General features: G+C 62.6%; 104 protein-coding genes (2 of these 104 running past the window's edge). 56 read left to right on the top strand and 48 right to left on the bottom strand.

Annotated elements, in window-relative coordinates; genetic code table 11:
- Positions 1 to 411, top strand: partial view of an ABC transporter ATP-binding protein gene (locus tag GQ59_RS04420; protein WP_037077836.1) — the final stretch only. The gene continues 660 nt to the left of window position 1, outside the view; only the last 411 of its 1,071 coding nucleotides appear in the window; the start codon falls outside the window, past its left edge; its stop codon occupies positions 409 to 411.
- 62 nt (positions 412 to 473) lie between these two features.
- Here the strand turns inward: GQ59_RS04420 and GQ59_RS04415 are convergent, their stop codons facing one another.
- The 4 genes from GQ59_RS04415 to GQ59_RS04400 all read right to left on the bottom strand — a co-directional run bounded on the left by GQ59_RS04415 (position 474) and on the right by GQ59_RS04400 (position 5,494).
- Complete coding sequence (locus tag GQ59_RS04415; protein WP_037077834.1) at positions 474 to 1,094, bottom strand: nucleoside triphosphate hydrolase; 621 nt, start codon at positions 1,092 to 1,094, stop codon at positions 474 to 476.
- Between the two features lie 98 nt (positions 1,095 to 1,192).
- Entirely contained in the window at positions 1,193 to 3,505 is a 2,313-nt protein-coding gene (locus GQ59_RS04410; RefSeq protein WP_037078215.1) for a xanthine dehydrogenase family protein molybdopterin-binding subunit, read from the bottom strand.
- 202 nt (positions 3,506 to 3,707) lie between these two features.
- Positions 3,708 to 4,703 (bottom strand): MDR family oxidoreductase, encoded by a 996-nt coding sequence (locus GQ59_RS04405; RefSeq protein ID WP_037077825.1) that lies wholly within the window; start codon positions 4,701 to 4,703, stop codon positions 3,708 to 3,710.
- A gap of 32 nt (positions 4,704 to 4,735) precedes the next feature.
- Positions 4,736 to 5,494: a FadR/GntR family transcriptional regulator gene (locus GQ59_RS04400; RefSeq protein WP_037077819.1), complete on the bottom strand. Its 759-nt coding sequence runs from the start codon at positions 5,492 to 5,494 to the stop codon at positions 4,736 to 4,738.
- A 203-nt stretch (positions 5,495 to 5,697) separates the two neighbouring features.
- On the opposite strand from GQ59_RS04400, the gene GQ59_RS04395 reads away from it, so the two are divergent.
- The 3 genes from GQ59_RS04395 to GQ59_RS04385 are packed head-to-tail and all read left to right on the top strand — an operon-like array spanning position 5,698 to position 11,586.
- The gene (locus GQ59_RS04395; RefSeq protein ID WP_051903772.1) at positions 5,698 to 7,110 is read left to right on the top strand and encodes an FAD-binding oxidoreductase; all 1,413 of its coding nucleotides are present in this window, start codon (positions 5,698 to 5,700) and stop codon (positions 7,108 to 7,110) included.
- Complete coding sequence (locus GQ59_RS04390) at positions 7,111 to 10,587, top strand: indolepyruvate ferredoxin oxidoreductase family protein (protein ID WP_037077818.1); 3,477 nt, start codon at positions 7,111 to 7,113, stop codon at positions 10,585 to 10,587. It abuts the gene before it with no gap.
- Between the two features lie 27 nt (positions 10,588 to 10,614).
- Positions 10,615 to 11,586, top strand: coding sequence for a nucleoside hydrolase (locus GQ59_RS04385; protein ID WP_037077814.1), 972 nt, complete (start codon positions 10,615 to 10,617; stop codon positions 11,584 to 11,586).
- 79 nt (positions 11,587 to 11,665) lie between these two features.
- On the opposite strand, the gene GQ59_RS04380 is transcribed toward GQ59_RS04385, so the two are convergent.
- From GQ59_RS04380 to GQ59_RS04365, 4 genes are read right to left on the bottom strand one after another with little or no spacing between them, the layout of a single operon-like run.
- A complete protein-coding gene (locus GQ59_RS04380; protein ID WP_037077808.1) occupies positions 11,666 to 13,771 on the bottom strand; it encodes an acetate--CoA ligase family protein in 2,106 nt (701 codons plus the stop codon).
- A 10-nt stretch (positions 13,772 to 13,781) separates the two neighbouring features.
- Entirely contained in the window at positions 13,782 to 14,606 is an 825-nt protein-coding gene (locus GQ59_RS04375; protein WP_037077807.1) for an enoyl-CoA hydratase/isomerase family protein, read from the bottom strand.
- A 23-nt stretch (positions 14,607 to 14,629) separates the two neighbouring features.
- Complete coding sequence (locus GQ59_RS04370) at positions 14,630 to 15,559, bottom strand: pseudouridine-5'-phosphate glycosidase (RefSeq protein ID WP_037077806.1); 930 nt, start codon at positions 15,557 to 15,559, stop codon at positions 14,630 to 14,632.
- Between the two features lie 36 nt (positions 15,560 to 15,595).
- A complete protein-coding gene (locus GQ59_RS04365; RefSeq protein ID WP_037077805.1) occupies positions 15,596 to 16,705 on the bottom strand; it encodes a carbohydrate kinase in 1,110 nt (369 codons plus the stop codon).
- A 116-nt stretch (positions 16,706 to 16,821) separates the two neighbouring features.
- On the opposite strand from GQ59_RS04365, the gene GQ59_RS04360 reads away from it, so the two are divergent.
- The 5 genes from GQ59_RS04360 (at position 16,822) to GQ59_RS04340 (ending at position 21,695) form a co-directional block, all read left to right on the top strand.
- Positions 16,822 to 17,796 (top strand): isopenicillin N synthase family dioxygenase, encoded by a 975-nt coding sequence (locus GQ59_RS04360; RefSeq protein ID WP_037077804.1) that lies wholly within the window; start codon positions 16,822 to 16,824, stop codon positions 17,794 to 17,796.
- An 88-nt stretch (positions 17,797 to 17,884) separates the two neighbouring features.
- Complete coding sequence (locus GQ59_RS04355) at positions 17,885 to 18,922, top strand: ABC transporter substrate-binding protein (protein WP_037077803.1); 1,038 nt, start codon at positions 17,885 to 17,887, stop codon at positions 18,920 to 18,922.
- A 90-nt stretch (positions 18,923 to 19,012) separates the two neighbouring features.
- Entirely contained in the window at positions 19,013 to 20,056 is a 1,044-nt protein-coding gene (locus tag GQ59_RS04350) for an ABC transporter ATP-binding protein (RefSeq protein WP_037077801.1), read from the top strand.
- Positions 20,053 to 20,910: an ABC transporter permease gene (locus tag GQ59_RS04345; protein WP_037077799.1), complete on the top strand. Its 858-nt coding sequence runs from the start codon at positions 20,053 to 20,055 to the stop codon at positions 20,908 to 20,910. Before GQ59_RS04350 ends, GQ59_RS04345 begins: the two co-directional genes overlap by 4 nt.
- Complete coding sequence (locus tag GQ59_RS04340) at positions 20,898 to 21,695, top strand: ABC transporter permease (RefSeq protein ID WP_174459600.1); 798 nt, start codon at positions 20,898 to 20,900, stop codon at positions 21,693 to 21,695. The genes GQ59_RS04345 and GQ59_RS04340 overlap by 13 nt, the downstream gene beginning before the upstream one ends.
- On the opposite strand, the gene GQ59_RS04335 is transcribed toward GQ59_RS04340, so the two are convergent.
- Entirely contained in the window at positions 21,692 to 22,843 is a 1,152-nt protein-coding gene (locus GQ59_RS04335) for a DSD1 family PLP-dependent enzyme (RefSeq protein ID WP_037077794.1), read from the bottom strand. The two genes, GQ59_RS04340 and GQ59_RS04335, sit on opposite strands and share 4 nt — an antisense overlap.
- A 135-nt stretch (positions 22,844 to 22,978) precedes the next feature.
- Here GQ59_RS04335 and GQ59_RS04330 point away from each other — a divergent pair, with 135 nt between their 5' ends.
- The 3 genes from GQ59_RS04330 (at position 22,979) to GQ59_RS04320 (ending at position 24,870) form a co-directional block, all read left to right on the top strand.
- The gene (locus tag GQ59_RS04330; RefSeq protein ID WP_037077791.1) at positions 22,979 to 23,590 is read left to right on the top strand and encodes a LysE family translocator; all 612 of its coding nucleotides are present in this window, start codon (positions 22,979 to 22,981) and stop codon (positions 23,588 to 23,590) included.
- Positions 23,591 to 23,680: 90 nt separating this feature from the next.
- On the top strand, positions 23,681 to 24,046 hold the full coding sequence (locus tag GQ59_RS04325) for a nuclear transport factor 2 family protein (RefSeq protein ID WP_037077788.1): 366 nt from the start codon (positions 23,681 to 23,683) through the stop codon (positions 24,044 to 24,046).
- The gene (locus tag GQ59_RS04320) at positions 24,043 to 24,870 is read left to right on the top strand and encodes a helix-turn-helix domain-containing protein (protein WP_037077785.1); all 828 of its coding nucleotides are present in this window, start codon (positions 24,043 to 24,045) and stop codon (positions 24,868 to 24,870) included. The genes GQ59_RS04325 and GQ59_RS04320 overlap by 4 nt, the downstream gene beginning before the upstream one ends.
- A gap of 21 nt (positions 24,871 to 24,891) precedes the next feature.
- Here the strand turns inward: GQ59_RS04320 and GQ59_RS04315 are convergent, their stop codons facing one another.
- Positions 24,892 to 26,847, bottom strand: a complete 1,956-nt coding sequence (locus GQ59_RS04315) for a methyl-accepting chemotaxis protein (RefSeq protein WP_037077778.1) — start codon at positions 26,845 to 26,847, stop codon at positions 24,892 to 24,894.
- Between the two features lie 395 nt (positions 26,848 to 27,242).
- A complete protein-coding gene (locus tag GQ59_RS04310) occupies positions 27,243 to 27,836 on the bottom strand; it encodes a TetR/AcrR family transcriptional regulator (protein WP_037077771.1) in 594 nt (197 codons plus the stop codon).
- Positions 27,837 to 28,073: 237 nt separating this feature from the next.
- Here GQ59_RS04310 and GQ59_RS04305 point away from each other — a divergent pair, with 237 nt between their 5' ends.
- The 3 genes from GQ59_RS04305 to GQ59_RS04295 are packed head-to-tail and all read left to right on the top strand — an operon-like array spanning position 28,074 to position 31,815.
- Positions 28,074 to 28,547 carry a (2Fe-2S)-binding protein gene (locus GQ59_RS04305; RefSeq protein WP_037077766.1) on the top strand — a complete coding sequence of 158 codons (474 nt, stop codon included), beginning with the start codon at positions 28,074 to 28,076 and terminating at the stop codon, positions 28,545 to 28,547.
- The gene (locus GQ59_RS04300) at positions 28,547 to 29,530 is read left to right on the top strand and encodes an FAD binding domain-containing protein (RefSeq protein ID WP_037077763.1); all 984 of its coding nucleotides are present in this window, start codon (positions 28,547 to 28,549) and stop codon (positions 29,528 to 29,530) included. The genes GQ59_RS04305 and GQ59_RS04300 overlap by 1 nt, the downstream gene beginning before the upstream one ends.
- Positions 29,527 to 31,815 (top strand): xanthine dehydrogenase family protein molybdopterin-binding subunit, encoded by a 2,289-nt coding sequence (locus GQ59_RS04295; protein ID WP_037077760.1) that lies wholly within the window; start codon positions 29,527 to 29,529, stop codon positions 31,813 to 31,815. Before GQ59_RS04300 ends, GQ59_RS04295 begins: the two co-directional genes overlap by 4 nt.
- 34 nt (positions 31,816 to 31,849) lie before the next feature.
- Here the strand turns inward: GQ59_RS04295 and GQ59_RS04290 are convergent, their stop codons facing one another.
- Positions 31,850 to 32,803, bottom strand: coding sequence for a LysR family transcriptional regulator (locus GQ59_RS04290; protein ID WP_037077757.1), 954 nt, complete (start codon positions 32,801 to 32,803; stop codon positions 31,850 to 31,852).
- A gap of 80 nt (positions 32,804 to 32,883) precedes the next feature.
- On the opposite strand from GQ59_RS04290, the gene GQ59_RS04285 reads away from it, so the two are divergent.
- Positions 32,884 to 33,513 (top strand): NADPH-dependent F420 reductase, encoded by a 630-nt coding sequence (locus GQ59_RS04285; protein ID WP_432762567.1) that lies wholly within the window; start codon positions 32,884 to 32,886, stop codon positions 33,511 to 33,513.
- Positions 33,514 to 33,516: 3 nt separating this feature from the next.
- Here the strand turns inward: GQ59_RS04285 and GQ59_RS04280 are convergent, their stop codons facing one another.
- Positions 33,517 to 34,179 (bottom strand): sulfite oxidase-like oxidoreductase, encoded by a 663-nt coding sequence (locus GQ59_RS04280; protein ID WP_037077753.1) that lies wholly within the window; start codon positions 34,177 to 34,179, stop codon positions 33,517 to 33,519.
- Between the two features lie 87 nt (positions 34,180 to 34,266).
- Between GQ59_RS04280 and GQ59_RS04275 the strand changes: the two genes are divergently transcribed.
- Both GQ59_RS04275 and GQ59_RS04270 read left to right on the top strand, forming a co-directional pair.
- Positions 34,267 to 35,439 (top strand): aminotransferase, encoded by a 1,173-nt coding sequence (locus GQ59_RS04275; protein ID WP_037077751.1) that lies wholly within the window; start codon positions 34,267 to 34,269, stop codon positions 35,437 to 35,439.
- A 27-nt stretch (positions 35,440 to 35,466) separates the two neighbouring features.
- Positions 35,467 to 36,747 (top strand): DUF763 domain-containing protein, encoded by a 1,281-nt coding sequence (locus tag GQ59_RS04270; RefSeq protein ID WP_051903771.1) that lies wholly within the window; start codon positions 35,467 to 35,469, stop codon positions 36,745 to 36,747.
- On the opposite strand, the gene GQ59_RS04265 is transcribed toward GQ59_RS04270, so the two are convergent.
- From GQ59_RS04265 to GQ59_RS04245, 5 genes are all read right to left on the bottom strand, one after another.
- Positions 36,729 to 37,010: a tautomerase family protein gene (locus tag GQ59_RS04265; protein ID WP_162183280.1), complete on the bottom strand. Its 282-nt coding sequence runs from the start codon at positions 37,008 to 37,010 to the stop codon at positions 36,729 to 36,731. The two genes, GQ59_RS04270 and GQ59_RS04265, sit on opposite strands and share 19 nt — an antisense overlap.
- Before the next feature lie 37 nt (positions 37,011 to 37,047).
- Positions 37,048 to 38,256 (bottom strand): pyridoxal phosphate-dependent aminotransferase, encoded by a 1,209-nt coding sequence (locus GQ59_RS04260; protein WP_037077739.1) that lies wholly within the window; start codon positions 38,254 to 38,256, stop codon positions 37,048 to 37,050.
- A 15-nt stretch (positions 38,257 to 38,271) separates the two neighbouring features.
- Positions 38,272 to 38,913, bottom strand: coding sequence for a TetR family transcriptional regulator C-terminal domain-containing protein (locus GQ59_RS04255; RefSeq protein ID WP_037077736.1), 642 nt, complete (start codon positions 38,911 to 38,913; stop codon positions 38,272 to 38,274).
- Between the two features lie 109 nt (positions 38,914 to 39,022).
- Entirely contained in the window at positions 39,023 to 40,258 is a 1,236-nt protein-coding gene (locus GQ59_RS04250; protein ID WP_037077734.1) for an MFS transporter, read from the bottom strand.
- A 4-nt stretch (positions 40,259 to 40,262) separates the two neighbouring features.
- Positions 40,263 to 41,624 (bottom strand): LLM class flavin-dependent oxidoreductase, encoded by a 1,362-nt coding sequence (locus tag GQ59_RS04245; protein ID WP_037077731.1) that lies wholly within the window; start codon positions 41,622 to 41,624, stop codon positions 40,263 to 40,265.
- 94 nt (positions 41,625 to 41,718) lie between these two features.
- Between GQ59_RS04245 and GQ59_RS04240 the strand changes: the two genes are divergently transcribed.
- Positions 41,719 to 42,282, top strand: a complete 564-nt coding sequence (locus GQ59_RS04240) for a helix-turn-helix domain-containing protein (RefSeq protein WP_037077729.1) — start codon at positions 41,719 to 41,721, stop codon at positions 42,280 to 42,282.
- 109 nt (positions 42,283 to 42,391) lie between these two features.
- Here the strand turns inward: GQ59_RS04240 and cydB are convergent, their stop codons facing one another.
- On the bottom strand, positions 42,392 to 43,396 hold the full coding sequence (gene cydB / locus GQ59_RS04230) for a cytochrome d ubiquinol oxidase subunit II (RefSeq protein WP_037077723.1): 1,005 nt from the start codon (positions 43,394 to 43,396) through the stop codon (positions 42,392 to 42,394).
- Positions 43,386 to 44,804 carry a cytochrome ubiquinol oxidase subunit I gene (locus tag GQ59_RS04225; protein ID WP_037077720.1) on the bottom strand — a complete coding sequence of 473 codons (1,419 nt, stop codon included), beginning with the start codon at positions 44,802 to 44,804 and terminating at the stop codon, positions 43,386 to 43,388. The genes cydB and GQ59_RS04225 overlap by 11 nt, the downstream gene beginning before the upstream one ends.
- A 426-nt stretch (positions 44,805 to 45,230) precedes the next feature.
- On the opposite strand from GQ59_RS04225, the gene GQ59_RS04220 reads away from it, so the two are divergent.
- Complete coding sequence (locus GQ59_RS04220) at positions 45,231 to 45,914, top strand: phosphoribosyltransferase (protein ID WP_037077718.1); 684 nt, start codon at positions 45,231 to 45,233, stop codon at positions 45,912 to 45,914.
- 3 nt (positions 45,915 to 45,917) lie between these two features.
- On the opposite strand, the gene GQ59_RS04215 is transcribed toward GQ59_RS04220, so the two are convergent.
- Complete coding sequence (locus GQ59_RS04215) at positions 45,918 to 46,688, bottom strand: endonuclease/exonuclease/phosphatase family protein (protein ID WP_051903770.1); 771 nt, start codon at positions 46,686 to 46,688, stop codon at positions 45,918 to 45,920.
- A 65-nt stretch (positions 46,689 to 46,753) separates the two neighbouring features.
- On the opposite strand from GQ59_RS04215, the gene GQ59_RS04210 reads away from it, so the two are divergent.
- On the top strand, positions 46,754 to 47,695 hold the full coding sequence (locus GQ59_RS04210; protein WP_037077716.1) for a putative bifunctional lysylphosphatidylglycerol flippase/synthetase: 942 nt from the start codon (positions 46,754 to 46,756) through the stop codon (positions 47,693 to 47,695).
- Here the strand turns inward: GQ59_RS04210 and GQ59_RS04205 are convergent.
- Both GQ59_RS04205 and GQ59_RS04195 read right to left on the bottom strand, forming a co-directional pair.
- Positions 47,675 to 49,180 carry a phospholipase D-like domain-containing protein gene (locus tag GQ59_RS04205; RefSeq protein WP_051903769.1) on the bottom strand — a complete coding sequence of 502 codons (1,506 nt, stop codon included), beginning with the start codon at positions 49,178 to 49,180 and terminating at the stop codon, positions 47,675 to 47,677. The genes GQ59_RS04210 and GQ59_RS04205 overlap by 21 nt on opposite strands.
- Positions 49,181 to 49,520: 340 nt before the next feature.
- Positions 49,521 to 49,703 (bottom strand): hypothetical protein, encoded by a 183-nt coding sequence (locus GQ59_RS04195; protein WP_037077713.1) that lies wholly within the window; start codon positions 49,701 to 49,703, stop codon positions 49,521 to 49,523.
- 433 nt (positions 49,704 to 50,136) lie between these two features.
- Between GQ59_RS04195 and GQ59_RS04190 the strand changes: the two genes are divergently transcribed.
- Positions 50,137 to 50,649, top strand: a complete 513-nt coding sequence (locus GQ59_RS04190) for a ferritin-like domain-containing protein (protein WP_037077711.1) — start codon at positions 50,137 to 50,139, stop codon at positions 50,647 to 50,649.
- 43 nt (positions 50,650 to 50,692) lie between these two features.
- Here the strand turns inward: GQ59_RS04190 and GQ59_RS04185 are convergent, their stop codons facing one another.
- A complete protein-coding gene (locus GQ59_RS04185; protein ID WP_037077709.1) occupies positions 50,693 to 50,908 on the bottom strand; it encodes a hypothetical protein in 216 nt (71 codons plus the stop codon).
- Positions 50,909 to 51,273: 365 nt separating this feature from the next.
- Here GQ59_RS04185 and GQ59_RS04180 point away from each other — a divergent pair, with 365 nt between their 5' ends.
- Positions 51,274 to 52,290, top strand: coding sequence for a glycosyltransferase family 4 protein (locus GQ59_RS04180; protein WP_162183279.1), 1,017 nt, complete (start codon positions 51,274 to 51,276; stop codon positions 52,288 to 52,290).
- On the opposite strand, the gene GQ59_RS04175 is transcribed toward GQ59_RS04180, so the two are convergent.
- The gene (locus GQ59_RS04175) at positions 52,287 to 53,690 is read right to left on the bottom strand and encodes a lipopolysaccharide biosynthesis protein (protein ID WP_037077706.1); all 1,404 of its coding nucleotides are present in this window, start codon (positions 53,688 to 53,690) and stop codon (positions 52,287 to 52,289) included. The two genes, GQ59_RS04180 and GQ59_RS04175, sit on opposite strands and share 4 nt — an antisense overlap.
- 152 nt (positions 53,691 to 53,842) lie before the next feature.
- Between GQ59_RS04175 and GQ59_RS04170 the strand changes: the two genes are divergently transcribed.
- A complete protein-coding gene (locus GQ59_RS04170) occupies positions 53,843 to 55,030 on the top strand; it encodes a glycosyltransferase (protein ID WP_051903767.1) in 1,188 nt (395 codons plus the stop codon).
- 49 nt (positions 55,031 to 55,079) lie between these two features.
- Entirely contained in the window at positions 55,080 to 55,853 is a 774-nt protein-coding gene (locus GQ59_RS04165; protein WP_037077703.1) for a polysaccharide deacetylase family protein, read from the top strand.
- Here the strand turns inward: GQ59_RS04165 and GQ59_RS04160 are convergent.
- Both GQ59_RS04160 and GQ59_RS04155 read right to left on the bottom strand, forming a co-directional pair.
- The gene (locus GQ59_RS04160; RefSeq protein ID WP_051903766.1) at positions 55,850 to 56,647 is read right to left on the bottom strand and encodes a WecB/TagA/CpsF family glycosyltransferase; all 798 of its coding nucleotides are present in this window, start codon (positions 56,645 to 56,647) and stop codon (positions 55,850 to 55,852) included. The two genes, GQ59_RS04165 and GQ59_RS04160, sit on opposite strands and share 4 nt — an antisense overlap.
- A 1-nt stretch (position 56,648) precedes the next feature.
- Positions 56,649 to 57,956: an O-antigen ligase family protein gene (locus GQ59_RS04155; protein ID WP_051903765.1), complete on the bottom strand. Its 1,308-nt coding sequence runs from the start codon at positions 57,954 to 57,956 to the stop codon at positions 56,649 to 56,651.
- A gap of 269 nt (positions 57,957 to 58,225) precedes the next feature.
- Here GQ59_RS04155 and GQ59_RS04150 point away from each other — a divergent pair, with 269 nt between their 5' ends.
- A complete protein-coding gene (locus GQ59_RS04150) occupies positions 58,226 to 59,323 on the top strand; it encodes a glycoside hydrolase family 5 protein (protein ID WP_051903764.1) in 1,098 nt (365 codons plus the stop codon).
- A gap of 2 nt (positions 59,324 to 59,325) precedes the next feature.
- Here the strand turns inward: GQ59_RS04150 and GQ59_RS04145 are convergent, their stop codons facing one another.
- From GQ59_RS04145 to GQ59_RS04130, 4 genes are all read right to left on the bottom strand, one after another.
- The gene (locus GQ59_RS04145) at positions 59,326 to 60,738 is read right to left on the bottom strand and encodes a GumC family protein (protein ID WP_084682972.1); all 1,413 of its coding nucleotides are present in this window, start codon (positions 60,736 to 60,738) and stop codon (positions 59,326 to 59,328) included.
- 335 nt (positions 60,739 to 61,073) lie between these two features.
- A complete protein-coding gene (gene asnB / locus GQ59_RS04140; RefSeq protein ID WP_037077702.1) occupies positions 61,074 to 63,032 on the bottom strand; it encodes an asparagine synthase (glutamine-hydrolyzing) in 1,959 nt (652 codons plus the stop codon).
- 107 nt (positions 63,033 to 63,139) lie between these two features.
- A complete protein-coding gene (locus GQ59_RS04135) occupies positions 63,140 to 64,513 on the bottom strand; it encodes an FAD-containing oxidoreductase (protein ID WP_037077701.1) in 1,374 nt (457 codons plus the stop codon).
- Positions 64,510 to 64,986 (bottom strand): DUF4126 family protein, encoded by a 477-nt coding sequence (locus tag GQ59_RS04130; protein ID WP_037077699.1) that lies wholly within the window; start codon positions 64,984 to 64,986, stop codon positions 64,510 to 64,512. The genes GQ59_RS04135 and GQ59_RS04130 overlap by 4 nt, the downstream gene beginning before the upstream one ends.
- 283 nt (positions 64,987 to 65,269) lie before the next feature.
- Between GQ59_RS04130 and GQ59_RS04125 the strand changes: the two genes are divergently transcribed.
- The 5 genes from GQ59_RS04125 (at position 65,270) to GQ59_RS04105 (ending at position 71,819) form a co-directional block, all read left to right on the top strand.
- A complete protein-coding gene (locus GQ59_RS04125; RefSeq protein WP_037077697.1) occupies positions 65,270 to 67,096 on the top strand; it encodes a sensor histidine kinase in 1,827 nt (608 codons plus the stop codon).
- Positions 67,093 to 68,463, top strand: a complete 1,371-nt coding sequence (locus GQ59_RS04120) for a sigma-54-dependent transcriptional regulator (RefSeq protein WP_037077694.1) — start codon at positions 67,093 to 67,095, stop codon at positions 68,461 to 68,463. Before GQ59_RS04125 ends, GQ59_RS04120 begins: the two co-directional genes overlap by 4 nt.
- A gap of 208 nt (positions 68,464 to 68,671) precedes the next feature.
- Positions 68,672 to 69,655, top strand: a complete 984-nt coding sequence (locus GQ59_RS04115) for a tripartite tricarboxylate transporter substrate-binding protein (RefSeq protein ID WP_037077691.1) — start codon at positions 68,672 to 68,674, stop codon at positions 69,653 to 69,655.
- Positions 69,656 to 69,841: 186 nt separating this feature from the next.
- Complete coding sequence (locus GQ59_RS04110; RefSeq protein WP_037077689.1) at positions 69,842 to 70,303, top strand: tripartite tricarboxylate transporter TctB family protein; 462 nt, start codon at positions 69,842 to 69,844, stop codon at positions 70,301 to 70,303.
- A gap of 10 nt (positions 70,304 to 70,313) precedes the next feature.
- The gene (locus tag GQ59_RS04105) at positions 70,314 to 71,819 is read left to right on the top strand and encodes a tripartite tricarboxylate transporter permease (RefSeq protein ID WP_037077687.1); all 1,506 of its coding nucleotides are present in this window, start codon (positions 70,314 to 70,316) and stop codon (positions 71,817 to 71,819) included.
- 92 nt (positions 71,820 to 71,911) lie between these two features.
- Here the strand turns inward: GQ59_RS04105 and GQ59_RS04100 are convergent, their stop codons facing one another.
- Complete coding sequence (locus GQ59_RS04100) at positions 71,912 to 72,964, bottom strand: LacI family transcriptional regulator (protein ID WP_037077686.1); 1,053 nt, start codon at positions 72,962 to 72,964, stop codon at positions 71,912 to 71,914.
- Between the two features lie 266 nt (positions 72,965 to 73,230).
- Between GQ59_RS04100 and GQ59_RS04095 the strand changes: the two genes are divergently transcribed.
- The 10 genes from GQ59_RS04095 to GQ59_RS04055 all read left to right on the top strand — a co-directional run bounded on the left by GQ59_RS04095 (position 73,231) and on the right by GQ59_RS04055 (position 83,654).
- The gene (locus GQ59_RS04095) at positions 73,231 to 74,481 is read left to right on the top strand and encodes an ABC transporter substrate-binding protein (protein ID WP_174459606.1); all 1,251 of its coding nucleotides are present in this window, start codon (positions 73,231 to 73,233) and stop codon (positions 74,479 to 74,481) included.
- A gap of 108 nt (positions 74,482 to 74,589) precedes the next feature.
- Positions 74,590 to 75,519, top strand: a complete 930-nt coding sequence (locus GQ59_RS04090; protein WP_370649702.1) for a carbohydrate ABC transporter permease — start codon at positions 74,590 to 74,592, stop codon at positions 75,517 to 75,519.
- Complete coding sequence (locus tag GQ59_RS04085) at positions 75,516 to 76,397, top strand: carbohydrate ABC transporter permease (RefSeq protein WP_037077679.1); 882 nt, start codon at positions 75,516 to 75,518, stop codon at positions 76,395 to 76,397. Before GQ59_RS04090 ends, GQ59_RS04085 begins: the two co-directional genes overlap by 4 nt.
- Before the next feature lie 6 nt (positions 76,398 to 76,403).
- Positions 76,404 to 77,510 carry an ABC transporter ATP-binding protein gene (locus tag GQ59_RS04080; protein WP_037077676.1) on the top strand — a complete coding sequence of 369 codons (1,107 nt, stop codon included), beginning with the start codon at positions 76,404 to 76,406 and terminating at the stop codon, positions 77,508 to 77,510.
- A gap of 131 nt (positions 77,511 to 77,641) precedes the next feature.
- Complete coding sequence (treZ, locus tag GQ59_RS04075) at positions 77,642 to 79,501, top strand: malto-oligosyltrehalose trehalohydrolase (RefSeq protein ID WP_037077674.1); 1,860 nt, start codon at positions 77,642 to 77,644, stop codon at positions 79,499 to 79,501.
- A gap of 98 nt (positions 79,502 to 79,599) precedes the next feature.
- The gene (locus tag GQ59_RS33545) at positions 79,600 to 80,184 is read left to right on the top strand and encodes an SWFGD domain-containing protein (protein ID WP_432762562.1); all 585 of its coding nucleotides are present in this window, start codon (positions 79,600 to 79,602) and stop codon (positions 80,182 to 80,184) included.
- A gap of 19 nt (positions 80,185 to 80,203) precedes the next feature.
- A complete protein-coding gene (locus GQ59_RS33540; RefSeq protein ID WP_432762561.1) occupies positions 80,204 to 80,398 on the top strand; it encodes a BON domain-containing protein in 195 nt (64 codons plus the stop codon).
- Between the two features lie 63 nt (positions 80,399 to 80,461).
- On the top strand, positions 80,462 to 80,683 hold the full coding sequence (locus GQ59_RS04065; RefSeq protein WP_037077671.1) for a hypothetical protein: 222 nt from the start codon (positions 80,462 to 80,464) through the stop codon (positions 80,681 to 80,683).
- A gap of 171 nt (positions 80,684 to 80,854) precedes the next feature.
- Positions 80,855 to 82,555, top strand: coding sequence for a sensor histidine kinase (locus tag GQ59_RS04060; RefSeq protein WP_037077670.1), 1,701 nt, complete (start codon positions 80,855 to 80,857; stop codon positions 82,553 to 82,555).
- 82 nt (positions 82,556 to 82,637) lie between these two features.
- Positions 82,638 to 83,654, top strand: coding sequence for a DNA topoisomerase IB (locus GQ59_RS04055; RefSeq protein ID WP_037078188.1), 1,017 nt, complete (start codon positions 82,638 to 82,640; stop codon positions 83,652 to 83,654).
- 60 nt (positions 83,655 to 83,714) lie between these two features.
- Here the strand turns inward: GQ59_RS04055 and GQ59_RS04050 are convergent, their stop codons facing one another.
- Positions 83,715 to 84,275 carry a type 1 glutamine amidotransferase domain-containing protein gene (locus tag GQ59_RS04050; protein WP_037077668.1) on the bottom strand — a complete coding sequence of 187 codons (561 nt, stop codon included), beginning with the start codon at positions 84,273 to 84,275 and terminating at the stop codon, positions 83,715 to 83,717.
- 51 nt (positions 84,276 to 84,326) lie between these two features.
- Positions 84,327 to 84,524, bottom strand: a complete 198-nt coding sequence (locus tag GQ59_RS04045; protein ID WP_037077666.1) for a hypothetical protein — start codon at positions 84,522 to 84,524, stop codon at positions 84,327 to 84,329.
- Between the two features lie 338 nt (positions 84,525 to 84,862).
- Here GQ59_RS04045 and GQ59_RS04040 point away from each other — a divergent pair, with 338 nt between their 5' ends.
- Positions 84,863 to 85,927 (top strand): c-type cytochrome, encoded by a 1,065-nt coding sequence (locus tag GQ59_RS04040; RefSeq protein ID WP_037077665.1) that lies wholly within the window; start codon positions 84,863 to 84,865, stop codon positions 85,925 to 85,927.
- A 34-nt stretch (positions 85,928 to 85,961) separates the two neighbouring features.
- Here GQ59_RS04040 and GQ59_RS33285 read toward each other — a convergent pair whose 3' ends face one another.
- Positions 85,962 to 86,084, bottom strand: a complete 123-nt coding sequence (locus GQ59_RS33285) for a hypothetical protein (RefSeq protein ID WP_007751416.1) — start codon at positions 86,082 to 86,084, stop codon at positions 85,962 to 85,964.
- A 71-nt stretch (positions 86,085 to 86,155) separates the two neighbouring features.
- Complete coding sequence (locus tag GQ59_RS04035) at positions 86,156 to 86,422, bottom strand: hypothetical protein (RefSeq protein ID WP_037077663.1); 267 nt, start codon at positions 86,420 to 86,422, stop codon at positions 86,156 to 86,158.
- Between the two features lie 114 nt (positions 86,423 to 86,536).
- On the opposite strand from GQ59_RS04035, the gene GQ59_RS04030 reads away from it, so the two are divergent.
- The 3 genes from GQ59_RS04030 to glgX all read left to right on the top strand — a co-directional run bounded on the left by GQ59_RS04030 (position 86,537) and on the right by glgX (position 89,232).
- Positions 86,537 to 86,824 carry a hypothetical protein gene (locus GQ59_RS04030; RefSeq protein ID WP_037077660.1) on the top strand — a complete coding sequence of 96 codons (288 nt, stop codon included), beginning with the start codon at positions 86,537 to 86,539 and terminating at the stop codon, positions 86,822 to 86,824.
- On the top strand, positions 86,821 to 87,063 hold the full coding sequence (locus tag GQ59_RS04025) for a lipoprotein (RefSeq protein ID WP_037077658.1): 243 nt from the start codon (positions 86,821 to 86,823) through the stop codon (positions 87,061 to 87,063). The genes GQ59_RS04030 and GQ59_RS04025 overlap by 4 nt, the downstream gene beginning before the upstream one ends.
- A 90-nt stretch (positions 87,064 to 87,153) precedes the next feature.
- Positions 87,154 to 89,232, top strand: a complete 2,079-nt coding sequence (gene glgX, locus GQ59_RS04020) for a glycogen debranching protein GlgX (RefSeq protein WP_037077655.1) — start codon at positions 87,154 to 87,156, stop codon at positions 89,230 to 89,232.
- Between the two features lie 77 nt (positions 89,233 to 89,309).
- Here glgX and glgA read toward each other — a convergent pair whose 3' ends face one another.
- The gene (gene glgA, locus GQ59_RS04015; protein WP_051903763.1) at positions 89,310 to 90,794 is read right to left on the bottom strand and encodes a glycogen synthase GlgA; all 1,485 of its coding nucleotides are present in this window, start codon (positions 90,792 to 90,794) and stop codon (positions 89,310 to 89,312) included.
- Between the two features lie 299 nt (positions 90,795 to 91,093).
- Positions 91,094 to 91,456 (bottom strand): DUF2934 domain-containing protein, encoded by a 363-nt coding sequence (locus GQ59_RS30920; protein WP_084682966.1) that lies wholly within the window; start codon positions 91,454 to 91,456, stop codon positions 91,094 to 91,096.
- Positions 91,457 to 91,629: 173 nt separating this feature from the next.
- Between GQ59_RS30920 and GQ59_RS04005 the strand changes: the two genes are divergently transcribed.
- On the top strand, positions 91,630 to 91,878 hold the full coding sequence (locus GQ59_RS04005; RefSeq protein ID WP_051903762.1) for a hypothetical protein: 249 nt from the start codon (positions 91,630 to 91,632) through the stop codon (positions 91,876 to 91,878).
- Positions 91,879 to 91,986: 108 nt separating this feature from the next.
- Here GQ59_RS04005 and GQ59_RS04000 read toward each other — a convergent pair whose 3' ends face one another.
- Complete coding sequence (locus GQ59_RS04000; protein WP_037077652.1) at positions 91,987 to 92,484, bottom strand: YciE/YciF ferroxidase family protein; 498 nt, start codon at positions 92,482 to 92,484, stop codon at positions 91,987 to 91,989.
- A gap of 83 nt (positions 92,485 to 92,567) precedes the next feature.
- Positions 92,568 to 92,960, bottom strand: a complete 393-nt coding sequence (locus GQ59_RS30495; RefSeq protein WP_051903761.1) for a BON domain-containing protein — start codon at positions 92,958 to 92,960, stop codon at positions 92,568 to 92,570.
- Between the two features lie 145 nt (positions 92,961 to 93,105).
- On the opposite strand from GQ59_RS30495, the gene GQ59_RS03990 reads away from it, so the two are divergent.
- Positions 93,106 to 93,435, top strand: a complete 330-nt coding sequence (locus tag GQ59_RS03990; RefSeq protein WP_037077651.1) for a hypothetical protein — start codon at positions 93,106 to 93,108, stop codon at positions 93,433 to 93,435.
- A gap of 32 nt (positions 93,436 to 93,467) precedes the next feature.
- On the opposite strand, the gene GQ59_RS31740 is transcribed toward GQ59_RS03990, so the two are convergent.
- Entirely contained in the window at positions 93,468 to 93,647 is a 180-nt protein-coding gene (locus GQ59_RS31740) for a hypothetical protein (RefSeq protein WP_152564203.1), read from the bottom strand.
- A gap of 192 nt (positions 93,648 to 93,839) precedes the next feature.
- Entirely contained in the window at positions 93,840 to 94,040 is a 201-nt protein-coding gene (locus tag GQ59_RS03985; protein ID WP_037077650.1) for a hypothetical protein, read from the bottom strand.
- Between the two features lie 107 nt (positions 94,041 to 94,147).
- Here GQ59_RS03985 and ku (GQ59_RS03980) point away from each other — a divergent pair, with 107 nt between their 5' ends.
- The gene (ku, locus tag GQ59_RS03980; RefSeq protein WP_037077648.1) at positions 94,148 to 94,948 is read left to right on the top strand and encodes a non-homologous end joining protein Ku; all 801 of its coding nucleotides are present in this window, start codon (positions 94,148 to 94,150) and stop codon (positions 94,946 to 94,948) included.
- A gap of 145 nt (positions 94,949 to 95,093) precedes the next feature.
- On the opposite strand, the gene ligD is transcribed toward ku (GQ59_RS03980), so the two are convergent.
- Positions 95,094 to 97,622: a DNA ligase D gene (ligD, locus tag GQ59_RS03975; protein ID WP_037077639.1), complete on the bottom strand. Its 2,529-nt coding sequence runs from the start codon at positions 97,620 to 97,622 to the stop codon at positions 95,094 to 95,096.
- A 2-nt stretch (positions 97,623 to 97,624) separates the two neighbouring features.
- Complete coding sequence (gene ku, locus GQ59_RS03970) at positions 97,625 to 98,476, bottom strand: non-homologous end joining protein Ku (RefSeq protein ID WP_244447901.1); 852 nt, start codon at positions 98,474 to 98,476, stop codon at positions 97,625 to 97,627.
- Between the two features lie 192 nt (positions 98,477 to 98,668).
- Here ku (GQ59_RS03970) and GQ59_RS03965 point away from each other — a divergent pair, with 192 nt between their 5' ends.
- Positions 98,669 to 99,160 carry a sigma-70 family RNA polymerase sigma factor gene (locus GQ59_RS03965; protein ID WP_152564225.1) on the top strand — a complete coding sequence of 164 codons (492 nt, stop codon included), beginning with the start codon at positions 98,669 to 98,671 and terminating at the stop codon, positions 99,158 to 99,160.
- Positions 99,161 to 99,272: 112 nt separating this feature from the next.
- Here the strand turns inward: GQ59_RS03965 and GQ59_RS03960 are convergent, their stop codons facing one another.
- Positions 99,273 to 99,998: a glutathione S-transferase gene (locus GQ59_RS03960; protein ID WP_037077635.1), complete on the bottom strand. Its 726-nt coding sequence runs from the start codon at positions 99,996 to 99,998 to the stop codon at positions 99,273 to 99,275.
- 178 nt (positions 99,999 to 100,176) lie between these two features.
- Between GQ59_RS03960 and GQ59_RS03955 the strand changes: the two genes are divergently transcribed.
- Positions 100,177 to 102,519: a glucose/quinate/shikimate family membrane-bound PQQ-dependent dehydrogenase gene (locus tag GQ59_RS03955; RefSeq protein WP_037077632.1), complete on the top strand. Its 2,343-nt coding sequence runs from the start codon at positions 100,177 to 100,179 to the stop codon at positions 102,517 to 102,519.
- Positions 102,520 to 102,591: 72 nt separating this feature from the next.
- On the opposite strand, the gene GQ59_RS03950 is transcribed toward GQ59_RS03955, so the two are convergent.
- Positions 102,592 to 102,867 carry a BON domain-containing protein gene (locus tag GQ59_RS03950; RefSeq protein WP_037077628.1) on the bottom strand — a complete coding sequence of 92 codons (276 nt, stop codon included), beginning with the start codon at positions 102,865 to 102,867 and terminating at the stop codon, positions 102,592 to 102,594.
- Positions 102,868 to 102,919: 52 nt separating this feature from the next.
- Complete coding sequence (locus GQ59_RS03945) at positions 102,920 to 104,863, bottom strand: hybrid sensor histidine kinase/response regulator (RefSeq protein ID WP_037077623.1); 1,944 nt, start codon at positions 104,861 to 104,863, stop codon at positions 102,920 to 102,922.
- Positions 104,864 to 105,137: 274 nt separating this feature from the next.
- On the opposite strand from GQ59_RS03945, the gene GQ59_RS03940 reads away from it, so the two are divergent.
- The 3 genes from GQ59_RS03940 to GQ59_RS03930 all read left to right on the top strand — a co-directional run bounded on the left by GQ59_RS03940 (position 105,138) and on the right by GQ59_RS03930 (position 110,156).
- The gene (locus GQ59_RS03940) at positions 105,138 to 105,740 is read left to right on the top strand and encodes a TetR/AcrR family transcriptional regulator (RefSeq protein WP_037077617.1); all 603 of its coding nucleotides are present in this window, start codon (positions 105,138 to 105,140) and stop codon (positions 105,738 to 105,740) included.
- A gap of 76 nt (positions 105,741 to 105,816) precedes the next feature.
- A complete protein-coding gene (locus GQ59_RS03935) occupies positions 105,817 to 106,974 on the top strand; it encodes an efflux RND transporter periplasmic adaptor subunit (protein WP_037077613.1) in 1,158 nt (385 codons plus the stop codon).
- Positions 106,975 to 107,000: 26 nt separating this feature from the next.
- A complete protein-coding gene (locus GQ59_RS03930; protein WP_037077610.1) occupies positions 107,001 to 110,156 on the top strand; it encodes an efflux RND transporter permease subunit in 3,156 nt (1,051 codons plus the stop codon).
- Here GQ59_RS03930 and GQ59_RS03925 read toward each other — a convergent pair.
- Positions 110,105 to 111,091 carry a LysR family transcriptional regulator gene (locus tag GQ59_RS03925; protein WP_084682960.1) on the bottom strand — a complete coding sequence of 329 codons (987 nt, stop codon included), beginning with the start codon at positions 111,089 to 111,091 and terminating at the stop codon, positions 110,105 to 110,107. The two genes, GQ59_RS03930 and GQ59_RS03925, sit on opposite strands and share 52 nt — an antisense overlap.
- 181 nt (positions 111,092 to 111,272) lie before the next feature.
- On the opposite strand from GQ59_RS03925, the gene GQ59_RS03920 reads away from it, so the two are divergent.
- The 3 genes in view from GQ59_RS03920 to GQ59_RS03910 are tightly spaced (each overlapping or abutting the next) and all read left to right on the top strand, a layout consistent with a single transcriptional unit that may run on beyond the window.
- On the top strand, positions 111,273 to 112,487 hold the full coding sequence (locus GQ59_RS03920; protein ID WP_037077607.1) for an ABC transporter substrate-binding protein: 1,215 nt from the start codon (positions 111,273 to 111,275) through the stop codon (positions 112,485 to 112,487).
- A complete protein-coding gene (locus GQ59_RS03915; protein WP_037077606.1) occupies positions 112,487 to 113,269 on the top strand; it encodes an ABC transporter ATP-binding protein in 783 nt (260 codons plus the stop codon). Before GQ59_RS03920 ends, GQ59_RS03915 begins: the two co-directional genes overlap by 1 nt.
- A protein-coding gene (locus tag GQ59_RS03910; protein WP_037077603.1) for an ABC transporter ATP-binding protein crosses the window boundary here: on the top strand, positions 113,269 to 113,690 show its 5' portion. 280 nt of this gene lie beyond the right edge of the window; only the first 422 of its 702 coding nucleotides appear in the window; it begins with the start codon at positions 113,269 to 113,271; its stop codon lies off the right edge, out of view. Before GQ59_RS03915 ends, GQ59_RS03910 begins: the two co-directional genes overlap by 1 nt.

Genomic DNA, 113,690 nt, shown 5'->3' with positions numbered 1-113,690 from the left:
CTGTACAAGAAGCCGGCCAATCTCTTCGTCGCCGCCTTCATCGGTTCTCCGGCGATGAACCTTCTCGACGGCACCGTGGACGGCGATGGCGGCGAACCCTCCGCGCGGCTTGGCGACGGAACCGCGATCCGCATAGCGCCGGACCGCAAGGTGAAGCGCGGCCAGGCGATCAAGGTCGGCCTGCGTCCGGAGCATCTGAGCCCCGGCGTCGGGGGGACCGCGCTTGCCGGGCAGACGCTGCTGGTCGAGCCGACCGGCGCACAGACCCACATCATCTTCGACCTTGCCGGCCACCCGGTGGTCGCGATTGTCGACGGCGAATATCCGGCCCGCTACGGCGCGCGGTTCGAAGCCAACATCCCGGCAGAACAGGTGCATGTCTTCGACCGGGAGACGGGAGTGGCTCTTTAAGCCCGGCATATCCAACTGTGCCGGGAACGTTGCGCGCGGCCATATCGATCCGACGGTGGGTCTCAGAAGCTTTCGAGTCTGATGTCGGCCGGCCTTGAATGCGCGAGGATGTAGCGGCCGTTCGGCAGGTCGTTGCCGTCGAGTTTCCAGGCAATAGCGGCTTCGTCGAGCCCGTAATGCACCCAGCGCGCCTTGAGCCGCTCGCGCAGCACGTCCTCCGAAGGGCCGACGAAGATCGTGAAGTCGAACATCTCGGCAAGCCGCGACCAGGGCGCTTCGTCGATCAGTAGGTAATTGCCTTCCGCCAGAACGATATGAGTATCGGGCGAAATCGGACGGGCCGAGGCGATGGCGATCTCACGCGATCGGTCGAAGACCGGCACCAGCACTTCCTCGTCACCCTGCCGCACCGCCCTCAGGATATCCGCAAAACCGCGCACGTCGAACGTCTGCGGTGCCCCCTTGCGGGGCAACAGGCCGCGGGCTTCCAGGATGCCGTTGTCCATATGGAAGCCATCCATCGGCAGGACTTCCGCCAACTCGCCGCGCGCCAGCAGGGCTTCGTGGAGGGCGTCGGCGAGCGTGGATTTTCCGCCGCCGGGCGGGCCGGCGACCGCGACGATGAAGCGCCGGCTGTTTTTGGCCCGGTCGATGACGGTGTCGGTGATGTCGTCCAGTGTCATTGCGTCGACGCCTTGCGTTCCAGTTCGCGGAAAGGACTTCTAACGTCCCGCAAGGCGTATGCGCAATCCACTGATGGATGACCGGCGCTCGGGCAAACCTATCGAACGCCCTCGCTGGCCGCCTTCAGGGCCTCCCAAACCCTGTAAGGCGTTGCGGGCATATCGAAATCCTTGACGCCGGCGGACCGCAGCGCATCCAGGATGGCGTTCATCAACGTCGGTAGCGCTCCCGTCGTGCCGGCCTCGCCGCCGCCCTTGACGCCGAGCACATTGGTGGGCGAGGGCGTCGGCAGGTCGAAGAAACGCGGCGTCGGCATGAAATCGGCTCGCGGCATGAAATAATCCATGAAGCTCGCGGTCAGCATCTGGCCGCTGTCCCGGTCATAAACGATCTGCTCGCCGAAGACCTGGCCCGCGCCCTGGGCAAGACCGCCATGCATCTGGCCTTCGAGCAGCGTGTGGTTGATGACATGGCCGGCATCGTCGACGCCGATATAGGACGTGACTTTCGTGTCGCCGGTATTCGGGTCGATCTCCACTTCGGCGACATGCACGCCGCCGGGGAAATTGCGCTCCGGCTGGATCGACGCCAGCGTGTCGAGCGCGTTGCCATCCGGCGTGAGGTTGCGGGCGGCCAGCTCCAGAAGCGAGATAGACATGTTGGTGCCGGCCACCCTGTAGTGGCCGTCATCGAATTCTATGTCGGTTTCGGAGGCTTCCAGCGCCTCGGCGGCGAGCTTCAGGCCCTTCTTCACCACTTCGCGGGAGGTGATGGTCAAGGACGCGCCGTGCGAGGCCATCGTGCGCGACCCCATCGTGCCCGCACCCTTGAGCTTGTGAGGCGCGTGGACGCTGTTGGCGCGCAGGTTGATCAGGTTCTCGTCGATGCCGAGTTCCCTGGCGACCAGTCGGGGGAGCACCGTTTCGTGGCCCTGGCCGGCGGAACCGGACAGCGTATAGAGCGTCAGCGTGCCGTCCTCCTCGAAGCGGATCTCGGTTTCCTCCGGCATATGGCCGCCGCCGGACGGCTCGATGAAGACGCCCAGGCCGATGCCGCGCAGATTGCCGCGTTTTTCGGACTCTTTCCGTCGGGCTTCGAAACCTCTCCAATCGGAGATCGATACGGCCTCTTCCAGCATCGCGACATAGCCGCCGCTGTCGTAGACGGTGGTCGGCGTCGTGTAGGGATAGGCATCGTCGGGGATCAGGTTCTTCCGGCGGATCTCGATCCGGTCCATACCGAGATCGGTGGCGGCCTGATCGACCAGCCGCTCGATGAAATAATTGATGTCCGGACGGCCGGCGCCACGATAGGCGGCGATCGGCGAGGTATTGGTGAAGGCGAGGCGGTTGAGCCCGAAGACGGCGGGAATGCGGTAACATCCCGTGCCGGTCAACATCGGGTTCAGCACGTTGATCAAGGCTCCGGCCGGCGAATGGTAGGCGCCGAGATCGCAGACGACGTTCATTCGGATGCCGAGAAATTCGCCGGCTTCGCTGAGCGCCATCTCACCGGTGAACCGGACTGCGCGGCCGTGATAATCGGCGAGGAAGCTTTCGGTGCGGCTGGCGGTCCAGCGCACCGGCCGACAGAGTTTCTTTGCGGCGAGCATGATTGCCGCATATTCGGGATAGGGTGCGCCACGGATGCCGAAGCTGCCGCCGACATCGCCCATGTGATGCCGCACCTTTTCCGGCGGATGGCCCGTGAAGCGGGCAAGACCGTCGCCAAGGCCCGTGCCCTGGCTGGCGGAATAGACGTCGAAGACGTCCGTCTCGGCGTCGTATGCCGCCATGAAGGATTTGAGTTCGAGGGGGTTGGCGGCGACGCGCTGCGACTCGACCGTCAGCGTCGAGATATGCGCGGCCTTGGCGAAGGCTTCATCGGCTGTCGCCTTGTCGCCGAAACTGTGCAGGAAGACGAGATTACCCGGCACATCGTCGAAAAGCTGCGGCGCGCCGTCCTCCAGCGCAGCCTCGGGGTCGATGATCGCCGGCAGGTCCTCGTAGTCGATCGCGATCAACTCGGCTGCATCGGCAGCCGCCTCGGCACTGTCGGCCACGACTATCGCAACAGGTTCGCCGACGAAACGGACGCGGTCGGTCGACAGAGCATAACGTTGTGGTGCCTTGATCTTCATGCCGTCGACGCCGGGGAAGGAGACCAGCGGGCCTGGGGCGATCAGGTTCGCTTCGAGCGCATCCCTGCCGGTCAGCACGATATGGACGCCCGGTGCTGCGAGGGCTGCCTCGACATCGATCGAAACAATGCGTGCGTGCGGTTGATCGGCTCTCAAGAATGCGGCGTAAAGCTGGTTATCCAGCACCTTGTCGGCGGTATATGCGCCCTGGCCGGTAATAAGCCTCATATCCTCGCGACGACCGGTGAAGGCCGTATGATCATTGCTCAAGAACATTCTCCCACGTCAGGCGATTTTCTGCCGGAGCTATCTCTAGCGCCTCTATGCCGTGAATGGAAAGCCGCCCCTGATCGATCTGCGTGGACGTAGTGATCATGAGGCGATGCGGTAAAAAGCTAGGGAAGTGTGTCGGGCGGAGGGGCAGTCTTGCCCGGCGTCTGATCGCTTGAGCCGCCAGGCAGAATGCCGTTTTCTACTTCGTCACGTCGATCACCACCCGGCCGCGGATCTTACCGGCAACAATATCCTCTGCAAGCTGCGGCAGGTTGGACATCGGTTCGGTCGTGGTGATCTCCGCCAGCTTGGCGGGATCGAGATCGCGGGCGAGCCGCGCCCATGCCGACAGCCGCTGTTCGCGGGTGGCGATGACGCTGTCGACGCCGATCAGCGTGACGGCGCGCAGGATATGCGGCAGCACGGTTCCCGGAAGATCTGCCCCGCCGGCGAGGCCGCAGGCGGCGATGGCGCAGCCGCGCATCGTCTGGGAGAGCGCATTGACGAGGGTGGTCGAGCCGACGCTGTCGATGCCGCCGGTCCAGCGTTCCTTCTGCAGCGGGCCGCCCTTTTCGGCAAGCACGGCGCGGTCGATGAAATTGGTGGCGCCGAGCGAGGCGAGGTAGTCGTGGGTTTCCGGCCGTCCGGTAGATGCGGTGACGTTGTAGCCGCGGGCCGCCAGCAGCGCGATTGCCACCGAGCCGACGCCGCCGGCCGCACCGGTGACCAGCACTTCGCCTTCACCCGGCTTGATCGATCCCCATTTCTCCAGCGCATCGACGCAGAGCGCTGCGGTATAACCCGCCGTGCCGATCGCCATCGCCTGTTCCATCGAGAAGGCGTCGGGCAGGCGGATGAGCCATTCCGGCTTGACGCGCTGGTAGCGGCCAAAGGCACCCCATTCGGTTTCGGACAAGCCCCAGCCGTTCAGCACCACCTTGTCGCCGGCCTTCCATTCGGGGGAGCGGGATTCGACCACGGTGCCGGAGAGGTCGATGCCGCCGATCATCGGCATGCGCCGGGCGATGCGGCCCTTGCCAGTGATCGCCAGTCCGTCCTTGTAGTTCAATGTCGAATAGGCGATCTCGACCAGCACGTCGTTGTCGGGAAGCTCGGCGATCGAGATTTCTCTGAAGGCGCCTTTCGGCTTGCCGTCGACGGCATCGATCACCATGGCGGTGAAGGTCTCGGTCATGTCTCTCTCCCGATATCCCGGTGTGATTGAATTTAGGCGGAGGCCTGCACGGCGGTATCGCGCTTGGCGCGCGCGTCGAGCACGGCGGAATAGCTTTCGCGCACGTAGGCGAGCAGCCGGGCCAGCGCATCGGCAGCCTTGGCATCCTCGCGGCTGCGTACCGCATCGACGATTTCCTGGTGCAGCGAGGCGACGTGGCGGCGCTCGCGTACCCGGAAGACGATCATGTTGGTGATCGGAATGAAGGCCTCGATGACGGTGTACATCATCAGCTTCAACGGGCCGTTGCCGGTCGAGTCCACCAGTGCCCTATGAAAGCGGACGTCCGAAGCGCAGAAATCCTCGTCGCTGATCGCCTCGTCAAGCTGCACCGCGATCTCCGCTTCCATCGCTGCGAGGTCGGTTTCGCTGCGATTTGCGGCAGACAACCGGCAGCAGACAGCCTCTGTCTCAAGCCTGGCGGTGATGATCTCTTCGATGTCGAAGGCGCCGATGCCGACAAGCAGGGTGGCGGCGCCGGTGATCGCCTTGGACAGGCCCTCCGGATCCGGCCGCTTGACGAAATTGCCACCGGTCGGTCCGCGTTTGGAGTGGATGAGATTCTGTGCGGCGAGGCGCTTCAGGGCCTCGCGCACCGTCGGGCGGGAAATGCCGAAGCTTCGGGCAAGTTCTTCCTCGGTCGGCAGGCGCTCGTCGATCTTCAGCCGGCCGTCCATTATCGCGGAACGGATATTGTCCGATACCTGTCTGGCGATGCCCGTACGGACGACCTCGTCGTATTTGAGGATCATGTCACCCTTCCCATGGTTCCTGCCATAGTGATGCCACGGGCAAGGCAAAAAGGCTACTGCTTTTTAAATATAGGTTTGACAAATAGGGGAATGGGAATAACCTCGCCCCCCAACAAGCAAGGGGAACGAGAGAATGGGCGCAATCGCATTCGGCCGAGCCGGGGCGCAGAGCTGTGGCGCAGGTTTTGCGGGGGAGGAAGCCTTTGTCCTCTGACCGCGTGACCCGTCTTGTCGCCAGTCTCGAAAGCAGGCTGGATGCCGCTGCGATCCTCACCGGCGATGCGATTTCGGATGGGTATGCTGCGGATGCGACTGCTCGCGGCGCGCGGCCGGCCGCCGTCCTGCGCCCGCGCAATACCGAAGACGTTTCCGCCATTCTTTCCGCAGCCAATGAACTGCGCCAGCCGGTTGTCGTGCAGGGCGGACGTACCGGGCTTTCCGGCTCCTCCCGGCCCATCGAGGGGGAGGTCTCCATCTCGCTCGAACGGATGAACGGCGTCGAGTCGATCGACGTCGCGGCCCAGACGATGATCGTCAAAGCGGGCACGCCGCTGCAGGTCGTGCAGGAGGCGGCGAGCGATGTCGGCCTGTTCTTCGGCGTCGATATCGGTGCACGCGGCACGGCCACGGTCGGCGGCAATATCGGCACCAATGCCGGCGGCATCCGGGTTCTGCGTTACGGCATGTACCGGGCGCAGGTCATGGGTCTGGAAGCGGTGCTGCCGGACGGGACGATCCTCTCCTCGCTCAAGGGCCTGCCGAAGGACAATTCCGGCTACGATCTCAATCCGCTGTTCATCGGCACCGAGGGCACGATCGGCGTCATCACCCGCGCCTGCCTCAAGCTGCATCCAAAACCGCGGGTCGAGCGCAACGCCTTCCTGGCGCTGCCGTCGCTGAAGGCGGCGCAGGAATTGCTGGCGAAGCTCCGGGTCGAGCTGTCCGGTCTGCTCTCCGCCTTCGAGGCGATCTTTCCGAATGTCTATGAAGGCGCCGTCGATTATATGGGCATCCGCCCGCCGGTCGAAAAAGGGGCCGGCATGTATGCCATGGTCGAGATCCAGGGCCAGGCGCCGGATCAGGACAACGAGCGTTTCGAAGCGGCCCTTGCCGCGGCGTTGGAAGACGGACTTGCGACCGACGTGGTGCTCTCCAATTCGCTGCGCGAGTTCAACGGGCTCTGGGGCATCCGCGACGGCATCAACGACTATCTGTTCGGTACCGGCGTGATGATCGGCTTCGATATTTCCGTGCCGCTTTCCCGCATGCAGGAATTCCTCGACAAGGCCGCACTCGCCGTCGACGAGATCGATCCGGAGGCGCGGACCTATATCTTCGGGCATCTGGGTGACGGCAACCTGCATTACTGCATGTTCAGCCATCACGAGAAAAAGATCGCCGAGGCGATTTTTTCCGGCATCGAGGCGGTCGGCGGTGGTGTTTCCGCCGAGCACGGTATCGGGACCGACAAGGTGAAGTATCTGAAATATGCCCGCAGCGAGGCCGAGATCGCCACCATGCGCCGGCTGAAATCCGCATTCGATCCGAACTATATTCTCAATCGCGGCCGGGTCTTCGAGGCGCCGGTGTCCGTGCAGCAGGTGGGCCAGGCCTAGATGTCGATCCATCCCGCGCCGGATACGGCTCCCTCGGATAGCAAGGTCAGCCTCGACGACCGTTATACGCTGGAAAAAGGTCGCATCCTGGTGTCGGGCACCCAGGCTCTGGTGCGCCTGCCGATGATTCAGCGTCAGCGAGACCTGGCGCGAGGCCTGAATACGGCCGGTTACGTTTCCGGATACCGCGGTTCCCCGCTCGCTGGCTTCGACCGAGAGATGGCGCGTGCGAAAAAGTTTCTCGATGCAGCCCATGTGAAATTCCATCCGGGCCTCAACGAGGACATGGCTGCGACCGCCGTCTGGGGCACGCAGCAGACCGGCATGTTCCAGGGCGTGCGTTACGACGGCGTGTTCGGCATGTGGTACGGCAAGGGGCCGGGCGTCGACCGCAGCATGGACGTGATCCGCCATGCCAATGCGATTGGCACCAACCCGAACGGCGGCGTGCTGCTGCTGGTCGGCGACGATCATGGCGCGGTATCCTCCACCCTGCCGCACCAGAGCGAGCACAACCTGATCTCGGCCATGGTGCCGCTGCTGTCGCCGGCCGGCGTCGGCGAATATATCGAATACGGCCTGCTCGGTTATGCGATGAGCCGCTATTCCGGTGCCTGGATAGGCTTCAAATGCCAGACCGAGATCGTCGAATGTTCGGCGACCGTCGATCTCGATCCGGACAAACCGCAGATCGTCATCCCGGACGAGACCTTCGCGCCGGACGGCCTCTCGCTGCGCTGGCCGGACGGGCCGCATGCGATGGAACTGCGGCTCGAGCGCAAGATGCTCGCCGTGCAGGCTTTTGCCCGCGCCAACCGGCTGGATCGCGCCATCTGGGGAAGCACGGGCCGCGCCCGGCTCGGCATCGTCTCGACCGGCAAATCCTGGCTCGATCTTTTAGGCGCTCTGGCGCTGCTCGGCATCGACGAAGCCCGTGCCGCAGAACTCGGCATCGCGCTCTACAAGGTCGGGATGGTCTGGCCGCTGGAGCCGCAAGGGATCGCGGATTTCGCTTCCCGTGTCGACGAACTGCTCGTGGTTGAGGAAAAACGCTCGATCCTTGAAGACCAGATCAAGGCACAGCTTTTCAACCTGCCCACCGAGCGGCGTCCGCGCGTGTTCGGCAAGGCCGGCGAGAGTGGTTCGACCCTGCTGCAGGCGATCGGCGAGATCGGTACGCTCTCGGTCGCCAAGGCCATCCTCTCTCGGCTCGGCACGCTCGACGACGCGTTGCAGGCCAGGGCGCGTTTCGTGGAGGAAATGTCGATCGCCATGGGCGTCGAGGCGACTGCCCTGAAGCGCGAGGCCTATTTCTGCTCCGGCTGTCCGCACAGCGTCTCGACCCGACTGCCGGAAGGAAGCCGTGCCTCGACCGGCATCGGCTGCCACATGATGATCATCGGCAACGAGGACCGCAACACCTCGACCTTCACCCAGATGGGCGGCGAGGGCGGTGCCTGGATCGGCCTGTCGCCCTTCACCGACGAGAAGCATATCTTCGTCAATATGGGCGACGGCACCTATTTCCATTCGGGCCTGCTTGCCATCCGCGCCGGGATCGCGGCCAAGGTCAACGCCACCTACAAGATCCTCTATAACGACGCCGTCGCCATGACCGGCGGCCAGAAGCATGACGGCGACGTCACTGTGCCGGGTATCGTCGGCCAGATGCTGGCCGAAGGTGCGGCGCGCGTCGTCGTGGTCGCCGAGCGGCCGGAGGTCTGGCAGGGCAATCTGCCGCGCGAAGTGTCCATCCATCACCGCGACGAGCTTGACGCGGTGCAGCGCGAACTGCGCGAAATCCCCGGCGTCACTGTGCTGGTCTACGACCAGGTCTGCGCCGCGGAAAAACGCCGTCGGCGGAAACGCGGCGCCTATCCGGTCTCCGACAAGCGCGCCTTCATCAACGAACTGGTCTGCGAAGGCTGCGGCGACTGTTCCGCCGTCTCCAACTGCATCTCGATCGAGCCGCAGGAGACCGAATTCGGCCGCAAGCGCCGTATCAACCAGTCGAGCTGCAATACCGATCTGTCCTGCATCAAGGGCTTCTGTCCGAGCTTCGTCACCGTCGAGGGCGGCAGCATCCGCAAGCCGGCGGCGAAGTCGAAATCGGTGAAGACGGACGACCTGCCGTTGCCGGTTTTCACCGCGACCTTCGAGACGCCCTACAGCATGCTGCTTGCCGGCATCGGCGGTACCGGCGTCATCACCGTCAGCGCCATCCTGGCCCAGGCGGCCCTTCTCGACGGGCTGGCCTTGGTGACGCTCGACCAGACCGGCCTTGCCCAAAAGAACGGCTCGGTTGTGTCGCATATCCGGCTGGCGACGGACCCCGCGTTGATCAACGCGGTGCGGGTCGGTCCCGGCGAGAGCGACCTCGTGCTCGGCTTCGATATCGTCGTCGCCGCGCAGAAGAATTCGCTCGCTTCGTTCGCAAAGAACAAGACGCGGGCTGTTATCGACGACCATTTTGCGCCGACCGCTTCCTTCGTGAAGGATACGACGATCGATTTCCGGCAGGAGGCGACGCTGAAATCGCTGCGCCGCGCCGCCGGAGACGATGCCGTCGAGACGGTTCCCGCAACCGACATGGCAACCGCGCTGCTGGGCGACGCGATTGCCGCCAACATGTTCCTGCTCGGTCATGCGTGGCAGCGTGGGCTGGTGCCGATCAGCCTTGCCGCCATCGACAAGGCGATCGAGCTCAATGGCACCGGCATCGCCATGAACCGCGCCGCCTTCGGCTGGGGCCGTCGTGCTGCCGTGGACTTGGTCTCCGTAACCCGTGAGGCAGGGCTTACCAAGAGCGAACCGAAGGCCGAGACGCTGGACGAGATCGTCGCCCGCCGTGTCGGCTTCCTGACCGCTTACCAGAACGCCGCCTATGCGGCGCGCTATACCGGTCTCGTGGATATCGCGAAATCGGCCGAGATGCGTTTGCGCGGCGTGACCGGATTTGCCGAAGCGGTGGCGAAGAACGCCTTCAAGCTGATGGCCTACAAGGACGAGTATGAAGTCGCCCGGCTGCATCGCGACCGGAGTTTTGAACAGAAGCTCGCCGAGCAGTTCGAAGGCGATTTCAGGATCAGGCATCACCTCGCGCCGCCGATGATCGCCAAGATCGACCAGCGCACCGGCCATCCGGCGAAGATCGCCTTTGGCGCATGGATACGCTCCGCGTTCGGGGTGCTTGAAAAGCTGAAATTCCTGCGCGGCACGCCCTTCGATCCTTTCGGCCGCACGGGCGAGCGGCGGATGGAGCGGCAGCTCATCGCGGATTATTTCGATCTCGTGACCGAGCTTTCGGCCGGGGTCGATATCGGCAATCATGCGCTTGCCGTCGAGCTTGCCGGGCTGCCGGACATGGTTCGCGGCTTCGGCCATGTGAAGCTCGCATCCGTCGAGCGTTTCGAAAAGCGTAAAACCGATCTCGTTGCGAAATGGCGGGCGAGGGAGCCGCTCACCCATGTCGCGTAACCGTTACCGTATCCGAGAGTGACCAGCATGGCAGAGAAGATCATCATCGATACCGACCCCGGCCAGGACGACGCGCTGGCCATCCTGCTGGCGCTCGCAAGTCCGGAAATCGAGGTTCTGGGGATCGTCGCCGCCGCCGGCAACGTGCCACTGTCGCTGACGACGAAGAACATCCGCAAGATCTGCGAGCTGGCCGGCCGCCCCGACATCAAGGTGTTTGCCGGCTGCAGCCAGCCGATGACGGGACCGCTCGTCACCGCCGAACATGTGCATGGCGCGACCGGCCTCGACGGCGCCGATCTTCCCGAGCCGACCATGCCGCTTCAGGAACAGCATGGCGTCGATTTCATCATCGAGACACTCACCGCCGAACCGGCCGGCACGGTGACCGTCTGCACGCTCGGGCCGCTCACCGATCTCGGCAAGGCTTTGACACGGGTTCCCGAGATCGCGGGCCGTATCAAAAAGATCGTGCTGATGGGCGGGGGGCTGTTCGAGGGCGGCAACATCACGCCGGCCGCGGAATTCAACATCTATGTCGATCCTCAGGCGGCAGCCGTCGTGTTCGGCTCCGGCGTGCCGATCGTGATGATGCCGCTCGACGTCACCCACAAGACGCTGACGACCCGCGCCCGCGTCGCCGCGGTCCAGGCGATCGGCACGCCGCTCTCCGATGCGGTGGTCGGCTGGCTCGATTATTTCGAGCGCTTCGACGTGGCAAAATACGGCAGCGACGGCGGGCCGCTGCACGATCCGAACGTGATCGCCTATCTCCTGAAGCCGGAGCTTTATTCCGGTCGGCTCTGCAATGTGGAGATCGAAACGGAGTCCGAACTCACCAAGGGCATGACCGTCGCCGACTGGTGGGGTGTGTCCGGCCGGCCGAAGAACGCGATGTTCATGCGCGACGTCGATGCGGACGGTTTTTATGCGCTGCTGACCGAGCGGCTGTCATGGTTCGGCCGGGCGGAGGCTAACCCGAAGCTGCGGCTGGTGTAGCACTTCACCCTCATTCCTGTGCTTTTCACAGGAATGAGGGTGTGGAGCGTCGTTGCCGATAGTGAGCGCCAGCTCACCGTCACGGCATCTTCCGCGGAATGATCAATGCATCGAGAATGCGCACGCCCTTGCCTTCCGGAAGGACTGCGACCGGGTTCAGATCGATCGCCTCTATATCGTCGCCGTATCGGGCTGCAAAGTCCGATACCTTGACCAGCAGTTCGGCGAGCGCCTTTCGATCCGCCTTCTGCGCGCCGCGATAGCCTTCCAGCAGCGATGCCAGTTTCGTGTCGCCGATCATCGCGTCGGCGCGGGCGAGGTCGATGGACACGAGGTCGAAGGCGCTGTCCTTTACCAGTTCCACCAGCACGCCGCCGATGCCGACGACGAGGCCGAAACCGAAGGGTTCGTGGCGGACAAGGCCGACCAGTACCTCGATTCCGCCCGTGACCATTTCCTGCACCGAGACGCCGCGCAGCGCGGCGTCGGGAGCATAGGCGCGGGCGTTTGCCATGATCGCATCGAAGGCGGTGCGGGCTTGCACTTCCGACGCGATGCCGAGCTTTACGCCGCCGGCTTCGGTCTTGTGCGGGATATCGGGCGACTCGATCTTCATGACCACCGGGAAGCCAAGCTGCTTTGCAGCTTCGGCGGCCGCATCGGCGCTGGTGACGAGTTGTTCCCTGGGGACCGGCAGTCCTTCCACGGCGAGCAGTTGTTTGGCTTCGCACTCGGTCAAAGCACCCGCGGGAAGGGCTTTCTTTATCGCCGCCACTTTGCCGGGCCAGGAGACGGCGTGGCTCCGGGTGATCAGGCTGCGAACGGCCGTCAGCGCGCTTTTCGTGCCGCGCAGCACCGGCACGTTCGAAAGCCTCGCCTCGACATCCGGGTGATGGCCGGAGGAGAGGTTGCTCATGAACACGACCGGCACGTTGCCCGTTACAGCATACTCGGAAACCGCTTCGGCGATGCCGAGATATTCCGAGGCGCAGAAATCGTCGAGGCCGGCGGGTGCGTCCTGCGTTGCAACGATGAGGCCGATCGACGGATCGTCGGCGAGCGCGTGCAGGACATCGCGATAGATCCCGCCGTCGGCGAAGACGGCGCCGGTCGTATCGAGCGGGTTCTGGGGTGTAGCGAAGGGCGGCAGTAGCGCCTTTACCCGGGCACCCGTTTCAGGCTGCAGGTCGGGCAGCCAAAGGCCGACGTCGTCGGCAATATCGGAGACATGCGCCACGCCGCCGCCGGAGACGCCGACGATCGCGACGCCCGGCTTGGCGGGCCTGTCTTTCAGCGTCAGGCAAAGCGTCACCGTTTCCATGAAGCCGTCCATGTCGGGCACTTCGATGATGCCGACCCGGCGGAAGAAGGCACGGTAGGCGTCGTTGCTGCCGGCGAGCGAACCGGTATGGGCGGCGGTCGCCTGGGCGCCGCGGGTCGAGCGGCCGGCGCGGAGGGCGATCACCGGCTTGTTGGCCGCATGCATCTTCTCCATCGCGGCCGCCAGTTTTTCCGGTTCGCGGATGGCCTCGAGGACGATGCCGACGGCGCTGGTATCTTCATCTGTTGCGAGGAAATCGAGGTAGTCCGGAATGTCGGTCGCGGCGCTGTTGCCGGAGGAGACGATGTGGCTGAGGCCGAACCGGCCGGTATTGCCGAGCGCGATGGCGCTGGCGCCGGAATGGGAGAGGATCGCGAAGCGGCCCTTCTGGAGATTGGTCGAGAGGCTGGAGGAATAGAGTGCGGCGCCCGAGCCGAGATTGAAGAGGCCGAGGCAGTTCGGGCCACAGATCGCCATGCCGTAGCGCTCGGTGATCTCGACCAGTTGTCGCTGCCGCTCACGGCCGGCTTCGTCCAGTTCGGCAAAACCGGAGGCCAGCACGACCGCCGCCTTGACGCCGGTACTTCCGGCCTCTTCAAGGGCCGCGATCACCTTGTCGGCGGCGATACCGATCACGGCCACATCGGGCAGATGGGTCAGTGCCGAGAGGGAGGGCGAGGCGGGAAGTCCGAAGATCGTCCCGGCCTTCGGATGCACCGGAATGATGTGCCCCTGATAGCCGAAGCGCATCAGGTTCTTCATCACGTAGCTGGAGGAGGCGTCGGCGCGCTCGGTGGCGCCGACGACTGCAATGGAGCGCGGCGCCATGAGAGCCTGCATCGCCTCAGGCGTGTTGGCCGTCATGGCCTGGGCCTCAGTCGAGGCCCTTGAAGGGATCGTCACGGAAGGCGAGGTATTCCTTCAGCGACATCTTGGCGAGGTTCGCCATCCACTCGCGGCCCTGCCGGGTGACGTGAAGAGCGGCAATCGCCTCGATATTGTACTGGAAGGATGGCAGGAGGCCGGCGACCATCTGCTGGTTGTTGATCGAGGCCTTGGTGTATCTCAGTGCCGGAACCGGCATGCGGGCCAGCTTGCGGGCAAGGTTCTCGGTCTTTTCCTTGAGCTGGTCGGCCGGCACCACCTTGTTGATCAGGTGCATGCGCAGCGCCTCCTCTGCATCCACCATGTCGCCGGTGAACATCAGCCAGCGCACGTCGCGGGTGGCGAGCAGCCAGGGCATCATCAGTGCCGGCGGGCCGGAATTGTGGCGCACTTCCGGTTCGCCGAATTTGGCGTTGTCGGCGGCAATCGCCAGATCGCAGCACATCATCAGTTCCAGCGCGCCGGCGAGAGCATAGCCGTTCACCGAGGCGATGACCGGGATCGGGGCGCGCCAGATGTTGAGCAGCGCCTCGGCATTTTCCGACATGTCCTCGCGCCAGAAATCGATATCGACATCGAAATCGCCGCCCTGCAGGTCGTAACCGGAGGAGAAGGCGCGCCCGGTGCCGGTGATGACGAGCGCATTGACGTCGGGGTCTGCGACGGCTGTGGCAACCGCGGCGTCGATCTCGCGGATCACCGTCTTGTTCATCGCGTTCATCTTGTCGGGACGATTGATGGTGATCGTCGCGAACTTGTCGGTGGCGTCCTTCTCGTACAGGATCGTCTCGTAGCCGTTCATTTGCTGGTTCATGGGCAGTTCCCCTTGTTCTTGAACTATTTGCCGGCCTTCTTCAGCGCCGCATAGGCGACGGCCATCTTCGCGGCGAGCCGCGCATTGTTCCTCACCAGCTCGATATTGGCCTTCAGGCTCTCGCCCTTGGACAGCTCGTTGATGCGGGCGAGCAGGAAGGGCGTCAGCTCCTTGCGGCCAATGCCGCGTTCCTCCGCCTCCCGCACCGCGTCGGATATCGTGCCGTCGATGAAATCGGGGGTGAGGGCTGCTGCCTCCGGGATCGGGTTGGCGATCATCAGGCCGGTGCCGGTGCCGAGCTGGTGGTGCAGGAACATCGCCCTGGCGATCTCCTCCGGCGTGTCGAGCCGGTGGTCAGCCTTGAAGCCGCTCTTGCGCGTGAAGAAGGCCGGGAAATCGTCGGTGCCATAAGCGATCACCGGCACGCGCTGGGTTTCGAGATATTCCAGCGTCTTGGCGATATCGAGGATGGATTTCACGCCGGCGCAGACGACGGCGGTCTTGGTGCGGCCCAGTTCGGTCAGGTCGGCGGAGATGTCGAAGGTCTGTTCGGCGCCGCGATGGACGCCGCCGACGCCGCCAGTGGCGAAAATGTCGATGCCGGCGAGATCGGCCATCAGCATGGTGGCGGAAACCGTGGTGCCGGCCGACTGGCCGCGCACCATGGCGACGGCGAGGTCGCGGCCGGAGGCTTTTACGACGCCCTTCGCCTGGGCGAGTTCTTCCAGTTCGCTGTGTTCGAGGCCGACGCGCAACTCGCCGTTGACGACGGCGATGGTTGCCGGGATCGCGCCGTTCTCGCGGATCACCGCCTCGACGCCGAGGGCCGTTTCGAGATTGGCCGGGTACGGCATGCCGTGGGTGATGATGGTCGATTCCAGCGCCACGACCGGGCCGCCGGATGCGAGTGTTTCGGCCACTTCGCGGCTCAGCTTCGGTTTGATGAGGGCCATTTCGGTATTCCTTAGATCGTTTCGAGCGGCCGGAAATTAGCCAGCCAGTCGGTGCATATTGGCTTCCAGGAAGCGTTCGGACAGTTCCGTATGGACGCTCGCGGTGCTTTCGGTGGTCAGGGTGCCGAGCAGCGCGCCGGTGCGGGCCGCAGTGTAGGTATCTTCGCCATGCAGGATCCGGTGCAGCGTTCCGGCGATCATAGCATCTCCGGCGCCGGTGATGTCGATTGGCCTGGCATGCACGGCCGGGAAGGTACGGGCGCCTTCGGTGCCGGCAACCGCGATGCCGCGCGGACCCATGGTGACGACCGCCTCGCGCGCACCGGCCGCCTGCAGGGCAAGTGCCGCCTCTCTGGCGTCGTCGATCGTTTCGTGCGCCTTGCGTCCGAGGACCGCGTTCGCCTCGTCGATGTTCATGAACAGGAGGTCGATGCCGGTGAGATCCCTCGGCAGGCGCGCGGCCTTGGGCGTCGAGACGGCGTCAATAGCCAGCCGGAAGCGGGCGCCCTGGCGTTTGGCGATCAGAGCGGAAAGCGTTTCGGCCGGCAGGTTGCAGTCGGAAAACACCCAGCTTGCGGCGGCGAGATGCGGCCAGATGCGCTCGATATGGCTCGGCAGCAGCAGGTCGAAAATGCTCATGTCGGCAATGCCGAGGACGAGGTCGCCCTTGGTGTCGAGGATGGCGGCATATTCCGCCGTCGGGCGCTCGGTGGTGGTGATGATCTGGCTGACGTCGATGCCGCGGTCGCGCATGTGCTTCACCACCGCCCGGCCGCCTTCGTCGTCACCGACGATCGACACGAAACTGGTCGTGGTGCCGAGAAGTGCAAGGTTTTCCGCGACGTTGCGGGCAACGCCGCCGAGGCTGCGCACGCCGTCGACCGGGTTCGAAGTCTCGAAGACGAATTCCTGCTTGGCGCGGTATTTGCGGTCGAGCACGGCGCCGCCGATGCAGACGGCGCGGGTCTCGGCGGGCATCACGTAACCGCGGCCGAGGATGTAACCCTTCTGCATCAACTGGACGATATGGGCGGCGACCGTGGAGCGCGCCAGCCCGAGCATGGTGGCGATCTCCTGCTGGCCCGCGAACGGGTTGTCCTTGATGATTGCCAGGACGGCCGCTTCCTGTGGCGCAAGGTCATCCATGTTCAGTCGATCGTCCTTGAGGCGAGAACCACGTTGCAACTTCGTTAATTTTGTTATGGACAACAACAGATGTTTTTGTCAACATCTGTTTGTCAGACGTAAATTGGAGGAAGGCCATGCCCGTTTCGAGCGCCAACCCTGTGTCATCCAATGGTGCCGTTCCCAGCATCCCAGTCATCGACGTGGGCTCCTTCATCCGCAACGAAGCCGGCGCCGCTGGCGTCGTCAAAGCCATCGAGACGGCCTGCCGCGATACCGGGTTCTTCCTCGTCACCGGCCACGGCGTTTCGCCGGAGGTGACGTCGAGGCTCTACAATCTCGCCCGCGCCTTTTTCGATTACCCGCAGGACTGGAAGAAGACTCAGGGCCGCGGCACCGGCGTTCCGGGCGGCGTAGCCTTTTCGCCGATCGCCGAGGAGGCGCTTGCCGCGACGCTCGGCATCAAGACGCCCGGCGATTACAAGGAAAGCCTCAACTTCGGCCAGAACCTTCCTGGCGATACCTGGCCGGACCGCCCGGAGGGGCTGGAACAGGCGTTCCGCGACTATTTCAAGGAAATGGAAATCCTCGCCAGGTACATGCGCCGGATCTTCTGCCAGGCGATCGGGCTCGATCAGGACTATTTCGAACCTTCCTTCGAAAACCATCTCTCGGCACTGCGCGTCATCAATTATCCGGAGCAGGACGAATCGCCGCTGCCGGGCCAGATGCGCGCCGGCGTCCACACCGATTACGGCTTCATGACCATTCTGCGCTCGGAGGCTTCGGCCGGTGGATTGCAGGTGCGCAACCGCAATGGCGACTGGCTGGATGCCCCGTCGATCGACGGCGCCTATGTGATCAACATCGCCGACGCCTTCATGCGCTGGACGAATGACGAATGGGTCTCGACACCGCACCGCGTCGCCAATCCGCCCACCGGCTTCAAGGGCACGGCGCGCCGCCAGTCGATCCCGTTCTTCCTCAATCCGTCCAAGGATACGGTGATCGAGTGCCTGGCCCCGTTCGTAGAGGGCGGGGCGAAATATGAACCGATCACCTATGGCGAATATATCGACCTGAAGACGAAGCAGGCTTTTTCGAAGGGCTGATGACCGACTGAACTCGACTGAACTCGTGCGCAGAAGCGGAACACCGCCGGCACATATCGATCAAAGATCGCAACAAGGGGAACTGGACATGATGGATTTGACAAGGCGGCAAGCGCTTGCCGGAATGAGTGCGCTGACTGCTGCCGGACTTTTCGGCCTTCCGGCGCGGGCTCAAGCGAAGACGCTGGTCGTACCGACGCTCGGCGGCGTATGGGAACAGTATTGGCGCTCGACCGTCGGTCCCGCCTTCACCAAGCAGACCGGCGTCGCCGTGACGCTCGATGTCGGCAACGGCCGCGTCTGGGGCGCCAACCTGCGGGCGGCGGGGGCCGCCAAGCCTCCCTATTCGATGGTGATGACCAACGAGGTCTTCGCCTCGGGCCTGCGCAAGGAAGGTTTCTTCGAGAAGCTCGACCTCACCAAGCTGCCGAACTACGCCGACCTCTATCCGCTCGCCAAGAAGACCGACGGCTGGGGCGCTATCGGCGCCGTTTCGCCGATCGGCATCGGCTACCGCACGGACCTGGTGAAGACCAAGCCGAAGTCCTGGAAGGATCTCTGGAACAACCCGGAATTCAAGGGCAAGATCGGCCTCTACAACTTCGCCAACAGCGCCGGCAAGATGGAACTGCTGCTGTTCTCGAAGATCTTCGGCAAGGACCAGTATGACGTCGATGCCGGTTTCGCCGCTCTCCAGAAGCTCGGCTCGGTGATCCAGGTGGACTTCAACATGTCGACCGGCCTGGCCTCCGGCGAGATCGTCGTCGCACCGTTCGACTTCGGCGAAATCGCCCGTCTTCGCCGCCAGGGCCTGCCGGTCGACTGTGTGATCCCGGAAGAGGGGATGTTCATGTTCGACCAGACCATCAACATCCTCGCCAATGGCCCGGAAAAGGAGCTGGCTTATCAATACGCCAACTTCCTGCTCTCGCCGGAAGTGCAGGGGATGATGATGAAGGAGTTCTTCATCTCGCCAACCAATTCCAAGGTGATCGTGCCGGCCGATCTTAAGGTCGACGTGCCGGTTTCCGGTGCCGACATGGACAAAATCCTCACCTGGGACTGGAACTTCGTCAACGAAAAGCAGGGCGAGCTCGCCGAACGCTGGGCGAAGACCATCAAGTGATTTCCCCCGCTGCGATCATGGTCTGCCTTCAAAAGCAGATCATGATCGGCTTTTTTCGGGTCAGGCACTTCAATTGGAAAGTGGAATTTCATGACAGAGGTTAGCATCGAAAAGCTGACCAAGGACTACGGGCAGGGTCCTGCGGTCAACAGCATTTCGATCAGGATAGCTGAGGGCGAGTTCATCTCGCTGCTCGGGCCGTCCGGTTGCGGCAAGACGACGACGCTGAAGATGATTGCCGGTTTCGAGGACGCGACCGCAGGGGCGATCCGCTTCGACGGCCGCGACGTCGTGCATGTGCCGGTCGAAAAGCGCGATATCGGCATGGTCTTCCAGAACTATGCGCTCTTCCCGCATATGACGGTCGAAAAGAACCTCGCCTTCGGGCTGGAGATGCGGAAAATTCCGAAGGACGAGATCCGCACCCGCATCGCCAAGGTGCTAGATATGGTGCAGCTCACCGGTTATTCGGAGCGCTATCCGCGCCAGCTTTCCGGCGGCCAGCAGCAGCGCGTGGCGCTTGCGCGGGCGCTCGTCATCGAGCCGAAAATTCTACTGCTCGACGAGCCGCTCGCCAATCTCGACGCCAAGCTGCGCGAGGAGATGCGGGTCTTCATTCGCGATCTGCAACGCCGGGTCGGGATTACCACAGTCTACGTCACCCACGATCAGGCCGAGGCAATGACCATGTCCGACCGGGTCGTGGTGATGTTCGGCGGCCGGATCGCCCAGATCGGCACGCCATCGGAGATCTACGAGCGGCCCGCCAATCTGGAAGTGGCCGAGTTCGTCGGGCAGGTGAACATCATCCGCGGCAAGGTCGGCAATCGCATCGTTTCGACCGCCTTCGGCGATGTGCCGGTCAGCGGAGATTTTGCCGACGGGGCCGAGCTGATGCTGGCTCTGCGCCCGGAAGCGCTCGAACTGCTGCCGATCCATTCGGGTGCGACCGGCGCGCCGGCAAAGGTTCTCTCCAGCTATTATTCCGGCAGTCTCGTCGATTACCGGTTGGAGCTTGCGGGCGGTGCTGTCGTCAACGTTCAGACGTTCCCGCGCACGCGGTTTGCCGATGGCGACCAGGTGCTGGTGCATGCACCCGCCGAACGCTTCTGGCCGCTAGGGACCGTGGCATGAATGTCCCGTCCAGGAAAAGGCTCGGACCGCTGCTGCTGATCGCACCCGCCGCGATCCTGCTCGGCGTCTTCCTCGTGTTGCCCTATCTCAATATCGTCGTCATGAGCTTCCGTATGCCCGGGCAGGGCACGCCCTATGGGCCGGGCTTCACGCTTGGCAATTACGGCAAGTTCTTCTCGGACTTCTTCTACGTCCAGCAGGTGATCAACACGCTGTGGATCGGCTTCCTGACGACCTTCATCTGCCTGGTTCTCGGCTATCCCGTCGCCTGGCAACTGGCGCGCGGGGCCTCCACCTTCCGCGCGCTGGGTTATGCGCTGGTGCTTTCGCCTCTGCTCGTCGGCATCGTCATCCGCAGCTATGGCTGGACGATCCTGCTCGGCAATAACGGCATCATCAATCGCACGCTGACCGGCTGGGGGCTGATCGATGGGCCGCTGCCGCTGATGTATAACGCGCTCGGCATCATCATCGCACTGGTGCATGTCTTCCTGCCCTTCATGATCCTGCCAATCATGAGCGCTATCCAGGGCATAGATCCATCGCTCGAGGCCGCCGCCCGTTCGCTGGGAGCATCGAAGGTCACGTCGTTCCGGCGCATCACCCTGCCGCTGTCGCTGCCGGGCATCCAGGCCGGCTGCATCCTCGTCTTCGTCCTGTCGCTCAGCGCCTATGTGACGCCGTCGCTGATCGGCGGCCTGCGCGTAAAAACCATGGCGGTGACGGTGGTGGATGCGTTGATCGATACGTTCCAGTGGCCGTTCGGTTCGGCGCTGGCGCTGATGCTGTCGGTGACCGGGGCGATCTTCGTCGTCATCTTCGGGCGGCTGACCGTCATGAAATGGAAGGCATAGAGATGTCGAAACCGTTCTTCACCGTCTATTGCCTGATCATCTACGCATTCCTGCTGGCGCCGATCGCGGTCGTGGTGATCGCCTCGTTCAATGCCGGCGCCTTCCTGACCTTCCCGCCGCAGGGGCTTTCGTTCCGCTGGTACCTCGTCTTCTTCAACAACGAGGTGTTCATGCGGGCGATCCGCACCTCGCTGTGGATCGCGGCGATGACCACGGTGATCTCCGGCATCATCGGCACGATGGCGGCGATGTTCTACGTAACCCATGCCGGCAAGTTGAAGGAAACGGTGCGGGTCGCCATGCTGGCGCCGCTGCTCTTGCCGGAAGTGCTGACCGCGATCTCGCTGCTGTTCTTCGTCTATTCGGTCGGCCTCGGCACGCAGAACCTGGTCGGCATGATCGTCGGCCATGTGCTGATCACGCTGCCCTTCGTGTTCATCAATGTCTCGGCCTCGATGGAAAGCTATGATCCGGCCTGGAGCCTTGCGGCGCAGAGCCTCGGGGCCGGGCGGTTCACCCGGTTCCGGCGGATCATGCTGCCGCTGATCAAGCCGGGCGTCATCGGCGGCTGCCTGTTTGCGTTCATCATCTCGTTCGACGTCTTTACCATTTCCTTCATGCTGAAGGGCGTCGGCATGTCGACGCTGCCGATCCAGCTGTTCGACTACCTGCGCACCAATTTTACGCCGGAAGCGGCGGCCGTCTCGACTTGCTCGATCGTGCTGACGATGGCGGTGGTGGTCATCTCGGAAAAGGTGCTCGGCCTGCGTATTCACCGGTTCTAGTAGAGCTTGCCGCGGGCGGAGACCGGCCAGAGCGCCTCGACGCGGCCGTTGCGAACACAGACATACCAGTCGTAGAGATTGCAGGTCGGGTCGCAATGGCCGGGCACAAGCGCCAGCCGGTCGTTGAGCTTCAGCGTATCCTGCAGGTCCTCGATCTTGCCGTGCTCGTCCGATGCGCTGACGAACTTGAGATCGGGGCGTTTGAAGACCGTCGGCAGGCCGCTGTCGATCGCGTGCGCCTTGAGGCCCGCGTCGCAGATGGCGCGGCCGGAGGCAGGCTTGCTCATGATCGAGGTCAGCACGAAGAGCGCATGTTCGAAGCCGCCGACCGTGCCGTTGCCCTCCGTCGCGCGGACGCGGGCGTAGTCGGCATCCATGAAGATATAGGAGCCAGGCTGGATTTCGTTGTAGAGGCCGGATGCGCCTTCGAGATTGTGGGTGCCGGTCCCCGCGCCGGTGATGATCTTCGGTTCCAGCCCCGCGTCGCGCAGCAGCTCGGCCGTTTCCCGCGCCATGCCGATCGCCTTGTCGATGGCGGCGCGGCGCTCGGCCGGATCGTAGATATGTTGGGCGCTGCCGTGATAGGCCTGGATACCGACGAAGGCGAGGTTCGGCGCGGCGGCGACCGTTTTTGCGAGTTCGACGGCTAGTGCGCCGGGCAGCACGCCGCAGCGGCGGGCGCCGCAATCGATTTCCACCAGCACGTCGAGCGTCACGCCATGCCGGCTGGCCGCTTCGGAAAGCGTTGAAACGACTGCCGGATCGTCAATGCACACGGTGACATGGGCGCTCTTCGCAAGCCGAGCCAGCCGGTCGATCTTCTTCGGATCGGCGACCTCGTTGGCGACAAACACGTCGGTGACGCCGCCGCGCACCAGCGCTTCCGCTTCAGACACTTTCTGGCAGCAGATGCCGACGGCGCCGCCGTTTGCCATCTGGTAAAGCGCGACATCCGCCGACTTGTGGGTCTTGGCATGCGGGCGCAGGCGCACACCCATCGCCTCGGCATGAGTTTTCATCCGCTCGACATTCCGCTCGAAGGCATCGAGATCGATGATCAACGCCGGCGTCTGGATGTCGGCCAGCATGTCGCCGACGGCGGCTGGCACGTCATAGCCGATGTCGAGGTCTTTGGGAGAAGAGGTCATGAGATCCGGTCCGCAATGAGATGGCGCGACGATAGGTTCCTGGGTCTCTCCAGGCAATCGCCGGCCTGCAATTTCGTTCAAGATCGGGGCGGGGATCTTCGGTAGCCATGGGGAAACCCCTCGAAAGGATCACCCATGAGCCCGGAATTCCTGATCACTTCCCTCATCGTCGTCGCGTCGCCGGGCACCGGTGTGCTGATCACGCTCGCCGCGGGCCTGTCGCGTGGCGCGCGGGTGAGCGTTGTCGCTGCCTTCGGCTGCACGCTGGGTATTCTGCCGCACATGATCGCGGCAGTCTCGGGCCTCGCCGCTCTGCTGCATGCCAGCGCCCTGGCCTTCGAAATCATCAAATATCTCGGCGTCGCCTACCTGCTGGTCATGGCCTGGCAGGTGTTGAAAGAGAAAGGCGCACTGACCGTCGAGACGGACAGGAGACCGAAATCCGCATGGCAGGTCATAGTCTCCGCGATCCTTGCCAATGCGCTCAACCCGAAACTGTCGATCTTCTTTTTCGCCTTCCTGCCGCAGTTCGTCCGCCAGGACGAGGCCGCGCCCGTTCTGCGCATGACCGAGCTCAGCCTCGTCTTCATGCTGATGACCTTCGTCGTCTTCGTCGTATACGGCCTGTTTGCCGCCTCGGTGCGAAACCACGTGATCTCCCGGCCGAATATTCTTGCCTGGATGCGCCGTATCTTCGCCGGTGCCTTCGTGGTGCTCGGTGCGCGGCTTGCGCTTTCGGCGCGATAGATATTACCTTCCGCGTAATTGAGACGATGCAGCCGCTCCGGCATGGTCGCCCTGCTTGCAACGAGCAGGGCGATCTCAAGGAGAAAAGACATGACCGATGCGAACACCAAAGCCGAACGTTATCTCGCCATCTGGAACGAGACGGATGCCGTTCGCCGCAAGGCGATGATCGCCGAGACCTGGGCGGAAGACGGGCTTTATATCGATCCGCTGATGCGCGGCGAAGGCCATGAGGGCGTCGACCGGCTGGTCGAAGGCGTCCAGGCGCGGTTTCCGGGCTTCCGCTTCACGCTGATCGGCACGGCCGACGGCTATGACGACAATCTGCGCTTCTCCTGGGGGCTCGGCCCCGTGGACGGCGAGGCGCCGATCAAGGGCACGGATTTCGCCGTCCTGGAACACGGCCGCCTGAAGTTGGTCTACGGTTTCCTTGACCAGGTCCCGGCTGCCGCATGACGGCCCTTGCACCCGCCCGCCCCCTCGGCGATTACTTGCGCGATTGGCGCCGCCGCCGGCGCATGAGCCAGCTCGACCTGGCGCTCGAGGCCGATATCTCGCAACGCCATCTGAGTTTCATCGAAAGCGGGCGGGCGGCTCCCAGCCGGGACATGCTCCTGCATCTCGCGGAGCGACTCGAAGTGCCGCTCCGCGAGCGCAACCCGATGCTGCTCGCTGCCGGTTTTGCGCCGGTCTTTGCCGAGCGCAAGCTCGACGATCCGGCCCTTCAGCCGGCGCGCCGGGCGATCGACATGGTGCTGAAAGGTCATGAGCCGTTCCCGGCGCTCGCGGTCGACCGGCACTGGACATTGGTGGCCGCAAATGCCGCAGTGGCACCTTTGCTTGTTGATGTCGCCGACCGGGCGCTGATCGAGGGGACGGTCAACGTCCTGCGGCTCAGCCTGCATCCGCAGGGCCTTGCGCCTCACATTGCCAATCTCGGCGAATGGCGCAACCACCTGCTTGAACGGCTGCACCAGCAGATTGCCGCGACGGGTGACGGTGTCCTTCAGAAACTGCTGGACGAACTTTCGGGCTATCCGATGCCGAAAGGGGCGTCGAAATCGGCGCCAAAGCATGATTATGCGGGCATCGTCGTGCCGATGGAATTGCGGACGGAGGCAGGGCTTCTGTCCTTCATCTCGACCACGACGGTTTTCGGCACGCCGGTCGACGTGACGCTGTCGGAACTGGCGGTCGAATCCTTCTTTCCCGCCAATGACGAAACGGCCCGGCTTCTGCGCCAGATGGCAGAGGCCGGGCCGTCGAAGAGCGACAGTTAGACAGTCAGGACCGCGTTCGGATCAGAAATCGGTCCACTGGGATTCCGCGGTTGCGGCAGCCGCGGCGCCGCCGAAGGACTTGCTGACGCGCTGTGCAAGGCGGCGGGCCGGCGATTCCTGCGGAGCGGCGTTGCGGCCGGCAGCAACCGGGGCGGAACCATAGGCAGGTCGCTGCATGCCGGAACGCCGGCCGCCTTCGGAGAGCTGGAAGCGGGTCAGCAGATCGCGAAGCTTCGTGCTTTCCGATGCGAGGTTGGCGCCGGCGGCATTGGTTTCCTCGACCATCGCGGCGTTCTGCTGCGTCACCTGGTCCATCTGGTTGACGGCCGAGTTGACCTCTGCGAGGCCGACCGACTGTTCACGGGCCGCGGTGGCAATCGCATTGATATGCTCGTTGATGGTGACGACGTGGCTTTCGATCGTTTTCAGCGCATCGCCGGTCTCGCGGACGAGCTTGACGCCGTTCTGGACCTCGGCCCCAGACTTGCGGATGAGATCCTTGATCTCCTTGGCCGCATTCGCCGAACGCTGGGCCAGCTCGCGGACTTCCTGGGCGACGACCGCGAAACCCTTGCCGGCTTCACCGGCTCGGGCCGCTTCGACGCCGGCATTCAGCGCCAGAAGGTTGGTCTGGAAGGCGATCTCGTCGATCACGCCGATGATGTTGGAGATCTGGCTGGACGACTGCTCGATACGCTGCATGGCATCGACGGCGTTGGCGACGACGGCGCCCGACTGGGCGGCGCTGGAATTTGCCTGCAGGGCGATCGTCTTTGCCTCGTCCGCACGCTTGGAGGAGTTCGAGACGTTGGCGGTGATCTCGTCGAGGGCGGCTGCGGTCTCTTCAAGCGAAGCTGCCTGCTGTTCGGTGCGCTTGGAAAGGTCGTCGGCGCTCTGGCTGACTTCACGCGAACCGCTGTCGATCGACTGGGCGGAGTCGGCGACTTCGGAAAGGGCTGCGCCGAGGCGGGACACGGCGGAGTTCAGGTCTTCGCGCAGGTCTTCGAAATCCGGAGCGAAGGGCTCGTTGAGCTGGAAGGCGAGATCGCCGGAGGCAAGGCGGCGCAGGCCGGCGGCAAGGCCGGAGGTCGCTTGCTGGAGGCGGGCCTGAGCGGAGGCTTCCGCCTCTTCCTGCAGGCGGATACGGTCGGCTTCGGCCTGGGCGCGGGCTTCTTCGGCCTGTTCCTGAAGCAGCCTGTTGGAGATCGCGGCCTGGCGGAAGACTTCTACGGCACCGGCCATCGCCCCGACTTCGTCTCTGCGGCCCGCGAAGGGGATCTCGGTTGCCGTGTCGCCTGCGGCAAGGCCGCTCATCGACGCCGTGATGCGCTGGATGGGTCGGGCGATACCGGACAGCACATAGACCGCCGCGCCAACGATCAGCAGGAAGACGACGCCGAGGATGGTCTCCATCGTGGCGAGCGCGGTGGAATAGGTCGTCTCCGCCTTGGCGGTTTCGAGGGCCGCCTCGTCCGTGTTCGACTTGACCAGCTTGGTAACGGCTTCCATGACCGGCTGGATTGTGACGCGCATCTTTTCCATCTCGACGCGGGCGCGGGCATCGGAAGCCTTGCGGGAGAAGTCCAGCATCTTCTGGCCGTTGAGGACGTATTTGTCGATGCCCGTCTGGGTCTGGTCGATGATCTGCTTTTCCTGATCGCTGGAGATCAGCGGCCTGTAGGTCTGGAGAGCAGCCTTGAGCGAGTCGGACTGCTGGGCGATCAGCTTTTCCGCAGCGTCCATGCCGAAATCCGACGTGGTCGTCAGATGCCCCATATAGGCGACCGTCATTCCGAGAATGGCCGTCTCTATATTCTTCGAGGCCTGCACGCTGGGCATCGAGTTTTGCGAAATCGTGGTGAGGTTTCCAGCGACATTGGAGAGTGAGGAAATGGCTGCCCAGGCGAGAACGGCGACGAGCGTCGCGATCGCGCCGAAGACGGCGATGAGCGAGCTGCGGATGGAGAGACGGGACATGAGGTTCGGCTCCGGATTGGTGAAGCCTCGAATGAGGCAACGCGTTTTCACGCGCAGATCTGATATCTGGCGGTGTGGGAAGAGAACCGGTCTCATACCGGCTCCTGCGCTACACCGGATGGCGGTCGCGCGTTAGCCGGGAGCTTAGGTTCAAACTCTTTAACGACAGATTGAATTTTGATAGTATATAATGACTCTTGACGATTTTCAGCGCAAAAAATTCGAAATTTCGTCTGTGCTATCCGCTTATTTTATAACAATAATATTGAAATCGGATTTTCTCAGTAACAGGCTACCTGTCAATCCGAGATTGCTTGATTTTCCGTTCAAACGAGATGCGAAATCTAGCCCTGTGACAAGCAGGTCGGGCGCAGATCCGATGCACGGAAGAGGCGCTATCTCCGGGTCCGCAGGCCGTCCATCAGCAGGCCGATCAGGCGATGCGACCGCTCACGCCATTCGGGCGATTCCGGGATGGAATAGATGCTCGACAGCGCGTGCAGGAGATCGGTCGTTTCGATGTCGCGGCGGATATATCCTCCATCGCCTGCAGTCTTCAAAAGACTTTCCAGCGCGCCGCGGATGAGGCCCGAGCCCTCGGAAAAAAGGGAGGAGTTGGATGTCATGAGAATGCGCAGGCTGTTGGCCATCCCGCGCTTGGTGGCGATATAGCCGACGAAGCGCCGCATCCATTCCTCGAGCGCCATGTCCGGCGAATGTAGCCTGGCAAGCTCGGTGGCCGCGCTCGCCAGGCCTTCGAGCTCGCGGCGATAGACCACCTCGACGAGATGCTCACGGCTTGGAAAATGGCGGTAAAGCGTGCCGATGCCGACGCCGGCCTGCCGCGCTATATCTTCCAGTGAAGTCTCGACACCCTTTTCCGCAAATGCTGCGGCCGCGACTTCGACTAGCCTGTCGCGGTTGCGGCGGGCATCGGCGCGAAGCTTGGTCGATGCGGGCGATGTCGTCTTCGGCTCGGCCGAGGCCAAAATACTGCTCCAGGCAAATGGGGGCTTGACGAAAATTCGTAAGCCACTAGTTTAAACGGAGGCTCCTCCGGTTATCTGGAGTGCCTTCCACTTCTTAGTCCAGAGGGGGACGGATGTCATGCCGAAATGTGCCGGCGCTTCTCTCGCCGAGCATGATCTAGGGCATCTCAGCCAGTCGGCTAGTCCGTTCCAGACTTTAAAGTTCTCATTCTCGTGACAATGGCAGGAGCTTGATCCATGACACGAACCATCCATCTTTCGCTCGATATCAACGGGAGGCGGTACGACCTCGATGTCGAACCGCGCGTCACCCTGCTCGATGCCCTGCGCGAACATCTGGCGCTGACCGGCACCAAGAAGGGCTGCGACCAGGGCCAGTGCGGCGCCTGCACCTGTCATGTCGACGGCAGCCGTGTGCTTTCCTGTCTGACGCTCGCAGCCCAGGTCGAAGGCCGGCAGATCACCACGATCGAGGGGATCGCCGCCGAAAACGGCGAGCTGCACCCCGTCCAGGCGGCTTTCGTGGAGCATGACGCATTCCAATGCGGCTATTGCACGCCTGGCCAGATCATGTCGGCGGTCGCCTGCATCCGCGAGGGCCATGCGGGATCCGACGAGGAAATCCGCGAATACATGTCCGGCAATCTCTGTCGGTGCGGAGCCTATAACAGCATCGTCGCGGCGGTGCGCGAAGCGGCGGAGATGGCGTGATGAGAGACTTTTCCTATCTCCGAGCCTCCTCGGCCGATGAAGCCCGCCAGGCGGCGCTCCAGGCCGGTTCAGTGCTGCTTGCCGGCGGCACGACGCTGCTCGATCTTGCAAAATGCGGCGTGATGGAACCGGAAACGGTCATCGACATCACCTATCTCTCCGGTCTCGGCGGGATCGAGGTCGATGCGAACGGCGCCAGGATCGGTGCGCTTGCCAAGATGGGCGAGGTTGCCGATCACGCGGGCATCCGCGCCGCTTTCCCGGCGGTTTCGGAATCGCTGTCGCTGGCGGCCTCCGCCCAGCTGCGCAACATGGCGACGATCGGCGGCAACCTGCTGCAGCGGACACGCTGTTCGTATTTCCGCGAACCGGACGTGTTTCCGGCCTGCCACAAGCGCAATCCCGGCTCCGGCTGTTCGGCGATGGGCGGTATCACCCGTAACCACGCCGTCCTCGGTACGAGCGATACCTGCATTGCCAGCTATCCGGGCGATCTCGCCGTCGCGCTCATCGCCTTCGACGCGGTGGTCGAACTCGGCGGGCGGACGGTATCGGTCGATGACTTCTTCCTTCTGCCCGGCAATACGCCGGAGAGGGAAACCGTGCTGAAACGCGGCGAGATGATCACCGCGATCACCGTCCCGGCCTCGGCGGCGGCGAGGAACTCGACCTATCTGAAGGTTCGCGACCGGCAGTCCTATGAGTTTGCGGCGGCGAGCGCCGCGGTCGGCCTCGAATTCGAAGCGGACGGCCGGACGGTGCGGGATCTCCGCGTCGCTCTCGGCGGTGTGGCCACCAAGCCGTGGAGGGCGCGCGCCGTCGAACAGGCGCTGATCGGCACGGTGCTCAGCCCGGAAACCGTCGAGGCAGCCAGCCGGCTCGCCATGGACGGCGCCGTCAGCCACGGCGCCAATCACTACAAGATCGAACTTGCGCCGCGCGTCGTCGCTCGCGCCATCCTGAAAGTTGGAGGTCTCGCATGACCATCATGGAACCCCGCAAACACGGCGATGCCTCCGACGGGACTGTCGGCGGGCGTCAAACGCGCTTCGAAGGCAATCTGAAGGTCACCGGTGGCGCGACCTATGCGCTGGAATATCCGGTCGAAGGCCTTGCCTATGCCATCCTTGTGCAGAGCACCATTCCGGCCGGTAGCGTCGTTTCGGTCGATGCAAAAAAGGCGCTTGCGGCCGCGGGCGTGCTGATGGTGCTGACACCGGATGACGACATGGGTCTCCTGGTTGCCTCCGACTGGGGTGGCAATCGCCCGGAAAACCAGCCGTATTATCCGCTGCCGCGGCAGGTGCAGTACAATGGCCAGTCGATCGCCGCCGTCGTCGCGGAAAGCCGCGAACAGGCGGTCGAGGCGGCAAGGCTGATCTGCATCACCTATGAGAAGGCACCGCATGTCGCAAGCTTCAACGATACGGCGGCCGGCGAAGGCAAGGTGATGGACAATCTCACCTCCGGATGGGGAGATGCCGAGGCCGCACTTGCTGCCGCACCGGTTCAGATCGAAGGCGAATATTCGACGCCGCGCGAATATCACGTCGCCATGGAGCCACATGGCCTCACCGTAAAGTGGGATGGCGACCAGATCACGGTGTGGGAGCCGAGCCAGTGGTCTCACGGCATGGCGCGAAGCTATTCCGAATGGTTCGGCATCCCTTACGAAAATGTCCGCCTGATCTCGCCGTTCATCGGCGGCGGGTTCGGCTCTAAGGGTGCGGCCCTTGCCCATGGCGCGGTGGCCGCTTTCGCAGCAAGGAAGCTCGGGCGGCCGGTCAAACTTGCGCTGACGCGACCGCAGAATTTCACCAACTATGGCGGTCGCGCCGCGACGCGCCAGACGATCAAGATCGGCGCGACGGAAGACGGCGTCCTTCAGGCGATCGTGCATCGCGGGGCGAGTGAGACCTCTACCTACGCGGACTGGCCGGAGCAGACCGGGGCGGCGACGCCGATCCTCTACAGGATCGAGAATTTCTCCTCCCAGCATCGGGTCGTGCCGGTCAATACCGTCACGCCCGGCGCGCTACGCGGTCCGGGCAAGAACCCCAGCGCCTTCGGCATCGAAAGTGCCATGGAGGAACTTGCCTACAAGCTAGGCATGGATCCGCTCGAACTGCGGCTGAAGAACTATGCCGATCGCGATTACCAGTCGGGAAAACCCTGGTCGACCCGCCGGCTGCGCGAAGCCCTGATCGAAGGTGCGGCGGCCTTCGGATGGTCGAAGCGCAGCCATGAACCACGCTCGATGCGCGACGGCAACCAATTGGTCGGCTGGGGCATCGGCTGCGGCACGTTCCCGGTCATACAGGCGCCAAGCGAGGCGATGATCCGCATCCTGCGCAATGGCCGCGTCGAGGTCGTCAGCGGTGCGATCGACATGGGGCAGGGAACCTATACGATCCTTGCCCAAACGGCAGCCGAAGTGTTCGGCATTCCCGTCGATCAGGTCGAGGTCCATCTCGGCGATTCCCGGCTGCCGGGCTCGGCGATTGCCGGCGGCTCGATGCTGGCGGGCTCCATCCTCGGCGCCGTGCACAAGGCAGCGACGGCGGCCCGTGACGAACTGATCGGACTGGCACTCAACGACGAGAAATCGCCGCTGCGCGATACCGGCGCCAATACGCTGACCTTCAGCGGCGGCCGCATCGCCGTGCCCCGTGACCGGGGTCCGTCACTCACCTTGTCGGAGCTGATGGCGGCGCTCGGTCGCGACGAGATCGAGATACGTCGCAACACGCTGCCGGAGGGTGCGACCGTCCAGGAACAACATCAGGCCTGGACGACGATGGCAAAGGTCCAGGGGCCGACCATGGGCGAATATTCCATGCACAGCTGGTGCGCCCATTTCGCCGAAGTACGGGTGGACGAGGATTTTGGGACGGTACGGGTATCCCGGATCGTCTCGGCCTTCGATTGCGGCCGGCTCTACAATCCGCGGCTGGTGGAAAGCCAATGGCGGGGCGGCATCATCATGGGCATCGGCCAGGCTCTCCTCGAGGAAGGTCTCGTCGACCAGCGCAACGGCCGCACCGTCAACAACAATATGGGCGACTACCTCGTGCCGACCAACGCGGACGTGCCGCATATAGAGGTGATCTCGGTCGGCATTCCTGACTACGGCGCCTCGGCGCTGGGCGGCAAGGGTGTCGGCGAAGTCGGGATCGTCGGCGTCGCGCCGGCAATCGCCAACGCGGTCTTCCACGCAACCGGCAAACGCGTCCGCGACCTGCCGATCACGCTCGAAAAGTTGATCTGATCGATCTGGCGCACCCGGTTCCGGCCGGGCGCGCCTATCTTCTCTTCGGCATGTTCGATGCCCCGAGGCTGCCGGCGAAACGTTCGGCCAGACGTTCCTTCCGGAAATGCTCGACCACGAAATCGACAAAAACCCGGGTCTTTGCCGGCAGCAGGGTCTTGCTGGCGTAGTAGATCGATATCGGCCCAATATCCGCATACCAGTCGGGCAGCAGGCGGACGAGCGTGCCGCTCTCCAGATACGATAGGGCATCGGGCATCGCGATCATCGCGACGCCGAGGCCGAGGTCTGCGGCGTGGGCAATGGCGGCCGGGTCGTTGAGCACCATCTTTTCCTTCAGTGCAACCGGTACTTCGTCGCCGCCGGCATTTCGCATCACCCATTGGCGGATACGGCCGGTATTGGAAGAGCGCATATGGATGCCGTCGAGGTTCGCAAGATCCGCCGGATGGGCCGGCATGGGCCTGTCCCTCATGTAGGCCGGTGAAGCGACCAGAACGATATGGGCCGGCGCCAGCACCCGGGCGACCGCGCCGGGCGTCAGTTCAAACCCGCCGCCGATCGCTGCGTCATATCCTTCGGCGATCAGATCGACCTGCCGGTTTTCGAACGCCCAGTCCGGGCGGATCAGCGGGTAGCGCGCCATGAACTCCGGTAGCAGCGGCAGAATATAGTCCGTTCCGAAATGCGGGCTCATGCTGACCTTGAGCATGCCGGCCGGTTCCGCTCCGTCCGAAGAGACCTCAGCGATCGCGGTCTGCAGCGCCTCGACGTGATCGCGGATCTCCGACAGAAAGCGTTCGCCCGCTTCGGTCAGCTTCAGCCTTCGCGTGCTGCGCTGGAAGAGGCGGGTGCCGAGGTTCCTCTCGAGCATCGCGACATTGCGGCTGACGGCCGCGGGCGTCAGCGCCAACCGCCTGGCTGCAGCCGAGAAACCGCCGAGTTCGGCGCTGCGCATGAAGGATTCGAGATTGGCGAGGCTTTCCACGGCGGGTCATTCTCAACGGTTGCTTGAAGATGATTGGCATTATTACCGGCTAATCAAGCGCCAATCCAGAAGCGATATTCCTGTCATCGAAACCACAAGGAGTATCGCACATGTCCATCGGTATCATCGGCGCCGGCAATATCGGCGCAGCCTTCGCCCGCGCTCTTGCCCGCAGCGGCGTGCGTGCCACCATCGCTAACAGCCGCGGCCCGGCCTCGCTCGAAGCACTGACGGCTGAGCTCTCGCCCTGGATTTCCGCCGGCACGATCGAAGAGGCCGCAAGTGCGGACATGGTGCTGATCGCGGTGCCCTGGACGAAGCTGCCGGCGGCCCTTGCCGGCCTGCCGGACTGGAACGGGCGGATCGTCATCGACGCCAACAATCCGATCGAGGCGCCGCTCTACAAACCGGCCGAACTCAACGGCCGTCTTTCCAGCGAGATTGTCGCGGACCTCGTGCCGGGTGCCCGGGTGGTCAAGGCGTTCAATCATCTGTTTGCAAAGCTCGTCGAGGCCGATCCCGCTTCCGAGGGCGGCAAGCGGGTGCTGTTCTATTCGGGTGACGATGCCGCGGCCAAGACGGAAGTCGCCGCCTTGACGGAGAAGCTCGGCTTTTTCAGCATCGATCTCGGCCCGCTTGCTGTCGGGGCCAAGCTGGCGCAGTTCCCGGGAGGCCCGCTGCCGGGATTGAACCTCGTTAATTTCGGCTGATCCTCAGTCGTCCGAATAACGCTCCTCGGACCAGGGATCGCCACGCAGGTGGTAGCCGTTCTTTTCCCAGAAGCCGGCCTGATCCCGATCCAGGAATTCGATCCGGTTGAGCCATTTGGCGCTCTTCCAGAAATAGAGGTGCGGCACCACCAGCCGCACCGGCCCACCGTGCTCCTCGGTGAGCGGCTTGCCTTCCCACTCCGTGACGATGATTGCGTCCGGCGAAGCGAAATCCGAAAGCAGCAGGTTGGTGGTGTAACCGTCATAGCTCGTCAGCATGACGGCGACCGCCTCCTCCTGGGGATCGACGAGATCGAGGAAATCGTGCGTCGAGACGCCTTTCCAGTTGTTGTCGTAACGGGACCAGGTGGTCACGCAATGGATGTCGGAGCGCATCTCGGTCTGGGGCAGGGCCTGGAAAGCCGCCCAGTCCAAGGTTTTCCGGTTGTTGACGAGGCCGCGCACGTCGAGTTTCCAGCGTTCGGTCGAAACCTGCGGCTGCTGGCCGAGATCGAGTACCGGCCAGTTCTTGACCAGATGCTGGCCGGGCGGCAGGCGGTCGGTTTCCGGCCTTGTGATCCGGCCGGTCAGGAACTTGCCTTGCTCTGCCCATTTCCGTTTGGTGAGGGTGAGCTTTGAATCCTCGGGCTGAATGTCGTCGGCCATATCCGGTTCTCCTTGCGTCGCCCGATAATCTGATAAACAAGAAAGGCAATCAATCGTCTGTCTTGGAAATCCTGTTCTCGGAAAATCATGCCCGCCTTCAATCCCCTTATCGAAAAGCTCAGCCCGCCGCCCGTTCCCTCCGTTGCCGCCTGGGGGCGTGCCTATGACGGGTCCAGGGGGCCGCTGATTGACCTGTCGCAGGCGGTGCCCGGTTATCCGGCTCACCCGGAGATGTTGAATCTGCTCGGCGAGATGGCGTCCTCGACCGCCTTTACCGGCTATGGACCCATCGAGGGTGAGGCAGTCCTGCGAACCGCCTATGCGGCGCATGTCTCGGAGGTTTATGGCGCAGGCATCGGGCTCGGGAACATCCACATCACGTCTGGCTGCAACCAGGCCTTCGTCTGCGCTGCGATGACGGTGGCCGGCCCCGGCAATACGGTGCTGATGACCGAGCCCTTCTATTTCAACCACGAAACGACGCTGGCGATGATGGGCGTCAAGACCGCGTTCATTGCCTGCGATGCGGCGAACGGTTTCCTGCCGGATCTTGTCGGGCTCGAAGCTGCGATCACCGGCGAGGTGCGGGCGCTGGCGCTCGTTTCGCCCAACAATCCGACCGGGGCGATCTATCCGCCGTCGCTGCTCGACGCGATCTTCAGGCTCTGCCGGAACAAGGGCATCTGGCTGATCCTCGACGAGACCTATCGCGACTTTCTGCCGGCCGCGGACCAGGCGCCGCACACGCTGTTCAGCCTCGACGGCTGGGAAGACACGCTGATCAGCCTCTACAGTTTTTCGAAATCCTTCTGCATCCCCGGCCACCGGCTCGGGGCGATCACCGCCGGGCCGGTCGCGGTCGAACAGATTGCCAAGATCATGGACAACCTGCAGATCTGCGCGCCGAGGGCGGCCCAGGCTGCCGTCGCCAAGGCTCTGCCGCTTCTCGCCGACTGGCGCGAGGAGAACCGGCAGGAGATCGGCCGCCGCGCCGATGCCCTAAAGGCGGTGATGCGCTCCGTCAATGACTGGAAGCTCGATGCGATAGGCGCCTATTTCGCCTTCGTGCGGCACCCCTTCCCGGGCAAAAGCTCGGCCGAAGTGGCGGAAAAGCTCGCCAGGCAGGCCGGCATCATTTGCATTCCCGGCGCCTATTTCGGCGACAGCCAGCAGGATTATCTGCGCTTCGCCTTTGCCAATGCAGACGTTCCGACGATCGGGCTGCTGCAGGAACGTTTGCAGAACTTTTCCCTATCGTGACGACTGGCGGCCGTATATAAGCGGAGCATGGTTCAAAGAGCAGGCAGCGCCGATCTTCCGCTTCACGGCGGCCGGGTTCCCCGGTGGCTCGGCGAGCGCATGACCAAGCTCGGCGCGGTGATCACCGAGGCGATCGTCATGGAATACGGCCGCGACGAACTGCTGCGGCGGCTGGCGCATCCCTTCTGGTTCCAGTCCTTCGGCTGCGTCATGGGCATGGACTGGCATTCCTCCGGCATCACCACCAGCGTCCTCGGCGCGCTCAAGCGCGGGCTGACGCCGATGGCCGGCGAACTCGGCATCCATGTCTGCGGAGGCCGCGGCCAGAGCTCCCGCAAGACGCCGGACGAATTGATCGCCGTCGGCAACCGCGTCGGCATCGACGGCAGCAACCTTGCGACGACCAGCCGTCTGGTCGCCAAGGTGGACAGCGCCGCGGTGCAGGACGGTTTCGATCTTTACCTGCACGGTTTCATCGTAACCGACGACGGAAAATGGGTGGTGGTGCAGCAGGGCATGAACGGCGACAAGCGCCAGGCGCGGCGTTACCACTGGATTTCCGAGGGGCTGAAAAGCTTCGTCGATTCCCCGCATGCGGCGATCGAGGGCCGACAGCAGGGCGAGATTGTCAACCTCGCCGACCACCGCGCCGAGGCCTCCCGCAAAGGCCAGCTCGATCTGCTCGCGACGCTCGGGCCGGACCGTATCGTCCGCGAGGTGATCGCCATCGAGCCGGCTCGCAAGACGAAGGAAACGGCGCAGCCGATGCTGCCGCACCTGATCATGCCGGCTCATCACGATGTCCGCGAGGAGGACGTCAACATGAGGCGGCTGCATGGGACGCTGGCGGCGGCGGCCGATCGCGGGCCTGAAGATTTCGAGAACCTGCTGCTGATGCCGGGTGTCGGGGCGCGGACGGTCAAGGCGCTCGCCATGGTCGCCGAGGTGGTGCATGGCGCGCCCTGCCGGTTTTCCGATCCGGCGCGCTTCTCGCTCGCCCATGGCGGCAAGGACCGGCATCCGTTTCCGGTTCCGCTGAAGGTCTATGACGAAACGATCAAGGTGATGAAGTCGGCGGTCGGCAAGGCGCGGCTTGGCCGCGAAGAGGAGCTGCAGGCGCTGAAGCGGCTCGACGACCAGGCCCGGCAGATGGAACGGTATGTGACAGGCCCGGACCTCAAGGAGATCGTCGCCGGCGAATTCCGCCAGTCGCACGAATGGGGCGGCCGCAGCGTCTTCGGCTGGGAGCCTCCGGCGGAGGAGGCCGCCAATTTTCCGGGATCAGCCGATTACTTGAAGGGATCGTAACCGGGCTTCTTGTAGATGAGCTCAGGCTGTCCCTGGATATCTGGCACATAGACCTTGTCCGTCCAGTCGTCCTTGGCGACATCCTGGATGGCGACGGATATCGAGCTTTCGGTAGAACCGAGGGCGGACATCAGCGCCTTCGTCACTTCTGCCGTCAGCGCCTGCTTCTGCTCTTCGGAGCGTCCCTCGAACATTTTTACGATTACGTGGGGCATGTTGCGCTCCTTCGATATGCAGCTCTCAAACCAACCGGAAGCGAGCATAGACCGTCCCGCTCCTGGAGATCAATCGTGACTCCGCTCATGCCAACGGGGTCGTCGCGCGGTCCTTGCTGGTAGATGCGATGCGGCCGGCGAGGCTGGCGATACGCTCCATGGCGGTCGCGATCACATCTTCCGGCATGGTTAGCGAGATTCGCAAGAAGCCGGCGGCCTGGTCGCCGAAGGAGGTGCCGGGCATGACGGCGACTTTTTCCTCACGCAGCAGTTCCCAGGCGAATTCCTCGCCGTTCAGGCCGGTTGCGGTCACATCGAGCAGGATGAACATGCCCCCTTCCGGCGGCATCGGCTTGACGAGATTGCTGCCGGCAAAGGCCTTTTCGACGATCGTGGCGCGGCGGCGATAGTTTTCCCGCATCACGTCGGCGGTGTCGAAATGCTGCGACAGCGCCATCGCGGTCATGTCGGAGATGAAGGGCTGCACGCCGAAGAGCATGGTCTCGGACACCGGCAGCAGTCTTTCACAGAACTCCTCCGGGCCGGCGGCCCAGCCGCTGCGGAAGCCCGGCGCTGCATGCGACTTGGAGATGGACGACACGACGATGGTGCGTTCGGCCAGTGCCGGAATATCGAAGGGGGAGGCAAAGGGCGTGCCTTCGAAGATCAACTGCTCATAGACCTCGTCCGAAACGATCCAGAGGTCATGCTTGCGGCAGACCTCGCCGATGGCGGCGATCTCGGTGGCGGTCAGCACCGCGCCGGTCGGGTTGTGCGGCGTGTTGAGGAGGAGGACTCGGGCCTCCGGCGTGATTGCCCGTTCGAGGTCCTCGGCCTGCAGGTGGAATTTCTTTTCCGGACGCAGCGGTACGGGGATCATATGCGCGCCGGTGGAGGCTATGACGCCTTCGTAGGTCGCATAGAGCGGATCGCCGACGAGCACGCCGTCGCCGGCTTCGACAAGGCCGGTCATGACGCCGTAGAGCGCGGTCTGGGTGCCGGGGAAGCAGAGGAAATTGCGCTCTGAGACACCTGGCCGACGCTTCGAATATTTCTCGACCAGCGCCTTCAGCACCGGCGGCTCGCCGCGGCCGTTGGAATAGCGGGTGCGGCCGGCATACATGGCGCGCGCCGCCTCGTCGAGCAGAGCCTTGTCCGGCTTGACGTCCGGTTCGCCGATGGTGAGTTCGATAATCTCCTCGCCCGATGCCTGCATGCGGCGGGCGGTCAGGTGGAGTGCCCAGCGGCCGGAGCCGAGATGGGCGAGGCGGTCGGTGATCGAGGCATAACGCATCGGTGGTTCCTTTTCTTATCGTTGTTCGGCCGAAAGCTCGCCGGGCTGCAGGCGCAGCAGTGCTTCCACGGAGATCAGGGCATTTTCTGCGAGTTCGTGTTCCGCAAAGGTGTCGGCAGCCAGCGTTCCCTCCAGCCAGAGGCCGTCGACGAGCGCGTTGACCCCGATCGCATAGGTGCGGCATTGGGCAGGGCTCAGAGCCCGCTTCTCCTCGACGAAGAAGGCGGTCAGCAGCGTCTCCAGAGCTTCAAGGAAAGAGAGATAGTTTTCGCGGTGGATGGCTGCGAAGCTCTGGTCGATCTGGATATGGCTGATGAATGCGGCCCAGAGCGACAGCGTGCGCGGATCGGTCACCGGCGGCGTCACATTGGCGACGATGAAGCGGCGCAGCCGCGAGCGGGCCGTCTCGCCCTCGATCGCGGCAGCAACCGCCGCTTCGGTCATGCCGGCCATCACCTTGCGGTAGGCCGCCTGCAGCATCTGGTCCTTGCTGCTGAAATAGTGGCGGATCAACCCGCCGGTGACGCCGGCGCGCATGGCGATCTGGCGTACCGTCGCGCCCTGGATGCCGAATTCGGCGATGCAATCGAGCGTCGCGGCAATCAGGTCCTCGCGCCGCTCGGCCTCGCTTGCCCTGTGGTAGGTGCGGCGGTTCACGGGTCATCTCCTGAGGAACGGGCATGCCGTTCTCGCACGGCGTTACGGCTTATTATACGCTCGAATAATTCGCGCAAGCAAATTCCTTCGACCGCGCCTTGTCGCCCGATCAGCGCCTACCGCCGGCGAGCCGGACGGCTTCCGGCCGGCCGCGCAGGATCAGCATGCAGGCGGCCCCGAAGATCGGTCCCACCGCCAGCAACACGAACGTCCAGCGCCAGCCGCCCAGCCGCGCGGCCAGATGCGGCATCAGCCAGATCATGAAAATGGTGAGCGCAAAACCCATGCCCATCTGCAGCGACAACGCCGTGCCAATGTAATTGCGGTCGGCAAGTTCGGTGACTGCGGCGGAGAATTGCGCGGAATCTCCGATGACCGAAATGCCCCAGACGATCACCACCAGCGCCAGCAGCCAGAAGGGCCCGTCGAAGACGAAGCCGATGGTCAGCGCGCAGGTTCCGGAGACGATCATCATGCCGGCGGTGGTGGCGGTGCGGCCGAAACGATCCGAGAGCACGCCGCCGGCGAAACAACCGAACACGCCCGAGGCGACCGCGATGAAGGTGAGCAGCGAGGCCTCGCTGCTGATGCCGGTGCCGCCCTTGTCGAGTGCTGCGGTCAGGTAGGCGAGCAGCCAGGCCCACATGGCATAAAGTTCCCACATGTGGCCGAGATAACCGCCGTTGACGAGCAGCAGGTTGCGGTCCTTCAGCACCCGCCCGATCTGGCGCGGATCGAACAGAGCCTTGCCGAACGGGTATGGGCCTTCGCGGGTGAAGGCGAGGAGAACGATGGCGCCGACCAGCGTCGCACCGCTCGATAAGAGGACGACGTTGTGCCAGTCGACCGCCGACGACATGCCGCGGAAGAGGTGCGGCAGCGACGAGCCGGCGGTAATCGCGCCGATGACGCCGGCCAGCGCCAAGCCACGTCCGGAGATGAACCAGGTGGAGACGAGTTTCAATGCCGGCGGATAGACGCCGGCCAGCGCGAAGCCTGTAACCATGCGGCAGAGGATGGCGCCGGCCGGGCCTGGTTCCAGAGCCAAGGCGGCATTGGAGAGCGCGGCAAGCAGGGCGGAAGCCGCCATCAGCCGGTTCATGCGGATGAGATCGGGCAGATTGAACAGGCTTGCCGTCAGTGCGCCGATCACGAAGCCGATCTGCACGCCGTTGGTCAGCCAGGCGGCCGCACTTTCCGACAGTGGCCAGGCGCGCTTGAGCTCCGGCGCGATCGCATTTGCCGAAAACCAGCAGGAGAAGGAAAGCACGACGGCAAGGCACAGCAAAGCCAGCATCGACCAGCGGCCTTCGGCCGGCGTTTCCAGGGTCGTCGCGGCACTCATCAGTTTATCCCATGCTGCGATATGTGGCGGCGATATGCCGGTCCGGCAGGCGCTGCGTTCCGAACAGTTTTTCACGGAAGGTGCCTTCGCGATAGCCGGTCTTGTAGAGGCCGCGTTCCTGCAGGATCGGGATCACCAGCTCGATGATATCGTCAAAACATTCCGGCACAACGGTGCGCGACAGGTTGAAGCCGTCGACGCCGGCCTGATCCATCCAGGCGACGAGGTTATCGGCGATCTGCTCGGCGGAGCCGATCATCGGCGCCTGGCGGCTGCCGAGCACCATCTGTTCGAGCAGCTTGCGCTTGGTCCATTGCGGCCCGGCGGTGCGGGTCATCGCCTCGACGTTCGAGACGATCGCCGAGCTCTTGCCGGTCTCGATCGGCTCGTCGAGATCGTATCTTGCAAAGTCGATGCCGAGCGAGCCGGCCGCATGTACGAGAGCACCTTCGGAGCTCGCATAGGCGCGATAATCCTCGAATTTTTCGCGGGCCTCCTTTTCGGTGCGGGCGGTGACGATCGTGGCACCGACGAAGACTTTGACGTCCTCGGCGCTGCGGCCGTATTCGACCGCGCGGGCTCTGATGTTGTCGACGATACCCTTGACGCCTTCGATCTTCTGGCCGTTGACGAAGACGCACTCGGCATGGGTGGCGGCGAACTGCCGGCCGCGGGTCGAGGAACCGGCCTGGTAGAGGACCGGGGTGCGCTGCGGCGAGGGTTCGCAGAGATGGATCGCCTCGATGCCGTATTGCTTGCCGCGGTGATGGACCTTGTGGACCTTGGCCGGCTCGGCATAGACGTGGTTCGCCCGGTCGAAGACCACGGCGTCGTCCTCCCAGCTTCCTTCCCAGAGCCGGTACATGATCTCCATGTATTCGTCGGCGAGGTCGTAGCGGTCGTCATGGGCGGCGACACCCTCTAGCCCGATCGCCTTGGCCGCGCTGTCGAGATAACCCGTGACGATGTTCCAGCCGATCCGGCCACCCGTCAGGTGATCGAGGGTGGACATCCGGCGGGCGAAAACGAACGGCGGCTCATAGGTGAGGTTGGCTGTGATGCCGAAAGACAGGTGTTCGGTGACGGCGGCCATGGCTGGCACCAGCAGCAGCGGATCGTTGACCGGTACCTGCACCGCGCCCCTCAGGGCCGCCGCGTTGCTGCCGCCGAAGACGTCGTTGACGCCGAGCACGTCAGCGAGGAATATGCCGTCGAACAGGCCGGCCTCCAGCCTCTTCGCATAGTCCGTCCAGTAACGGAGCTGCGCATAGCGGTGCGACTGGTCGCGCGGATGCGCCCAAAGACCCTGCTGGATATGGCCGACGCAGTTCATGTCGAAGGCGTTGAAACGGATTTCGCGCGTCACCGTCGTTCCCCTGAATTCCTCGTTGCGAACGAGCGTTGTCTCTTATAGGATCTATCTGTCTACTATAGAAGACGATCATTGAAAGGCAAGCCGCTTGCAGCAGACGGACAATGACCCGGTCCAGGCGATCGCCATCCGGCTGAAGATCGAGCGGGAGGCGCGGGGCTGGTCGCTCGCCGAGCTTGCGGAGCGCTCGGGCGTATCCAAGGCGATGATCAGCAAGATCGAGCGCAGCGAGGCGAGCCCGACGGCGACCGTGCTCGGCCGGCTTTCGGGCGCCTTCGGCCTGCCGCTTTCGGTTCTGCTGGCGCTCGCCGAGCGGGCGCAGGAGCGTGTCGCCCTGCAGGCGGAACAGCCGGTCTGGACCGATCCGGAAACCGGTTATATCCGCCGCGCCGTCTCTCCGCCGAATTCCATGCTGGAGCTTCTGGACGTGTCGCTACCTCCTGGCGTTCGGGTGCCCTATCCGGCTTCGGCCTTCGCCTTCCAGCACCAGCAGATCTGGGTCCTGTCCGGCCGGCTCGATTTCCAGGAAGGGGCGGTGATGCATCACCTCTCCGAAGGCGATTGCCTTCTGCTCGGCCCGCCAGCCGATTGCGTCTTCTTCAATCCGGGCAAGGAACCGACGCGTTACGTGGTGGCGCTGACGCGGCGTTAGGCGCCGAGCCAGAATTTGATGATCATGCCCACGCTGCCGACCGCGGCGACGCCGGCCACCCAGAGACCGACGAACCAGGCGAGCCGCCTGAAGGTTTCGCCGCCGGCCATCAGTGATAGCCCTCATGCGGATCGATCTTGCCGCGGAATACCCAATAGGCATAGCTCGTATAGGCAAGGATCAAAGGCACCAGGATCAGTGCGCCGACCAGCAGGAAGCTCAGGCTTTCGTCGGGTGCCGCGGCGTCCCAGATCGTCACGGATGTGGGCACGATATAGGGATAGAAGCTGATGCCGATGCCGGCGTAACCGAGCACGAAAAGCCCGAGGGCTGCAAGGAACGGCCGGCTGTCGCGGTTGTTCTTGAGGCCCGTGAGCAGAAGCCAGAAACAACCGAGGACCAGCAGGGGCACGATGACGCTGAAGGTCGCGGTCGGCCAGGAGAACCAGCGCTGCAGATAGAGCGGTTCGAGGAACGGCGTCCAGAGGCTGAATATACCCATCGCGGCGAGCGTCGCGAGGGCGGCGATATAGGAAAGGCTGCGGGCCTTGTCGCGGAGGTCGCCCATCGTCTTCATCACCAGCCAGGTCGAGCCGAGCAGCGCGTAACCGATCACCACGGCGAGGCCGGTGGCGACCGAGAACGGGGTCAGCCAGTCCCACCAGCCGCCGGCATAGGCGCGGTTTTCGACCGGAATGCCCTGTACGAGTGCGCCGAGCGCGATGCCCTGCGCGAGCGCCGCCACGACCGAACCGCCGCAAAAGGCCCAGTTCCAGAGATATTGCGCCCGGCCGGTGCGCCAGCGGTATTCGAAGGCAACGCCGCGAAAGATCAGCCCGATCAGCATGGCGATGATAGGTGCGTAGAGTGCCGGCAGGATCGTCGCATAGGCGAGCGGAAAGACCGCCATCAGACCGCCGCCGCCGAGCACGAGCCAGGTCTCATTGCCGTCCCAGACCGGCGCGACGCTGTTCATCATCACGTCGCGATGGCGCTTTTCCGGAAACAGCGGGAAGAGGATGCCGACGCCGAGGTCGAAGCCGTCGAGGATGACATAGGCGAGCACCGCAAAGGCGATGATGGCCGCCCAGATGAAGGGAAGGTCAATGACCATGACGGGCTCCTGCCTGAAGTGCCGGGGTTTGCGGGCCGGGCGTGATGCCGGCAGTGCGGATCGGGCCGCCGTCGAGATCATCGCTCGGATCGCGCGGCAGGCGGGACATCAGCCGCAGGATGTAGAAGGTGCCGGCGCCGAAGACGAGGAAATAGACGATGATGAAGGCGACCAGCGAAGAGCCGACGGCGGCGGCTGCAATCGGCGAGACGGAATCGGCGGTCAGCAGGTGGCCGTAGACCGTGTAGGGCTGGCGGCCGACCTCGGTGGTGACCCAGCCGGCGAGCACGGCGACGAAACCGGCTGGCCCCATGACCATCGCGGCCCGGTGCAGCCATTCGGAAGTGTAGAGGCGGCCCTTCCACCGACAGTACAGGCTCCAGAGGCCGAGGCCGAGCATGGCGAAGCCGAGGCCAACCATGATGCGGAAGGACCAAAAGACGATCGGGACCGGAGGCTGCAATTCGCGCGGCACGGTGTCGAGACCGTTGAGCGGCGCATCCAGGCTGTGTTTGAGGATGAGGCTCGAAAGCTTGGGGATTTCGATCGCGTAGTCGATCCGTTGCTCGGCCTGGTTCGGCAGGCCGAAGAGGATCAATGGCGCGCCGTCCGGGTGGCTCTGGTAATGGCCTTCCATCGCCATGACCTTGACCGGCTGGTATTCCAGCGTGTTGAGGCCGTGCTGGTCGCCGGCGAAGATCTGGATCGGCGCAACCAGTGTCAGCATCCACATCGCCATCGAGAACATCGTGCCAGCCCGCAAGGGGGCGGTGCGGCGCAGAAGATGAAGCCCGCCCACGGCGCCGACGACCAGAGCGGTCGTCAGGTAGGCAGCGAGCACCATGTGGACGAGGCGATAGGGGAAGGACGGGTTGAAGATGACGGCCCACCAGTCGGCGGGGATGAACTGCCCCTTGTCGTTCATCGCAAAACCCTGCGGCGTCTGCATCCAGGAGTTGGCGGACAATATCCATGTCGCCGAAATCAGCGTGCCGACCGCGACCATCAGCGTCGCGAAGAAATGCAGGCCGGGGCCGACGCGGTTGCGGCCGAACAGCATGATGCCGAGGAACCCGGCCTCCAGAAAGAAGGCCGACAGCACTTCGTAACCCATCAGCGGGCCGATGATCGGGCCGACCTTGTCGGAGAACACGCTCCAGTTCGTGCCGAACTGGTAGGACATGACGATGCCGGAGACCACGCCCATGCCGAAGGCGAGCGCAAAAATCGTCTTCCAGAAGTCGAAAAGCTCCAGATAGACAGCCTGTTTTTTCCACAGCCACAAGCCTTCCAGCACGGCGAGATAGCTGGCCAATCCGATCGAAAAAGCCGGAAAGATGATGTGGAAGGAAACCGTGAAAGCGAATTGCATCCGCGCCAGCAGCGTCGCGTCGAAGGCCTCGAACATGGCGTTATCCCTTTTCTGGCGGCGGCCAAAAGTCCGTCCGTGCTGATGGGATGACAATCGGCGGAGGTCGTCAAGAGATCAATATGCGCCAACGCCGCGTGCCCGAATGCCGCAGCCCTGCGTTGAACCGCCGCATATGGTAAAAAGGCGCTTCCCGTGAGGGAAGCGCCTAGTTGGGGAGGGTACTTATGACGCTGTCGGTCGCTTGGAGGTCATGCGCCCGACCCGTCTTGAACACATGATCGTGAGTTTTGTTCCCCTCTCGCTTTCATTCTCGTGTTTCAAAACGGGACAGCCGGTCGCGGAGTGGAACCTAAACCATGCCCCAAGGTTGTCCGATGCCCCGGCGGTGATATGATCGCTCGGGGCTGGCATAACGAACCAAGGGCAACGGCAGATGCCGTAGCACCGTCTCGGGAGGATGATATGTCCGGTCAAAGCCCAACCTTTATCGATCGCGAGGATGCCGGAAGGCAATTGGCGGAAGCCATGCAGGCGGCGCCGCTTCCTGATGCCGTGATCCTCGCCTTGCCGCGCGGCGGGGTTCCCGTTGCCTTCGAGGTGGCGCAACGTCTGGGGCTGCCGCTTGATCTCCTCATCGTTCGCAAGATCGGCGCGCCCGGTCATCCGGAATATGGCATCGGCGCTGTCGTCGACGGCCGCGAGCCGCATATCGTCGTCAACGAGGAGGCTGCGCGCCATTTCCACGTGCCGCCCGGTTATCTTGCTGCGGAACGCGAGCATCAGCTCGCCGAAATCGAGCGCCGCCACCGGATGTATTTCGGCGAGGACGAGCCGAGCGAGCATGACCACACGGGCCGCGACATCATTCTCGTCGACGACGGCATTGCCAACGGCGTCTCGATCCGCGCCGGCATTCATGCCTTGAAGGACATGGGTGTCGCATCGATCCGGATCGCCGTGCCCGTCGCGCCCCGCCGATTGCTGGAAGCGCTGCAGGAAGAGGTGGATGATATCGTCTGCCTGTCTGCGCCGGACCGCATGGAAGCGGTCAGCCTGCACTACGGCGACTTCACGGAGACGACGGACCAGGACGTGGTGCGTCTTCTGAAGGAGGCCCGGCGGCTCAGCCGGACCCTGTCCCACTGAGGATCAAAGCTCGACCGTCACCAGGAGCGGCAGATGGTCGGAGGCCTGGCGGGAAAGCGGCGTCGAAACGACCTCAGTCGCGACCGGGGTGATTTCGCTGGAGACGAAGACGTGGTCGATCCTCAGAAGCGGAAACCGCGATGGGAAGGTGGCCCTGGGCTTCGTCCCGCTCAGGAGCGGCGCATCCGCCATCTGGCGGGCGACGGCCTTGTAGGTTCCGGTCACGGGAATGGCGTTGAAATCGCCGATCAGGATCTTCGGCTGGTCCTGGCATTCCGGGCTACCCATCCAGGAGGCCCCGAGAATCTCGCCGATCTGGCGCATCCGGTCGCCGCCCAGCAGGCCGAGATGAGTGTTGAAGACCTGCAGCTTGTGCTCGCCGACCTCTATTTCCACCCAGACCGCACCGCGCTGCTCGCCATGCGAGGGCAGGCCGGCACCCTTGATCATCCTTGCCGGCAAGGCCGTCAGGATAGCGTCGCCGTAACGCTCTTCGGCAACGTTGAGCGCCGCGTGGAAGTGGAATTCCATCTGTAGCAACGAGGCGATCGTATGCGCCTGGTCGATGCCGCCGGTGCGGCTTCGGCCGACATCCAATTCCTGCAATCCGATGATATCCGGTTCCAGGGCGGCAATGACCTCGGCCACCCGGGCGGGGTCGAGCCGGCGATCGGTACCGATGCAGCTATGCACATTGTAGCTCAGGATTTTCAGGCGATGCCTTGCGGGGGTGAGGCGGGCCGTGGAGGGCGATGGTGCTGTCTGATCCGTCATGGCGCTGGGAACACCTTGGCCTCGGTTTCGTTCCCGTCCTTATACAGCCGTTTACGTGAGGGACCATGATCGCCAGACGCCATCTGCTCAAGCTTCTGATCGGCGCCGCGATCTGTCTCGCAGGCTTCCTCGTTTATCGCAGTCTCGGTCGCTACTCGCTCGACGAGATCGAGGAATCCGTTCAGTCGATCGCCGGGTTCCGGCTGGCGAGCGCCTTCTTTTTCGTCATCCTTTCCTATCTCTGCCTTGGCGGGTTCGATGCGCTCGCCGTGCGTTATGCCGGCAAACCTCTTCTCCTGCGCCAGACCTCGCTCGCCTCCTTCACGGCACTGTCGATCGGCCACAATGTCGGGCTTGCGGCGCTCAGTAGTGGCGCCGTGCGCTACCGGTTCTACACACGCTGGGGTCTGACCGGCGAGGATATCGCCAAGGTCATCGTGTTCTGCGGCGTGACCGTCGGCCTTGGTCTTGGAACGCTCGCCGGACTGGCGCTCATCTTCCAACAGGGCGATGCGGCGAATCTGCTCGGCCTCGACGGGACGGCACGGCTCATGGTTGGCCTTCTCTGCCTCGCCGGGCCGGCGGCCTATCTGCTGATCTGTGCCTTCGTGCGCCGCCCGCTTGTCCTGCGCAACTGGCGTTTCGAGCCGCCGGCGATGCCGCTTGCGCTCGGCCAGATCGTCATCGGCACGCTGAATTTCGCCTGCGTCACGGCTTCCATCCAGCAGCTTCTGGCAAGCTTTACCGATGCCGGCTACCTGGCCGTGGCCAGCGCCTATGTCACCGCCAACATCGCCTCGCTGATCAGCCACGTGCCGGGCGGGCTCGGCGTGCTGGAGGCGACCATGCTCGGGATATTGCCGACATCCGCGTCGATCGGCGCGCTGATCGCCTTCCGCGTGCTCTATTTTTTCGTGCCGCTCACGGTCGGGGTGCCGACGTTTCTCGTCGCCGAGGCTTATTATCGTCATCGAGGCGGCAAGTTCCTAGAGCAGACGGTGATGTGACAGGCGGGCGAAAAGCCGCCTGAAACCAGACTTGATTTCCGGAATCGGCCAGAAGGGCTGTTTCGGGTCGATGATCCCCGTGCCGACCAGAGATTCCGTTTCGCCTTTGTCCTTATCGACGTCGTAGCTTCGCAGGCCGCGCGGCTTGACGTTCAGCCGGTCGACGGCCGCCAGAATGGAGCCGGTTTCCGCGATGATCCGCGCAACTTCCGCCGGTTGGGCATCGAGATGTTCGGCGATCAGCTCGTTGCGGAGCGCGGCGATCGCTTGCCGGCCGGCCGGGTCCGCGGTCTCGATCGCAAGGTCGGCCTCGGTGTCCAGACCTTCGGAGCGGTTGTTGAGATTGGAAGAGCCGACCCGTACGAACTGGTCGTCGACGATGATCAGTTTGGAATGAACGATGATCTCCTGCTCGCCACCGTGGCCGTCGGAAACCGCGGCAAAGAAAACCCGCAGGCGACCGTAACGATCCGCGCGCTTGAGGCGACGGATCAGCCGGTTGCGATTGTGGCCCATCATCAGCTTTTCCAGGAAGCCATGGGATTCACGCGTGACGATCACGAGGATCTCCGGGCCGTCGGCCTTCCTCAGCCGTTTGGCGAGCGTTCGCGCCACGCCGAAGGAGGCGAGATACTGCGTCTCGATATAGAGATGGTGTCTGGCTGCCTTCAGCGCGTCGTGGGTCAGCCGGATGGCCTCGCGGTGGCCGCGATGGCCCCTCCATTTCCACGCCTCGGTGAGCGCCAAGCCGGTGTTGCAGCCGATCAGCGCCGGTTCCAGGTCTGCCGGCCAGGGATTTGTGGCCGGCATATCGAGGGGGGAAAGGACCTGGCGTGTCGCCTTTTTCCACCGACGGCGTGCGACGTCGCCGATCAGCTTGGCCGTTTCGCCGGTCACGATCGTCTGTATGTCGTGAACGGGACCGTAGGCCGTTCCGTCCGGCGCCCGGCGCAGCGGGTTGTCGATCGCATGGGCGCGGTCGTCCCAGCGGCGGGCGGTCAGGTCGATGCCGCCGAGGAAGGCGGTACGATCGTCGATCGCGACGATTTTCTGATGATGGCTGGCGCGCAGCGGATGGTCGAAATCGAAATGCAGGAAGATCCGCGGATGGTCTTTCCAATCCATCTTGCCGAACATCTTGAGGCTCTTGCCGGAATAAACAGGTCCCATGCCCCAGACGAGGATGCGGATTTCAAGCGAGGGCTTTTCCTCGACCATCTTGCGCAGCAGGGCACCGATCGTTTCCCCGTCGGGGTCGCGCGGACGAAGGACGATGTCCGGATCGAAATCCCAGCCGACGATGAAGATCGAACGTTCCGCCAGCCTCAATACCTGATCTAGCCGACGAAAATAGTCGTCGCCATCGATCAGGAAGGCGAGCTTTTCGGCCTGCGCTCTGCGCCAGGCATTCCGGCCGGGCCGGATGATGGGTTCGAATGAAAATCCTGCATCCCGGGTCGGGATCGATTGCCTTGCTATATCCACCGCGCCACCTCATCTTGGAATGGCACATGAACGCGCGGATTTTGTCCTTTGTTCCAAGGCTATATTCCCCACATAGCCGGATGGATTGAAAGGTGAGGGCGTTACTCGATAACCGTTTGCTGAGGCGGGTTGGGTGCAATGAAATTGTTGTCGCCGTCTCTGAAGACTTCCATTGCGACAATGAGCCCGAGAAGGATGAGAGCTGCGGCACCCAGCAGCTTCCCGAGGCCGCCCGTCATGGGCTTCTGTCGGCTCTCGTCCTGCGCTTGCCTGGGCTCTGCACGTGTATGGCCATGGATGTTCATGATCGATCTACCGGCGCTGTCGCTCCGGTACCTCTTCAACTGGATGCCAGATTGCCGGACGGCACATAGACTGGCGGATTGGGATTCTCGTCGGGATTGGGCAACGGCGTCTCATCCGGCAGCCGATCCGGTTCCGGTTCGCCGATCGGTGAGGCCGGCGTCCAGTTGGGCGCCGGCGTAGGCGGGCGTTCACCGGGTTCGCGAGGATCGGGTATCATGGAAAACTCCCTGTTACTCATCTCACAACCGCCCGGCATGGCGATTGTTCCTCGCAAATTGGCCCTAAGGGTTCGTGGCGCCGGTGCTGGTCGGGTCTGTTCCCGGAGCCGGAGCCGGCGTCTGCGCCCTATCGCTTGTCGCAGGAGGTGCCGGAGCCTGTGCCGTATCATCCGACCTGCCAGTGAAATAATAACCCACGGCCATCAGGAGGAGCACTATGGTAATCCCTCCAACGATGGAATTTGCCCTCATCTCGCGTGACATGACTTCGCCTCTATGGCTGGTGATTTTATTACTGGACAATTCGCAAAGGGCGGCAATGTTCCAGGCATCGAGGCGAAGAGGAACTTCGCCTGGCTTCAGGGGTTGAATCAGGCTGTCCTGCATTCCCAAAAGCAATCGATTTGGGCAACCAGTTGGGAGGAGAAGCGAATGACCCATGCCCGAGACAATTTCCTCGCGTGGCTGCGTGCCGCGCATGCCATGGAGGAACAGGCGATCACGACCCTTGCCGCCCAGTCCCGGCGGATCGAGAGTTATCCCGACCTCAAGACCCGTATCGAACAGCACCTGCACGAGACGGAGGAACACGCCCAGGCGCTGAAGATGCTCCTCGATCATTTTTCGGCAACCGGCGGCGTATCGGCGATCAAGGACATGGCCGCCAAGCTCGCGGCCAAGGCGCAGGGCGTCGGCGGCATGTTGACCAGTGACGAGGTCGTCAAGGGAGCAATGGCAAGCTATGCCTTCGAGCACATGGAAATCGCCAGTTACCGGGTCCTGATTGCAGCGGCCGACGAGCTGGATGAAATGGAGGCGAAGGCGGTTTTCGAACGCATCCTTGGCGAAGAGATCGCAATGGCCAACTGGCTGGAAGCCAATCTCGACGCTATCACCCGCGTATTCCTGATGCGGGACGAACGGGACCTGATGGCCAAGAGATAGATGGAGGGTGGCCAGCCGATACGATGGCGGCTGGCGCCAAACGTCAGGTTCTCAAGTGTGCATCCGCATCGAGATGGATCTGCAGATCCCGTGGATCGCGCACGCCCTGTTGATAAAGCTGAATGATCTGTGCTGCGAGGTTGTTTGCAGCGAGGCTGCCGCCGGCAAGTCCACGCTCTGCGCAGATCTTGTTGAACAAGCGTTGAAGAAATGCCAGTTCCGTCGGCTCGAAAGTATTGGTCAGGACTGCTGCATTCATCTTTTCAGCCTCCCAAATGGTGGCGAAAGCGCTTCCTGTCTTCCAGTCGCCAGCGCGCTCTTGTCTTCAGCCGGCAATAGCCGAAGACTACTACTTCTCTTCCACTTTGCAAGTGAGGAAAGCCGGGTGGCGCAGCCGTGGATTGCTCAAAATCCTTTCTCAAACCGCGCAGGCGAGCTTTCGATCCGGGAGAAAAGCGGATAGGAGAAATCTGAATGATCTCCCTGTTCAGATTTTAAGATTTCAACCTTAAGGTCCGGGTCATGAGGCACGAATTCAGCTCAGCTTTTCCAAAAGCTGCCGATACCCTAATTCCTTCGGGGAAGCGGATTCTCCAGCTGGTAACCCATGACAAGATGGGGGGCGTGCGTACCCTCGTGCAGATGGTGGAGACCGGCTTGCACGCCCGCGGTTTCGAGGTGCAGACGCTGCCTCTCGACACCGGTCATGGAGCGGTCGCCACTCTTCGCAATCTTGCACGCCTTGGCTGGACTATCCTGTCGGGAAAATACGACGCGATCTTCACCTACCAGGCTGCGGCCTCTGTCTTCGGCGGTTTTTTCGGCTTTCTGGGCCGCGTGCCGGTGCGCGCCGCCCATCACACCGCGGCGCCGGAGGGTATTCGCCGGCACTGGAAGGCACTTGATTGGCTGTTCGGTTCGGCCGGGATATTCACCCATTTCGTATCGAATTCCGTTTCCACCAGCGCGTCGTTCGGCAAATGGCCTGCTGCCTACCGGCGGCGGTTCATTCTGATCCCGCACGGGGTCGATCCCATTCCGCCGGCTCGCGAAGCGGTCGACTGGCGGCAGCGCCTTTCCATTGCGCCAGATACCTTCGTGCTGGTCGCGACCGGGAGGCTGGTGGATCAGAAGGATCACGCAGTCCTGGTCGATGCGCTCGGGATGCTGCCGGGCATGCATCTGATCATCGCCGGCGACGGCCCGAACCGGCAGGCGCTGGAGGAAAAAGCGCGCGCTCTGGGTGTCGCGGAGCGCTTCCATCTGGTCGGCTCTATCGAGCGGGATGCGCTCGGCGACATCCTGACGGCCGGAAATATCTATGTGTTCCCATCGATCTGGGAGACTTTCGGCCTTGCCGGGGTGGAGGCTTCGATGGCCGGGCTGCCGGTCGTCGCCTCCGACCTTCCGGTTTTGCGGGAGGTGCTGTGCATCGGCGACGGGCATGAGAACGCAGCCATGACGCGGTTCCATCCGCCTTGCGATCCGGCCAGCCTTGCCGATGCGGTCAGAAATCTCGCTGCGAATTATCCCGCTGCGCAGCTTCGGAACGATTTTGCGCGATTGCACCGGGAGCATCACAGCCGCGAGCTCATGCTGGAGCGCTATACGAATTTCCTGCACTCCGAGAGCGGCGTCTAACCGCGTCGCGGATAAACGCGCTGAAGCAGCGAGCGGGCATCGAACAGGTTCCAGCGCAGCGCGATATAGGCGCTGGCGATGGCGATCAGGACGAAGTTGATGGCGCTTGCAGCCGGCTCTTCCGCCAGGAACTGGACACCTTTGCCGACCGCGACCAGAGCTATGCCGAGAGCCAGCAGCAGGCTGCCCCGCGGCAGGTCGAGAGGCATGCGCAGGTTCCCCGACGCGTAGACCAGGCAGATCAACAGCGCCGCCGCCTGCCCGAGCGTAAAGGCGATGGCGGCGCCCACTGCGGCGTATGAAGGGATCAGCAGGTAGCTCAGCGTTCCGGTGACGGCCAGCATCGCGACAGACGCGACCAGTTCCAGGTTTGTTGTCCCGCTAAAATAGATGATCTGACCGAAATAGTGGGCGCGCATGACGAGAATGGCATTCGCAACGAGCAGGATCGGCATAATCTCGGTAACGACCGGCAGATAGCTCGGAGCAAGCAGGATCGCAAAGATGACGTCGCCGAGCAGGATGAAGGACGTTGTGCCAAAAATGACGATATAACAATGCGTGATGAAGGCGCGCTTGAGAGTATGCCGCGCTTCGGTCCCTTTCCCCTCCGTATGGAGGTTTTTGGCGCTCGAAATATATCCCGCGCTGATCGCCTCGGCCAAGACCAGGAACGTCTGCTTCATGAGGTCGAGTACGGTCCCGTAAGGGGCGACGGTGCTGGTATTGTAGAGGCCCGCCAGCAGCAGCCGGTCGACATTCATGGCGGCGGCTGAGGCGCCGAAGGCAATGGCAAGCGGCCAGCCGTAGCGCCACATCCGCCGCACGTCGCTGCTCCGGGGCCAGACGAAGCCGGACGCCCATATCGTGCGGCTGAAATGCCGGAAAACCGGCACGGAGCCGAGCGCATAACCGAGCCCTACGCCTGCCAGCAATGCGCCGGGCGTGTCGAACTCGAGGACGGCGATATAACCGAATAACAACGAGAAGACGGCGCGGGCGATGGTCGCGATTGCAACAAGCCGGACAAGAAGGTGAGCGCGGCTGATTTCGATGGCGACGAAATACAAGGTGAAGCAAACAACCAGCAGGCTGCTGCTGACCGCAACATCGGCATGCAATGTGCCAAACAGGTAGAACAGGTAGATGAAGCCGATGGCCGGCAACATCACCACCCCCGACACCAGCAGCAGCGCCCCTGCGAGCCTATCGGCTTCCTTGGGGTCGTATCGTCCGAAATGGGCGAATACGATCCACTGGACGCCCAGGCTGTAGACCATCATGCATATCGAAAACCCGACGATGTACTGGCCGTACACTTCGGCGCTGGTCATGCGCGTGAAGATGGAAACCGACACGAGATTGATGATGGCCGAGGTCGCCCGCGAGGCTAAATACACCGAGGCATGTCTATCGCTCAATTTCGTCGCCCAATAATATGCATTTGGTCAGAATTAACCGCTAACCCTCTAGGGTAGGCCCGATCGCCGGGAGTGACGTAGATCCTTCCTTAGCAGGAACAAACGCAATAATCATAGGGCATGTGATGATTATGAATAGCTCTCGGATTGTTGATCCGGTCGCAGCCCGAATCTGTTTTCTCGTGCGTGGTTTCGATGGCGGCGGTGCCCAACGCGACGCCATCCTGCTGGCAAACGAACTGCAGGGTCAGGGATTTCCGAGCGCAATCGTTACGCTTCAGAGTTCGGGTCCGTTGCGGGATCTGATCCGCGCCGACGTGCCCGTTATCGATCTCGGCAATGGCCGCAAGCTGCGTCTCGCCTTTGCGCCTGCCGCGTTGCGAAGGTTGCTGGTCACGGGGCGCCCGAGGGCGCTGGTGTCTTCCGAGGCGGCGGCGAATGTCCTGGTGGTCCTTGCCTCCCAAGGGCTTGCGAGGCAAGCGCGGCCATCGATCGTCCTGCGGGAGGTGGCAAGCCCCCTGCAGGCGCGAACCGGCGATCCCTACTGGCAGAACAGGCTGGCCTACAGGCTGATCCGGTTTGCCTATCCACGGGCCGATCTCGTCCTGACGCTGACGGCCGGTGCGCGAAACGACCTCATCGACCGGTTCGGCGTGCCGCCCGCGAAAGTCGCCAATCTTGGCACTAATGCCGTGCTGACACCGCAGATGCGACGGAGGATCGAGCAGCTGGGCCGCGCCCCGGAACCGGGCCACGTCGTCTCGGTCGGGAGGCTCTCTCCGGAAAAGGGATATGCGACGCTGATCGAGGCGTTCGCGCAGCTCAGGAGGACGCGCGAGGCCCGGCTGACGATCGTCGGGGAAGGCGATGAGCGCGGCAATCTGGAGGCTTTGATCGAAGCCCTGAACCTCTCGCAGGACGTCAGCTTGACGGGACACAATCCGGATCCGTTGTCGATCCTATCCCGGGCTTCGCTTTTCGTGTCCTCCTCCTCGCACGAGGGGCTGGGGAACGCACTGATCGAGGCCATGGCCTGCGGCGTGCCCGTCGTCGCAACGGATGCGCCATATGGTCCGCGCGAGATCCTGCAAGATGGCGGGCTTGGACGGCTGGTGCCGGTCGGCGACGCGACTGCGCTTGCGCAGGCCATGGCGATGACACTCGAAGCGCCGCCCGAAAGCGCAGTTCTCCAGGGCCGCGCCGCGGAATTCAGCGTCGAGAAATCCGCCGAAAGGTTCATCCATCTTCTTCAGGCGGCAGGGATCGCGGGAAATGCCGTTTCTGTGGCGCCGGAGATTGAGACAACTGTAAGTATTTGACATTATGTTCTCAAGCTCTGGGAGATCCGACCGCAATGGATGGGGGTAGATGAAAAAGCCGAAGTTCTGGGAAATGTCCGGTTCCGAGATACTGGCGGGAGTATCCCGCAAGATCGGGCGGCACGTATATTTTCGCCCACACCTGTTGAAGCTGGATGCGCCTGTCGTTGCTTTCACTTTCGACGACTTTCCTGTCTCGGTCTTCGAAAACGCGGCTCCCGCTCTTGAGGACGCCGGCATGCTCGGCACGTTCTATCTGGCGAGCGGCCTGATGCAGCGCGTCGAAAACGGCCAGCTGATCGTCGATGAGGAGATGGTTGCTGCCCTTTCGGAAAAGGGACATGAGATCGGCGGCCACACCCACGGCCATATCAATGTCCAGAAAACACCCCGTCGCGATCTCATGGCCGATGTCAGGCGCAATGACGAGGAAATCGCCCGGATCGTCGGCTCCGCAAAGCCGGTTTCCTTTGCTTATCCTTTCGGGATGATCTCGGTCCCCTCCAAGCTTGCGCTGATGCACCACTATCCGGGTCTGCGCGGCATCAAGGTCGGCACCAATTCCGGACTCATCGACCTTGCCCATCTGAAGGCGCAGGAACTCTATGACTGCAGCAACGACTCCGCGTCGATCGACAGGATGCTGGACGATGTCGAGCGGCGCTGTGGCTGGCTGATCTTCTATACCCACGACGTGCGTGAGGACCCGACGAATATCGGCTGTTCGCCGGCTTTCTTCTCGCAAGTGGTCGACAAGGTACGCCGGCGCGGCATCAAGGTCGAGACGGTGATCGATACGCTGAAGCGGATCGGGGTCGCCTAACGGCTCTTGTCCGTATCCGGGCGGTCGGCTTTCAGATCCTTGTAGACGGCCCAACAGAATGCCCAGGACGTGACGAAATATCGCCGTGCCAGGCGGCGCGGTTCGGTCGCCACGCGCCAGAGGAATTCCAGCCCGGCTTTCCGCAGGAAGACCGGAGCACGCGATTTGACGCCGGCATAGAAATCCAGCCCGGCGCCGAAACCGAAGCCGTAGCAATCGGGAAGGTCGGCGCGATGCTTGTCCATCCAGATCTCGGATTTCGGGGCGCCGATGCCGAAGAAAATATGGGTCACCCGGTTTTCCCGAAGCTTGGACACCAGTTCCCGGCCGAACGCCTCGTTCTGCTCGAAAGCCGGCGGTGCCGTGACGATGACGTGTTCGGAAAAGCCGAGCGCGCGCAGTTTTTCGTCCAGGATCGCGGCCGTGGTTTCGCTCGAGCATAAAAGCAGGGGCCGGTGAGTGCCCGGCTTCAGGCGCTCGATGATGTCAGGAAAGAGGTCGGCACCGGTGATGCGGCCGGGAACGGCCAGCCCGCGCAGCCGCGCGTAGAGGAGGACGGGGGCGCCGTCGACGGTGGTCAGCCAGGCCTTGTCATAGGCGGCCCTGAAGGCCGGATTCCTGTTCAGCTGCACGATGTGATCGAGATTGGCGGTCACCAGCAACCGCAGGCCCTCGCCGGGCGGAACCGGTTCGGAGACGATCGTGTCGACGATCCTGCCGGCGTCCCAGGTGGAGAACTCGATGCCGAAGGCGGACGTCCGCTGCCGCTGTTTTACGGGTGCTTGCTCGGACATTTCAGGCGTATGCTGGTCCATAGGCGGGCTCGGCCTTCCTCGAGGCTATGATGCGGTAGCGGGCCTGGTAACCAAGGCCGAACATGGCAACCATCATCGTGAACCAGATAGGCCCCGACCGGGCAAGGAACACGCTTTCGAGGCAGGCCAGGAAGATCGAGAAAAGCCAGATCCTCAAGAAAAGCCTCGTGAGCGGCGTGAAGTTTTTTGCGGCGTCGATTGCCGCCAGATTTTTAAGGGGAGTAGCCAAGACCCATATCACCATCAATATCAATCCCGGTATGCCGGCGTTCATGGCGGCATCGACATAGGCATTGTGGGCGTCCACCGCGCGCACGGCCCAGTTCAAGGTGCGCATGTCGCTGTTGACGAGGCTCTCCGCACCCCAGAAAGAGCCGAAGCCATAACCGGTGATCGGTTGCTGTGCAATAGCATCGAGTGCCAGCCGCCAGATGTCGGCGCGTGCCGTATAGGTGGTATCGATCCCGGTTGCCGCGACAATCTCCCTCAGCGGCGCGATCGTCGATACGCCGACGGTCGCCAGGTTGAGCAGGCCGACGCCGCCGAAGACGACAGGAATGCGGATCCAGCGCCACCGCTCGAAGAAGATGCTGAGGATGAAGATGCCGGGCAGCATGGCGGTCGAGGTCTTTGCTCCGGTCTTCAGCAGGAACAGGCAGCTTGCCGCGATCAGGAGCAGTCCGATGACCCGGGACCATGCGGACATCAGGTAGATGCCGACGAAGCAAGAGAGCGCCATGACGACGCCTGTCTCGTTCTTTTGGACGTAGATTCCCTTCCAGAGGCCCGCATGCTGCGGCTCGAGAAAGTCGGTCAGCTGATGGACGGCAAGCCTCGGAAGAAACAGCACGCCGAAATAACAAAGGCCGACGATCAGCATGACGCCGCCGCCGGCAAGCCTTGCAAACTGGCTCTCGCCCTTCGGCAGCATCAGAAATGCGCTGGCGCTGATGCAGACGGTGAGGGCAATCAGGACGCGCCTGACGGCACCGAGCGGGTCGACCGAAAGTGCCGCCGTCAGAAACAGCCACCCGAATACGAAAGCAAGCAGCAGGCGGGGCTGGAAGATGACGCTCCGCACCCTCGGGGTCATCGCATAGACAACCACGATCAGGAACAGAACGTAGGCGAGCAGCTGGCTCCAGAGAGCAGGCTTCGCCAGGGCAGGATTAAGGCTGGTATCGACGAAAGGCGTCAGGGTGATCCAGTAGAAACACCCGACACAGCAGAACAGCAGCTTTGCGCCGAAATTTCCAGAAGACGCAACTTCGTCCGTGTCTCTCGCCATCCACCCGCCGCCGCGTTCTCTTCGCGCGCGAATCGTAACAGAAACCGCCGAATCTCGCCAGCATCCATATCCGGCGGCCGCTGCTGCGGGGTTCGTCCAGACCGGCCGAAGCCGACTTCGAGGGCCGTGACTGCGATAGTGCGAGATTTGGGCCGTTCATCATAACTGCATAAATTTAGCCGGTTTGCTTGACCTTGATGGTGTCGAAACGGAACTTGCGCTCAGCCGGCAATCCCTGGCAGGCTTGCAGGCGCCAATGGAGATCTCGAATGCTGGGAATATCTTGTCGGCTTGCCGGATTTCTTGTGCTGATGGCACTCGGAATTGCCGGTGCGCAGGGGCAGAATTTCGTGCTGAAGCCGTTTTCCGAAGCCCGCGCGCCAGAGATCGCCGGGCTGACGGCGGCCGCGCAGAGCAAGGCGCTGGGACGAGGGGTCAATTTCGGCGGAACGCTGGAGGCGCCGAGCGAAGGCGCCTGGGGCGGCAGGCTTTCCACCGAGCTGTTTACGGCCGTCCGGCAAGGCGGTTTCCAGACCATCCGGCTGCCGATCCGTTTCGGCAGCCATGCGGCCCTCTCGGAACCCTACAAGCTCGACGAGACTTTCATGAAGCGGGTCGACTTTGCGATCAACAACGCGCTGTCCCGGGGCCTCAACATCATCATCGACTTCCACCATTACCATGAGATGGATGGCGATCCCCTGGAGGCGGAGGAGGTCGCGATCGGCGTGGAGAGGAGCCGCGAGCGGTTCCTGGCGATCTGGGAACAGCTCGCACGGCGATACCAGAGCCTGCCCAACGACACGGTCCTGTTCGAGATCTACAACGAACCGCACGGCAAGACGGAGGAGGTCTGGAACGAGCTGCTGGGCAAGGCGCTCGCGGTAATCCGCAAGACAAATCCTCACCGCTTCCTGATTGTCGATCCGGCGGAATGGAGCACTGCCTGGGGGCTCGAGAGGCTGGCGATCCCGGCCGACGACCGCCGCCTGATCGTCACCATCCACAATTACGCACCGTTCAAATTCACGATGCAGGGCGCCTCCTGGATCGAGGGGTCCAGACCGTGGCTTGGAACATCCTGCTGCGAGAAGGCCCAGATCGAGGAGATCACGACGCCGCTCGACATGGCGGTCGAATGGGGGAAAAAGAACGACCGGCCGATCTTCGTCGGGGAATTCGGCTCCAATTCGCTCGCCTATTACCCCGACCGGGTGACCTTCACGCGAATCATGCGGGAAGAGATCGAGAGACGCGGCATGAGCTGGGCCTATTGGGATTTCGCGTCGCACGAATTCGGCCCCTGGGACCCAACCACCAAGTCATGGCTGCCGGAACTGCACGGGGCGCTGGTTCCGAAGAAGTGAGTTCAGACGAGTTCGCGGCTGGCTTCGCGCATATGGCCGAACAGGCCGAGTGTGAGGGCCAGCAGCACGCCGAAAACGGCGCCGGCGAAAGCCCCGCCGATCATCATCAGCAGTGAGCTTGGCGGCCAGCTCTTCGACTGCGGCGGCATCGGCGGCGAAATCACCCGGACATTGCTGGTGTCGATCTGCTGGCGCTCGCTGATCTGGTGCGTCCGCGACAGATAGGTTTCGTAGACGGCTGCCTTGGATCGGGCATCCCGTTCCAGTTCACGCAGGCGCACCTGCGCATCGTTTTCGGTAAACACGGTCGAGCGCGAGGCGTCGGACTTGCGGCGCAGTTCCTGCAGGGCGCTGTTGGCCTGATCGACATCGGTCTTGGCGGACTGGAGAAGACGGGCGGCCTCCTCGGAGATCGCGCGGTCGACGGAAGCAAGCTCCGACTGCAGGGCGACAAGGCGCGGATGGCGGTTGCCATAGACCAGCGTCATCGAGCTGATCTGCTGCTGCAGGGCGCTATAGCTGGCGCGCAGGGTAATCATGGTGGCGGAGTCGAACACGGCCGAGTTCGCAACCCGCCTGTCGGCATAGGCCGACTGCAGCTGCTTGTAGCGGGTATCGGCCTGGATCAGCCGCTGCTGGGCGTCAAGGACCTGGGTGTCGAGCGCGCCGGAAATGCGGGTGCTGGTGAGCTCGCCGGCCGTCGACTGCAGGCCGTTCTGGCGCTTGAACTGCTCGACCTTCTCTTCCGCCTCCGTCACAGAGCGGCGCAGTTCGTCGAGCCGGCTGTTGAGGCCGATTGCAAGCTGGCCGGCGCTATCCGACGAGGATTTGAACAATTCGCCTTCGAAGGCCGAGACGATCGCGTTCGACAGCTTGATCGACTTCTCGGCGTCCCCTGTCCATACCGAAAGGACGACGACGAACGATCCGTCGTCGCGGGTCGCGGTAATCTGCTTTTCGAGCTGGCGCAGCACGCTCAACTGCCTGTTTTCGGGCGCGGTCGGCGACGAGGTGAGGCGGCGCAACCCGTCGAGCCGCCCCGGGCGGTTGAACTCCGGGTCTTCGGTGAGGTTGAGGTCGTTGATGACCTTGGTCAAAACGTTGCGCGACGTCAGCACCCGCAACTTGCTCTCGACTTCCAGCAGCTGGGAATCCCGCTGTGGGTTGGCGGAGAATACGTCGTCGGAAACGAGGTTCAGGTTGGACGGATCGATGATGATCTCGGTGCTGACCGTATAGCGCGGCGAGGCCATGGCGGCATAAAGCAGCGCCAGCACGGCGCCGAGAATCGCGGCGGCAATGATGCGCAGGAAGCCCTTGCGCAGCCACCGGATGATGTCGGTGAAATGGATATCCGTCAGGCTGTGAAGCTGTGCCTCGATCCGTTTTTCAAACGGAATGTCCTCATATCGCATCCGGTCGTCATCTTCCCGTTCGTGGGCGGGCGGTTCACGATGATAGTCCGAACGGGTTCGATAGTCAGGTACAGAAGAAGGACGAGGCCGGTTGCGCGGCGAGGGGCGTTCTTCTGGTTCTTCTTCAACGATTGGATGATCCAGGAGGGAGTTCTGGTATTCGCTGCGATGGCGCAACGCCCGGGCCGATGCCGACCGCCGAGTATGTGGCTCCTTCGGCTCGTACATGGACTACCTCCGCCCTTCCGCCACAGCGAAAGAACCTACAATTGGACACACTCTGGCGATCATGGCGAATTGTCGTGAATTTTAAGTTAATTGAAGATTTTCAAGAGCTAATAAGCAGCCTTGCGAACGGGATGCGCCTCGTCCGCGGCGGATCGGGTGAAACCCTTCAGCCAGAGCTGAGTGGACAATATGCCGACGAAAGCGGCGTTGTCGCGGAACCCGGAGATCGGGGCCAGGCGGCATTTCTGATGGAGTTTTGCAACTGCCTTCGGATTGAAGAGGCCTGAGGCGGCGATTGCCTGTTCGCCCAGCATCTCGCCGACATAGGCCTGGGCGTTGTTGCCGGTGAAGGAACGGCTGTCCGGTGCGCGGTAGGGCTGTTTCGGGCGCTGGCTGATGACATCCGGCAACAGGTCCTTGGCGACACGGCGCAGGATGTGCTTCTCGTCGAGGCCCTTGAGCTTCATGCCGGGAGCGAGCCGGCTGGCGAACTCCACGAGCCGGTGGTCCAGGAAGGGGAAACGGCCTTCGATGCCGTGCGCCATCGCCATCCGGTCGCCCTGGCTCGACAGGATGTAGCCGGGCAGCAGGAAACGGCTTTCGAGATATTGCGCCTGATGCAGCGAATGCCAGCGGCCGAAATTCGCCGGCAGTCGGGAGGCCAGCTCTTCGGCCGCATCGTAGCTTCCGAGCGTGGCGCGGAGATCGTCGGAATAGAAGATCTTGGCGGCCGCCGTCGAGCGGAAGCGCGGGCGATGGGAGAACAGCGGATCGCCTGCCGGATCGTTGCCGGCGCCGAAGAAGGCGGCAAGATATTCCGCCGACTGCTGCTTCAGCCCGGGCAGATAGGGATAGAGCTTGCGGAAGAGATGCGGCCGCATCTTCGAACTTGGCTGACGAGCGCAGAAACGGCGCACGCGTGCCTCGCGAAAGATGTCGTAGCCGGCGAACACCTCGTCGGCACCTTCACCAGTCAGGACGACCTTCATGCCGGCATCGCGGACAAGGCCCGAGAGGCGGTAGAGCGGTGCCGGTGCGGTGCGCAGGACCGGCCGTTCGGTGAAGCGGATCACATCCGGGAAACTTGCCGCGATATCGGCCGCGCCGCTGGCGACGGCGTGGTGACGGGTGCCGAGCGCTTCTGCGACTTGCCGCTGGAAGGCGCTTTCGTCGTGTTCGGCATCATCGAAGGTCACGGAGAAGGTGTTTAGGCCATTCGGAGCCATCGGTGCCGCGAGTGCCGCAATCAGCGAGGAGTCGAGCCCGCCGGAGAGATAGGCGCCGACCGGCACGTCGGCGCGCATGCGCAGCCGCGTCGCATCGGCCAGAAGCGCCCGCAATTCCTCTTCCCGGACGGACTGGTCGATCTCGGGGTGATCGCCCGCATCCGGAAAATCGAGCACCCAATAGGGCCGGGTTTCAGTCCGGCCGTTTTTGGCGATCATCAGGTGGCCCGGTTCGAGTTCGAAAACGCCCTTGAAGGTGGTGCGCGGCGCGATCGGCGTCCAGAGCGTGAAAATCTGGTCGAGTGCCACGGGATCGAGTTCGGCCTCGATGCCTGGCACTGCCAGCAGCGCCTTGATCTCCGAGGCGAAATACAGCAAGCCCCTGTGCTCCGTGTAAAAGAGTGGCCTGACCCCCATCCGATCGCGGGCGAGCATCAGCCGACGCTCGCGGTGATCCCAGATGGCGAAGGCATAATCGCCGTTAAGGCGCGAGAGACAGGCTTCGCCATAGGTCGCGTAAAGCTGGAGCAGGACCTCCGTATCGCTGCCCGTGCGGAAGTCGACGCCGCGTGCCTTCAGCTCGTCGCGCAGTTCCACATAGTTGAAGATCTCGCCGTTGAAGACGATGGTGAAGCGGCCGTCGGCGTCGGTCATCGGCTGCTGGCCGTCGGAAAGCCCGACGATCGACAGCCGGACATGCGCCAGGCCCAGGCCGGGAGCGGCGAGAATGCCTTGTCCGTCCGGTCCGCGATGGGCGATCGTATGTGCCATGGAAGACAGCAGGGCCTCCGGATTTCCGGAGCCGTATGCCTCACCGACGAAACCCGCAAAACCGCACATCTGTTTCCATCATGAACAGGGACACTGATGCCCCCGTTCATAGACGGAAATGCTTGCTGGCCGCTTCAGGCGATCGATAAAATTGTAGTCGTGTTCCAAATAGGGTTTCAGACCGGTTTCATACCAAGCACCACGGTCGGCCAGAATTCCGAGACCGTCGGATGGATCGGCACCGCCCAGCGCAGCGTATCGTAGGTGGCGCGGGCGTTCATCATGTCGAGCACGCCGTGGATCGATTCGTCGCCGCCGGTGCCGAGGATGGCGGCGCCGAGGATCTCGTGCGTGTCCGCATCGGCCACGAATTTCATCAGGCCCTGCGTTTCGCCCTTTTCGACCGCACGGCCGACCCTTGCCATGGACTGACGGCCGACCAGCACCTTCCGCCCGGACTTGCGGGCCTCTGCCTCGCTCATGCCGACACGGCCGAGCGGCGGATCGATATAAAGCGCGTAACCGACCAGTCGGTCGGAGACCTTGCGGCTCTCGCCGTCGAAGAGGTTTGCGGCGATGATCTCGAAGTCGTTATAGGCAGTGTGGGTAAAGGCGCCGCGACCGTTGCAGTCGCCCATCGCCCAGATGCCCTCGACATTGGTCGAGAGGTCGTCGCCGACCTTGATGTAGCCCTTCGCATCCAGTTCGACGCCGGCCTTGTCGAGGCCGAGATCGTCGGTGTTCGGCCGGCGGCCGACCGCGAGCAGTACGTCGGAACCGATCACTTCCGGGGCGCCTTCGGTGCAATCGACGCCCACGGCGACGCCGTCCTCGTGGCTGCGGAACCGGATACATTCGGCGCCGGTGCGGATTTGGATGCCTTCGGCTTCGAGGATCTCACGGATCGCCTGCGAGATATCTTCGTCCTCGCGGCCGACAAGGCGCGGGCCTTTTTCGACGACGGTGACTTCGGCGCCGAAGCGGCGGTAGATCTGGGCGAATTCCAGTCCGATATAGCTGCCGCCGACGATGACCAGATGCTTTGGCACCCGGTCGAGCATGACGATGTCGCTGTTGGTCATGTAGGGCACGTCGCCGACGCCCGGGAAATCCGGGATCGCGGCACGGCCGCCGACATTCAGGAAGATCTGCGGTGCGGTCAGAAGTTCGTCGCCGACGCGGATGGTGTTCTTATCCTCGAACCGGGCATGGCCGCGGATCAGAGTGCAGTTCGGCATGCCCTCGAGCCAGCTCTCGTTGCCCTGGCGCGAGTCGAGCGTCACCTTGTGCGAACGTCGCATGACGGCCGGCATGTCGATCTTCACCGGGCTGTCGAGAACCACGCCATAATCACCGCCGCGGCGGGCGACGTGCGCGGCATAGGCGCTGGCGACGAGTGTCTTGGTCGGCTTGCAGCCGGTGTTGACGCAGGTGCCGCCGACATGTTTGCGCTCGATGATCGCAACCGTCTTGCCGGCGTCGTTGAAGCGCCCTGCGAGGGAGGGGCCGGCCTGGCCGGCGCCTATGATGATTGCGTCGAAGGTTTTCATACCGCGGCCGCGACAGGCAGGGACGCGATGATGAGATAGGCCGCCACGATGGCGACAGCGTCCTCGATGAAGGCGGCCGGCGGATCCTTGCCGAAGCTGGCGGCCAGCTTGCCGCGGACGGCGGCGCCGCCGTAGGTGCCGATTGCGGCGCCGACGATGCCCGCGACGAGGCCGACGATCCAGCCGCCATAGGGCGTGCCGATCGCAGCACCCGTGAGCGCTCCCATGAGCAGTCGCGCGCCGAACTGCTGCGGCACCTTGCGGCTCGGCGTCGAGGGGAGCTGATCGGTGACCAGTTCGACGACGGCAAGGATGGTGAATATGCCGACGGCCCAGATCGTGCCCATGAAGGAGAGCCAGGAACCGGAGAGATTGAGCCAGCCGAGATAGGCGGCCCAGGCAATTGCTGCAGGTGCGGTCATGGCGCGCAGGCCGGCGACGACACCGATCAAAAGTGCGAGTATATAGACCATTGAAAACCCCTTGCGCCGCCCTTGCGGCTTTCCCCATTTGCGCCTGTGATCGAAGCACGATCAGTCGTGAAGTCAAGCGGTAGGGTGGAAATTATTGCGAGAACACGAGGAATGCTTGCACGATCCGATCACGTCTGCCGGCCCCTCCAGACACCCCCAGCGACCACCGTCCCGGATGCCGGCCCAATGCCGGAAGGATTTTATGGAAATCAGCAGGGCAGCGGTTAGAATACCGTTTTCCCGTCAGCCCGGGCGGGAAAATGAACGGAGGAACCCGGACCTGTTGAGATATCGCATTCTTCTGCCTTTGGCCCTGCTTGTGGCGGTCGGTCTTGCGCTGGTCTTCAAGGGCAGCGATATCCTCGCGCGCGGCTATATCGAGGAGGCCGAAGTGCAGGCAGGCACGACTTTACGCCTGGCGGTGTCGGCGCTCGACGGCCATCTGAAGCGCTACGAGGCGCTGCCGGCTCTGATCGCCGATCAGCAGAATATCGAGGCGGTGATCCTCGATCCGAAGAACGAGACGCTGCGGGCGACGACGAATGCCTATCTCAAGGAGATCAACGGGCTCCTGAAATCCTCCGATATTTACGTGATGACCATGGACGGCGAGACCATCGCCGCCAGCAATTATGACAGCCCGGTCAGCTTCGTTGGCGAGAATTTCACCTATCGGCCCTATTTCCAGGATGCGGCAGAGGGCCGCCAATCGCGCTTCTACGCGCTCGGCACGACGTCTTTGAAGCGCGGCTACTATTTCGGCTCGCCGATCGAGATCGGCGGCGCCATTCGCGGCGTGATCGTCTTCAAGGTGGATATCGACATCCTCGAAGCCTCATGGGGCGGCGGCGACGACCGGATTTTCGTGTCGGATCCCGAAGGCATCATCTTCATGACCGGCAGTCCGGAATGGCTTTATGCGAGCATCCTGCCGCTGACGCCCGACCGGATCGCCCGTACCGAGGCGTCCCGGCGGTATGCGGACGCCAAGCTCCGCGAGTTGCCGGTCGAGCGCGGCAGCTTCGCAGGGCGCGATGTCATGACCATCCGGGATGGCGGGTTCGAGAAGGAATATCTCGTCGTATCGCAACCGATGCCGGATGCGGGCTGGACCGTCAACGTGCTGATGGATACCGGTTCGGTCCATACGCAGGCGAAGACCGCAACGGTTGCAGCACTTTTGACGCTCTGCCTTGCAGGCCTGGGGCTCGCCATCGTCCTTCAGCGCCGTGCGCGGCTCAACGAACGCCTGATGCTGCAGGCACAAGCGCGCAACGAGCTCGAGCACCGCGTCGCCGAGCGCACCGCAGATCTCGCCCGCGTCAACAGCCGCATCGAGGAGGAGATCGCCGAACGGCGGCTTACCGAACAGCGGCTGCGCCAGACCCAGGCGGACCTCATCCAGGCGGGCAAGCTCGCAGGCCTCGGCCAGATGTCGGCGGCCCTGTCGCACGAACTCAACCAGCCTCTCGCCGCTGCCAAGACCTATGCGGAAACGGCCGGCGTGCTGATCGATCTCGGACGCACCGACGACGCGCGGGACAATGTCCGGCGCATTTCGGCGCTCATCGACCGCATGGCCTCGATCAGCAGGCACCTGCGCAATTTCGCCCGCAAGCCGAACGAGAAGCTCGGGCCCGTCGCGCTCGACGACGTGATGCGCGACACGCTGGAGATCGTCGCGGCGCGCCTGAAGGCGGCGGATGCGGAGCTGGACATCGAGATCGATTCCGCTATTCCCGCGGTGAAGGCAGGCGCGGTGCGGCTTCAACAGGTGCTCGTCAACATTATCACCAATGCCGCCGATGCCGTCGAAGGCCTCGACGATCGGCGGATCACGGTTTCCGCCGAGCAGGCGGGCAACAGGGTCATGGTGTCGGTGCGCGATCGCGGGCCGGGCGTCGCCGCGGCCATCCACGAACGCATCTTCGATCCGTTCTTCACGACCAAGGGTGTCGGCAGGGGCCTGGGGCTGGGTCTGTCGATCTCCTATAACATCATCAAGGATTTCGGCGGCAGCCTGAGCGTTGCCGATCATCCGGAAGGCGGCGCGGTCTTCCTGATCGAACTCGAAGTTGCCGACGGCAATCTTCTGGAGGCAGCCGAGTGAGCGAGCAAAGGGTTCTGCTGGTTGACGACGAGGAAGAACTGCGCCGTTCGACGGCGCAGGCGCTGGAGCTCTTCGGCCTGGCGGTTCTGACCTTTTCCAATGCCGATCATGTGCTGGAACTGACCGGTTTCGGTTTCGACGGCGTCGTCGTCAGTGATATCCGCATGCCGGGCACCGACGGAATGACTCTGCTCCAGAAGATCCGCGAGCTCGATGCGGAGATCCCGGTCATCCTGGTGACCGGCCATGGCGACGTGCAGCTCGCGGTCAAGGCCATGCGGGAAGGCGCCTACGATTTCCTCGAAAAGCCGTTCACGCCGCAACATCTCGCCGGCATCATCCGGCGCGCGCTCGACCGGCGCAGCCTGGTGCTGGAAAACCGCCGCCTACGGGCCGTTGCCGGCAAGCGCGACGATGTCGAAGCCCGGCTCCCCGGCCGCACCCAGGTCATGGTCGATCTGCGTTACCGGATTCGCGCCATCGGTGCCACGGATGCCGATACGCTGATCATCGGCGAAACCGGCGCCGGCAAGGAAGTGGTGGCGCGGGGCCTCCACGACATCAGTTCGCGCGCCAACCGGCCCTTCATCGCCATCAATTGCGCAGCTCTTCCCGAAAACCTGATCGAGAGCGAACTTTTCGGCCATGAGGCCGGCGCCTTTCCAGGAGCGCTGAGACCCCGTTACGGCAAGTTCGAACATGGCCGCGGCGGCACGATCCTGCTTGACGAGATCGGCTCGATGCCGGTCGATCTGCAGGCGAAATTCCTGCGCGTGCTGCAGGAGCGGGTCATCACCCGGCTCGGCTCCAACGAAACCGTGCCGCTCGACGTGCGCTTCATCGCTACCAGCAAGGTGGATCTCGAAGCGGAAGTGGCGGCGGGTCGGTTCCGCGCCGACCTCCTTTACCGTCTCAACGTCGCCACCATCCATGTGCCGTCGCTGGCGCAGAGGCGATCGGATATACCGCTTCTCTTTCTCCAACTGGTGCGGGAGGCAGCGGCGCGCTATGGCCGCGACGATATGGAAGTGCCGGCCGAGGTGATTTCGGCGATTGCCCAGCGCGACTGGCCTGGCAATGTCCGGGAACTGCGCAACGCCGCCGACCGCCTGGTGCTCGGTCTCGACCCGAAGCCGGGCGAAACCGGCAGCACAAAGGATGGGGCAGGGCGGCTTGCCGACAAGGTTGCAGCCTTCGAGCGCAACCTGATCGCCGGCGAGATCGCGGCGCATGGCGGCGCGCTGAGACCGGTCTACGAATCCCTCGGCATCTCCCGCAAGACACTGTACGAGAAGATGCAGAAATACGGGCTCGACAAGAAGTTGCTCGGTCCGGAACACATGCTGCAGGATGACCGGGACGGCTGATAATGGAGGCATGTGTGGATTTCCACCCATGCTTTTTGCCGATTGTTCCCGAATCCACCCATGGTGCGACGCGGTATGTGCGGAAATGCTGTTTTAACGTCTCCGTCATAATTGCATATGCGCGGCCCGTTGCCGCAAATGGCTCTCAGGTTGGCGCCGGAGGAAATTTGCGCGCCCGCTGTGCCACATTTCATCCTGGAGGAGCCCGATGAAAATCCTGAACGCCGTTATCGGCGCGACCGCTCTTGCGGCGCTTTCCCTTTTCTCCGCTTCGGCGAATGCGCAGGGATATCCCGAGCGCCAGATCACCATGATCGTGCCGTTTGCGGCCGGCGGCCCGACCGATACCGTCGCGCGCCTCGTCGCCGAATCCATGTCGAAGGATCTCGGCAAGCAGATCGTCGTTGAAAACGTCGGCGGTGCCGGCGGTACGCTCGGCGCTGCCCGCGTCGCCAATGCCGAAGCGGACGGCTACACCGTTCTCCTGCACCATATCGGCATGGCGACCAGCGCTTCGCTCTATCGCAAGCTGCCCTACGACACCCTGAACGCCTTCGACTATGTCGGCCTCGTCACCGACGTTCCGATGACGCTTCTCGCCCGCAAGGACATGCCGGCGACCGACCTCAAGGGTCTCATCGAATATGCCAAGGCCAACAGCGACAAGGTGACGGTTGCAAATGCCGGCATCGGCGCCGCTTCGCATCTCTGCGGCATGCTGTTCATGAGCTCGATCAAGACGTCGCTCGTCACCGTTCCCTACAAGGGCACCGGTCCTGCGATGACCGATCTTCTCGGCGGCCAGGTCGACATCATGTGCGACCAGACCACCAACACCACCAAGCAGATCCAGGGCGGCACGGTAAAGGCCTATGCGGTCACGTCCGCGGAACGTCTCGGCGTCCTGAAGGACATCCCGACCGTCAAGGAAGCCGGTCTGCCCGACATGCAGGTCGGCATCTGGCATGGTCTCTACACGCCGAAGGGCGCCCCGAAAGAGGCGATCGACAAGCTCAACAAGGCCCTCAAGTCTGCCTTGAAGAACCCTAACGTGGCCGCTCGCTTCGCCGAACTCGGCACTGAACCGTCGCCGGACAACGACGCCACTCCGGCGGCGCTGAAGGCCAAGCTCGAGAACGAAATCGCTCGCTGGAAGCCGGTCATCCAGGCCGCTGGCCAGTACGCGGACTAAGGGTTCCGCAGGTAGTCTGCCCTCACCCTCTCGTCGCTTGCGGGGAGAGGGGACCTGCCAGGCTCAATCGTCTGCGATCCGGGAAACCGGTGCGGCATATTCCTCTCCCCGCGAGCGGGGAGAGGGTGCCAGCAGGCGGACGAGGGGCACGTCCGGCAAAAGCATCTCCCACTTCACGGAGACACCATGAATTCGCTGAAATTCGACACTGCCAATCTGATCTGCGGGCTGCTGCTGATCGCGACAGGCCTGTTCTTTGCCTACCAGTCTTTCGAACTGGAGCTCGGTACGGCGCTGCGCATGGGGCCTGGCTATTTTCCCTTCATCCTCGCCTGCGCGCTCATCCTGTTCGGTGCGATCATCCTCATCCAGTCGATGCGGGTAGACGGAGGGCCGATCGGGGCGCTCGCGTTGCGCGGCATGGTCTTCATCCTGCCGGCGCCGATCTTCTTCGGCCTTACCGTTCGCGGGCTGGGCTTCGTTCCGTCGATCTTCGTTACCGCACTGATAGCCTCCTTCGCCTCTGGCCGCATGAAACCGCTTACCGCACTCGTCCTGTCGGCGGCGCTGACGGTCTTCTCGGTCGCCGTCTTCAGCTATGGCCTCGGCCTTCCGTTCCGCCGTTTCGGGCCCTGGCTCGGTTATTGAGGTTTGAGTGATGGATCTTTTCAATAATCTAGCGCTTGGTTTTGCAACGGCGACGTCGCTGGAGAACCTGTTCTTCTGCCTGATCGGGGTGCTGCTCGGCACGCTGATCGGCGTGCTGCCCGGCATCGGGGCCACGGCGACGATCGCCATGCTTCTGCCGATCACCTTCCAGCTCGAGCCGGTCTCGTCGCTGATCATGCTCGCCGGCATCTATTACGGCGCGCAATACGGCGGTTCGACCACGGCGATCCTGATCAACATGCCGGGCGAGTCCTCGTCTGCCGTCACCGCCATCGACGGTTACCAGATGGCGCGCAAGGGCCGGGCGGGGGCAGCTCTGGCGATCGCCGCAATCGGCTCGTTCTTTGCCGGCACCGTATCGACCTTCCTAGTCGCGATCTTTGCGCCGCCGCTCACCCAGATCGCGCTGCAGTTCGGCGCGGCCGAATATTTCTCGCTGATGGTGGTGGGCCTCGTCTCCTCGATCGCGCTCGCCCACGGTTCGATCGTCAAGGCGCTCGCGATGGTGGCGCTCGGCCTGCTGCTCGGTCTCGTCGGCACCGACATCTACACCGGCACGCCGCGCTTCACGCTCGGGATCCGCGAATATGCGGACGGGCTGAACTTCGTGGCGGTCGCGGTCGGCGTCTTCGGCATCGCGGAAATCCTGCGCAATCTCGAAAACGAAAAGACCCGCTCCGTGCTGATGGCGAAGGTGAGCGAGCTCATGCCCTCAAGGGAGGATTTCAAGGCAATGGTCGGCCCGGTCCTGCGCGGCACGGCCATCGGCTCGATCCTCGGCATCCTGCCGGGTGGCGGCGCCATCCTTGCGGCGTTTGCGTCCTACACGGTCGAAAAGAAGGTTTCGAAACATCCGGAAGAATTCGGCCACGGAGCAGTCGCCGGGGTTGCCGGTCCGGAATCGGCCAACAATGCCGGTGCGCAGACCTCGTTCATCCCGCTGCTCACCCTCGGCATTCCGGCCAACCCGGTCATGGCGCTGATGATCGGCGCGATGATCATCCAGGGCATCGTTCCAGGCCCGAACGTGGCAACCGAACAGCCGGCCCTCTTCTGGGGCATCATAGCCTCGATGTGGATCGGCAACCTGATGCTCGTCATCCTCAACCTGCCGCTCATCGGGCTGTGGGTAAAGCTGCTCACCATCCCCTACTACGTGCTGTTCCCGATCATCATGGCTTTCTGCTCGATCGGGGTCTACAGCGTCAACTCGAACGTCTACGACCTCTATGCCGTCGCCTTCTTCGGCCTCATCGGCTACGCGCTGTTGAAGCTGCGCTGCGAACCGGCGCCATTGCTGCTCGGCTTCGTGCTCGGTCCGCTGCTGGAAGAGAATCTCAGACGGGCGATGATCCTTTCGCGCGGCGACCCGACGACATTCGTCACGCGCCCCATCAGCGCGGCCCTCCTCTTCCTCGCGGCCCTCGTCCTCGTCATCGTCTTCTTGCCGAGCGTCAAGGCAAAGCGTGAGGTCGTCTTCCAGGAAGAGGATTGAGAAGCTGCGGACAGCGCCGCGCGACAGACCGCGCGGCGCTGAAACCTTTCGCATGACGTCCTGACGGGTCATGCGAACAGCGCTCCGGGCGGTCAGACCGTCTGGAGCGCCTGCAATTCGTGGATGGGGGCCGGGCTGGCGATCCGCTTCAGCAGCAGTTTTCCCATCAGCAAACCGGCTTCAGCCAGGTCTTCGTAGATCGTCTCGACGCGGGGGCGGATCTGGTCGAAAAGGCCCGAGGTCTGTTTCGCCACCAGCCTGATATCCTTGCCTAGTTCCAGCTTATGGTCGTAGGCGGATGCCATGACGGCGAGCGCCGACACCTCGCCGCCGCAGATATAGCCGTCAGGACGCTCCGGTTCGCCCATGCGGCGGAACAGATAGTCGCGGATGTCGTCCGACTTGCTGTCGAGCGTCACGCCCTTGGCGATCTCGAACCCAACACCTTCCTCGCGTACCGCCGTCATGAAGCCGTGCTTGAGGTGATGGGCGAAGGTGAAGCGCTCCGGCGGCAGGATGATCGAGAGCTTGCTGGCACCGGCGGCGATCAGCTTTTTCGCGGCCTGATAGGCGAAACTGTAATTGTCGTAATCGACATAGGGGTGAGCGGTGGCAAGCTCGGTCCTGCCGTGACAGATGAACGGAAAATCGTTTTCCATCAATAGCTTGACGCGTTCGTCCGCGGGTTCGGTACGGGTGAAGACAATGCCGTCGGCCATGCGGTTGCGCATGATATGGCGCACCGGTTCGATCTGCGGCGTATCGGAAAAATGCGGCGTTATGACCAGATGATAGGCCGTGCCTCGCAAGGCTTCGGTCAGACCGTTGATCATCGAGGTGGCATAGCCGAGGATTTCCTCGTGCGGATCGAGGACGAGGCTGATGACATTGGTGCGGCCCGTGCGCAGGCCCTGCGCTGCCCGGTCAGGCAGGTAGCCGATATCGGCTGCGACCTTGCGGACGCGCTGGCGTGTTTCGAGCGCGATCTGCGGTGCATCGGCAAGCGCGTGCGATACTGTCGTGACCGCAAGCCCTGTCAGTTCGGCGATCGTCTTAAGGGTGGGCTTTGCGCCAACGCCGGATTTTGCGGCTGCCCGCTCCGGCTTCGCTCGCCGACCTTTGTCCCCCCAGTCTTTCAGCGACATATCCTCTTCTCCTCCGCTCTCGCCCCGGAACCGGAGCGAGCCTCATCTATATCGTTACAAATTTTTCAAAAGTCGCCAGGAATTTTTCTCGATTCCTGAGTAAAAAATCGCCGCCTACCAATTTTGCCAGTTTTTTCCTCATGTTAGCCTTGTCGCATTGTGATGTAAAAAATCCTGCGAGCGGGTTGACACTGACTGTAATTATATCGTTATAAATCGCGATATCCGGAGAGGAGCCCGGATGCAAAGGGAGATTCTCAATGAATATTCGAATGATTGCCAAACTCGCCGCCGGTGCGGCGCTTATCGCCATGACCGCCGGTGCCGCCAAAGCCGCAGAACAGGTCGAAGTCCTGCATTGGTGGACTTCGGGTGGTGAGGCCGCCGCGCTCAACGTGCTGAAGGAAAACCTCCAGAAGCAGGGCGTCGCCTGGAAGGACATGCCGGTTGCCGGTGGTGCAGGCTCTGCTGCCATGACAGCGCTGCGCGCGCGCGTCACGGCCGGCGACCCGCCGACCGCCGTCCAGCTTCTCGGTTTCGACCTGAAGGACTGGGCCGAAATGGGCGTCGCCGCAAACCTTGACGACCTTGCCAAGAAGGAAGGCTGGGACAAGGTTATCCCGGCCGCTCTGCAGAACTTCTCGAAGTATGACGGCCACTGGATCGCTGCTCCGGTGAACATCCACTCCACCAACTGGCTGTGGATCAACAAGGCGGCACTCGACAAGGCTGGCGGCAAGGTTCCGACCAACATCGCCGAGCTCATCACGCTGCTCGACGCCTTCAAGAGCCAGGGCCTCACCGCTCTCGCTCACGGCGGCGTTCCGTGGCAGGACGGCACGCTCTGGGAAGCCGTCGTGCTTTCGACCGGCGGTCCGGACTTCTACAAGAAGGCCGTTCTCGATCTCGATCCGGCGGCACTTTCCGGCGATACGATGAAGAAGGTCTTCGACACGATGTCGAAGCTGCGCACCTATTTCGACCCGAACTTCTCGGGCCGCGAATGGAACCTCTCGACCGCCCTCGTCATCGAAGGCAAGGCCGGCGCCCAGGAAATGGGCGACTGGTCCAAGGGCGAGTGGCTGCGCGCCAACAAGAAGCCGGGCACCGACTTCGTCTGCATCCGCTTCCCCGGCACGCAGGGCTCGGTCCTCTTCAACGCCGACCAGTTCATGATGTTCGACGTTGGCGGCGACGCCGAAAAGGCTCAGCTCAAGATGGCGTCCGCCGTCGAAGATCCGGCCTTCCAGATCGCCTTCAACACGGTCAAGGGTTCCGTTCCTGCCCGTACAGACGTCTCGAACGAAAAGTTCGACGATTGCGGCAAGAAGGGCATGGCGGATCTCACGGAAGCTTCTTCCAAGGGCACGCTGATGGGCTCGCTTGCCCACGGTTACGCTCAGCCGGCTGCCATCAAGGAAGCCATGCTGGACGTCATCACCCAGCACCTCAACGGCCAGCTCACCACCGAAGCAGCGCTGAAGCGCCTGCCGGAAGCGGTGAAGGCTGCCAAGTGATCGCGTCTGCGCGAAAGTTCTGACAGCCGAGTGGCCGGGATAATTTCCCGGCCACTTTTCAAATTCCGGCTTGCCGGTATCTCTTAGTTCTGGTGTCTGCCGGAGGTCATGATGACGACAATCGAACCGGTTCCCGTGCTTGAGCCGCAGAGACAGCGCCGCTCGTTTGCGGACGGATTGCGCAACGCGCTGCCGAAGATCGTGCTGGCGCCGTCGTTCGCCGTGATCCTCGTCTTCGTCTACGGCTTCATCCTCTGGACGGTCTATCTTTCCTTCACGACCTCCCGCATCCTGCCGGTCTACAAATGGGGCGGTTTCGACGCTTATTTCCGCCTCTGGTCGCAGCCGAACTGGTATGTGGCGATGCAGAACCTTGCCATCTTCGGGGTTCTCTATATCGGCATCTGCATCATCCTCGGGCTCGGCATCGCGATCCTCATGGACCAGCGGATCCGCGCCGAAGGCCTGCTCAGGCCGATCTTCCTCTATCCGATGGCGCTCTCCTTCGTCGTCACCGGTACCGCGTGGAAATGGTTCCTCAACCCCGGCCTCGGGCTCGAGAACACCATGCACAATCTCGGCTGGACAAGCTTCAAGTTCGACTGGCTGGTCAATCCCAAGATGGCGATCTACACCGTCGTCATTGCCGGGGTCTGGCAGGCGTCAGGCTTCGTCATGGCGATGTTCCTGGCCGGTCTCCGCGGCATCGACGGCGAGATCATCAAGGCGGCCCAGATCGACGGCGCCTCGACGGTATCCATCTATCGACGTATCATCATTCCGCTGCTGCGGCCCGTCTTCCTTTCCGCCTTCATCGTGCTCGCGCATATGGCGATCAAGTCCTACGACCTGGTCATCGCGCTGACCGGCGGCGGGCCGGGCAATGCGACCGAGCTGCCGTCGACCTTCATGTATTCCTACACGTTTACCCGTAACCAGATGAATGTCGGATCGGCGAGCGCCGTGATGATGCTGATGGGCATTACCGCGATCATCGTGCCCTATCTCTATTCGGAACTGCGGGAGAGAAAGCAATGAGCGCGACACAAGAAACCGTCAGCGCCGGCGGAGCCCGTACCGCCCGCTATTTCATCTATGCAGCCCTGATCATCCTGGCACTCGTCTATCTTCTGCCGCTCTACGTCATGCTGTCGACGTCCTTGAAGTCGCTCGACGAAATCCGCGGCGGCGACATGCTGGCGCTGCCGCGCGATCCGTCGGTCGCCGCCTGGGTACGTGCCTGGGGCGAGGCCTGCATCGGGGTCAGCTGCGTCGGCATCAAGGGTTACTTCTGGAATTCCATCAAGATGGTGGTTCCGGCGGTTCTGATCTCCACCCTGCTCGGTGCGCTCAACGGTTATGTGCTGACCAAGTGGCGGTTCCCGGGCCACAAGCTGATGTTCGGCATGATGCTGTTTGCCTGCTTCATCCCGTTCCAGGCGGTCCTGATCCCGATGGCGCGCGTGCTCGGCACGTTCGGGCTCTCGAACTCCACCACGGGCCTCGTCATCGTCCACGTGATCTACGGCCTCGGCTTCACCACGCTGTTCTTCCGCAACTATTACGAGGCGTTTCCGGACGAGCTGGTAAAGGCCGCGATGATCGACGGCGCCGGGTTCTTCCGGATCTTCTGGCGTATCCTGCTGCCGAGTTCCGGCCCGATCATCGTCGTGACGATCATCTACCAGTTCACCAATATCTGGAACGACTTCCTGTTCGGCGTGTCCTTCTCGTCCGGCACGTCCTCGCCGATGACGGTGGCGCTCAACAACCTCGTTGCCTCCTCCACCGGCGTCAAGGAATACAATGTCGATATGGCGGCTGCCGTGTTCGCAGCGCTTCCGACGCTGTTCGTCTATGTCGTCGCCGGACGCTATTTCGTGCGTGGCCTGATGGCCGGCGCAGTCAAGGGATAACCGCACATGAGCTTTCTTGAAATCAAGGATATTCGCAAGAAGATCGGCAATAACGAGATTCTGAAGGGCATCAATATCGAGCTCGAAAAGGGCAGCTTCCTGGTTCTCGTCGGCCCGTCGGGCTGCGGCAAGTCTACCCTGCTCAACGCGATCGCCGGCCTGTTGCCGCCGTCGTCGGGCGACATCGTCATCGACGGCCAGGTGGTCAACGACCTGCACCCCTCGCGGCGCGATATCGCCATGGTCTTCCAGTCCTATGCGCTTTATCCGAACATGACGGTGGAACAGAACATTGCGTTTGCGCTTGAAATGCGCGGCGTCGAGAAGGCGCAACGCGAGGCGGCGGTCAAGCAGGTGGCCAAGACGCTGCAGATCGAGCATCTCCTGAAGCGTCGTCCGAGCCAGCTCTCCGGCGGCCAGCGGCAGCGCGTCGCCATGGGCCGGGCGCTGGTGCGCCAGCCGCGCGTCTTCCTGTTCGACGAGCCGCTCTCCAACCTCGACGCCAAGCTGCGCGTCGAAGTGCGCGCCGAAATCAAGGCTTTGCACCAGAACACCCACGCCACGATCGTCTACGTCACCCATGACCAGATCGAGGCGATGACGCTTGCCACCAAGATCGTCGTGCTGAAAGAAGGCATGGTGCAGCAGGTCGGCACGCCGGCGGAAATCTATGGCCGTCCGGCCAATCTCTTCGTCGCCGATTTCATGGGCTCGCCGGCGATGAACATGCTGAAGGGCAAGGTATCCGGCGCCAATGGCCAGCAGGGCATCGCGCTGTTCGGAAACGACGGTGTCAGGGTCGCCATGCCGCCTTCCGTGACCACCAGCCTTCCGGATGGCAAGGACGTCATTCTGGGCCTGCGTCCGGAGACGATTACCGATGCCGGTCTCGTCGATCCGCAGGCCCGCGCCACTGCCCGGATCGAGGCTGAAGTGACGATGATCGAACCAACCGGCTCCGATACCTTCGTCACCGGCAAGCTGGACGGCGCGACTTTCACCGCCCGTACCCGTTCCGACGTGCATGTCGAGCTCGGCCAGAAGTTCCCGTTCGCCTTCAATCTCGACAAGGCCGTAGTCTTCGATCCGGAGACGACCAACCGTATCGAATAAGCGGGAGGCCGCTTTTGACCTCGGTTCTCTGCCTTATTTTAAGGTATATATAACAACAGGTTAGGACAGATAGGGGAACTTTTTCCCGCGGACTCGTATTTCCTTGGAGCAGTTGCAGCCAAGGAGATGTCATGTCGCTGACCCGAGATTTTACGCCGTTCGATTCGCGAAACGAGGGTTTTGGCCAGCCGTCCCGCCGCAATTTTTCCAAGTCCTGGGGCGCCGAATACTTGGGCGATGGCGAAGTGCTTTTCCGGATCTGGGCGCCGGACCTGGAGCGCCTGCGGGTGCAGATCGCCGGCCGCAATCGAGAGATGCTGCCGGCAGGCGAGGGCTGGTTCACGCTGACGACGGGTGGCCTCGAGCAGGGTACGCCCTACCGGTTCGTGATGCCCGACGGCGTCGTGATCGCGGATCCGGCGTCGCGTGCCCAGGCCGGCGGCATCGACGGACCGTCGCTGCTCGTCGATGCGACCACCTATCACTGGCATATGCCGGACTGGAGCGGGCATGCCTGGGAGGAGGCGGTCCTCTACGAAGTCCATATCGGCACGTTCACCCCGGAGGGGACTTTTCGCGCCGCGGCCGAGCGTCTGCGGGAGATCGCCTCGCTCGGCGTGACGATGCTGCAGATCATGCCGGTCAACCAGTTCCCCGGGAACCGCGGCTGGGGTTACGACGGCGTGCTGCCCTATGCGCCGCATCACGCCTATGGGGAACCGGACGATATGAAGGCCTTCGTCGATGCGGCGCACCGGCACGGCCTCTCTGTCGTCCTCGATGTCGTCTACGCCCGCTTAGGTCCGCCTGGCAGCCTGTTCCATGCCTATTTGCCGTCCTTTTTCGATCCGGATGGTGCGACGCCCTCCGGACCGGTGATCAATTTCGGCCATCGCCCGGTGCGGCAGTTCTTCATCGAGAATGCGCTCTATTGGTTGGAAGAATACAATCTCGACGGTTTGCGGCTGGATGCGGTCGACCGGATCGAGGACGAGGCGTCGCAGATGCACGTCCTGTGGGAACTGGCAAAGCGGGTTCAGCGCGAGGTGACGGGAAGACGCCGGCATCTCGTGATGGATGATCATCGCAACATCACCCACTACCTGGAGCGCAACCGGGCCGGCAAGGCCCTGCTCTATGACGCTGGCTGGAACCACGACGTTCGCCGCGCCGCCCAAGTTATCGCAACCGGCGAGAGGGCCCGCTCTGCCGGCACATTTGCTGAGGAGCCGGTGCGCAAGCTTGCCCGGGGCCTCGCGGAGGGTTTCATCTGTCAGGGCGAAGCCGGCTTTGATGGCGAAGCGCGCGGTGAGCCCAGCGGTCACCTGTCGCCCGTCGCCTTCGTCAACTTCCTCCAAAACCATGACCAGATCGGCAATCGCGCTTCCGGCGAACGGCTGGTCTCGCTTGCCGATCAACGGATGCTGCGGGTGCTGACAGCGATCCTGATCCTTTCGCCGCAGATACCGCTGCTGTTCATGGGCGAGGACTACTGCGAGACCCAGGGTTTCCACTTCTTCAGCGACTACGAAGGCGAACTTGCCAAAACTGTCTGGGACAGCCGTATCAACGAAGGGGCGGGTTTCGGTGGAATCCCGGCGGATGGGCCGAACCTGGAGACTCTCCTTGACCCGAACGCGGTGGAGGCGTTCGATCGCTCGAAGCTGCATTGGGATCGCGCTCGCGCACCGGAGGGGCAGTTGCATCGCGACCGCATGCGCACCCTGATCGCCAAGCGGCGCGAGCACGTTGTTCCCGGACTTCTCGCCGTCCCTCCTCACTCGGGCAGGGTACTCGATACCGAAGAAGGGGTGATTGCCGTCGATTGGCGTCTGGCGGACCGCCTGCTGCAGCTTCGTGCCAATCTGACGGCCAGTGAAGAGGCGGCACCGCCCGTTTCCGGCACCGTCATCCATGTCGAACCGGCGGAAATCGCTGCCGGTGAAATTCTTCCGGGCCTCTCCATGGTCATGGCCGTTTCTACCGATTGATCTCCGGCATTCCTCCAAAAGGGGGAACAATCCCGGGGAGGCGGGGTTGAGTCTGTGTCCCATGCGAGCGGGACCAAACCAGACCGAGGAGACAGACAATGGCTAGTGGAAATCATTCCCAATCGGGCGGGTATCGAAACGACCGGTCGCGCGACGAGCGCGATTTCGCCCGCGAATCCTCCAGCGATTACCGTCCGGGCGATACCGGTTATGTTCGCGGTTCCAGTGACGACCAGCAGTATGGCGATTCAAGCCGGGAGGACGACCGTTCGCGGTTTCCCCGCTACGGCCGCAGTGAACAATGGGCATCCGACGATGGCGGGTTCGAGGCCGGTTATGGTGATTCGGAGCGGTCGCAGGCTTGGGCTCGCGAGTCTTATCGCGGCCGGCCTTCGTCGTTCAGCTACGAGCCGGGTCGCAACCGCGTCAACCAGGCCTATGGTGACCGATACGGCTCTGACTACCGTTCCGGTGGCGAAGGCCGTTCCGGTTCGGACAGCCGCTTCCGCGGCTCCGACGACTATGGTCGCAAGCGCGGCTTCATGGAGCGCGCCGGCGATGAAGTCGCCTCCTGGTTCGGCGACGAAGATGCCGAACATCGCCGGAAGATGGATGAACATCGCGGCAAGGGTCCGAAAGGCTATCAACGCTCTGACGCCCGTATCGAGGAAGGACGTCAATGATCGCCTGAGCGACGATCCAATGCTCGACGCATCGAACATCACCGTGACGGTACAGGGATCCGAAGTGACACTCGACGGTTTCGTGTCGAGCCGCTGGGACAAGCGCCGCGCCGAGGATCTGGTGGATGACGTTTCCGGCGTGCGGCACGTCCAGAACAACCTGCGCGTCAACAATAATTCGACCGATACGCTGGCGGGTTCGACGACGGTCTGAACCCGGTTGTTTCACGCGTCAGGCCGCTGCCGGTGGCCTGACTTCATTCGGAACGGAGACATCATGACCGACAAAAGCGATAGGGCCAAAATCCACAAGGATGCCGAGGGACAGTACGCCAAGTCCCAGGCGGACGGTAAGTCAAACGGCGTCGCAAGCGCCAAACCGACTGTGATTACCGGCTCCGACGACGCAACAAAACACCGCAACCCTCCGGGCAAAAAGGGGCCGGGAAAAGACTGGGACATGAATTTCGACGTGGTGGAGCGGCCTCGGAATACCTGAGCCGCGGCATTCCGGAAAACCATATCGCCGGCAATCAATCCTTGGCCCGGCTTCTAAAACCAGTTAGATAAGACCCGCTAGAATATTAGCGGATGACGGGACACGGAAATGAACAATGCCGGCAGGTGGCACAGGCACCTGCAGCTTTTTTCCATAGGGTAAAGACGCGGAATGTTTAGAGTTTCGCGGTTTTTTCCAACGGCGCCGATCGGTGCCTATCTGGTCGCACTGGCGGCTGGCGTGGCCCTGCCATTGCTGATTTTCGTCGGTTACCTGATGACGGAGCTGGAGGCGAACGAGCGGGAGATTCTTGCGGCCGAGACGGCCGAAGACGCTCAGCTCATCGCCCGCTCCATTGACCGTGAGCTGCAGGACATGGCGACGACGCTTCGCCTGCTTGTCACCTCGCCGGAGCTTGAGGCTGGCGACCTGCGCGCCTTCCACAATCGAACCCAGAACAGCCTCCGGTCCAATTCGCTCTATGTTCTCGTCGTCAATGCGGATGGACAGCAGCGGCTCAACACCCGCTTGTCGTTCGACGCGCCGCTTGGCAAGATTTCCAACATGGCCGCACTGCAATCGGCTCTGAACAGCGGCGTGACCGAAGTCTCCAACGTGTTTTTCGGCGCCACCAGCGGCAAGCATGTCTTCAACGTCACGATGCCGCTGCCCAAGGAAATTTCGCATTCCGGCGCCGCGATGATCATGACGCAGAATGCCGAGGACCTGCAGAAGCTGATCTCGACGGAGGGGCTTCCTGCCGGCTGGTCGGTCGCGGTCGTGGACGGGGCCGGAAAGGTAGTGACCTCCCTCGGCGCTCATGCGCTCGGTTCCGGCACGGCGTTTCCCTCCGATATGCTCAAGCTGATGACTGGCTTCAAGGGTACGATCGAGGATGTCGACGGCAACCGCCGGCAGATGTACGGCTACGCCCAGATTACCGGGTGGACGTGGAAGGCCGTCGTCTGGGGGCCGATTGATGCGGCGCAGGCGAGCATCCTTACCACCTGGCGGCAGTTGATCGCTGGCGGTGCGATCTTCCTCGCTCTCGGCATGCTGATCGCCTGGTTCGTCGGCCGCCAGCTTCGCATCCCGATCCGGCAGATCGCCGAAATGGCCGAACGGATCGGCAAGGGCGAGATCGTCTCTCCCGTGGAGACGAAGATCCGCGAGGCCAACCAGGTAGCGATCGCTCTTTCGAATGCCTCCTTCGACCGCAGCGAGGCGGAAGATCGGATTCATCTCATCCTGCACGAACTGGTTCACCGGACCAAGAACATCCTCACTCTGATCCAGGCGATGATGCGCCAGCTGGCACGCCAGGATACCACGATGGAGGAGTTCCAGAAGGCGATCAGCACCCGCCTGCAAGGTCTTGGCAAATCGATCGAGGCGCTGGCGAAGGAACAGTGGGCCGGGGTGTCCATCCGCCGCGTCATCGAAATCCACATGAGCACCTTCGCAGACGCTGCCGACCGGGTCGAGCTGCAAGGCACGGATTTCATCCTCAAGGCCGAAGCGGTCCAGAACCTTGGCCTCATCCTCCATGAGCTTGCGACCAATTCGGTGAAATACGGCGCGCTCTCCGTGCCGCATGGCAGAGTGCGCATCGCCTGGAAGGATATGGTCGACGAAGATGATGGCGAAAGCCGGCTTGAGCTCGTCTGGGAAGAGAGGGACGGACCGGCAGTCCACGAGCCTTCCCGCACCGGGTTCGGCACGACAATCATCAGGCGTCATGCGGCGGCGGCTTTTGCCGGCCAGGTCGAGATCGACTTCCGCAACGAAGGGCTTCGCTGGTCCTTGAATGCGCCGCGCCTGGCCTTCGAACGAGGCGAGGGCGTCGAAACTCTCAAGGACATAGCCATCTAGCGGTTATCACCGTGGGCGCCGGAACGAAGGTGCGGCCCTCGCCGTTTGGTCGGCCATGGACGCCATGCTCACCACGATCGACATCGATCAGGATTCCCTCAGGACCATCGGCCTTACCTATGTCAGCGATGCGGAGCCCGGCATCCGTCGGCTCAGGCGCGGCAAGGGTTTCACCTACCGCCTGCCCGACGGCACTTTGCTCTCCGACGCGGAGCATCGCCTGCGGATCGCATCGCTCGGCCTGCCGCCCGCCTATGAGAATGTCTGGATCTGCCTCGATCCGCGCGGACATCTCCAGGCGACCGGCTACGATTCGCGGGGCCGCAAGCAGTATCGTTATCATTCCGACTGGCAGAACTTTCGCAGCGAACGCAAGTTCGATCAGCTCGTCCGATTCGGCGAGGCTCTGCCGCGGATCCGCCGCAAGGCAAAACGCGACCTCGAGCTTGGCCTCGACAAGTCCGATGCGGTGATCGCCGCATTGGTGGCCCTGATGGACGCGACCCATCTACGGGTCGGCAATCGTCTCTACGCCAAGGAGAACAAGACCTACGGCGCGACGACGCTGCTGAAGCGCCACATGACGCTGTCCGGCGAGTCAGTCACGCTGCGCTTCGTCGCCAAGGGCGGCCGCCGCGTGCAGCACACGCTGAAACATCCCCGCCTGCAGCGCATTTTGGAAGAAATCGCCGACCTGCCGGGCCGGCAGCTGTTTTCCTGGCCCGATGAGCAGGGTGCGCCGCGTCCGATCGACTCAGGCCGGCTCAACGCTTATCTTGCCAAGGCCGCAGGGTTCGCGGTCTCGGCCAAGACGTTCCGCACCTGGGGCGGCAGTCTCGCCGCGCTGATGGCGGCCTGGGAGGCGGTGGAGGAGGAGGGCCGACGCCCGAAGATCAAGGCGATGTGCAAGGCGGCGGCGGAAGCGCTGCACAACACGCCGGCGGTCTGCCGCTCAAGCTACATCCACCCGAGCATTCTGGCACTTTCGGAGGATGTGTCTCCGCTGGAAAAGGTGATGCGGGATAAGGTGGCACTGACGCGGCCGACGGAGTTGCGCGCCAACGAAAGGCGGCTTCTAGCCTTTCTGAAGCAGGCCTAGACTTTCCGTGTCGGCCGCCCGCGAGGAGGTTGCGGACGGCCGGAGCCGAGCTAGGTCACGTTATGCTGCCCGGCGATTGAGGCGCCCTTCCTGGACTTCCTCGACGATCTTCGCCACGAATTGCGGCAGGTCCTCGGGCGAGCGCGAGGTAATTATGCCGTTGTCGACCACGACGGCCTCATCCTTCCAGGATGCGCCGGCATTGCGGATGTCGGTGCGGATCGAATGATAGGAGGTCGCCTTGCGACCGCGAAGGGCATCGGCCTCCACAAGCAACCATGGGCCATGGCAGATCGCTGCGACCGGCTTGCCGCTTTTCACGAAGTCCCGCACGACCTTCATCGCATCTTCGTTGTCCCGCAGGATGTCAGGGTTGATCTGTCCGCCCGGCAACACAAGGGCATCGAAGTCCTCCGCGTTGACGTTCTTGGCCTCCAGGTCCACCGGGACGGTATCGCCCCAGTTCGTCTTGTCCCAGCTTTTAATCTCGCCCGCCTTGATGGACGCGATCTTGACGCCGGCCCCACGTTTTTTCAATTCCTCCAGCGGGACGCGCAGTTCCGATCGCTCATAGCCGTCGGCCGCGAGGATCAGGATGTTGGCGGACTCGATGGTGGTCATGCTGGTCTCCTTTTTGTTGGCAGTTCGTTGTTCGCAGAGTTCCGGCCGGCCTCACAGACGGCCGGTGGAGAGGTCCCGGCCGTTGATGGAGGCGGGGACGCTGATTTCCTCACGAGGCGACTTGGGCAACGGAAGGACCACGGCATCAGGGACGACGACCTGCAGTTCTTCCAGATGGGCCACGGCGAAAGTTTTCTTCTGATGAGTGCCGGTGAGCCTGTTTCTAAGCGTTTTTAGAAAGTGCATCATGATTTTCTCCCGTCGCGAATGCTGGGCGATTGCCCGTTCACAGGGGAGCAAACCCATCGTCGCAGGATTCGTTCCATCTTTTTCACAGCCGGTTACACAAAGTTATCCGGCGGCTGGAACAAAATTCCCGATGGCGCGTTCGGTGTCGAATTTTCCCGGCTCTCCTGCTGAAGCCCCAACCTTCGTCCTTCGGCGTGCTGCTTTCCCTTTCTCTCCATCCGATTTACGGTGAAAGGCCGAGGCACATGCCTTCGCCGCGGCGCTCCGCCGCTGGGGATCGCAGGCTGGCGGCGTTGCCTGCAAAAGCGCCGGCCGTGGCTTTTGGGAGGAGTAGCCGGATGACGATTCGCTGGAAATATCTCGCGGTCCTGGTGATCGTGGCGCCGCTTCTGGGGCTGGGGTTCGCCTGGTCCGGACTGATGAGCGTCAAGGCAAGCACCGGTCATTGGGGGATCACGGATTGGTTCCTGCACTGGGTGATGCGCAATTCGATCCGTACCGCGGCTCTTTCCATCGAAGTGCCGCCGCTCGACAACCCGGCGCTGCTGCCGGGGGCCGCCGGGCATTTCGAGACCGGCTGCGCCATCTGTCATGGCTCGCCGGCACAGGGGCGCTCCGGCGCCGTGCTCGCCATGCTGCCGCCGCCGCCGGATCTGAAGACGGTGGTTCCAGGCTGGAGCGACGCGCAGCTCTTCGAGATCGTCAAGCACGGGGTGCGCTTCACCGGCATGCCAGCCTGGCCGGCGCAGGCGCGCGACGACGAGGTCTGGGACATGGTGGCGTTTCTCCGAAAGCTGCCGGACATGGACGGCAATGCCTATCTGCAGGCGTCCGGCCTGCATGGTATCGGTACCGCGGGCGAAGTGTCACCGCTGCCGATCACCTGCGAAAGCTGCCATGCGGAAAAGCGGCTCAACGGCAACAGCGTCATTCCGCGGCTCGTCGGGCAGTCGGAAGCCTACCTGCTCAACAGCCTGCGCGCCTATGCGCATGGTGAGCGGGCGAGCGGTATCATGAAGGTCGCGGTCGGGACTTTGACGGAGGACAGCCTGCCGGAGCTCGCTGCCTATTATGCCAAGCAGGCAAGACCGCAAAGGCCTTCGGTGCCGGTTGATCCAAAGCTCGTGGAAAAGGGTCGCGAAATCGCGGAAAGGGGAAGAGCGGCAGACAAAATTCCCGCCTGCCTCAGTTGCCACGAAAAGCCCGGCGGTAATCCTGCTTATCCGCGGATCTCGGGTCAAAACGCCCCTTATCTGGAGCGCCAGCTCCGCCTCTTCCATGCAGGTGTGCGAGGCGGGTCTTCCTTCAGCCACCTGATGACGGAGGTGGCAAAAAAATTGAATGAAGAAGATTTTGCCGCTCTCGCGGCCTTCTTTGCCGGCCGCGAGAGCAGTGGGCCTTAGATCAAGGCCTCTCTCCTCCCCAGGAGCTTGAAACTCAGACGGGGATGACCATCATGTAGCAGGCGGCGATCACCAGAACAAAGCCTGCTGCTTCTACCCATTCTCTGACCATCGTCGCCTCCATCGCTTCGGTCGTGAATGAACGAGAAAGTCGCATTGTAGTTCCACGAAATGGCCATAAACGTGGCGGGATCGCCTTAAATGTGACTGGGCGCGGTTAACGGGACGTCAATTTTCGTCGGCTGCAGCCCGGGCGCGTGCCGCGTCGAGGATCGACCGCACCTCGCGCGCCGCCGAATTCTCGATTGCGAATGCGCCCTCCGGCATCGCACCCGGATCCTCCTCATTGTCCTTGAACGTGGCGTCGTCGCGCAGCCGCTTGAGCAGGGACGTGATGGTCACTTCGCCCCCGATCATCGCGGACAACAGCTCGATCAGCAGTTCTCGGTGGGCATTCAGGCGCCCCTCCAGTTCGTGCGGGGTCAGTGTCGACATGGTTTCCTCCTTGTCCCGTGCTTCGCGTCTTCAAGGAGATAGCGGAGGTTCTGGCGGAGGGAACAATCGCCGGGACCGAAAGTTCATCCTTCAGCAGGAACATGGAGGAAGACCATGGCAGACTTCGCCAGATCGAAGGGCAGTGAGAATCGGCGCGATGCGCGCGACCGGCTGATCCTCGCCCTTTACGCCCAGTTGAAGGCCGAACGGCAAACCCGCGAGGCGCTGGAATACGTCATTCGCAACGGAGCGCTGGCGCCCGAAGTGCTGGAAGCGATCGCCGGCGATCCGATCCCGGCCGCGAGCGCCGAGGACGTCGCGGCGGTCGAGAAGGTGATCGCGCTCGATGCGCATCGCCGGCAGGCCGCGTTTCGCAAGTCCAATGGAGAAGACCAGACATGAAGCGTCTCATCATCGCCCTGTCGACCGTTGCGCTTTTGAGTGCCTGCAGTGACAGCGGCGAGAAACAGAAGGATCCGATCAACAACACGCCGCCGTCGCAACCCGGCAACACGGCGCCTACCGATCGCAGTCCGTCGCCGCAGACCGGAACCGGCGGCCAGAGCCCGGCGACATCGCCATCCGGAACCACCAACACGGCGCCCGGAAATCCGCCGCAGACGGGATCCGGCAATCCATAAGGATTATGCGAACGGCAGTTTATGTGACCATACAGGGAACGAAATGCTGTGCCGCACCATTATGACGGCAGTCTTTCAACTGGGTGCGGCATGGATACGAAATCAAACCACTTTGTTATCGAGCCCGGCTCCTGGCTCCAGCTCGGAGCCAATTATGACGGCGAGGGTGTCAACTTCGCGATTTTCTCGGCGCATGCGGAGCGCGTGGAGCTTTGTCTCTACGACCCTACCGGCAAGATAGAGATCGCCCGGCTCGAACTGCCCGAATACACCCATGAAATCTGGCACGGCTATGTGCCGGGGCTGAAGCCCGGCACGCTTTACGGTTTCCGGGTGCACGGCCCCTACGACCCGGAAAACGGCCATCGCTTCAACCCGAACAAGCTTCTGATCGATCCCTATGCGCGCGAATTCGTCGGCGATGTCGACTGGAACGAGGCGCATTTTGCCTATGACCTTCTGCACGAGGACAAGGATCTCACTTTTGACGAGCGCGACAGCGCGCCCTTCATGCCGAAATGCCGGGTGATCGATCCGAACGAATTCGACTGGCAGGACCGGAACCGGCCGAGCATCGCCTGGCCGGCGACGATCGTCTACGAAACCCATGTGAAGGGCTTCACCCAACTCAATCCCGCTATCCCGATGGACCTGCGCGGCACGTTCGAGGGCATGGGCCACAAGGCGTCGGTGGATTATATCAAGAGCCTCGGCATCACCTCCGTCGAACTGATGCCCGTCCATTATTTCCCGGACGACCAGCACCTGCTCGAGAAGGGGCTCCATAATTTCTGGGGTTACAACACGCTGGGCTTTTTTGCGCCCGCTTCCCGCTATTACGGCCCGAAGGGCATCCAGGGTTTTCGCGACATGGTGCGATCGTTCCACGATGCGGGGATCGAGGTCATTCTCGACGTGGTCTACAACCACACCGCGGAGGGCAACGAGCTCGGGCCGACGTTGTCGTTCAAGGGTATCGACAACTTCTCCTATTACCGGACCATGCCGGACCAGCACCGCTATTACATCAACGACACGGGAACCGGTAACACCGTCAACACCTCCCATCCGCGCGTGTTGCAGCTGATCATGGATTCGCTGCGCTACTGGACCGAGAGCATGCATGTCGACGGGTTCCGTTTCGATCTTGGCACGATCCTCGGTCGCGAGCCGCAAGGTTTCGACGAGCGTGGCGGCTTCTTCGACGCCATCACCCAGGATCCGGTGCTCTCCAAGGTGAAGCTGATCGGCGAGCCCTGGGATATCGGCCCCGGCGGTTACCAGGTCGGTGGCTTCCCCCCCGGTTGGGCCGAGTGGAACGACAAGTATCGCGACACGGTGCGCGAATACTGGAAGGGCACCAATGTCTCGACGGACTTCGCCGCCCGCCTGCTCGGCTCCGGCGATCTCTACGACCAGCGCGGCCGCCGTCCCTGGGCGAGCGTCAATTTCATTGCCGCCCATGACGGTTTCACGCTGAACGATCTCGTTTCCTACAACGAGAAGCACAACGACGCGAACGGCGAGGACAATAACGACGGCCACAACGACAACCGCAGCTACAATTACGGTGCCGAGGGTCCGACCGAGGACGAGGGCATCAATGCGGTGCGCGATCGCCAGAAGCGCAATTTCCTCGCCACGCTGTTCTTCTCGCACGGCACGCCGATGCTGCTTGCCGGCGACGAGTTCGGCCGCAGCCAGATGGGCAACAACAACGGCTATTGCCAGGACAGCGACATTTCCTGGGTTCATTGGGAAAACCTGCCCGAGACCTGCGAGGAGTTGCGCGAGTTCACCCGCCAGATCATCAAGCTGCGACGCGAACAGCCCCTGCTGCGTCGCGAGAACTGGCGCGACGGCCTGGAGATCAAATGGTTCAACGCCGGTGGCGGTTTTCAGACGCCGGAGCAGTGGGACGAAGGCTCCACGCTCGGCCTCCATATCGGCCGAACCGATCTTCGCGAAGAGGAGGGCATCTGGCACGACGTGCTGCTGCTCTTCAACCCTTTCGAGGGCAATGTGCCGTTCCGTATCCCGCAGTTCGGCGAGGGTGGCTGGGTGCTTGAACTCACCACCTCCGATCTTTCCAAGCGCGGCCTGGTGATCACCAAGGAAAAGGATTTCGAGCTTGAGGGGCGTAGTCTGGCACTCTTCCGGAGGCCGTGAGGCCTTCGGACCTCTTCCCTTCGCCCCATGAAAAACCGGCTTTCGAGCCGGTTTCTTTTTGTCCGCTGGCGGGAGGACTATACTGTCGCGCGACGGATATCCGAGCTTGTCGAGGCAACATTCCCGGATTTCAGCACCAGATTGGCATAGACCGCGGCATATTGCTGGGCACTGCGTTCCCAGGAGAATTTCGCCTTCATGCCCTGGTTCTGCAGCCGTGCCCACATTTTCGGGTCGGCATAGGCGTGCAGCGCGCGGCGAAGTGCGAGCCTCAGTCCGTCCGTGGTCACAGGATGGAACTGAAAACCGGTAGCGACGCGCGCGGACATGGCTGCGTCATTGGCATCGATGATCGTTTCCGACAGCCCGCCGGTGCGGGAGACGACGGGGACGCAGCCGTAGCGCAGCGCGTAGAGCTGGGTCAGCCCGCAGGGTTCGAAGCGGGAGGGCTGCACGATGGCGTCAGACCCGCCGTGGACCAGGTGCGCCGTCGGTTCGTCGTAGCCGAAATGCACCGCCATCCGGCCCGGAAAGCGCGCGGCGGTATCCGACAGTGCCCGCTCGATCTCGCGGTCGCCCTGTCCGAAGACTATTACCTGGCCGCCGTGTCGGATGATCTCATCCGCCGTGTCGGCGAACATGTCGAAACCCTTCTGCCAGGTCAGCCGGCTGACGGCGGAAAACAGGGGGCCTTCCTGCGCTGGGTTCAGTCCGAATTTCTGAAGCAGCACGGCGCGGTTCTCGCGCTTGCGGCGCAGGGTGCCGACATCGTAGTTGCGTGGGAGGTGCGGATCCGTCGACGGGTCCCAGATATCGAGATCGATGCCGTTGACGATGCCGCGCAGGAGGGAGACGCGGGCATTCAGGACCCCGTCCATGCCCATGCCGAAGCGCGGGGTGAGGATTTCTCGGGCATAGGTCGGGCTGACGGTGGTGATCGCATCGACCGTCTGGAGGCCACCCTTCAGAAAACTGATATCGCCGAAATATTCCATGCGGTTCATGGAATAGGCCTCCGGCGGCAGGCCGATGCTCATCAGCACGCCGGCCGGATATTGACCCTGGAAGGCGAGGTTGTGGATGGTCAGCACCACCGGCGTCTTACAGCCGCGTTCGCGCATGTAAACGGAAGTCAGCGCCGACTGCCAGTCATGAGTGTGAACCAGGTCCGGAACCCAACCCGGCAGCAATCCGTCGGCGATTTCTGCCGCAGCGAGGGAAAGTGCGGCGAACCGTCTCCAGTTGTCGGGATGATCCATGCCCTGTTCGTCGACATAAGGGCCGCCGGGCCGGTCGTAGAGAGCGGGCGCATCAAGGATGAAAAGGCTGAGGCCCTCGACGCGGGTATGCAGGAGCGCTGCTTTTTCGCCGAGCAGGTTGTCGAAGGTGACCAGCGGCATGGCGCTCTTCAGCTGCTGCATGACCTGGGGATAACCGGGGATTAGAGAGGTGGTCTCGATGCCGAGGGGGCTAAGCGCCTTGGGCAGAGACCCGGTCACGTCTGCAAGGCCGCCCGTCTTCACCAGGGGGAAGATTTCGGAGGTGACCGAAAGAATTCTCATGCCGGGAAGCCCCCGCTTTCCATAATCAGTATCGATCCCCTGTCCCACTGCGCTTCGCTCATCTCGACGGGGTTCGTCGATCGGGACGTAAGCGTTCATCATGCGTGCCTCCGCCATCTGCCAGTCTCGCCCTTCAGAACGTTTTCGCCCGGGCCAACGTTCCGCCGTCGGGGCGGAACCGAGACCAGGTCAGACGCAAAAGCCATTTCGATTTTCCAGGATAAACGAACCCGCGGTCGCGATGATCTCAGCCGCCGCGACCAGTAACGATGATGGTGAAATTGGGTGGCCGGGCGGCGTCAAGCGCCAGCCGGAACCTTCTTGGAGCGCTTCTTGGCCGGTTCGGCGGCTTCTGGCGCGGCAGCGGCCGGTGCCTTGGACGCTGGGGCCTTGGACGTTGTCTTCGCCGGAGAAACCTTGGCTGCGGCCGTTTTCGCAGCCGGTTTGGAAGCTGCAGCCTTCGAGGCCGCTTTCGGCGGCTTCACCGCGGCGGACTTACCGCGCGACCCTGCCGCAGGCTTCTTGGAAGCGGTCGGCCCGAGCGTCGCATATTCCAGCTTTGCCCGTTCCCAATGCTCCCGATCCTTGCCTGAAGGATAGCCTTCTTCTTCCCACAAAGTGTAGGCCCGTTTTTTGATCCAGACTTCTTCGGATTCCGCCATTATTGTCTCCATTCGCCCAAGCGCCCCAACGTGCGCAGTGCAGAAAAGTTCCCTGGTAAAAACGAAAAATCGCAACTGGCCACAACGCGGCCAACACTCGAAAAAAACTTCCCCGGACGCGGAACTTTTGGCTGTCGAATGTACTTATGGCCGCCGGGAAGGAGACACATCCAATGGGAAAATACTGCGATATCGTTCCACACGCAACCGGTTGGGTCTATGTCATAGACGGCGTCCAGTCTGCGTCTTATTACCACACCTATGAACTCGCCATGGAGGCTGCCAAGGCCCATGTGGCACGCGACCGAAGCGGCCGGGTGGAGATTTTCCGCCGACAGGCGCCGAACGGCGAGATGTTGCCGATTCCGACCATGCACGGACAATCGGATGCTTCGGTCTTGAGGCGATCTTTCCCGGCTTGAGGAGGCCGGCAAGGAGAAAAAACCCGGCGGCTGCCGGGTTTTTTTGTATCTTCGGGTCACGAAAAAGGCGCGGCCGAGGCCGCGCCCTTCTTCCGATCGCTCGAAATGTCACGCAGCCTTCTGGGCTGCCGTGTTGACAGCAGTCTTGGCAAGGGTCGTCAGAGCCTCGTCGGTCTTGCTTTCCTCGGCGAGCGTCTGTTCGAGAAGCGTTACCGCATCCCGGTGGCCGAGCTGTTGAGCCCAGGCGCGCAGGGTGCCATAGCGGCTGATCTCGTAGTGTTCGACCGCCTGCGCTGCGGCGAGCAGGCCGGCGTCGAGGGCCGGAGTGCCCTTGAACTCGTCGAGGATTTCCTCGCCTTCTTCGATGATGCCGTCGATGGCCGGGCAAGTCTTGCCCTGGGCGCGCTTGCCGATGATCTCGAAGACCTGCTTCAGGCGATCGATCTGGCCTTCGGTTTCTTCCTTGTGCTTTTCGAATGCCGCCTTCAGCTTGGGATCCTGGGCGCCCCGCGCCATCTTCGGCAGCGCCTTCACGATCTGGCGCTCGGCGTAATAGATGTCCTTCAGGGTTTCATGGAAAAGGTCGTCGAGGGTCTTGTTGGCCATTGGTGTCTCTCCTTGTTGATGAGTATTCTTGAGGCAGGGATTGCGAGGCATCTAACGAGTGACCGCCTCACAGGTTCCACGGATCAGTGCCTTTCGGGGGCTATTCGAAGATTGTTGCGGCAGGCGACGACACCCTGGATGTCGAGGACGACGTCCTGAGCGCGTGCCTTGTCCGCAAGATGGGCAACGTACCCCTCCAGTGTCACTTCGCCCTTCTCCACCGAGACCGTCATGTTGGTCGGGTCGAGAAAAGCGTCCTGCGTCAGTTGCTCATTCACGTCCTGTGCGATCAGATCGTCGGGACGTTCGTAACCGTCCGGTCCCTTGCCGATCTGCTTTTCCTGCTCCGGTCCCTCGGCGAAGATATTGGCTTCGCCCTGAAGATAACCGCTTGGCCGGCTTTCCGCCGGGCCCTCCCATCGAGGCCATTGCGAGGTCTCGCCGGGACGGCCAGCTTTCGGCTGCTCATTCTTCATCGGCTTTCTCCTTCTCAGGGGCATGATCGCCCGCAACGGAGAAACCCATGGTTGCCGGAAAAGTTCCGCGCGAGTTGATGGAACCGGAACGGCCGAGCCGCGTTTAGGTGTTAAACTAGAAAACTGCTTAAGACGGGAGAGTGACATGCAGGACAGGCTGAAGATTTATCGGCTGGTGCCGACGGCTGCGCCTGGCGATCCGAACTGGCAGAACTCGCCAGCGCATGGCGAAGTGGTGGTTCGGGCCAAGACCGCAGGCGATGCGCGCCTCGTGGCGAGTCAGGCGGAACTGGATTTCATGGAAATCGATGCATCGCCCTGCGAGGGCAATTCGACCGAGATGGCGAGCGCCTTCCGCAGCGACAAGCTCTATACGGTGATCGAGGACAGTAGCGGTCGGTTCGCCCCGAACGGGCCTCGAGGCGTGGTCGGTGGCCGTGTGCGCGTCGATAACCTGGTGTCAACCCAACTCTGATTGCTTGAGGCGGGTCCATCCAACGGACAGCATCAATCGGTGTGGCCGTCGGTCTTTTCGTTGAGTGCTCTCTGTAGCTCACGCGCCAGGTCGAGCAGTCGAGCGGGAATCTCTTCCTTCTCGATTTCGGTCAGAAGGACCGAGACCTTGCGGTTGACCCGCCGTCCCATTCTGACGTCCTGTTCCGCAACCGGAGTGTCTTGTTTCGTCATCCCGACCTCTGACGTAATCACTGCCGGCAGATCCGTTGCCCGACAATGTCCGCCCGCCATAACTCTACATTAGCTTTCCATACATCATTACGGCCAACTTCGGATATCCCGAAAAAGTCACAGAGGACAAATGAAATAAAGCGACTCCCTATCCGGGAGCCGCTTCATTTGTTCCAGAGGTTTTTTGGAAACTCAGTGCTTGGGCGGTTTCGCCGTGCCGGTGGGAATGGATGTCACCGTGCTCGACACGGGATCGCTCGCCGGAAACGTGTCTTCCAGCCCCTCGTTGAGCTGCTCGTCCAGCTCCTTCTTTTCACCGCGCTCACGAACCGATTGCTCGGCCTTCTTGTCCGAGTCGTTGTGCGCAGAGTTCGGGGTGCTGTTGATGCTCATCTGGTTGCCTCCTGGCTTGTTTCATCACGAAAACGGATTGGATCTAACGTTTGTTCCGGAACCAAGCGAAGGCGGCGTGGGTTATCGGGCAAACGAAGGAGTTTTCCGTGGCGCCGCGCGTATTCTGGAAAGGTTATCTGAAGCTCTCGCTGGTCACCTGCCGTGTGACGATGACGCCGGCCGTCTCCGAAGGCGCCAAGGTGCGGTTCCACAATATCAACCGCAAGACCAACAATCGCGTCCTCAGCCAGTATGTCGATGCCGAGACCGGTGAGGCGGTCGAGGACGACGATCAGGTCAAGGGCTATCCGAAGGGCGAGGACGACTACGTTCTTCTCGAAGACGAGGAGATCGAGGATGTCGGCCTGGAAAGCACCCGTACGATCGATATCGAAACTTTCGTGCCGGCGGGCTCGATCGGCTGGATCTGGTACGACCGGCCGCACTACCTGGCGCCGGACGACGAGGTGAGCGCCGAGGCGTTTGCGGTGATCCGGGAGGCCATGGCAAAAACCGGTACCGGCGGCATCGCCCGGCTCGTCATGTATCGTCGCGAGCGAGCGGTTCTGCTGCTGCCCAAGGACAAGGGCATCGTCGTCTGGACCTTGCGCTACGGCGACGAAGTACGCGACGCCGACGAATACGCTGTCAACAAACCCAAGGAAAAGGCTGATGCCGAGCATCTGTCGATGATGAAGAAGATCATCGACGAGCGCACCGAAGCCTGGAAGCCTTCCATGGCGGACGATCCGGTCCAGGACCGGCTGCTCGAGATCATCGCCGAACGCAAGAAGAGCCGCAAGACCCGGAAGAAGGTCGAGGAGAAGGCGCCGGAGCGCACCGGCAATGTGATCGATATCACCGCCGCGCTGAAGAAGAGCCTGGAGGCTGAGCGAAAGGGGCGGTGAGACACCCTGATCTACCCCCTTGCGGGGGAGATCTCACCGGAGGTGACGGAGGGGGTGGTGCTGCGAATTCAATTGCCGATGAAACATGTGGGGACCTACCCCCTCTGCCTTGCCGATTGGCAAGACGCACCGTCTCCCTCAGCCTTCACCGCTTCTTCTTCATTTTGAACTCGATCACCGCTTCCGCTTTGCGAAAATCACCCCACGGATCCTTCGTCTGCTGGGCAATGCGGGCCGGGGTATTGATGACGGTAAAATAGTTGGGACCGATCGCGCCGCCGAGTTCGTCCCACTCGACCGGCATGGAGACCGGCGCGCCGGGCCGGGCACGGGTGGAATAGGGGGCCACCGCGGTGTTGCCGCGGCCGTTGCGCAGGTAGTCGATGAGGATCTTGCCGCTTCGCTTCGACTTGGTAATCGTCGAGACATATTTGTCGGGATCGTCGCCGGCCATGCCGTCGGCCAGCGCCTTCATCGCAGCCTTCACCTCCGGCCATTCCGCCTTGGGTTTGACCGGTGCGACGACATGCAGGCCCTTGCCGCCCGAAGTCTTGACGAAGGCGACCAGCCCCATATCCTCGAAACGGCGCTTCACATCGTGGGCTGCGGCAATGATATCGGTCCAGGACACGCCTTCGCCGGGATCGAGGTCGATATTGACCATGTCCGGCTTTTCCCAGTCGTCGAGGTTGGAGCCCCAGGGGTGGATTTCCAGCGTCGCGCCTTGAACAAGGCCGAGCAGCCCGTCGAGGTTGCGGATGGTGATATCCTCTTCCGCCGGATCGGCGGGGTCCTTCACGAGCACGGCGTTCTTGGTCATGCCCTTCCAGCCATGTTTCTGGAAGAAAAGCTGGCTGCCGATGCCGTCGGGACCCCGCAAAAGCGCCAGCGGGCGGTTGACCACGAAGGGTGCCATCAACCGCCAGACTTCGGTGTAATAATCCGCAAGCCCTGCCTTGGTCACGCCGGCATCCGGCCAATAGACCCGATCCGGATGGGTGAGATTGACCGTCCGCTTCGGTGGCTTCGGTTGTTCCGCTACGTTCACTGGCCCGCCCTCCCGGACGATATCCTTCGGGTCCTTGTCTTCGCGCAAGCCCCGGAAAGAGGCATGGCGGATATGCGCATCCGCCGTCCAGCCGCGGAACTCCACTTCCGCCACGAGCTCGGGCCGCACGAAAACGACATCCTTCTTTTCCACCCCGGCAAGCTTTTCGTCAAACGGGCTTTCGTCGGCGCCGATCTCGTTGAGGCGCTTGAACAGCGATTGCGCCACGGCGTTCGAATAACCCGTGCCGACGCGGCCGGCATGCCGCAGCTTTCCCTTGTCGTAATATCCCATGACCAGCGATCCGATCGCAGTCCGGGACACGGAGGAGGGGACGAACCCCGCGACCACGAATTCCTGCCGGGCCGAACATTTCGACTTCACCCAGTCGCGGCCGCGGCCGGGGCGATAGGGCGCATCCGCGATCTTGGAGATGATGCCTTCGAGGCTCAGCCGGCAGGCATGTTTCAGCACCAGACCGCCTTCGTCGCCGAAATGCTCGCTGTAGCGCAGGGCCGGACCGCTGCCGGCCAGCAGGGTTTCCAGCGCCTCCTTGCGCTTCAGGAGCGTTGCGCCGGTCAGGTCGTAACCGTCCAGATGAAGAATATCGAAAGCGTAGAAGGTGAAGCGGTCGTCCCGGCCTTCGCTGAGGTCCTGCTGTAGCAGGGAGAAATCCGTGGCGCCGGAACCGGCCTCGACCGCCACTTCCCCATCGACGATAGCATCGGTCGCGCCCAGCTTTCCGAATTCCGTGATGATCTCGTCTCCGAACTTGTGCGTCCAATCCAGCCCGGTGCGCGTCAACAGCTTTACCTTGCCATTTTCGACACGGGCCTGCAGGCGATAGCCGTCGAGCTTGATCTCGTGGACCCAGCGTTTGCCGGAGGGCGCGCTCTTCACCAGCGTCGCAAGCTGCGGCTCGACGAAATCCGGGAGCTCGGCTTTCCGGGCGCCCTTGATCTTCGAAGCCGCGATGTCGGATTTTTCCGGTTCCGGATCGGATTTCGTCTTCGCTTTCGGTTTGGTCGTAGTCTTTGCCGGCGGTGCCTTGCGGCCCCAGATTTCGTCCAGCGTCTTGCCAGACTTCACAGAAAGCGGCATTTCGTCGAGAATGTCCTTGTCGCCCTCGGCGCGGGCGAATTCGTCCTCGCCCTTCACCAGCAGCCAGTTCTCGCGTTTTTCGCCCTGCCTCTGGGCCATGCGGATCAGGTGCCAGCGGCCTTCCAGCTTTTCGCCCTTCAGCTCGAATTCCATGTGGCCTTTCTTATAGCCCTTGTGAGGATCGCCGATCGGTTCCCAGGTGCCTCGATCCCAGAGCAGCACGGCGCCGGCGCCGTAATTGCCTTTGGGGATCATGCCTTCGAAACCGCCATAGTCGAGCGGGTGGTCTTCCACATGCACCGCAAGCCGTTTTTCGCCAGGCACGAAGCTCGGCCCGCGGGTGACGGCCCAGCTTTTCAGCACGCCGTCCATTTCCAGCCGGAAATCGTAGTGCAGCCGGGTGGCATCGTGTTTCTGGATTACGAAACTGTTGCCGGATGCCTTGGCCTTGCGGCCGGAGACTTTCCCCTGGGGCTCGGGAGAAGCCTTGAAGTTCCGCTTCTGATTGTAGGTTTCGAGCGCCATGATCAGCTCGCCTTTCTCTGCGGGGCGGCAGTCTTGCGAGATACGGTTTTCTTGGCGGGCTTATTCGGAGGGGTTTTCTTGCCGCCGGCGCTTTGACGCAGGGCGTCGAGCAGGTTGGAGACCTTCTTCGGTTCCGGCTTCGGCTGCTTCCTGAGCTTGCGGCCTTCGATCTTCGCCTTGATCAGCTCGGCAAGTGCTGCCTCGTAACGGTCGTCGAACTCGCTCGGGTCGAATTCGCCGCGTTTGGTGTCGATGATGTGTTGGGCGAGATCGAGCATCTCGCCCTCGATCTTGAAGCTCTTGATGTCGGAGAAGATGTCCTTCGCCGACCGGACCTCGTAGTCGTAGTTCAACGTGCTGGCGATCAGGCCTTTTTCGCTCGGGCGGATCAGCAGCGTCCGCAGCCGCCGGAAGAGTACGGTGCGGGCGAGTGCGACGACATTCTTCTCCTTCAGCCCCTGGCGGATCAGTTCGAACACCTCGGCGGAGGGTTTATCAGCCGGCGCCAGATAATAAGGACGATCGATAAAGATGGTGTCGATGCCGTCGCAGGGTATGAAGGTTTCGAGATCGAGGGTCTTGTCGCTCTCCGGTACCGCGGCCTTCACCTCGTCCGGCTCGAGAAACACGTACTGGCCGCTCGAAACCTCGTAACCCTTGACGATGTCCTCGCTTTCGACCTGCCTGCCGGTATCGGCATCCACCATCTGGCGATGGACGCGGTTGCCCGTCTCCCGGTTGATGATGTGAAAGCTGACGCGGTCGGATGTCGAGGCGGCCGTATAAAGCGCCACCGGGCAGCTCAGCTCTCCGACCTTCAGGTACCCTTTCCAGTTTGCACGCGGTGCCACGATCAGAACTCCGTGAAAGTCCTATCAACCGGCCTGCCGACCTGTTTGTTCCCTTGAGTGAAGCGCGGTTTGCGCCACGAAGATGAACAGGGCATTCATCTTAGGGGAACCAAATACGCAAGGCATGCGTTTGCCCCCGTCATTCCAGCAGCCATGAAGACTTCGGAGAGGTAGGCAACGGTGTCTGAATCACAGTTGAATGGTGATCCTGCACGTGCAGACATAGTAAGGCTTATTCCCGCTCTCCGCGCATTTGCCCGTACTTTCTGCCGCAATCCCAGCGATGCAGACGACCTGGTGCAGGAGACGCTGATGAAAGCGCTCGCCAATCTCGACAAGTTCGAGCCGGGCACCAAGCTGAAAAGCTGGCTTTTCACCATCATGCGCAACACCTTTTATACACGTGCCAAGGTGCTTGGCCGTGAGGCGCCGGGGATCGAGGAGAACATCTCCGGGGACACGCCGGTTGCGGCGAGCCAGGAGATGGCGGCGAGAGCCCGGGAGGTCCAGCGTGCGCTCGAGAAACTGCCGCCGCATTATCGTGAAGTGCTGACGCTGGTCGCGATCCTCGGGGAAAGTTACGAGGCGGCGGCGGAGATCTGCGATTGCGCGGTGGGCACGGTGAAAAGCCGCCTAAACCGAGCGCGGCATCAAATTCTGCAGGAACTGGGAGAAGAAACCAACTGAGCTGCCGCATCGCGACAGCTTTTCCTTTTGGAGGTCGTCATGAAGTTCACATTGATCGCGGTGGCGGTCGTCCTGGTGACGATCGCCCCGGTTTTCGCGTTTATCTAGCCGATCAGAGCGGGTCCTGGTCGAGGTCCGGGTAATGCCGGAATATGCCCGACTCGTTGAAGGCGAGCCGGCGCTTCGACTTGAGATAGGCTTCGATATTCGGGCGTCCGGCGACCGCATCGCGCAGCTTGGCGACGTTCGGATAATCGTCGTCGAAGTTTTTCATGGCGCGCGGGAAGGCGTAGTTGAGGCCCTCCGCGAGCTGGAAGAGGGACAGGTCGACATAACTCAGGGCGTCACCCACCGCATGGCCACTCCTTGTGGGGTTTGCGGCGATGATGCGCTCGAAATAGCCGATGAATTTCGGCACCCGGTGCTTCAGAAAGGCCCTGGAACGCGCCTTTGCCTCCTGCCGCTGATCCTCATAATAATCGGCGGTGCTGATCGGATGGTGCGTGTCATGCACTTCCGTGATGAAATCGGTAATCGTCAGTTGCAGCCCGTGGGCGAAGATGCGTGATTTTTCATCCTCCGGAACCAGATCCAGCTTCGGCCCCAGATAGTTGAGGATGTTGGCGACATGCGAGATGATCAGGTCGCCATCTTTCAGGAAGGGTGGTGCGAAGGGCATGTCGTAGCCATGCTTGCCGTGGATATAGTCCATCATCCTTCCCGTGCCGCGATCGGTACGGGCAACATCGACATAGTTGGCTCCAGCCTCTTCCAGCGCCAGCCGCACAAATTCGCCGCGGCCCTGAAGGCCGTCCCAGTAATAAAGTTCGTAGGTCATTTCAGTTTCGGACTCCCTTAAGCGTAGGCACAACCGGCTTGCGCGTATGACTGTTCCTTTAAATCTGCATGACGGCAGCACAGGTTGGAACTTTTGCATAGAGGTTGGGTTGAAGGCTCGGATGGTGTCGCGACGTGTTTCGCGCCCGGCAGTTTCGCGTTTGGACAGGGTTTTGAATATGGCTATCAGGATTACCGCGATCCTTTTCACGTTGATCGGGGTGGCGCTGGCCATCGGCGGCGGGCAGTTGGTGCTGCTCGGCGGCAGCGCCTACTACATCATCTGCGGCCTCGGCTTCGTGCTGACCGCTATCCTGCTTTTTCTCAGGAACGCCATCGCGCTCAGGGTCTATGCGGTGCTGGTGCTGGCATCGCTTGTCTGGGCGGTCTGGGAAGTCGGGTTGGACTGGTGGCAGCTCGGCCCGCGTGGCGGGCTGATTATCCTCCTCGGCCTCTGGCTTCTGACCCCCTGGGTCCGCACCCCGCTCGGCTTTTCAAGCCCGACCGGCATGCGCTATGGCGCGAGCGCCTTGCCGCTCGGAATTTCGCTGATGATCGCGATCGTCGTCGCGATCGTCTCCATGTTCCTCGATCCGCTGGACCACAGCGGCGAGCTTCCCGAACAGTCCGTCGCCGCCGCTCCGCCGATGGGCGGCAATGTGCCGCCCGGCGAATGGCACCAGTATGGACGCACGCCTTTTGGGCAGCGTTACTCGCCGCTCGACCAGATCAAGGTCGATAACGTCGCCAACCTCACGGAAGTGTGGCGCTACCAGACCGGGGATGTGAAGCGGCCCGACGACGTGGGCGAGACGACCTATCAGGTAACGCCGCTCAAGGTCGGGAACTCGCTCTATCTCTGCACGCCGCACAATCTTGCGATCGCGCTCGATGCGACGACCGGCAAGGAGAAATGGAAATACGACCCGAATTCCGGCATGAACCCTGACCGGCAGCACCAGACCTGCCGCGGCGTCAGCTATTACAAGGACGCGGCCGCCGCAGCCGGCAGTCCCTGTGCGGAACGGGTTTATCTGCCGACCTCGGACGCGCGGCTGATCGCGCTCGATGCCGCGAACGGTCAGGTCTGCACCTCCTTTGCCGACAAAGGAACGCTGCAGCTCACCAGCGGCATGCGGTACAATCCGGCCGGTTACTACTACTCAACTTCGCCACCGGCGATCGCCGGCAACAAGATCATCATCGGCGGGGCGGTCAACGACAACTATTCCACCCAGTCGCAGTCCGGCGTCATCCGCGCGTTCGACGTCAATACCGGGCAGCTGATCTGGAACTGGGATTCGGGGAACCCGTCTCAGACGCAGCCGCTGCAGCCCGGCCAGACCTACACGACGAACTCCCCGAACAGCTGGTCGGTGTTCAGCGTCGATGAGGACCTGGGCCTCGTCTATATCCCGCTCGGCAACCAGGTGCCGGACCAGCTCGGCATGGGCCGCAGCGAGCATGTCGAGAAATATTCCTCCTCGATCGTCGCGCTCGATCTGAATACCGGCGCCGATCGATGGGTGCGCCAGACGGTGCATCACGATCTATGGGACATGGACGTTCCCGCCCAGCCGGTTCTCCTCAATATCACCAGGCCGGACAATACGGTGGTGCCGGCGCTGGTCGGTCCGACCAAGCAGGGCGACATCTACGTGCTCGACCGGCGCACCGGAGAACCGATCATCCCGATCACCGAGGAACCGGCGCCCGGAGGTGCCATCCCGGAAGATCGTACCGCGCCGACGCAGCCGACCTCGGCCCTGTCGTTCAAGCCAAGGCCGCTCGAGGAACGGGACATGTGGGGCATCACAATGTTCGACCAGATGGTCTGCCGCATCTGGTACCACCAGTACAACTATCTCGGCCGATACACCCCGCCGTCGCTCAAGGGGACGATCGTCTATCCGGGCAATTTCGGTACGTTCAACTGGGGCAGCGTCGCGGTCGATCCGGAACGGCAGGTGATGTTCGGCATGCCGACCTATCTCGCCTTTACCTCGAGGCTGGTGCCGCGCGCGGACATTCCGCCGAAGGGCGCGGACGAAAAAGCCAGCGAACAGGGCCTCAACCGCAACGAGGGCGCACCCTACGGCGTCTTCATGGGGCCGTTCCTCGGACCGCTGCAGATCCCCTGCCAGGCGCCGCCGTGGGGCTACGTCTCGGGCGTCGACCTCAGGACCGGCGAGATCGCCTACAAGCACCGAAACGGCACGGTCTACGACATGACGCCGCTGCCGCTGCCCTTCAAGGTTGGGGTGCCCGGCATCGGCGGGCCGATGATCACCAAGGGTGGCGTGGCGTTCCTCGGCGCTGCGGTCGACAACTACCTGCGTGCCTACAACCTTACCAACGGTCGCGAGCTCTGGAAGGCGCGGCTGCCGGCCGGCGGTCAGGCGACGCCGATGACCTATGCGGTCGACGACGGGCGCCAGTTCGTGGTGATGGTGGCCGGCGGACACGGCTCGGTCGGCACCAAGCCCGGTGACTACGTGATCGCCTACGCCCTGCCGCGATAGGCCGGAGCCAAAAAGATGGCCCGGACGCAATAACGTCCGGGCCATTCTTATTCATCATTTCGGTCGGCTGGATCATGCAATGCCGTTGAAACGGATTTCGTTGCGAACGCCTGTCACTCCGGCAACGCTCAGTGCCACTTCCTCGGCTCGCGCTACTTCGGTCTCCAGTTGGACTGTCCCGCTCAGTGTGATCTCGGATCCACTGGCGATGACGGCGACGTCGCTTGCATCGATACCGCCGGCAGACGCCAGCGCATCGGAGACCGCCCCTTCGAGCGTTGCGCTTGGCGGAAACTCCGCCTCGACCTCAGGGGATGTCTCGTGAAAATGCTGATGCTTGAAGACCATTGTCGTACTCCGTTCTTGCACGGCACGACAACGCATGGAGAGGGCGATTGGTTCAGCGCCCGCCGGCGAGAACCGTGGCGATGATCTCCTCAAGCTGGTTCTGCGAGAAGGGTTTCGGCAGTCGCGGCAGGCGGTTGTCGCCGCCGGTGGGCAGTTCGGCGTAGCCGGTTGCCAGCACCACGGGAAGGCCCGGTCTTTCTTCGCGGATGACGGCTGCCAGTTCCGAGCCGGTCATGCGCGGCATCGAATGGTCGGTGATGACGAGATCGATATCATGGGCGCCGCTTCTCAGCTCCTTCAGGGCATCGGTGCCGCTATAGGCTTCGATCACGGTATGGCCGAGATCCTCCAGCATCAGCGTGGTGTTCATCAGGACAAGCGCGTCGTCATCGACGGCGAGAATGGTCAGGCGTCCCCGGGGAGTTGCAACTGGTGAAGGCATGTTTTTCTCCGAAGACTGCGGACGATCGTTTGCATCTGCCGCAGGCAGATAGAGCGAAACAGTGGTACCCTTGCCCTTTTGGCTTTCGATGTCGAGTTTGCCACCCGACTGTTCGGTCAAGCCCTGCACCATGGAAAGTCCGAGCCCCGTTCCCTTGCCGACACCCTTGGTCGTGAAGAAGGGCGTCGTCGCGCGGATCAGGGTTTCCTCGTCCATGCCTTCGCCGCTGTCGGCGACCGAGAGCCGAACATATTCGCCGGGTTTCAATCTCTCGGTCTTCTCGTCGGCCGAATACTCCTCGGCGCTGATGACGATCGTGCCGCCGCCGGCCATCGCGTCTCGGGCGTTGACGACAAGGTTCAGAAGGGCGGTCTCGAGCTGGACGGGGTCGCTCGCGACGTGCGGCAGGTTTTCGGCAAACCGGGTTTCCACGAAAGCGGAGGCGCTGAGCGAGCGCTGAACGAAATCCATCATGCCGCCTACGAGTGCCGGTAAGTCGATCGCCTGCATGTTCAATTCCTGCCGGCGGGAGAAGGCGAGCATGCGCTGGGTGAGCGCTGCGCCCCGTTCGGCACCCTGGATGGCATTGTCCAGCAACGGCATCAACGCCGGATCGTCGGGCAGGCGTTTTTTCAGGATTTCCAGGCTGCCCAGCACGGCCATGAGCAGATTGTTGAAGTCGTGGGCGACACCACCGGTCAGCTGGCCGATCGCCTCCATCTTCTGGGCTTGGAAAAGTTCCTCGCGCGCCTGGGTGAGAGCCTTCTGCGCCTCGACCTTTTCAGTGATGTCGCGCGTGATCTTGGCGAAGCCGAGAAGCGTGCCTTCCTCGTTGCGGATCGCATCGATGATCACATGCGCCCAGAAACGCGTGCCATCCTTGCGCTGCCGCCAGGCTTCCTTCTCGAATCGGCCCTCGCGCCGCGCGGTCTCCAGGCTGCGGCTGGGTTCGCCGCGCTCACGATCCTCCGGCGTGTAGAACTTTGAAAAATGCTGGCCGACGATTTCGTCCGCCGTATAGCCCTTGATGCGCGCGGCACCCGCGTTCCAGTTGCTGACGCAACCGTCCGGGTCGAGCATGTAGAGAGCATAGTCGGTGACCCCTTGGACGAGGAGCCGGAATCTCTCCTCGCTCAATCGGAGTTCCGTCTCGGCCTTTTTCCGTTCGGTCAGGTCGCGGGTCACCTTGGCGAAGCCGAGAAGCTCGCCGGAGCGGCCCCAGATCGGATCGATGATGACATGAGCCCAGAAGCGGCCGCCGTCCTTGCGGACCCGCCAGCCTTCCTTTTCGAAGCGGCCTTCTGTCGCAGCGGTCCGCAAAGCGTGCTCGGGCGCCCGCGCCAACCGGTCTTCCGGTGTGTAGAAGCGGGAAAAGTGCTCGCCGAGGATTTCCCATGCCTCGTATCCCTTGAAGCGCTGGGCGCCGGGATTCCAGCTGACGATCTTGCCGTCAGGGTCAATCATGTAGATCGCATAATCGGTGATGGCGTCTACGAGAAGACGATAACGTTCCTCGTCAAGCAACGAAACCTCGTAACTTTTCGGCACACTCATCAATCGTCCCCAACCCACGCAGTTTTTCGTCTAATGCGCTGTAACAACGAAAAGTTGTGACTATGCAACAGGATCATTACTCTTCCCCGGCCCACGAAACCCGTGGTCTAACGCGACATAATGTCCAAGCCGCATCTTTGGTTCCCTGTTTACCAAACTTTTTATCTTGGGCCCAAACTGGGACGAGCCGACATGGGTTGACGAATGACAGGTTTTCCTTTACGACTGACGAAATATGAAAATCGTCACACGTAAAACGAAAGACTTCAGCGGTATGGATACCACCGAAAATACCCTGGACACGTCGCGGCAGGAAAATGTCGGCCGCATCCTCGATGCGGCGGAGCGGCTGTTCAAGCACTACGGCTACACCAAGACGAACGTGGCGGATATTGCGCGCGATCTCGGCATGTCGCCCGCCAATATCTACCGTTTCTTCTCGTCCAAGGCCGACATCCATCAGGCCTTGGCGCACCGCATGTTGGACGGCAGCTATCAGGCGGCGCTCGCCAACGCGAAGCGGCCGGTGAGCGCAGCCGAACGGCTGCGCAATCACGTCCTGCAGCAGCACCGCTTCACGCTCGAGACCATGCTCGACGAGAAGAAGGTGCATGAAATGGTGGTGATCGCCATCGAGCAGCAATGGCCGGTCATCGAGCTGCATCTCGAACGCATCCGTGTGGTTATTGCGGCCATTATCAAGGACGGTATCGAAGCCGGCGAATTCCGTGAGCAGGATCACCAGCTCGCAGCCGAATGCTTCATGTCGTCCGTGGTCATACTTTGTCATCCGCAGCTCATTGCGGATTGTCTTCTGGAGAGCCGGATCGGCAAGCCCGAGGACCTGGTGGAATTCGGCCTCAGGGCCCTCAGATAAGATAGTTCGCCTGAAATAATTCCGGGGCGCCAAGGGGGCGTCTTGATCGAAAACCCGCCACCAGGAGTGCGGAATCATGTTTTTCGTAAAGACCAGACATAATGTCTCGTTTCTCATCAAAGGCCTTTTGGTCGCGACCGCGTTCAGCGCGCTGACGGCCTGCTCGGAAGAGAAGAAAGCTGAAGCACCGGAAGTCGTCCGGCCGGTCAAGGTGACCGAGGTTGCTGCTGCCGATCACGGCCGCAGGCTTCAATACTCCGGCTCGGTCAAGGCGCGCACCGAAATGAACCTCGGCTTCCGCGTCGCCGGCAAGATCACGGAGCGGCTCGTCGATGTCGGCCAGCGCGTTCGCCCCGGCGATGTGCTCGCAAAGCTTGACGCCGTCGATTACCAGCTCGCGGTGCGTCGCGCCGAGGCCGATCTCACGTCCGCACAGAAGCAGGTGGAAATCTCCGGCCTCGCCCGTCGCCGGGCCGAGACGCTTGTCGAGAAGAGCATTTCCTCCCAATCGCAGTTCGAGCAGGCGCAACTCGCCAACGACCAGGCCATTTCGCAAAGGGAATCGGCCCAGTCGGCGCTCGACCAGGCCCGCAACCAGGTCGCCTATACGGAATTGAAGTCGGACCAGAACGGCATCGTCACCGCGGTCAGCGCCGATATCGGCCAGGTGGTCGCGTCCGGCACGCCGGTTCTCTCCGTCGCCGTCGAGGGCAGCAAGGAAGTGCAGATCGCCGTTCCGGAAATGGACGTCGCTCAGTTCAAGCCGGGCAAGACGGTGAAGGCCCGTTTCTGGTCGGCCTCCGATCTCGTGCTCGACGGCAAGGTCCGCGAAGTGGCCGGCAGCGCCGACGCGCAATCGCGCACTTTCGCGGTTCGCGTCAGCCTGCCTGAGGATGCGCGGGTCCTGCTCGGCATGACCGCGACGATCGAGGCGGACGAAGACAATGCCGTCGCGACCTATGCCGTTCCGCTTGCCGCGCTTTCCAAGAAGGACGGCCAGTCCGTCGTCTGGATCGTCGACCGTGGCAAGGGCACCGTCAGTTCGCGCGCCGTCAAGGTGGCCGATTTCTCCGACGACGGCGTTCGTGTCGCCGACGGCGTTGCCAAGGGCGACCTCGTCGTCTCGGCCGGCACGCAGTTCATGAAGGAAGACATGAAGGTCAAGCTGCCCGAAAACATCGCCTCACGCTTCGGCAGCGTCAGCAGCCTTACCACCGCTTCGCTCGCGCCCTGATCGCCCGGCTTAAAGGACCCAAGACCATGAGCTCCTCTCATCAGGCCAATCCCCCGGAAAAGGGCAGGTTCAACCTGTCCCGCTGGGCGATCGCCCATCCGAGTATCGCCCGTTTTCTCTTCGGCCTTATCATCGTCATGGGTGCGCTCGGCGTCATGAACATGGGGCAGAAGGAAGACCCGGACTTCACCTTCCGCGTCATGGTCGTGCAGACCGTCTGGCCCGGCGCCTCCATTCAGGAGATGCAGGACCAGGTCGTCAACAAGGTCGAGCGAAAGCTGCAGGAAACCCCGCATCTCGACTGGGTCAAGTCCTATACCCGTGCCGGCGTGGCGATCACCACGGTACAGATCAAGGGCGACACCAATACCGCCGAGGTCAACGACGCCTTCTACCAGGTCCGCAAGAAGATCGGGGACATCACCCAGGATCTGCCGGCCGGCCTGCTCGGTCCCTATTTCAACGACGAGTTCGGCGATACCTACATCACCCTCAATTCGATCAGCGGTGAAGGCTACAGCTATCCTGAACTGAAGCAGTTCGCGATCCAGGCCCGCGACATGCTGCTCGCCACGCCCGGCGTCGAAAAGGCGGTCATTCTCGGCGACCAGCCGCAGAAGATCTTCATCGACGTATCGTCCAAGGCGCTCGCCGAGCGCGGCCTTACCGTCCTCAACATCCGCGACGCACTGTCCGGCCAGAACAATATCGATCCCGCCGGGAGCGTTGAGACTGCCGAGCGCTCGGTGCGAATTGCGGTCGAAGGCGGCGTCACGACGCCTGAAGATATCCGCGAGCTGCGCCTTCGCGCCGGCGACCAGGTGATCCGGCTCGGCGATATCGCCACCGTCACCGCCGGCCTCGAAAACCCCTATCAGCGCAAGTTCCGCTTCAACGGCCACGACAGCGTCCAGCTTGGCGTCGTCATGGCGAAGGGCTTCAAGGTAACCGACGTCGGGCACGAGGTCGAAGCCACTTACGAGCGCTTCGAACGGACGCTGCCGGTCGGCGTTTCCGTCGAGCAGGTCTCCAACCAGCCGGAAGTCGTCACGGAAGCGGTCGGCGAGTTCACCCAGGCCCTGCTGGAAGCTCTCGTCATCGTCCTAATCGTCTCGCTGATCTCGATCGGCTGGCGTTCGGGCATCGTCATCGCCATCACCATTCCGCTGGTTCTGTCAGCCACGTTCGCGATCATGTTCTACATGGGCATCGAGCTGCAGCGCATCTCGCTCGGCGCGCTGATCATCGCGCTCGGCCTGCTCGTCGACGATGCGATGATCGTCGTCGAGATGATGGAACGGAAGCTGGAGGAGGGGCTCGCGCGCCTCGATGCCGCCACCTTCGCCTACTCGTCCACCGCCTTTCCGATGCTGACCGGCACATTGATCACCACCGCCGGCTTCATCCCGGTCGGGTTCGCCGATTCCACCGCCGGCGAATACGTGCGCTCGCTGTTCTACGTGGTGGGCATCGCGCTCGTCGTGTCGTGGTTCGTGGCCGTCTATTTCACCCCCTGGCTCGGCTACATGATCCTCAAGCAGCGGGCGCACGCAGGCACCCATCACGATGCCTACGACACCCGGATGTATCGCGGCGTCCGGCACGCGGTCGGCTGGTCCGTGCGTCACAAGGCGATCGTCCTGCTTCTCACTCTCGGCGCCTTCGTCGGCAGCCTGTGGTCGTTCCAGTTCATCCCGCAGAGCTTCTTTCCGCAGTCCTCTCGGCCTGAAATCCTGGTCGATCTGTGGCTGCCGGAAGGCACGGCGATCGAGGAAGTCGAACGCCAGGCGAAAGCCCTTGAAGACAAGATCCTGCCTGACGCGGACAAGACCTTCGTCGCCACCTATATCGGCGAGGGCGCACCGCGCTTCTTCCTGCCGCTCGACCAGCAGCTCCGCAACCCCAACTACGCGCAGCTCCTGATCATGTCGAAGGACGTCGACGCCCGCGAGCGTCTGATCGTCAAGCTGCGCGCCATCCTGGCGCAGGACTTCCCGACCGTGCGCGGCAAGGTCGACCGCCTGTTCCTCGGCCCGCCGGTCGGCTGGCCTGTTCAGATGCGCGTCACCGGCCCGGACCCGGCGGAAGTGCGCCGCATCGCCGACCAGGTCAAGGAACGTTACCAGCAGCAGCCGCTGTTCGGCGCGATCCATGACGACTGGATGGAACCGGTGACGGCCATGAAACTGGTCATCGACCAGGATCGCGCCAGGGCCCTCGGCGTCACCTCGCAGCGTGTCCGCCAGATGCTGCAGACGGCAGTCTCCGGAGCTCCGGTCAGCGACTTCCGCGACGGCGAGGAAACCGTTTCGATCGTCGTCCGCGAACCGGATGCCACCCGCAACCTGCTCTCGGCGGTCCAGTCGGTCTATGTGCCGACGGATTTCGGCGGCTTCGTCCCGGTCTCGCAGATTGCCAAGGTCGTGCCGGTCCTCGAACAGGGCATCGAATGGCGCCGCGACCGCCTGCCGACGATCACCGTCAAGGCAACGCTCCCGGATGGCGTCGAACCGACCCAGGTATCGATGAACCTCTACAGCAGCATGGCCGACCTGCGCGCCACCCTGCCTGCCGGCTATCATGTCGAGATTCAGGGCGGTGCGGAAGATGCAGCCGAAAGCCAGAACTCGATCGCTGCCAAGGCGCCGATCATGCTCCTGGTCATCCTCGTGCTGCTGATGATCCAGCTGCAGCATTTCGGCAAGGCGATGCTGGTACTGGCCACCGGTCCGCTGGGCATCATCGGCGCTGCCATGGCGCTGCTCATGACCGGTGCGCCGTTCGGCTTCGTGGCGATCCTCGGCGTCATCGCGCTGCTCGGCATCATCATCCGCAACTCGATCATCCTGGTCGACCAGATCGACCAGGACATCGCGGCGGGCATGGAGCGGATGGAGGCGATCGTCGGCGCGGCCGTACGCCGTTTCCGGCCGATCATGCTGACGGCGCTGACCGCCGTGCTGGCGCTGTACCCGATCTCACGCGGCGTGTTCTGGGGGCCGCTCGCCTACGCGATGATGGGCGGCATCCTGGTTGCAACGGTACTGACAATCCTCGTCCTGCCCGCCGCCTACGCCCTCTTCTTCGGCCGCGAGCCCAAGAAGAACAAGGACGACCAGTCGCCCGCAAATCAGGGCGACCTGTTCGACAGCCGCGACGACCTGCCGATGGCAGCGGAGTAACGGCGAGCGCCTTCCTCGGGAACCTGGTAATTCCTGAGGAAGGCGTCCTGATTGGCTTTGACGGACTGGAAGATATAGTCCCTGACCATCCGCACCCGGGGGATCTGGCTCAGGTCACGATGGCACATCAGCCAGTAGCCGCGTCTCAGTTCCACCTCGTCCGCGAGCACGATTTCGAGATCCGGCCGCGTGCGGGTGATGAAGTTCGGCAGCACGCAAAGACCGAGACCGTTCAGCGTCGCGGTCAGTTGCGCAAAGATGCTGGAGCTCTGGAAACGCGCCTTGATGCCCGGATGGACGTCGCCAAGATAGTCGAGCCCGGGCGCAAAGATCATGTCCTCGATATAGCCGATGAATGGGTGCGACAGCAGATCCTGCCGGCTGCGGATCGGACTGGCCTTGGCCAGGTAGGATTTCGCGCCGTAGACGTTGAGGCTGTAGTCGGTCAGCTTTTCCGTCAGATAAGGCCCGTCCTTCGGCGGGTCGAGCGAGACCGCGATATCCGCTTCCTTGCGCGAGAGCGACATGATCTGCTGGATCGTCACCAGTTCCAGCGAGATGTTGGGATGGCTGTCGCAGAAGCTGCGGATCTTGTCGGCGAAGAAGAAATTCGCAAATCCTTCCGGGGTGCTTAAGCGAACCACGCCGCGCTGCGCGGTGGTGCCGGAGGCGACATCCGCCTGCAGCCGGTCGGCCTCGGTCTCGATGCGTTCCGCCGTCTCGATGAAGCGCTGGCCCATGCCGGTCAGCACATAGCCACGTGGATTGCGCTCGAACAGTTTGACCTTGAGGGCGAACTCCAGCCGATCGATGCGCCGGGACACGGTGGCGTGGCTGGTGCGCAATTGACGTGCCGCGGTGGACAGCTGTCCGCTGCGGGCCACGGCCAGGAAATATTGCAGATCGTCCCAGGTGAAGTTCTGATTATTGCTCAATTCGTTCCCGTCTGTTCAAAAATGCACAGATGCTGTTTGCAATTAATTACAGCGGCCTGCTTGCGTCAACGGCCGTTTTCCTGAACCATGCAATCTGGAGCAGCCGCTTTGAGGAGAGCGGCTCACCAATTTTGAACAGACCCTTCAAATTTTCTGGGCCTATTCTCTGGGAGGAGAAATTATGCACAAGTCAATTCTGACGTCATTTGCAACGTCCCTGGCTGTCGTTCTCGCAAGCAGCGCGGCATTCGCGCAGAGTGCGTCCGACAACAAGGTCAAGATCGGCATCCTGAACGACCAGTCGGGCGTCTATTCCGAATTCGGCGGCAAGTCGTCGGTCGAGGCGGCCAAGATGGCGGTCGAGGATTTCGGCGGCAAGGTTCTCGGGGCGTCGATCGAGATCGTCGATGCCGACCACCAGAACAAGGCGGACATTGCCTCCAACATCGCCCGCCAGTGGTACGATACCCAGCAGGTCGATGCGATCATGGAACTGACGACCTCGTCGGTGGCACTTGCGGTGCAGGCGATTGGCAAGGAAAAGAAGAAGATCGACATCGTCACGGGTGCGGCGACCACCGATCTGACCGGCAAGGCCTGCAGCCCCTACGGTTTCCACTGGGCCTATGACACCCATGCGCTCGCGGTAGGCACCGGCGGCGCTCTCGTCAAGCAGGGTGGCGACAGCTGGTTCTTCCTGACCGCCGACTATGCCTTCGGTTATTCGCTCGAGCAGCAGACCGGCGACTTCGTAAAATCCTCCGGCGGCAAGATCGTCGGCGCGGTCCGCCATCCGCTCGCGACCACCGACTTCTCGTCCTTCCTGCTGCAGGCCCAGTCCTCCGGCGCCAAGGTCATCGGCCTTGCCAATGCCGGCCTCGACACGTCGAACGCCATCAAGCAGGCGGCGGAATTCGGCATTACTGCCGGCGGTCAGCGGCTCGCGGCACTGCTCTTCACGCTCGCCGAAGTGCACGGCCTCGGCCTGCAGGCGGCCCAGGGCCTGACCCTGACCGAGGGTTACTACTGGAACCTCGACGACAAGAGCCGCGAATTCGCGAAGAAGTTCTTCGCCCGCACCAAGAAGATGCCGAACATGGTCCATAGCGGCACCTATTCGGCGGTCACCCAGTATCTGAAGGCGATCCAGAAGGCCGGCACCGACGATGCGGATGCCGTTTCCAAGGCACTGCACGAAATGCCGGTCGACGATTTCTTCGCCCGCGGCGGCACGGTCGCCAAGAACGGCCGGATGATCCACGACATGTACCTGCTGCAGGTCAAGAAGCCGGGCGAAAGCAAGGAGCCCTGGGATTATTTCACCGTACTCGCCACCATCCCGGGCAAGGACGCCTACATGGATCCCGCCAAGAGCGGCTGCGATCTGGTGAAGTAATGGCGCTCGCCGCGACAGCAAAACAAGAAGAGCCGCGGGTGGTCTTGTCCGCCCGCGGCCTCTCGAAAAGCTTCGGTGCCTTCATGGCGGTGAAGAACGTGGATCTCGATGTCCGCCACGCGCACGTCCATGCGCTGATCGGCCCGAACGGGGCAGGCAAGACGACCGTTTTCAACCTGCTCACCAAGTTCCTGCAGCCGACGGCGGGCTCGATCACGTTTATGGGTACGGACATCACCAAAACGCCGCCGGACAGGATCGCGCGAATGGGGCTCGTCCGTTCCTTCCAGATTTCGGCGGTTTTCCCGCATCTGACGGTGCTCGACAACGTGCGCGTCGCGCTGCAACGGCCGAACGGGCTTTCGACGCAGTTCTGGCTGCCGCTCTCCTCGCTCGACCGGCTGAATGCGCGGGCCGACGAACTGATCGAGTCGGTCGGCCTGAAGCGCGAACGCAATGCGCTCGCCGCCGACCTTTCCTACGGCCGCAAGCGGGTGCTGGAGATCGCCACGACGCTGGCGCTCGATCCCAAGGTGCTGCTGCTCGACGAGCCGATGGCCGGCATGGGCCAGGAGGATATCGGCACCGTTTCCAACATCATTCGCGAGGTGGCAAAGACCCGTGCGGTGCTGATGGTCGAGCACAATCTCTCCGTCGTCGCCGACATCTGCCACCATGTGACGGTGCTCCAGCGCGGCGAAATCCTCGCCGAGGGCGATTATGCCACCGTCAGCCAGGACCCGCGCGTCCGCACCGCCTATATGGGCACGGAGGAGGCTTGATGGCACCGTTGTTGCAAGTTTCCAACCTCAATGCCTGGTATGGCGAAAGCCATGTCCTGCACGGCGTGGACATGACGGTCGGCGAGGGCGAGACGATCACCATTCTCGGCCGCAATGGCGTCGGCAAGACAACGACGCTCCGGACCATTGTCGGCATCATCCGCGAGCGGAAGGGCGAAATCCGCTTCGCGGGCAAGGATATGCTCGGCGTGCCGCTGCATCGCACGGCGCATAACGGCATCGGCTTCGTGCCGGAAGAGCGCGGCATCTTTTCGACCTTGACCGTCGAGGAAAACCTGATGCTGCCGCCGGTCGTGGCTGAAGGCGGCATGTCGCTCGAGGAAATCTACGAACTCTTCCCCAACCTTGAGGAGCGCCGCTCCAGTCCCGGCACCAAGCTTTCCGGAGGCGAGCAGCAGAT

This window comes from Neorhizobium vignae (assembly GCF_000732195.1).
Lineage (GTDB): Bacteria > Pseudomonadota > Alphaproteobacteria > Rhizobiales > Rhizobiaceae > Neorhizobium > Neorhizobium vignae.
The sequence above is the reverse complement of the archived record's forward strand: the minus strand, read 5'-3'. Positions and strand labels throughout refer to the sequence as shown.

Bases quoted from the DNA above. Each gene is read 5' to 3' on its own strand.
- GQ59_RS04330 (WP_037077791.1), top strand. From the start codon at position 22,979: ATGAGCCCGGAATTCCTGATCACTTCCCTCATCGTCGTCGCGTCGCCG.
- GQ59_RS04105 (WP_037077687.1), top strand. From the start codon at position 70,314: ATGGATCTTTTCAATAATCTAGCGCTTGGTTTTGCAACGGCGACGTCG.
- GQ59_RS04090 (WP_370649702.1), top strand. From the start codon at position 74,590: ATGATGACGACAATCGAACCGGTTCCCGTGCTTGAGCCGCAGAGACAG.
- GQ59_RS04080 (WP_037077676.1), top strand. From the start codon at position 76,404: ATGAGCTTTCTTGAAATCAAGGATATTCGCAAGAAGATCGGCAATAAC.
- GQ59_RS33545 (WP_432762562.1), top strand. From the start codon at position 79,600: ATGGCTAGTGGAAATCATTCCCAATCGGGCGGGTATCGAAACGACCGG.
- GQ59_RS03950 (WP_037077628.1), bottom strand. From the start codon at position 102,867: ATGGTCTTCAAGCATCAGCATTTTCACGAGACATCCCCTGAGGTCGAG.
- GQ59_RS04000 (WP_037077652.1), bottom strand. From the start codon at position 92,484: ATGGCCAACAAGACCCTCGACGACCTTTTCCATGAAACCCTGAAGGAC.
- GQ59_RS30495 (WP_051903761.1), bottom strand. From the start codon at position 92,960: ATGAAGAATGAGCAGCCGAAAGCTGGCCGTCCCGGCGAGACCTCGCAA.
- GQ59_RS03955 (WP_037077632.1), top strand. From the start codon at position 100,177: ATGGCTATCAGGATTACCGCGATCCTTTTCACGTTGATCGGGGTGGCG.
- GQ59_RS04025 (WP_037077658.1), top strand. From the start codon at position 86,821: ATGAAGCGTCTCATCATCGCCCTGTCGACCGTTGCGCTTTTGAGTGCC.
- asnB (WP_037077702.1), bottom strand. From the start codon at position 63,032: ATGTGCGGTTTTGCGGGTTTCGTCGGTGAGGCATACGGCTCCGGAAAT.
- GQ59_RS04215 (WP_051903770.1), bottom strand. From the start codon at position 46,688: ATGACGGATCAGACAGCACCATCGCCCTCCACGGCCCGCCTCACCCCC.
- GQ59_RS04300 (WP_037077763.1), top strand. From the start codon at position 28,547: ATGAGAGACTTTTCCTATCTCCGAGCCTCCTCGGCCGATGAAGCCCGC.
- GQ59_RS04195 (WP_037077713.1), bottom strand. From the start codon at position 49,703: ATGATACCCGATCCTCGCGAACCCGGTGAACGCCCGCCTACGCCGGCG.
- treZ (WP_037077674.1), top strand. From the start codon at position 77,642: ATGTCGCTGACCCGAGATTTTACGCCGTTCGATTCGCGAAACGAGGGT.
- GQ59_RS04185 (WP_037077709.1), bottom strand. From the start codon at position 50,908: ATGAATGCAGCAGTCCTGACCAATACTTTCGAGCCGACGGAACTGGCA.
- glgA (WP_051903763.1), bottom strand. From the start codon at position 90,794: ATGAGAATTCTTTCGGTCACCTCCGAAATCTTCCCCCTGGTGAAGACG.
- GQ59_RS04225 (WP_037077720.1), bottom strand. From the start codon at position 44,804: ATGTTCGAGGCCTTCGACGCGACGCTGCTGGCGCGGATGCAATTCGCT.
- GQ59_RS04270 (WP_051903771.1), top strand. From the start codon at position 35,467: ATGGTTCAAAGAGCAGGCAGCGCCGATCTTCCGCTTCACGGCGGCCGG.
- GQ59_RS04375 (WP_037077807.1), bottom strand. From the start codon at position 14,606: ATGAACCAGCAAATGAACGGCTACGAGACGATCCTGTACGAGAAGGAC.
- GQ59_RS04265 (WP_162183280.1), bottom strand. From the start codon at position 37,010: ATGCTCGCTTCCGGTTGGTTTGAGAGCTGCATATCGAAGGAGCGCAAC.
- GQ59_RS04005 (WP_051903762.1), top strand. From the start codon at position 91,630: ATGGGAAAATACTGCGATATCGTTCCACACGCAACCGGTTGGGTCTAT.
- GQ59_RS04335 (WP_037077794.1), bottom strand. From the start codon at position 22,843: ATGACCTCTTCTCCCAAAGACCTCGACATCGGCTATGACGTGCCAGCC.
- GQ59_RS33285 (WP_007751416.1), bottom strand. From the start codon at position 86,084: ATGCGACTTTCTCGTTCATTCACGACCGAAGCGATGGAGGCGACGATG.
- GQ59_RS04355 (WP_037077803.1), top strand. From the start codon at position 17,885: ATGATGGATTTGACAAGGCGGCAAGCGCTTGCCGGAATGAGTGCGCTG.
- GQ59_RS04385 (WP_037077814.1), top strand. From the start codon at position 10,615: ATGGCAGAGAAGATCATCATCGATACCGACCCCGGCCAGGACGACGCG.
- GQ59_RS04150 (WP_051903764.1), top strand. From the start codon at position 58,226: ATGCTGGGAATATCTTGTCGGCTTGCCGGATTTCTTGTGCTGATGGCA.
- GQ59_RS04325 (WP_037077788.1), top strand. From the start codon at position 23,681: ATGACCGATGCGAACACCAAAGCCGAACGTTATCTCGCCATCTGGAAC.
- GQ59_RS04030 (WP_037077660.1), top strand. From the start codon at position 86,537: ATGGCAGACTTCGCCAGATCGAAGGGCAGTGAGAATCGGCGCGATGCG.
- GQ59_RS04210 (WP_037077716.1), top strand. From the start codon at position 46,754: ATGATCGCCAGACGCCATCTGCTCAAGCTTCTGATCGGCGCCGCGATC.
- GQ59_RS04260 (WP_037077739.1), bottom strand. From the start codon at position 38,256: ATGCGTTATGCCTCGATCACCGACCGCCTCGCCCATCTCGGCTCCGGC.
- GQ59_RS03945 (WP_037077623.1), bottom strand. From the start codon at position 104,863: ATGAGTGTGCCGAAAAGTTACGAGGTTTCGTTGCTTGACGAGGAACGT.
- GQ59_RS04220 (WP_037077718.1), top strand. From the start codon at position 45,231: ATGTCCGGTCAAAGCCCAACCTTTATCGATCGCGAGGATGCCGGAAGG.
- GQ59_RS04370 (WP_037077806.1), bottom strand. From the start codon at position 15,559: ATGGCCCTCATCAAACCGAAGCTGAGCCGCGAAGTGGCCGAAACACTC.
- GQ59_RS03940 (WP_037077617.1), top strand. From the start codon at position 105,138: ATGGATACCACCGAAAATACCCTGGACACGTCGCGGCAGGAAAATGTC.
- GQ59_RS03930 (WP_037077610.1), top strand. From the start codon at position 107,001: ATGAGCTCCTCTCATCAGGCCAATCCCCCGGAAAAGGGCAGGTTCAAC.
- GQ59_RS04340 (WP_174459600.1), top strand. From the start codon at position 20,898: ATGGAAGGCATAGAGATGTCGAAACCGTTCTTCACCGTCTATTGCCTG.
- GQ59_RS04165 (WP_037077703.1), top strand. From the start codon at position 55,080: ATGAAAAAGCCGAAGTTCTGGGAAATGTCCGGTTCCGAGATACTGGCG.
- GQ59_RS04050 (WP_037077668.1), bottom strand. From the start codon at position 84,275: ATGACCACCATCGAGTCCGCCAACATCCTGATCCTCGCGGCCGACGGC.
- GQ59_RS04305 (WP_037077766.1), top strand. From the start codon at position 28,074: ATGACACGAACCATCCATCTTTCGCTCGATATCAACGGGAGGCGGTAC.
- GQ59_RS04380 (WP_037077808.1), bottom strand. From the start codon at position 13,771: ATGACGGCCAACACGCCTGAGGCGATGCAGGCTCTCATGGCGCCGCGC.
- GQ59_RS04135 (WP_037077701.1), bottom strand. From the start codon at position 64,513: ATGAAAACCTTCGACGCAATCATCATAGGCGCCGGCCAGGCCGGCCCC.
- GQ59_RS04110 (WP_037077689.1), top strand. From the start codon at position 69,842: ATGAATTCGCTGAAATTCGACACTGCCAATCTGATCTGCGGGCTGCTG.
- GQ59_RS30920 (WP_084682966.1), bottom strand. From the start codon at position 91,456: ATGGCGGAATCCGAAGAAGTCTGGATCAAAAAACGGGCCTACACTTTG.
- GQ59_RS04160 (WP_051903766.1), bottom strand. From the start codon at position 56,647: ATGTCCGAGCAAGCACCCGTAAAACAGCGGCAGCGGACGTCCGCCTTC.
- glgX (WP_037077655.1), top strand. From the start codon at position 87,154: ATGGATACGAAATCAAACCACTTTGTTATCGAGCCCGGCTCCTGGCTC.
- GQ59_RS03985 (WP_037077650.1), bottom strand. From the start codon at position 94,040: ATGAGCATCAACAGCACCCCGAACTCTGCGCACAACGACTCGGACAAG.
- GQ59_RS04345 (WP_037077799.1), top strand. From the start codon at position 20,053: ATGAATGTCCCGTCCAGGAAAAGGCTCGGACCGCTGCTGCTGATCGCA.
- GQ59_RS04060 (WP_037077670.1), top strand. From the start codon at position 80,855: ATGTTTAGAGTTTCGCGGTTTTTTCCAACGGCGCCGATCGGTGCCTAT.
- GQ59_RS03960 (WP_037077635.1), bottom strand. From the start codon at position 99,998: ATGACCTACGAACTTTATTACTGGGACGGCCTTCAGGGCCGCGGCGAA.
- GQ59_RS04405 (WP_037077825.1), bottom strand. From the start codon at position 4,703: ATGACCGAGACCTTCACCGCCATGGTGATCGATGCCGTCGACGGCAAG.
- GQ59_RS04040 (WP_037077665.1), top strand. From the start codon at position 84,863: ATGACGATTCGCTGGAAATATCTCGCGGTCCTGGTGATCGTGGCGCCG.
- GQ59_RS04100 (WP_037077686.1), bottom strand. From the start codon at position 72,964: ATGTCGCTGAAAGACTGGGGGGACAAAGGTCGGCGAGCGAAGCCGGAG.
- GQ59_RS04350 (WP_037077801.1), top strand. From the start codon at position 19,013: ATGACAGAGGTTAGCATCGAAAAGCTGACCAAGGACTACGGGCAGGGT.
- GQ59_RS04170 (WP_051903767.1), top strand. From the start codon at position 53,843: ATGAATAGCTCTCGGATTGTTGATCCGGTCGCAGCCCGAATCTGTTTT.
- GQ59_RS04365 (WP_037077805.1), bottom strand. From the start codon at position 16,705: ATGGATGACCTTGCGCCACAGGAAGCGGCCGTCCTGGCAATCATCAAG.
- GQ59_RS04145 (WP_084682972.1), bottom strand. From the start codon at position 60,738: ATGCGATATGAGGACATTCCGTTTGAAAAACGGATCGAGGCACAGCTT.
- GQ59_RS33540 (WP_432762561.1), top strand. From the start codon at position 80,204: ATGCTCGACGCATCGAACATCACCGTGACGGTACAGGGATCCGAAGTG.
- GQ59_RS04320 (WP_037077785.1), top strand. From the start codon at position 24,043: ATGACGGCCCTTGCACCCGCCCGCCCCCTCGGCGATTACTTGCGCGAT.
- GQ59_RS04280 (WP_037077753.1), bottom strand. From the start codon at position 34,179: ATGGCCGACGACATTCAGCCCGAGGATTCAAAGCTCACCCTCACCAAA.
- GQ59_RS04085 (WP_037077679.1), top strand. From the start codon at position 75,516: ATGAGCGCGACACAAGAAACCGTCAGCGCCGGCGGAGCCCGTACCGCC.
- GQ59_RS04155 (WP_051903765.1), bottom strand. From the start codon at position 57,956: ATGGCGAGAGACACGGACGAAGTTGCGTCTTCTGGAAATTTCGGCGCA.
- ligD (WP_037077639.1), bottom strand. From the start codon at position 97,622: ATGGCGCTCGAAACCTACAATCAGAAGCGGAACTTCAAGGCTTCTCCC.
- GQ59_RS04390 (WP_037077818.1), top strand. From the start codon at position 7,111: ATGTCGATCCATCCCGCGCCGGATACGGCTCCCTCGGATAGCAAGGTC.
- GQ59_RS04065 (WP_037077671.1), top strand. From the start codon at position 80,462: ATGACCGACAAAAGCGATAGGGCCAAAATCCACAAGGATGCCGAGGGA.
- GQ59_RS31740 (WP_152564203.1), bottom strand. From the start codon at position 93,647: ATGACGAAACAAGACACTCCGGTTGCGGAACAGGACGTCAGAATGGGA.
- GQ59_RS04035 (WP_037077663.1), bottom strand. From the start codon at position 86,422: ATGTCGACACTGACCCCGCACGAACTGGAGGGGCGCCTGAATGCCCAC.
- GQ59_RS04360 (WP_037077804.1), top strand. From the start codon at position 16,822: ATGCCCGTTTCGAGCGCCAACCCTGTGTCATCCAATGGTGCCGTTCCC.
- GQ59_RS04045 (WP_037077666.1), bottom strand. From the start codon at position 84,524: ATGATGCACTTTCTAAAAACGCTTAGAAACAGGCTCACCGGCACTCAT.
- GQ59_RS04400 (WP_037077819.1), bottom strand. From the start codon at position 5,494: ATGATCCTCAAATACGACGAGGTCGTCCGTACGGGCATCGCCAGACAG.
- GQ59_RS04250 (WP_037077734.1), bottom strand. From the start codon at position 40,258: ATGAGTGCCGCGACGACCCTGGAAACGCCGGCCGAAGGCCGCTGGTCG.
- cydB (WP_037077723.1), bottom strand. From the start codon at position 43,396: ATGGTCATTGACCTTCCCTTCATCTGGGCGGCCATCATCGCCTTTGCG.
- GQ59_RS04130 (WP_037077699.1), bottom strand. From the start codon at position 64,986: ATGGTCTATATACTCGCACTTTTGATCGGTGTCGTCGCCGGCCTGCGC.
- GQ59_RS03990 (WP_037077651.1), top strand. From the start codon at position 93,106: ATGCAGGACAGGCTGAAGATTTATCGGCTGGTGCCGACGGCTGCGCCT.
- GQ59_RS04190 (WP_037077711.1), top strand. From the start codon at position 50,137: ATGACCCATGCCCGAGACAATTTCCTCGCGTGGCTGCGTGCCGCGCAT.
- GQ59_RS04295 (WP_037077760.1), top strand. From the start codon at position 29,527: ATGACCATCATGGAACCCCGCAAACACGGCGATGCCTCCGACGGGACT.
- GQ59_RS03915 (WP_037077606.1), top strand. From the start codon at position 112,487: ATGGCGCTCGCCGCGACAGCAAAACAAGAAGAGCCGCGGGTGGTCTTG.
- GQ59_RS04115 (WP_037077691.1), top strand. From the start codon at position 68,672: ATGAAAATCCTGAACGCCGTTATCGGCGCGACCGCTCTTGCGGCGCTT.
- GQ59_RS04415 (WP_037077834.1), bottom strand. From the start codon at position 1,094: ATGACACTGGACGACATCACCGACACCGTCATCGACCGGGCCAAAAAC.
- GQ59_RS04315 (WP_037077778.1), bottom strand. From the start codon at position 26,847: ATGTCCCGTCTCTCCATCCGCAGCTCGCTCATCGCCGTCTTCGGCGCG.
- GQ59_RS03935 (WP_037077613.1), top strand. From the start codon at position 105,817: ATGTTTTTCGTAAAGACCAGACATAATGTCTCGTTTCTCATCAAAGGC.
- GQ59_RS04275 (WP_037077751.1), top strand. From the start codon at position 34,267: ATGCCCGCCTTCAATCCCCTTATCGAAAAGCTCAGCCCGCCGCCCGTT.
- GQ59_RS03920 (WP_037077607.1), top strand. From the start codon at position 111,273: ATGCACAAGTCAATTCTGACGTCATTTGCAACGTCCCTGGCTGTCGTT.